This is a genomic window from Streptomyces sp. NPDC051567 (assembly GCF_044454165.1).
Classification (GTDB): Bacteria; Actinomycetota; Actinomycetes; order Streptomycetales; family Streptomycetaceae; genus Streptomyces.
The window spans coordinates 26,032-141,374 of the sequence record NZ_JBITDK010000002.1 but is presented as its reverse complement, the minus strand read 5'-3'; the positions used below and the strand labels follow the sequence as shown (position 1 = coordinate 141,374).

86 protein-coding genes, 1 tRNA gene and 2 pseudogenes (1 of these 89 running past the window's edge) are annotated in these 115,343 nt (G+C 72.0%); 45 read left to right on the top strand and 44 right to left on the bottom strand.

What is annotated here, in order from left to right; all coding sequences use genetic code 11:
• The 3 genes in view from ACIA5F_RS02775 to ACIA5F_RS02765 are tightly spaced (at most 38 nt apart) and all read left to right on the top strand, a layout consistent with a single transcriptional unit that may run on beyond the window.
• On the top strand, positions 1–90 hold the final stretch of the coding sequence (locus ACIA5F_RS02775; protein WP_399348376.1) for a carbohydrate ABC transporter permease. The gene continues 930 nt to the left of window position 1, outside the view; 90 of the gene's 1,020 nt are visible here — the last part of the coding sequence; its start codon lies beyond the left edge, outside the window; it ends in the stop codon at positions 88–90.
• 38 nt (positions 91–128) lie between these two features.
• Entirely contained in the window at positions 129–965 is an 837-nt protein-coding gene (locus tag ACIA5F_RS02770; RefSeq protein WP_399348884.1) for a carbohydrate ABC transporter permease, read from the top strand.
• Positions 966–971: 6 nt separating this feature from the next.
• Positions 972–2,465 carry a glycoside hydrolase family 3 protein gene (locus ACIA5F_RS02765; RefSeq protein ID WP_399348374.1) on the top strand — a complete coding sequence of 498 codons (1,494 nt, stop codon included), beginning with the start codon at positions 972–974 and terminating at the stop codon, positions 2,463–2,465.
• Positions 2,466–2,637: 172 nt separating this feature from the next.
• Here ACIA5F_RS02765 and nagB read toward each other — a convergent pair whose 3' ends face one another.
• The gene (gene nagB, locus ACIA5F_RS02760; protein WP_399348372.1) at positions 2,638–3,423 is read right to left on the bottom strand and encodes a glucosamine-6-phosphate deaminase; all 786 of its coding nucleotides are present in this window, start codon (positions 3,421–3,423) and stop codon (positions 2,638–2,640) included.
• Positions 3,424–4,241: 818 nt separating this feature from the next.
• Here nagB and ACIA5F_RS02755 point away from each other — a divergent pair.
• Positions 4,242–5,711, top strand: a complete 1,470-nt coding sequence (locus tag ACIA5F_RS02755; protein ID WP_399348882.1) for a sensor histidine kinase — start codon at positions 4,242–4,244, stop codon at positions 5,709–5,711.
• Between the two features lie 252 nt (positions 5,712–5,963).
• On the opposite strand, the gene ACIA5F_RS02750 is transcribed toward ACIA5F_RS02755, so the two are convergent.
• A complete protein-coding gene (locus ACIA5F_RS02750; protein WP_003953983.1) occupies positions 5,964–6,221 on the bottom strand; it encodes a WhiB family transcriptional regulator in 258 nt (85 codons plus the stop codon).
• Positions 6,222–6,541: 320 nt separating this feature from the next.
• Positions 6,542–7,510: a diacylglycerol/lipid kinase family protein gene (locus ACIA5F_RS02745; protein WP_399348370.1), complete on the bottom strand. Its 969-nt coding sequence runs from the start codon at positions 7,508–7,510 to the stop codon at positions 6,542–6,544.
• Positions 7,511–7,593: 83 nt separating this feature from the next.
• Between ACIA5F_RS02745 and ACIA5F_RS02740 the strand changes: the two genes are divergently transcribed.
• Complete coding sequence (locus tag ACIA5F_RS02740; RefSeq protein WP_399348368.1) at positions 7,594–8,034, top strand: hypothetical protein; 441 nt, start codon at positions 7,594–7,596, stop codon at positions 8,032–8,034.
• A 282-nt stretch (positions 8,035–8,316) separates the two neighbouring features.
• Here the strand turns inward: ACIA5F_RS02740 and ACIA5F_RS02735 are convergent, their stop codons facing one another.
• The 3 genes from ACIA5F_RS02735 to ACIA5F_RS02725 form a co-directional block, all read right to left on the bottom strand.
• Positions 8,317–9,390, bottom strand: a complete 1,074-nt coding sequence (locus ACIA5F_RS02735) for a SigB/SigF/SigG family RNA polymerase sigma factor (RefSeq protein WP_399348366.1) — start codon at positions 9,388–9,390, stop codon at positions 8,317–8,319.
• A complete protein-coding gene (locus tag ACIA5F_RS02730; protein ID WP_399348364.1) occupies positions 9,387–9,800 on the bottom strand; it encodes an anti-sigma regulatory factor in 414 nt (137 codons plus the stop codon). The genes ACIA5F_RS02735 and ACIA5F_RS02730 overlap by 4 nt, the downstream gene beginning before the upstream one ends.
• Before the next feature lie 205 nt (positions 9,801–10,005).
• Positions 10,006–10,266, bottom strand: coding sequence for a UBP-type zinc finger domain-containing protein (locus ACIA5F_RS02725; protein WP_399348362.1), 261 nt, complete (start codon positions 10,264–10,266; stop codon positions 10,006–10,008).
• Positions 10,267–10,329: 63 nt separating this feature from the next.
• On the opposite strand from ACIA5F_RS02725, the gene ACIA5F_RS02720 reads away from it, so the two are divergent.
• Positions 10,330–11,910 carry a Na+/H+ antiporter gene (locus ACIA5F_RS02720; RefSeq protein ID WP_399348360.1) on the top strand — a complete coding sequence of 527 codons (1,581 nt, stop codon included), beginning with the start codon at positions 10,330–10,332 and terminating at the stop codon, positions 11,908–11,910.
• Between the two features lie 48 nt (positions 11,911–11,958).
• On the opposite strand, the gene ACIA5F_RS02715 is transcribed toward ACIA5F_RS02720, so the two are convergent.
• From ACIA5F_RS02715 to ACIA5F_RS02700, 4 genes are all read right to left on the bottom strand, one after another.
• Entirely contained in the window at positions 11,959–12,861 is a 903-nt protein-coding gene (locus ACIA5F_RS02715; protein ID WP_399348358.1) for a 1-aminocyclopropane-1-carboxylate deaminase/D-cysteine desulfhydrase, read from the bottom strand.
• 46 nt (positions 12,862–12,907) lie between these two features.
• Entirely contained in the window at positions 12,908–13,498 is a 591-nt protein-coding gene (locus tag ACIA5F_RS02710; RefSeq protein ID WP_399348356.1) for an N-acetylmuramoyl-L-alanine amidase, read from the bottom strand.
• Positions 13,499–13,649: 151 nt separating this feature from the next.
• Complete coding sequence (locus ACIA5F_RS02705) at positions 13,650–14,846, bottom strand: globin domain-containing protein (protein ID WP_399348354.1); 1,197 nt, start codon at positions 14,844–14,846, stop codon at positions 13,650–13,652.
• Positions 14,847–15,043: 197 nt separating this feature from the next.
• On the bottom strand, positions 15,044–15,511 hold the full coding sequence (locus ACIA5F_RS02700; protein ID WP_399348352.1) for an RrF2 family transcriptional regulator: 468 nt from the start codon (positions 15,509–15,511) through the stop codon (positions 15,044–15,046).
• 308 nt (positions 15,512–15,819) lie between these two features.
• Between ACIA5F_RS02700 and ACIA5F_RS02695 the strand changes: the two genes are divergently transcribed.
• From ACIA5F_RS02695 to ACIA5F_RS02685, 3 genes are all read left to right on the top strand, one after another.
• The gene (locus ACIA5F_RS02695; protein ID WP_399348350.1) at positions 15,820–17,226 is read left to right on the top strand and encodes a family 2B encapsulin nanocompartment shell protein; all 1,407 of its coding nucleotides are present in this window, start codon (positions 15,820–15,822) and stop codon (positions 17,224–17,226) included.
• A gap of 32 nt (positions 17,227–17,258) precedes the next feature.
• Positions 17,259–18,320, top strand: a complete 1,062-nt coding sequence (locus ACIA5F_RS02690) for a family 2 encapsulin nanocompartment cargo protein polyprenyl transferase (protein ID WP_399348348.1) — start codon at positions 17,259–17,261, stop codon at positions 18,318–18,320.
• 186 nt (positions 18,321–18,506) lie between these two features.
• Positions 18,507–19,100 (top strand): GNAT family N-acetyltransferase, encoded by a 594-nt coding sequence (locus ACIA5F_RS02685; protein ID WP_399348346.1) that lies wholly within the window; start codon positions 18,507–18,509, stop codon positions 19,098–19,100.
• A gap of 338 nt (positions 19,101–19,438) precedes the next feature.
• Here the strand turns inward: ACIA5F_RS02685 and snpA are convergent, their stop codons facing one another.
• Complete coding sequence (gene snpA, locus ACIA5F_RS02680) at positions 19,439–20,101, bottom strand: snapalysin (RefSeq protein ID WP_399348344.1); 663 nt, start codon at positions 20,099–20,101, stop codon at positions 19,439–19,441.
• Between the two features lie 207 nt (positions 20,102–20,308).
• Here snpA and ACIA5F_RS02675 point away from each other — a divergent pair, with 207 nt between their 5' ends.
• Positions 20,309–21,298, top strand: coding sequence for a LysR family transcriptional regulator (locus ACIA5F_RS02675; protein WP_399348342.1), 990 nt, complete (start codon positions 20,309–20,311; stop codon positions 21,296–21,298).
• Positions 21,299–21,345: 47 nt separating this feature from the next.
• Here the strand turns inward: ACIA5F_RS02675 and ACIA5F_RS02670 are convergent, their stop codons facing one another.
• On the bottom strand, positions 21,346–22,149 hold the full coding sequence (locus tag ACIA5F_RS02670; RefSeq protein ID WP_399348880.1) for a hypothetical protein: 804 nt from the start codon (positions 22,147–22,149) through the stop codon (positions 21,346–21,348).
• Positions 22,150–22,304: 155 nt separating this feature from the next.
• On the opposite strand from ACIA5F_RS02670, the gene ACIA5F_RS02665 reads away from it, so the two are divergent.
• Together ACIA5F_RS02665 and ACIA5F_RS02660 are read left to right on the top strand one after the other, a co-directional pair.
• Positions 22,305–23,324, top strand: coding sequence for a DUF4097 family beta strand repeat-containing protein (locus ACIA5F_RS02665; protein WP_399348340.1), 1,020 nt, complete (start codon positions 22,305–22,307; stop codon positions 23,322–23,324).
• A 1-nt stretch (position 23,325) separates the two neighbouring features.
• Positions 23,326–24,267: a helix-turn-helix transcriptional regulator gene (locus ACIA5F_RS02660; protein ID WP_399348338.1), complete on the top strand. Its 942-nt coding sequence runs from the start codon at positions 23,326–23,328 to the stop codon at positions 24,265–24,267.
• Between the two features lie 56 nt (positions 24,268–24,323).
• Here ACIA5F_RS02660 and ACIA5F_RS02655 read toward each other — a convergent pair whose 3' ends face one another.
• Positions 24,324–25,289, bottom strand: a complete 966-nt coding sequence (locus ACIA5F_RS02655) for a zinc-binding dehydrogenase (protein WP_399348336.1) — start codon at positions 25,287–25,289, stop codon at positions 24,324–24,326.
• Between the two features lie 247 nt (positions 25,290–25,536).
• Entirely contained in the window at positions 25,537–26,739 is a 1,203-nt protein-coding gene (locus ACIA5F_RS02650; RefSeq protein WP_399348334.1) for an NADP-dependent malic enzyme, read from the bottom strand.
• Positions 26,740–27,262: 523 nt separating this feature from the next.
• On the opposite strand from ACIA5F_RS02650, the gene ACIA5F_RS02645 reads away from it, so the two are divergent.
• The 3 genes from ACIA5F_RS02645 to ACIA5F_RS02635 are packed head-to-tail and all read left to right on the top strand — an operon-like array spanning position 27,263 to position 29,978.
• The gene (locus ACIA5F_RS02645) at positions 27,263–28,222 is read left to right on the top strand and encodes an ABC transporter substrate-binding protein (protein ID WP_399348332.1); all 960 of its coding nucleotides are present in this window, start codon (positions 27,263–27,265) and stop codon (positions 28,220–28,222) included.
• A gap of 50 nt (positions 28,223–28,272) precedes the next feature.
• Positions 28,273–29,217: an amino acid ABC transporter permease gene (locus ACIA5F_RS02640; protein ID WP_399348330.1), complete on the top strand. Its 945-nt coding sequence runs from the start codon at positions 28,273–28,275 to the stop codon at positions 29,215–29,217.
• Positions 29,214–29,978: an amino acid ABC transporter ATP-binding protein gene (locus tag ACIA5F_RS02635; protein WP_399348328.1), complete on the top strand. Its 765-nt coding sequence runs from the start codon at positions 29,214–29,216 to the stop codon at positions 29,976–29,978. Before ACIA5F_RS02640 ends, ACIA5F_RS02635 begins: the two co-directional genes overlap by 4 nt.
• A 134-nt stretch (positions 29,979–30,112) precedes the next feature.
• On the opposite strand, the gene ACIA5F_RS02630 is transcribed toward ACIA5F_RS02635, so the two are convergent.
• Positions 30,113–30,907, bottom strand: a complete 795-nt coding sequence (locus tag ACIA5F_RS02630; protein WP_399348326.1) for a class I SAM-dependent methyltransferase — start codon at positions 30,905–30,907, stop codon at positions 30,113–30,115.
• Between the two features lie 82 nt (positions 30,908–30,989).
• Here ACIA5F_RS02630 and ACIA5F_RS02625 point away from each other — a divergent pair, with 82 nt between their 5' ends.
• Positions 30,990–31,619, top strand: a complete 630-nt coding sequence (locus tag ACIA5F_RS02625) for a CGNR zinc finger domain-containing protein (RefSeq protein ID WP_399348324.1) — start codon at positions 30,990–30,992, stop codon at positions 31,617–31,619.
• Here the strand turns inward: ACIA5F_RS02625 and sodX are convergent.
• Complete coding sequence (sodX, locus tag ACIA5F_RS02620; RefSeq protein WP_399348322.1) at positions 31,523–31,942, bottom strand: nickel-type superoxide dismutase maturation protease; 420 nt, start codon at positions 31,940–31,942, stop codon at positions 31,523–31,525. The two genes, ACIA5F_RS02625 and sodX, sit on opposite strands and share 97 nt — an antisense overlap.
• Before the next feature lie 195 nt (positions 31,943–32,137).
• Here sodX and sodN point away from each other — a divergent pair, with 195 nt between their 5' ends.
• Complete coding sequence (gene sodN / locus ACIA5F_RS02615) at positions 32,138–32,533, top strand: superoxide dismutase, Ni (RefSeq protein WP_399348320.1); 396 nt, start codon at positions 32,138–32,140, stop codon at positions 32,531–32,533.
• A 164-nt stretch (positions 32,534–32,697) separates the two neighbouring features.
• Here sodN and ACIA5F_RS02610 read toward each other — a convergent pair whose 3' ends face one another.
• Positions 32,698–32,886, bottom strand: coding sequence for a DUF6104 family protein (locus tag ACIA5F_RS02610; protein WP_030597201.1), 189 nt, complete (start codon positions 32,884–32,886; stop codon positions 32,698–32,700).
• Positions 32,887–33,031: 145 nt separating this feature from the next.
• Between ACIA5F_RS02610 and ACIA5F_RS02605 the strand changes: the two genes are divergently transcribed.
• The 7 genes from ACIA5F_RS02605 (at position 33,032) to fxsT (ending at position 45,575) form a co-directional block, all read left to right on the top strand.
• Complete coding sequence (locus ACIA5F_RS02605; RefSeq protein ID WP_399348317.1) at positions 33,032–35,113, top strand: trypsin-like peptidase domain-containing protein; 2,082 nt, start codon at positions 33,032–33,034, stop codon at positions 35,111–35,113.
• A gap of 19 nt (positions 35,114–35,132) precedes the next feature.
• Positions 35,133–36,143, top strand: a complete 1,011-nt coding sequence (locus ACIA5F_RS02600) for an AAA family ATPase (RefSeq protein WP_399348315.1) — start codon at positions 35,133–35,135, stop codon at positions 36,141–36,143.
• A gap of 6 nt (positions 36,144–36,149) precedes the next feature.
• Entirely contained in the window at positions 36,150–39,518 is a 3,369-nt protein-coding gene (locus tag ACIA5F_RS02595) for an SAV_2336 N-terminal domain-related protein (RefSeq protein WP_399348313.1), read from the top strand.
• 84 nt (positions 39,519–39,602) lie between these two features.
• Positions 39,603–39,803: an FxSxx-COOH cyclophane-containing RiPP peptide gene (gene fxsA, locus ACIA5F_RS02590; protein ID WP_399348311.1), complete on the top strand. Its 201-nt coding sequence runs from the start codon at positions 39,603–39,605 to the stop codon at positions 39,801–39,803.
• 188 nt (positions 39,804–39,991) lie between these two features.
• Positions 39,992–41,260 (top strand): FxsB family cyclophane-forming radical SAM/SPASM peptide maturase, encoded by a 1,269-nt coding sequence (locus ACIA5F_RS02585; RefSeq protein WP_399348309.1) that lies wholly within the window; start codon positions 39,992–39,994, stop codon positions 41,258–41,260.
• Complete coding sequence (locus ACIA5F_RS02580; RefSeq protein WP_399348307.1) at positions 41,257–42,513, top strand: aKG-HExxH-type peptide beta-hydroxylase; 1,257 nt, start codon at positions 41,257–41,259, stop codon at positions 42,511–42,513. Before ACIA5F_RS02585 ends, ACIA5F_RS02580 begins: the two co-directional genes overlap by 4 nt.
• Positions 42,514–42,575: 62 nt before the next feature.
• The gene (gene fxsT, locus ACIA5F_RS02575) at positions 42,576–45,575 is read left to right on the top strand and encodes an FxSxx-COOH system tetratricopeptide repeat protein (RefSeq protein WP_399348305.1); all 3,000 of its coding nucleotides are present in this window, start codon (positions 42,576–42,578) and stop codon (positions 45,573–45,575) included.
• 186 nt (positions 45,576–45,761) lie between these two features.
• Here fxsT and ACIA5F_RS02570 read toward each other — a convergent pair whose 3' ends face one another.
• The 7 genes from ACIA5F_RS02570 to dapF all read right to left on the bottom strand — a co-directional run bounded on the left by ACIA5F_RS02570 (position 45,762) and on the right by dapF (position 54,751).
• Positions 45,762–46,004, bottom strand: coding sequence for a hypothetical protein (locus tag ACIA5F_RS02570; protein ID WP_399348303.1), 243 nt, complete (start codon positions 46,002–46,004; stop codon positions 45,762–45,764).
• A gap of 95 nt (positions 46,005–46,099) precedes the next feature.
• Complete coding sequence (locus tag ACIA5F_RS02565) at positions 46,100–46,405, bottom strand: hypothetical protein (RefSeq protein WP_399348301.1); 306 nt, start codon at positions 46,403–46,405, stop codon at positions 46,100–46,102.
• A 366-nt stretch (positions 46,406–46,771) separates the two neighbouring features.
• Positions 46,772–50,653, bottom strand: a complete 3,882-nt coding sequence (locus tag ACIA5F_RS02560) for a multifunctional oxoglutarate decarboxylase/oxoglutarate dehydrogenase thiamine pyrophosphate-binding subunit/dihydrolipoyllysine-residue succinyltransferase subunit (RefSeq protein WP_399348298.1) — start codon at positions 50,651–50,653, stop codon at positions 46,772–46,774.
• Positions 50,654–50,924: 271 nt separating this feature from the next.
• The gene (locus ACIA5F_RS02555) at positions 50,925–51,965 is read right to left on the bottom strand and encodes an ATP-binding protein (RefSeq protein ID WP_399348878.1); all 1,041 of its coding nucleotides are present in this window, start codon (positions 51,963–51,965) and stop codon (positions 50,925–50,927) included.
• A gap of 83 nt (positions 51,966–52,048) precedes the next feature.
• Positions 52,049–52,789: a response regulator transcription factor gene (locus ACIA5F_RS02550; RefSeq protein ID WP_399348296.1), complete on the bottom strand. Its 741-nt coding sequence runs from the start codon at positions 52,787–52,789 to the stop codon at positions 52,049–52,051.
• A 211-nt stretch (positions 52,790–53,000) separates the two neighbouring features.
• Positions 53,001–53,555, bottom strand: a complete 555-nt coding sequence (locus ACIA5F_RS02545; RefSeq protein ID WP_399348294.1) for a hypothetical protein — start codon at positions 53,553–53,555, stop codon at positions 53,001–53,003.
• A 191-nt stretch (positions 53,556–53,746) separates the two neighbouring features.
• Positions 53,747–54,751, bottom strand: coding sequence for a diaminopimelate epimerase (dapF, locus tag ACIA5F_RS02540; protein WP_399348292.1), 1,005 nt, complete (start codon positions 54,749–54,751; stop codon positions 53,747–53,749).
• 225 nt (positions 54,752–54,976) lie between these two features.
• Here dapF and lon point away from each other — a divergent pair, with 225 nt between their 5' ends.
• Positions 54,977–57,400, top strand: a complete 2,424-nt coding sequence (lon, locus tag ACIA5F_RS02535) for an endopeptidase La (protein WP_399348290.1) — start codon at positions 54,977–54,979, stop codon at positions 57,398–57,400.
• A 134-nt stretch (positions 57,401–57,534) separates the two neighbouring features.
• On the top strand, positions 57,535–57,975 hold the full coding sequence (locus tag ACIA5F_RS02530) for a MarR family winged helix-turn-helix transcriptional regulator (RefSeq protein WP_399348288.1): 441 nt from the start codon (positions 57,535–57,537) through the stop codon (positions 57,973–57,975).
• An 87-nt stretch (positions 57,976–58,062) separates the two neighbouring features.
• On the opposite strand, the gene ACIA5F_RS02525 is transcribed toward ACIA5F_RS02530, so the two are convergent.
• Positions 58,063–58,836, bottom strand: coding sequence for a hypothetical protein (locus ACIA5F_RS02525; protein ID WP_399348286.1), 774 nt, complete (start codon positions 58,834–58,836; stop codon positions 58,063–58,065).
• A gap of 377 nt (positions 58,837–59,213) precedes the next feature.
• Here ACIA5F_RS02525 and ACIA5F_RS02520 point away from each other — a divergent pair, with 377 nt between their 5' ends.
• The 5 genes from ACIA5F_RS02520 to ACIA5F_RS02500 all read left to right on the top strand — a co-directional run bounded on the left by ACIA5F_RS02520 (position 59,214) and on the right by ACIA5F_RS02500 (position 64,831).
• Positions 59,214–62,033 carry a nitrate- and nitrite sensing domain-containing protein gene (locus tag ACIA5F_RS02520; RefSeq protein ID WP_399348284.1) on the top strand — a complete coding sequence of 940 codons (2,820 nt, stop codon included), beginning with the start codon at positions 59,214–59,216 and terminating at the stop codon, positions 62,031–62,033.
• A complete protein-coding gene (locus ACIA5F_RS02515) occupies positions 62,030–62,515 on the top strand; it encodes a roadblock/LC7 domain-containing protein (protein WP_399348282.1) in 486 nt (161 codons plus the stop codon). The genes ACIA5F_RS02520 and ACIA5F_RS02515 overlap by 4 nt, the downstream gene beginning before the upstream one ends.
• The gene (locus ACIA5F_RS02510) at positions 62,512–62,901 is read left to right on the top strand and encodes a DUF742 domain-containing protein (protein ID WP_399348280.1); all 390 of its coding nucleotides are present in this window, start codon (positions 62,512–62,514) and stop codon (positions 62,899–62,901) included. Before ACIA5F_RS02515 ends, ACIA5F_RS02510 begins: the two co-directional genes overlap by 4 nt.
• The gene (locus ACIA5F_RS02505) at positions 62,882–63,505 is read left to right on the top strand and encodes a GTP-binding protein (protein WP_399348278.1); all 624 of its coding nucleotides are present in this window, start codon (positions 62,882–62,884) and stop codon (positions 63,503–63,505) included. The genes ACIA5F_RS02510 and ACIA5F_RS02505 overlap by 20 nt, the downstream gene beginning before the upstream one ends.
• 90 nt (positions 63,506–63,595) lie before the next feature.
• A complete protein-coding gene (locus ACIA5F_RS02500; protein WP_399348276.1) occupies positions 63,596–64,831 on the top strand; it encodes a styrene monooxygenase/indole monooxygenase family protein in 1,236 nt (411 codons plus the stop codon).
• On the opposite strand, the gene ACIA5F_RS02495 is transcribed toward ACIA5F_RS02500, so the two are convergent.
• A complete protein-coding gene (locus ACIA5F_RS02495; RefSeq protein WP_399348274.1) occupies positions 64,783–66,102 on the bottom strand; it encodes an NlpC/P60 family protein in 1,320 nt (439 codons plus the stop codon). The two genes, ACIA5F_RS02500 and ACIA5F_RS02495, sit on opposite strands and share 49 nt — an antisense overlap.
• Before the next feature lie 249 nt (positions 66,103–66,351).
• On the opposite strand from ACIA5F_RS02495, the gene ACIA5F_RS02490 reads away from it, so the two are divergent.
• The 4 genes from ACIA5F_RS02490 to ACIA5F_RS02475 all read left to right on the top strand — a co-directional run bounded on the left by ACIA5F_RS02490 (position 66,352) and on the right by ACIA5F_RS02475 (position 70,712).
• The gene (locus tag ACIA5F_RS02490; RefSeq protein WP_399348272.1) at positions 66,352–67,716 is read left to right on the top strand and encodes an FtsW/RodA/SpoVE family cell cycle protein; all 1,365 of its coding nucleotides are present in this window, start codon (positions 66,352–66,354) and stop codon (positions 67,714–67,716) included.
• Positions 67,713–69,248: a penicillin-binding transpeptidase domain-containing protein gene (locus ACIA5F_RS02485; RefSeq protein WP_399348270.1), complete on the top strand. Its 1,536-nt coding sequence runs from the start codon at positions 67,713–67,715 to the stop codon at positions 69,246–69,248. Before ACIA5F_RS02490 ends, ACIA5F_RS02485 begins: the two co-directional genes overlap by 4 nt.
• A 213-nt stretch (positions 69,249–69,461) precedes the next feature.
• Positions 69,462–70,391 carry a diiron oxygenase gene (locus ACIA5F_RS02480; protein ID WP_399348268.1) on the top strand — a complete coding sequence of 310 codons (930 nt, stop codon included), beginning with the start codon at positions 69,462–69,464 and terminating at the stop codon, positions 70,389–70,391.
• Between the two features lie 54 nt (positions 70,392–70,445).
• Complete coding sequence (locus ACIA5F_RS02475; RefSeq protein ID WP_399348266.1) at positions 70,446–70,712, top strand: hypothetical protein; 267 nt, start codon at positions 70,446–70,448, stop codon at positions 70,710–70,712.
• Positions 70,713–71,213: 501 nt separating this feature from the next.
• Here ACIA5F_RS02475 and ACIA5F_RS02470 read toward each other — a convergent pair.
• From ACIA5F_RS02470 to ACIA5F_RS02455, 4 genes are all read right to left on the bottom strand, one after another.
• Complete coding sequence (locus tag ACIA5F_RS02470; protein WP_399348264.1) at positions 71,214–72,464, bottom strand: histidine kinase dimerization/phospho-acceptor domain-containing protein; 1,251 nt, start codon at positions 72,462–72,464, stop codon at positions 71,214–71,216.
• Positions 72,461–73,207, bottom strand: a complete 747-nt coding sequence (locus ACIA5F_RS02465; RefSeq protein WP_399348262.1) for a hypothetical protein — start codon at positions 73,205–73,207, stop codon at positions 72,461–72,463. Before ACIA5F_RS02465 ends, ACIA5F_RS02470 begins: the two co-directional genes overlap by 4 nt.
• A gap of 239 nt (positions 73,208–73,446) precedes the next feature.
• Positions 73,447–74,073, bottom strand: coding sequence for a hypothetical protein (locus tag ACIA5F_RS02460; RefSeq protein WP_399348260.1), 627 nt, complete (start codon positions 74,071–74,073; stop codon positions 73,447–73,449).
• 624 nt (positions 74,074–74,697) lie between these two features.
• On the bottom strand, positions 74,698–75,870 hold the full coding sequence (locus tag ACIA5F_RS02455; protein ID WP_399348258.1) for a Ku protein: 1,173 nt from the start codon (positions 75,868–75,870) through the stop codon (positions 74,698–74,700).
• A gap of 70 nt (positions 75,871–75,940) precedes the next feature.
• On the opposite strand from ACIA5F_RS02455, the gene ligD reads away from it, so the two are divergent.
• Entirely contained in the window at positions 75,941–76,885 is a 945-nt protein-coding gene (ligD, locus tag ACIA5F_RS02450) for a non-homologous end-joining DNA ligase (RefSeq protein WP_399348256.1), read from the top strand.
• Positions 76,885–77,787 (top strand): ATP-dependent DNA ligase, encoded by a 903-nt coding sequence (locus tag ACIA5F_RS02445; RefSeq protein WP_399348876.1) that lies wholly within the window; start codon positions 76,885–76,887, stop codon positions 77,785–77,787. Before ligD ends, ACIA5F_RS02445 begins: the two co-directional genes overlap by 1 nt.
• 65 nt (positions 77,788–77,852) lie before the next feature.
• On the opposite strand, the gene ACIA5F_RS02440 is transcribed toward ACIA5F_RS02445, so the two are convergent.
• Together ACIA5F_RS02440 and ACIA5F_RS02435 are read right to left on the bottom strand one after the other, a co-directional pair.
• The gene (locus ACIA5F_RS02440) at positions 77,853–78,230 is read right to left on the bottom strand and encodes a DUF6479 family protein (RefSeq protein ID WP_399348254.1); all 378 of its coding nucleotides are present in this window, start codon (positions 78,228–78,230) and stop codon (positions 77,853–77,855) included.
• Between the two features lie 197 nt (positions 78,231–78,427).
• Positions 78,428–80,320 carry a DNA/RNA helicase domain-containing protein gene (locus ACIA5F_RS02435; RefSeq protein ID WP_399348252.1) on the bottom strand — a complete coding sequence of 631 codons (1,893 nt, stop codon included), beginning with the start codon at positions 80,318–80,320 and terminating at the stop codon, positions 78,428–78,430.
• A 270-nt stretch (positions 80,321–80,590) separates the two neighbouring features.
• Between ACIA5F_RS02435 and ACIA5F_RS02430 the strand changes: the two genes are divergently transcribed.
• Both ACIA5F_RS02430 and ACIA5F_RS02425 read left to right on the top strand, forming a co-directional pair.
• A complete protein-coding gene (locus tag ACIA5F_RS02430; protein WP_399348250.1) occupies positions 80,591–82,666 on the top strand; it encodes a DUF2075 domain-containing protein in 2,076 nt (691 codons plus the stop codon).
• Between the two features lie 139 nt (positions 82,667–82,805).
• The gene (locus ACIA5F_RS02425; RefSeq protein ID WP_399348248.1) at positions 82,806–83,432 is read left to right on the top strand and encodes a hypothetical protein; all 627 of its coding nucleotides are present in this window, start codon (positions 82,806–82,808) and stop codon (positions 83,430–83,432) included.
• Positions 83,433–83,619: 187 nt separating this feature from the next.
• Here ACIA5F_RS02425 and ACIA5F_RS02420 read toward each other — a convergent pair whose 3' ends face one another.
• The gene (locus ACIA5F_RS02420; protein ID WP_399348246.1) at positions 83,620–85,752 is read right to left on the bottom strand and encodes a DEAD/DEAH box helicase; all 2,133 of its coding nucleotides are present in this window, start codon (positions 85,750–85,752) and stop codon (positions 83,620–83,622) included.
• Positions 85,749–87,083, bottom strand: coding sequence for a BREX system ATP-binding protein BrxD (gene brxD / locus ACIA5F_RS02415; protein ID WP_399348244.1), 1,335 nt, complete (start codon positions 87,081–87,083; stop codon positions 85,749–85,751). Before brxD ends, ACIA5F_RS02420 begins: the two co-directional genes overlap by 4 nt.
• Before the next feature lie 182 nt (positions 87,084–87,265).
• Between brxD and ACIA5F_RS02410 the strand changes: the two genes are divergently transcribed.
• Positions 87,266–89,068 (top strand): DUF262 domain-containing protein, encoded by a 1,803-nt coding sequence (locus tag ACIA5F_RS02410; RefSeq protein ID WP_399348242.1) that lies wholly within the window; start codon positions 87,266–87,268, stop codon positions 89,066–89,068.
• A 1-nt stretch (position 89,069) separates the two neighbouring features.
• Entirely contained in the window at positions 89,070–90,122 is a 1,053-nt protein-coding gene (locus ACIA5F_RS02405) for a CBS domain-containing protein (protein WP_399348240.1), read from the top strand.
• A gap of 39 nt (positions 90,123–90,161) precedes the next feature.
• Here the strand turns inward: ACIA5F_RS02405 and pglZ are convergent, their stop codons facing one another.
• From pglZ to ACIA5F_RS02385, 4 genes are all read right to left on the bottom strand, one after another.
• Positions 90,162–93,059, bottom strand: coding sequence for a BREX-2 system phosphatase PglZ (pglZ, locus tag ACIA5F_RS02400; RefSeq protein WP_399348238.1), 2,898 nt, complete (start codon positions 93,057–93,059; stop codon positions 90,162–90,164).
• Positions 93,056–96,979, bottom strand: coding sequence for a phage resistance protein (locus tag ACIA5F_RS02395; RefSeq protein ID WP_399348236.1), 3,924 nt, complete (start codon positions 96,977–96,979; stop codon positions 93,056–93,058). The genes pglZ and ACIA5F_RS02395 overlap by 4 nt, the downstream gene beginning before the upstream one ends.
• Positions 96,980–97,168: 189 nt before the next feature.
• Positions 97,169–97,375, bottom strand: a complete 207-nt coding sequence (locus tag ACIA5F_RS02390; protein WP_399348234.1) for a DUF397 domain-containing protein — start codon at positions 97,373–97,375, stop codon at positions 97,169–97,171.
• Positions 97,372–98,244: a helix-turn-helix domain-containing protein gene (locus tag ACIA5F_RS02385; protein ID WP_399348232.1), complete on the bottom strand. Its 873-nt coding sequence runs from the start codon at positions 98,242–98,244 to the stop codon at positions 97,372–97,374. Before ACIA5F_RS02385 ends, ACIA5F_RS02390 begins: the two co-directional genes overlap by 4 nt.
• Before the next feature lie 186 nt (positions 98,245–98,430).
• On the opposite strand from ACIA5F_RS02385, the pseudogene ACIA5F_RS02380 reads away from it, so the two are divergent.
• Positions 98,431–98,769 (top strand): annotated as a pseudogene (locus ACIA5F_RS02380) (ATP-binding protein); the annotation flags it as partial.
• A 313-nt stretch (positions 98,770–99,082) separates the two neighbouring features.
• Here ACIA5F_RS02380 and pglX read toward each other — a convergent pair.
• Both pglX and pglW read right to left on the bottom strand, forming a co-directional pair.
• Entirely contained in the window at positions 99,083–102,880 is a 3,798-nt protein-coding gene (gene pglX, locus ACIA5F_RS02375; protein ID WP_399348230.1) for a BREX-2 system adenine-specific DNA-methyltransferase PglX, read from the bottom strand.
• Positions 102,877–107,529, bottom strand: a complete 4,653-nt coding sequence (gene pglW, locus ACIA5F_RS02370) for a BREX system serine/threonine kinase PglW (RefSeq protein WP_399348228.1) — start codon at positions 107,527–107,529, stop codon at positions 102,877–102,879. The genes pglX and pglW overlap by 4 nt, the downstream gene beginning before the upstream one ends.
• Before the next feature lie 130 nt (positions 107,530–107,659).
• On the opposite strand from pglW, the gene ACIA5F_RS02365 reads away from it, so the two are divergent.
• Complete coding sequence (locus ACIA5F_RS02365) at positions 107,660–109,201, top strand: HNH endonuclease (RefSeq protein ID WP_399348226.1); 1,542 nt, start codon at positions 107,660–107,662, stop codon at positions 109,199–109,201.
• Positions 109,202–109,302: 101 nt separating this feature from the next.
• Here the strand turns inward: ACIA5F_RS02365 and ACIA5F_RS02360 are convergent, their stop codons facing one another.
• From ACIA5F_RS02360 to ACIA5F_RS02345, 4 genes are all read right to left on the bottom strand, one after another.
• Positions 109,303–111,393 carry an Hsp70 family protein gene (locus tag ACIA5F_RS02360; protein WP_399348224.1) on the bottom strand — a complete coding sequence of 697 codons (2,091 nt, stop codon included), beginning with the start codon at positions 111,391–111,393 and terminating at the stop codon, positions 109,303–109,305.
• Positions 111,390–112,043, bottom strand: a complete 654-nt coding sequence (locus ACIA5F_RS02355; RefSeq protein WP_399348222.1) for a hypothetical protein — start codon at positions 112,041–112,043, stop codon at positions 111,390–111,392. The genes ACIA5F_RS02360 and ACIA5F_RS02355 overlap by 4 nt, the downstream gene beginning before the upstream one ends.
• A gap of 50 nt (positions 112,044–112,093) precedes the next feature.
• Complete coding sequence (locus ACIA5F_RS02350; RefSeq protein WP_399348874.1) at positions 112,094–113,758, bottom strand: hypothetical protein; 1,665 nt, start codon at positions 113,756–113,758, stop codon at positions 112,094–112,096.
• 270 nt (positions 113,759–114,028) lie between these two features.
• Positions 114,029–114,100 (bottom strand) — tRNA-Arg (locus ACIA5F_RS02345).
• 176 nt (positions 114,101–114,276) lie between these two features.
• Between ACIA5F_RS02345 and ACIA5F_RS02340 the strand changes: the two genes are divergently transcribed.
• A complete protein-coding gene (locus tag ACIA5F_RS02340; RefSeq protein WP_399348220.1) occupies positions 114,277–114,684 on the top strand; it encodes a response regulator in 408 nt (135 codons plus the stop codon).
• A 396-nt stretch (positions 114,685–115,080) separates the two neighbouring features.
• Positions 115,081–115,343 (top strand): annotated as a pseudogene (locus ACIA5F_RS02335) (hypothetical protein); the annotation flags it as partial.

The window sequence follows — 115,343 nt, the reverse complement described above, 5'->3', positions numbered from 1 at the left end:
GCGGCGATCTCGGTCCTGACGATCGTGATGCTCATCATCGTCATGTCCTTCTACTTCCGCCTGATCCTGAAGGAGGAGAAGGAGCAGTGAGCACCACCACCGCCACTCCGCAGAAGCCGGCCCAGCAGTTGCGCAAGCGCCGCCCGGTCCGTCCCGCCGCGATCGCGAAGAACCTCGGGGCCCTCGTCCTCGCCGTGATCTTCGTCTTCCCGGTCTACTGGATGTTCTCCTCGTCGCTCAAGCCGGGACACGAGATCCTCTCCAAGGACCCCGTCTTCGTCTTCACGCCGACGCTCCAGAACTTCACCAAGGCCACCGGGGTCGACCTGTTCTGGACGTACGTCATGAACAGCGTGCTCGTCACCGTCAGCGCCGTGCTGCTGGCCCTGCTCGTGGCCCTCGCCGCCAGCTTCGCCATCGCCCGCATGAAGTTCAGGGGCCGCAAGGGCCTGGTCCTCGCGGTGATGATGGCGCAGATGGCCCCCTGGGAGGTCATGGTCATCGCGATGTACATGATCGCCCGTGACGCCGAGATCCTGAACAACCTCCTGGTGCTCTCCGCGATCTACTTCGTGATGGTCCTCCCCTTCACCATCTGGACCCTGCGCGGCTTCATCGCCGCCGTCCCGGTCTCCCTGGAGGAGGCCGCCCAGATAGACGGCTGCACCCGCGGCCAGGCGTTCCGCAAGGTGATCTTCCCCCTGCTCGCCCCCGGTCTGATGTCCACCTCGCTCTTCGGCTTCATCACCGCCTGGAACGAGTTCGCGATGGTCCTGATCCTCAACAAGGACAAGGCCGCGCAGACCCTGCCGCTGTGGCTGACCCAGTTCCAGACCGCGTTCGGCAACGACTGGGGCGCCACCATGGCCGCCTCCTCGCTCTTCGCGCTCCCGGTCCTGGTCATCTTCATCTTCCTCCAGCGCAAAGCGGTCGGTGGTATGACCTCCGGCGCCGTGAAGGGATAGGGCGCCATGACTTTCCTCGCGCACCGCACCGACACCCTCACCCGTGACGCCCTCGCGGTCCTCCAGCCCGGTTTCGAAGGCACCACCGCCCCGGCCTGGCTGCTCCGGCAGCTCGGCGAGGGCCTCACCTCCGTCGGGCTCTTCGGCCGCAACATCACCTCGCCCGAGCAGCTCGCCGCCCTCACCGCGCAACTGCGCGCCGAGCGCGACGACGTCCTCGTCGCCATCGACGAGGAGGGCGGCGACGTCACCCGCCTGGAGGTACGGGACGGCTCGTCCTTCCCCGGCAACCTCGCCCTGGGCGCCGTCGACGACACCGGCCTGACCCGTGACGTCGCCCACGAGCTGGGCCGCCGCCTGGCCGAGTGCGGGGTCAACCTCAACTGGGCCCCGTCCGCGGACGTCAACTCCAACCCGGACAACCCGGTCATCGGCGTCCGCTCCTTCGGCGCCGACACCCACCTCGCCGCCCGGCACACCGCCGCGTACGTCGAGGGGCTCCAGGCCGCCGGGGTCGCCGCCTGCACCAAGCACTTCCCGGGCCACGGCGACACCAACGTCGACTCGCACCACGCGCTGCCCCGCATCGACGTGGACCTCGACACCCTCCAGGCCCGCGAGCTCGTCCCCTTCAAGGCGGCCATCGCGGCCGGCACCAAGGCCGTGATGAGCGCGCACATCCTGGTGCCCTCCCTCGACCCGACCCGCCCGGCCACGCTCAGCCCGCAGATCCTGACGGGCCTGCTGCGCAAGGAGCTCGGCTACGAGGGGCTGATCGTCACCGACGGCATGGAGATGAACGCCATCGCCGGGACGTACGGCATCGAGCGCGGCTCGGTCCTGGCCATCGCGGCCGGCGCCGACGCGATCTGCGTGGGCGGCGGACTGGCCGACGAGGCGACCGTGCTCCGGCTGCGCGACGCGCTGGTCGCGGCGGTGCGGGAGGGCACGCTCCCGCAGGAGCGGCTCGCCGACGCCGCCGCCCGGGTGCGCGCGCTGGCCGAATGGACGCGGCGGTCCCGGACGGCCGCCACCGCGCCGGGCGCGCCGCAGGAGGGGAGCGCGCCCGGCATCGGTCTGACGGCGGCCCGCCGCGCGGTGACCGTCACCGGCTCGGCGGCCCCCGTCACGGCCCCGTACGTGGCCACCCTGGCCCCGGTCGTGAACTTCGCGGTGGGCCACGAGACCCCGTGGGGCATCGCCGACGAGCTGGCCGGCCTGGTCCCGGGCACCGCGTCGGGCGTCTACCGGGAGGGGGTCGCCGCCGGTGACATCCTGGCGGCGGCGGGCGGGCGCACCGTCGTCGCGGTGGTCCGCGACGAGCACCGCCACCCGTGGATGACCGAGGCCGTGGACGCGCTGGTCGCGGCCCGCCCGGAGACGGTCGTCGTCGAGATGGGCCTGCCCCGCGCCGACCCGCGCGGAGCCCTGTACGTCGCCACGCACGGCGCCTCCCGTGTCTGCGGGCGCGCCGCCGCCGAGGTCATCGCCGGGGTGTAGCACCCCGTACGCACCGGAGCCGGGCACCCCCTTCACGGGGTGCCCGGCTCCTTCGCGTTCCCGGGCGCCCGCGGGGGCCCGGCTCCCGCCCGTACGGGGGCAGGCGCGCGGGAGGCCGGGCACCCGCCCCGCGAAGGGTGGGTGCCCGGCCTCCCGGACGTGCGCGTACGCCTTACAGGCCCTGCCAGGCGGGCTTGTTGACGAAGGTGTGACGGAAGTACTCCGCCAGCTTCAGCTTCGAGGCCGCGGCCTCGTCCACGACGACGGTGGCGTGCCGGTGGAGCTGGAGCGCGGAGGCCGGGACCAGCGCGGAGAGCGGGCCCTCGACGGTCTGCGCGACCGCTTCGGCCTTGCCCTCGCCGGTGGCCAGCAGCACCAGGTGGCGGGCGTCGAGGATGGTGCCGATGCCCTGGGTGATGACGTGGTGCGGCACCTGGTCTATGTCGTTGTCGAAGAAGCGCGCGTTGTCCACGCGGGTCTGCTCCGTCAGCGTCTTGATCCGGGTGCGGGAGGCCAGCGAGGAGCAGGGCTCGTTGAAGCCGATGTGGCCGTCCGTGCCGATGCCCAGGAGCTGGAGGTCGACGCCACCGGCGGCGGCGAGCGCCTGGTCGTACGCCTCGCAGGCGCCGACGATGTCCTCGGCGGAGCCGTCCGGGCCCATGAAGGAGGCCTCGGAGAGACCGAGGGGCTCGACGACCTCGCGCAGGACGACGGCGCGGTAGGACTCGGGGTGCCCGGCCGGCAGGCCGACGTACTCGTCGAGCTGGCAGATCCGGGTCCGGGAGGCGTCGACCCGGCCGGCCTTGACCTTGGCGGCGAGGGCCTCGTAGATGGGCAGCGGGGTAGAGCCGGTCGCCACGCCGAGCAGGGCGTCGGGCTTGCGGCGGACCAGGGCGGCCATGGCCTCCGCGATGAGCTCGCCGCCTGCCTTGGCGTCCGGGACGATGACAACTTCCACGCGGGGGCCTGCCGATCTGGAGAGGTGTGGGCATGTTGTGGTATAGACCAATCTAGCAGAGACCGCGCTCTCCGGCCGGGTCTCTCCACCGTCCTTCCATGGTGGTCTGCATCCCCGGCTCCGGCCTCCCGGGCCTCCCGACGAGCCCCCCGCACCGCCCCTGACAAGGGCGGACGGGCCGTACGGGAGGAGGCGGGACGGGGGGCGCGGCAGGGCCGCGGGCGAGGTCCGGGCGCGGTGGGCGGGTACCGGGGCGGGACACGGAACCGGGCCCCGCGCGGGCGTCTGTGTCAGGTCCGGTGTCGGCGTCGGTCCGGTGCCGGTCCGGCATCGGTCCGGGGATTCTCCGGGAAGCCCGCCCGGGGCATTCGCCGGGAGATCGCTCCGGGGAGATCACGCCACGGAACAAGGAGATCGCGCCAGGGGAATCGGGCGGTGGAATCACGCCCGGACAGTGCGCCGGGTGCCCCGGGCATTCCTCTGGGCCACGGTGCAGGACGGGACCCTCAGCCCATCCGGCACCGTAGCCCGGAGTACTCACGACCGACGGGTGTGCGGTTCCCGACGGCCGCTGGAGGTGCCTGCGCGGTCAGGGCAGAGCGCGCGGCTTACCTCGATCCGTCCTCCTGTGCGGGGAGGGCGGAAGCATGGGTCAATTGTGGACTAGACCAATCTGTTCTGTCCATCCAATGACGGGGTCTGTATTCCCGTCACTTTCTCCCACACTACGCGGCCACCCGCCGTCCCGAGGTGCTCCCGCCCATTCCCACGGGAAAAGCGCCCGGCGCCGCCCGGGGTACGCTCGCCCCGTGCCCTCCATGAACGATCTCGTACGCCAGCACACCGCTCTCGGTGAAACCGACCTGGAGTGGCTCCATCTGCTGGTCTCGGAGTGGCAGCTGCTCTCCGACCTCTCCTTCGCCGACCTCGTGCTCTGGGTGCCCACCCTCGACGGCACCCGGTACGTCTCCGTCGCGCAGATGCGCCCGAACACCGGGCCCACCTCGTACCAGGACGACATGGTCGGCCACCTCATCCCGCGGGGCCGCCGCCCGCTGCTGGACGCCGCGCTCGACGAGGGCCGGATCGTGCGCGAGGGCGACCCGGAGTGGCGCGAGGAGGTGCCCGTCCGCGTCGAGTCCATCCCCGTGCGCCGTGAGGGCCGGGTACTGGGAGTGATCGCGCGCAACACCAATCTGCTCACCGTGCGTACACCGAGCCGGCTGGAGCTGACCTACCTCCAGTCCGCCTCCGACCTGGCCCAGATGATCGCGGCGGGCTCCTTCCCCTTCCCCGGCCAGCAGGTCGACATGGACGCCTCCCCGCGCGTCGGCGACGGCCTGATACGCCTCGACGCCGACGGCGTGGTGACCTACGCCTCCCCGAACGCGCTCTCCGCCTACCACCGCCTGGGCCTCGCCTCCGACCTGGTCGGCCACCACTTGGGCGACACCACCGCCGAACTCGCCCCCTCCCGGGGCCCGGTGGACGAGGCCCTGGTCAAACTCGCCAGCGGCTGGGCCCCCCGGGAGACCGAGGTCGAGGGGAACGGCGGGGTCATCCAGCTGCGCGCCATCCCGCTGAAGCCGAAGGGGACCCGGATCGGCTCCCTCGTCCTCTGCCGCGACGTCACCGAACTGCGCCGCCGGGAACGAGAGTTGATCACCAAGGACGCGACCATCCGGGAGATCCACCACCGGGTGAAGAACAACCTCCAGACGGTGGCCGCGCTGCTGCGGCTGCAAGCCCGCCGGATGGACTCCGAGTCCGGCCGCGAGGCCCTCAACGAGGCCGTGCGCAGGGTCGGTTCGATCGCGATCGTGCACGAGACGCTCTCCCAGAACCTGGACGAGCGGGTGGAGTTCGACGAGATCGCCGACCGGGTGATCGCGATGGTCGCGGAGATCTCGCCGGGCAACGTCGACTGCCGTCGCACCGGCCGGTTCGGCATCCTGGACGCGGAGGTCGCGACCCCGCTCTCGATGGTGCTGACCGAGATCCTCCAGAACGCCCTGGAGCACGCCTTCACCCAGGGGGAGGGCGGCACCGTCAAGGTCGCCGCCATCCGCTCCGGCGCGGGCCGCGCGGACGGGCGGCTGCTGATCACGGTGGCCGACGACGGTTCGGGCCTGCCCGAGGGCTTCGACCCCCAGCGGGCCGGCAACCTCGGGCTCCAGATCGTCCGGACCCTCGTCGAGGGAGAGCTCGGCGGCACCTTCGACATGGTCCGGGCCACCCCGCGCGGCACCAAGGTCGTCCTCGACCTGCCCGTGACCCCGCAGAAGTAGCGGTCCCGCACCCGCCCCGCCCCGCGGCGCGCGACCGGTTCCGCCGGTACGGGAGCGGCGGCCGGTACGGGCGGGAACCACCGTCCGGTCCGTCACGCACGGTGACCGACCTGTTCCCGGAAAGCACTGAGCCCCGGACCCGGGGCACCCCCAGCGTGAGCTGGGGGCGATCCCGGTCCGGGGCTCAAGAGCACGTTGCTGAGCGCTGGTGTGAAAGGTTCTACGCGCTGCGTCGAGGCTCGAAAGTCGTTGTCAGGCGCTGGCGTTGCGCGCCCGGTTGCGAGCGGCGCGGCGCTTCATCGCGCGGCGCTCGTCCTCGCTGAGACCGCCCCAGACACCGGAGTCCTGGCCGGACTCGAGCGCCCACTGCAGGCACTGCTCCATGACGGGGCAGCGGCGGCAGACGGCCTTGGCTTCCTCGATCTGCAGCAGCGCAGGACCGGTGTTGCCGATGGGGAAGAAGAGTTCCGGGTCTTCCTCGCGGCAAACGGCGTTGTGACGCCAGTCCATGGCTGCTCCATCTCCTTGTATTGCGGGCAGGTTGCTTGTGAATGTGAACGCTTTCACGAATCCCCCCGTGAGGGAAGGGCGAACGCCCAGTTTCCCGGGTGCGGTCCGTGATTCGTGGAGGGGTTCTGGCGATCTTTACGGGTGCCGGATGCTGCGGGCTGTCCCGATCGCCATGTAGAGATTCGCAAACCTCGGACGGGGATACAACCCCTTCCGGAAAGTTTTTTTGGATTCGTCGGTGTCTACTAGGTCACAGCCCTACTTCTTGGGGGTGGACCGACGTGTAAACGTTCGACTGGAAGGACTTTAGGCCCTTCCACTCACACAATCACACGCAGTGCACGGCGAACGCCTGTGAACCGAACGCTGGTGCGCAGGCCGAGGTGATCTCCGTCCATCTGGAACGGGAGCGGAACCTTGGAATGCAAGGTGAAATCCGTCAGATCGTGCAGGGACACCGCATGCTTGCCGCGCGGACCCTGCTCAGGGGTCGAGGTCAGCAGCTGTGTCGCGTACCGGACGATCGCCGGAGTTGACAAACGGTTGAGCGCCAGTACGTCAAGCGCGGTATCGAACGACGCCTCCGGAGAGGCGTAGAGCGGCCGGTTGCCCAGATACGTCCAGGGCGAGGTGTTGCAGACTATCGACAGCACCAGATCCGTCACCGGCTCCTCGCCGGGCCGCTCCAGCGTGACCGTGCCGTGCCGGCGGTTCGGTTCCTCCAGGAACTGGCGCAGCAGCTGCCGCACGTACAGGCTGTGCGTCGAACGCTTGCCGCGTTCCCGCTGCTGCTCGACCCGCCCCACCACCCCCGCGTCGAAACCGAAACCCGCGCAGAAGGTGAACCAGCGCGCCGGAACCGACTCGTCCTCCGTACCCGCGATGCCCTCCGCCAGACCCAGCCCCACCGTCCGCTCGCGCCGCTCCCGCAACGCGTCCAGCAGGGCGCCGGTCGCCTCGACCGCATCGTTGGGCAGACCCAGGGCGCGCGCGAAGACATTGGTGGAGCCGCCGGGAACCACCGCGAGCCGGGGCAGCCGGTCCGGATCGGGCCCGTTGTGCAACAGCCCGTTGACCACCTCGTTGACCGTACCGTCACCGCCCAGGGCCACCACGAGATCCACATCCCGGCTCTCGGCCGCCTTGCGCCCCAGGTCGCGGGCGTGACCCCGGTACTCGGTGGTCACCGCCTCCAGCTTCATCTCACTGGCCAGGGCGTGGGTCAGGACATCACGCGTGCGCGCGCTGGTCGTCGTCGCTGCTGGGTTGGCCACGAGAAGTGCACGCATGAGCGCCAGCCTACCCACCTCGTCATATGCCGACCGTACTGCCCGTCCCTCCACCGCCACCCGGGCCCGGCTACCCTGCTGGAGTGAGTCAGAAGCAGCCCCCCGAGCCCCCCGCCCCCGCCGGACCCCCGGCCGCGCTCCCCGGCCGGCTGACCGCCGCCGCCGCGCTCACCGCCCTGGAGGGCCTGGCCCTCGCCGCCCTCGGCGTCTACATGCTGTACGTGGGCATCGCGGGGAACCCCGACTCGCCGCAGCAGGCCGAGACCGGCGCGATCACCCTCCTCGCCCTCGCCGCACTGCCGCTGACCGCCGCCCGGGGACTCCACCTGGGCCGCCGCTGGAGCCGCGGCCCGGCACTGATCACCCAGCTGATGGCGCTCCCGGTGGCCTGGACCCTGTGGAACACCGGCGGCGCCGTGACCACCGTCGCCGCCGTCGCCCTGACCCTGGCCGCCGCGGCCGTCACGGCCCTCCTGCTCAACCCGACGGCAACGGAAGCCCTGGGCATCACCTCTTCTTCTTGAGGGCTCGGTTCATCCCCCGGAACTCCGTCCGGGGGGACCCCCGCTCAGGCGCGCCCCTTCGGCTCACTCGCCCGAGGGCCGGGCCTTTCTTCGCGTGGTCGGTCTTGCTCTCAGGCGGCCCGCCTTCGGTTCACCTGCCCGGGGGCAGGGGGGACCCTTCTCCGTGGGGTCGGTCCGGGGCCTCGGAGTGGGTGGGGCGGGTGGGGCCGTACGGGTGCTGCGGGGGTGCCGGGCCCGTGAGCGGTCCTCCGTGAGTGGTACCCCGTGAGTGGTCCCCCGGGGTTACTCCTCGACGAGGAGCTTCTCGCGGAGCTGGGCCAGGGTGCGGGCCAGCAGGCGGGAGACGTGCATCTGGGAGATGCCGACCTCCTGCGCGATCTGCGACTGCGTCATGTTGCCGAAGAACCGCAGCAGCAGAATCCGCTTCTCGCGCGGGGGCAGGTCCTCCAGCAGCGGCTTGAGGGACTCGCGGTACTCGACGCCCTCCAGGGCCTCGTCCTCCGCGCCCAGGGTGTCCGCGACCGCCGGGGACTCGTCGTCGGTGTCCGGGACGTCCAGCGAGAGAGTGCTGTACGCATTGGCCGATTCCAGTCCCTCCAGCACCTCCTCCTCGGAGATCCCGAGCCGCTCGGCCAGCTCGTGCACCGTGGGGGAGCGGCCGTGCTGCTGGGAGAGTTCCGCCGTGGCCGTGGTCAGCGAGAGCCGCAGCTCCTGGAGGCGCCGGGGGACCCGTACCGCCCAGCCCTTGTCACGGAAGTGGCGCTTGATCTCGCCGACCACCGTGGGCGTGGCATAGGTGGAGAACTCGACGCCCCGGTCCGGATCGAACCGGTCCACCGACTTGATCAGGCCGATCGTCGCCACCTGGGTCAGGTCGTCCAGTGGCTCCCCGCGGTTGCGGAACCGCCGGGCCAGGTGCTCCACCAGCGGCAGGTGCATCCGGACCAGGCGGTTGCGCAGCTCCGCCTTCTGCGCCGAGCCGTCGGGCAGCGCCCGCAGCTCGATGAAGAGGGCCCGTGCGCCACTGCGGTCGCGCGGGTCCGGCAGCGGCGCGGACGCCGGGAGGAACGGCGGCGCGGACACCTGCGGCGCCGGGGGCGTGTCCGGGGCCGGGGACGCCACCGGCGCACCGGAGGCCGTGGCAGCGGCCTCCGGTGGCCGTGGCCGGTCGTGCTGGTCGTGCTGGTTCTCGCTCACAGGGCCCGCCCGTCGCTCTGCCGAGTCCAAAAAGCCGTCTTCCGCATCCGCGTCGGCCGGGTGCGGCCGGGCGTGGTGCTGTCCCGGGACGCCACCGTCGGCCTCGTGCCGCACCCGGGGCCGATCCCCGCCCCGCACCGGGACCTCCCCGCCGCTCACGCCGGGCCTGGTCCCGCGCCGCGCTGTTTGTAGAGACTGATGCTCACCGTCCGGTCCGCCTCGACCGTCGCCTCGACCTTGCCGGCCAGCGCGGACAGCACCGTCCAGGCGAACGTGTCACGCTCCGGCGCGCGCCCGTCCGTGGTCGGTGCCGAGACGGTCACCTCCAGCGAATCGTCGATCAGCCGGAAGACGCAGCTGAGGACGGAGCCCGGCACGGCCTGCTGGAGCAGGATCGCGCAGGCTTCGTCCACCGCGATGCGGAGGTCCTCGATCTCGTCGAGAGTGAAGTCCAAACGTGCCGCGAGGCCGGCCGTGGCCGTCCGCAGCACCGACAGGTAGGCACCCGCAGCGGGCAGCCGGACTTCCACGAAGTCCTGAGTCCCGGGCTCGCCTGCGATCTGGGACACCCTCACCTCCAAGGTGGTACGAGCTCTGTTCGCCGGTGACGCTATCGCGATCCGGGCGATCGTGTCGCGGCACCCCTCGTGGTACCCGTGGGGAGCGGCCCCCGCCCACGACAGGTGACTGATGGTAAGCCCATGCGCACGCACGGTGGGTAGGGGTCTGCGGGTCCAAAACGGGGGAACCGGCGGAGGGTTGACCTACCCCGGCTCAGACGATCGAACCGTCCACGAAACACCACCGCCAGCTCTCGCCCGGTTCGAAGCTGCGCATCACCGGATGGCCCGTCCCGTGGTAATGCGCGGTGGCGTGCCGGTGGGGAGAGGAATCGCAGCAGCCCACGTGCCCGCACACCAGGCACATCCGCAGCTGGACGGGATGGCTCCCCAGGGCCAGACATTCGGGGCAGGTCCGGCCAAGAGGGGCGGGCTCGGGGCGCGGCAGTTCGGCAACGTGGGTGCACTCGCTCATGATGGCCAGCGTACTGAGCCGGTGGCGCCCAGGACGGTCGGCGGCGAGCGGGAAGGACCTTCGATGGAGGTAGTGCAGCTGGTGGCGCTGGTCGCCGGCAGCGCGATCGTCGCCGGGCTGGCGCGCCGGACACCGGTCCCCGCACCCCTGCTGCTCGTCGCGGCCGGGCTGGTCGCGGCGTACCTCCCGGGCGTGCCCTCGTACGCGCTCGACCCGCACATCGTGCTGCCGCTGCTGCTCCCGCCGCTGCTGTACACGGCCGCCGTGGACAGCTCGTACCTGGACCTGCGCGCGAACCTCCGGCCCGTCGCGCTGCTGTCGGTGGGGTACGTGCTCTTCGCGACGGTCGCCGTCGGGTACGCGGCGTACCTGCTGGTGCCGGGGCTGTCGCTGCCGGTCGCGCTGGTGCTGGGCGCGGTGATCGCGCCGCCCGACGCGGTGGCCGCCACCGCCATCGCCCGCAAGCTCGGGCTGCCGAGCCGGATGACGACCATCCTCCAGGGCGAGTCCCTGGTCAACGACGCCACCGCGATCACCGCCTACAAGGTGGCGCTGGCGGCGGCGGTCGGGGTGAGCGCGGGCTGGGCGGGCGGGATCACGGAGTTCCTGCTGGCCTCGGTGGGCGGGGTCGGCGTCGGCCTGCTGCTGATGGTGCCCATCCACCACCTGCGCAAGCGGCTGCGGGAACCGCTGCTCCAGAACACGCTGTCGCTGCTGATCCCCTTCGTGGCCTACGCGGCGGCCGAACGGGTGGGCGCCTCCGGGGTGCTCGCCGTCGTGGTGGTCGCGCTCTACCTGGGGCACCGGAACTGGCAGGTCGACTTCGCCACCCGGCTCCAGGAGGGGGCGGTGTGGAAGATGGTCGCCTTCATCCTGGAATCGGTGGTCTTCGCGCTGATCGGGCTCCAGCTGCCGGTCGTCCTCAGGGGGCTGGGGCAGTACGACAGCGGGGACGTGGTCCGGTACGCGGTCGTGGTCTTCCTCGCCGTGGTCGTGGCCCGCTTCCTCTGGGTCTTCCCGGCGACCTTCGTGCCCCGGTGGGTCTCCCGGCGGATTCGCGAGCGGGAGCCCGGGACCACCTGGAAGGCGCCGGTGGTCGTGGGCTGGGCGGGGATGCGCGGGGTGGTCTCGCTGGCCATCGCCTTCTCCGTGCCGGTCTCGGTGCCGCACCGCGACCTGATCCTCTTCCTGACCTTCACCACCGTCATCGGGACGCTGGTGGTGCAGGGGCTGACGCTGCCGCCGCTGATCCGGGTGCTGAAACTGCCGCCGCGCGACCCGCACGCCGAGACCCTGGCCGAGGCGCAGGCGCAGAGCGAGGCGTCCCGGGCGGCGGAGGAGCGGCTCACGGAGCTCCTGGCGGAGCCGGGGAACAGCCTGCCGCCGCCGCTGGCGGAGCGGCTGCGCACGGTGCTGGAACGGCGGCGCAACGCGGTGTGGGAGCGGCTCGGCGAGGTCGACGCCGTCACGGGCGAGTCGGCGGACGACGTCTACCGGCGGCTGGCCGGCGAGATGATCGAGGCCGAGCGGGAGGTCTTCGTGGCCCTGCGCGACCAGCGGCGGATCGACGACGAGATGCTGCGCGCCCTGCTGCGCCGCCTGGACCTGGAGGAGGCGGCGGCCTACCGCGAGGAGACGGCCTGACGCGTGCCCGGCTCCCCGTCCGGGCCGTGGGCGGGCCGGCGGCGCGGGTCAGGGGCGGCCCGTGACGACGGCGGCGAGGGTGGTGCCGGGGGCGAAGGCGCCGGACCCGGTGAGCGCGGTCAGGGCCCACAGCAGCTTGGCGACGTAGATCCGCTCGACGGGGAACCCGTGGCGGTCGCCGAAGTCGGCGGCGAAGGCTTCCAGCGCGGCCGGGACCCGGGCGTAGCCGCCGTGGTGGTGGCCCTCGGCCAGGCTCCAGTCACCGGCCGGGCCACCGAAGGCGGCGTGCTGGAGGGAACGTATCTCCCCGTCCAGGAAGCCGCCCGCCAGGACGGGCACGCCGAGCGCCCGCTGGCCGGGGTCCAGCCCGGCGGCCAGGCCCGCCAGGGTCCCGCCGGTCCCGCAGGCCACGGCGACCACGTCGGCCTCGCCCCGCAGCTCCCGGCCCAGCTCGGCGCAGCCCGCCAGGGCCAGGGCGTTGCTGCCGCCCTCGGGCACCACGTACGCGTCGGCCGCGCCGGCCCCGGCCAGCAGCCGGGCCAGGGCCGCGGGCTCGGACTTGCCCCGGTACTGCGACCGGGGGACGAAGTGCAGCCGCATCCCGTCGGCCGCGCACCCGGCCAGCGAGGGGTTGAGGGGGCGCCCGGCCAGCTCGTCCCCGCGGACGATCCCCACGGTCTCCAGCCCGAGCAGCCGCCCGGCCGTCGCGGTGGCCCGCAGGTGGTTGGAGTACGCCCCGCCGAAGGTCACCAGGGCCCGGTGCCCGCCCGCCACCGCGGCCCGCAGGTTCGGCGCGAGCTTGCGCCACTTGTTCCCGGGCAGCCCGGGGTGGACGAGGTCGTCGCGTTTGAGGAGCAGCCGCACGCCGTGCGCGGCGAACCGCTCGTCGGCGGCCTCGACCAGGGGGGAGGGCGGTCGTGGGTCCAGCGGGCCGGGGCCAGGGGCGTTCACCCCTCCATTGTGGGCGCCCCGGCCGTTTCGGAGGTCACCTCGGGGGCTACTTCAGCTGTTCGCCGACGCGGTCGCGCATCGCGGCCATCGTGAACCCCTTGGGGTCGATCTTGCCGGGCTGCCATTCGAGGTGGCCGATCACCGAGGCGGCGGTCCAGCCGTGGACCCGGCAGAGCGCCGCCGCCGCGCGGGCGATGGCGTCGAGCTGGGCCGGGGGCCAGGGGTCCTGGCCGTCGCCGAGGTTCTCGCACTCGAAGCCGTAGAAGTGGCGGTTGCCGTCGGTGTTCGCCTGGTGGTCCGGCGGGAGGCGCCGTTCGGCGATCACCGCCGCGAGGACGTCGGAGTCGCCGGCGCCCGCGTGGTTGGCGCGGCCGTAGCCGACCAGGTGGACGCGGCCGTCCTTGGTGATCACCCCGTGGCAGAGCGGGCCGGGCAGCTCGGAGTAGCCGTCGCGACAGAGCGCGACGGTGCAGTCGGCGCCCTGGGTGACGGTGTGGTGGATCATCACGCCGTTCACCGGGCCCCAGGGGCCCTTGCCGTTGCGGTTGTGCGTGCGCCAGGCGCCGACTTCGACGACGGTCAGGCCCTCGGCCCGCAAAGCGCTCAGGAACCGGTCCGCGGACAGGGGTACGGCCATGGCGGCCTCCTTCGGTGCGAGAGCGATGGTCACTTCCGGTGTCCATCTGCTTACTCTCCGGTGTAGCGGAAGCAATCCTTCCGGGCTAGCCCTCTCGCACGGCGAGCGAACAGATCCGGACACGTCCGGATCTGCCCACCCGCATCAGGCGTTACGCGGAAGCCAGCCAGAGGTCCGGGCCGAACACCTCGTAGTGGATGTCGGCGGCGGCCACGCCCCGGGCGAGCAGCTGCTCGCGTACGGACCGCATGAAGGGGAGCGGTCCGCACAGGTAGGCCGTGGTGCCGGGGGCGAGGGGGACGGCCGACAGGTCCGGGCGGCCCTCGCCGTCGCCCGGCTCGGCCGCCTCCTCGTACCAGAACCGGGCCGAGGCGTCGGCCAGTTTGTGGGTCAGGGCCCGGTGGTCGCCGCGCATCGGATGGTCGGCGGGGGAGCGGTCGGCGTGCAGCACGGTCACGGGGGCGGTGTGCCCGGTGTCGGCCAGGTGCGCCAGCATCGAGAGCATCGGGGTGCAGCCGATGCCGGCCGAGGCGAGCAGGACGGGGGCGGTGCGGTCGCGCAGGACCAGGTCGCCGTAGGGGGCCGAGACGCGGAGCCGGTCGCCCACCGCGACCCGGGCGTGCAGGTGGGTGGAGACCTCGCCGTCGGGGCCCGTGGCGGCCGGCCCGTGGACCCGCTTGACGGTGATCGCGCGGACCGGGGAGCCGGGGGAGGTGGTGAGGCTGTACTGGCGTATCTGCCGGGCGCCGTCGGGGAGTTCGACCTGTACGGAGACGTACTGGCCGGGGGCGAAGGCGGGTGCGGGGGCGCCGTCGGCGGGGGCGATCCGGAAGGTGGCGCAGTCGGCGGTCTCCTCGGTGCGGCCGGTGACGGTCCACTCGCGCCACACGTCGCCCGCCAGGACCCCCCGCTCGGCGTGGAGCCGCTCCTCGATGGCGGCCAGGGCGTTGGCCATCAGCCAGTAGACCTCGTCCCACGCCCCGGCGACCTCGGGGGTGACGGCCTCGCCGAGGACCTCCGCAATCGCGGAGAAGAGGTGGGTGTGGACGACCCGGTACTGCGCGCGGGTGACGCCGAGGGAGGCGTGCTTGTGGGCGATGCGGCCGAGCATCACGTCCGGGCGCCGGTCCGGGTGGGCGACGAGATGGGTGGCGAAGGCCGCGACGGAGCCGGCCAGGGCCTGCTTCTGGAGGCCGGCGTTCTGGTTGCCCCGGTTGAAGAGGTCGCGGAGCAGCTCCGGGTGGGCCTCGAACAGCTTGGCGTAGAAGAGTTCCGTGATGTCGCCGATCGCCGCGCCGACGGCGGGCAGGGTGGCTCGTACGGTCGCGGTCGACTTCTCGGAGAGCATCGGGACTCCTTCTTTCGTTCTTTCGGGTCTTCCGGCGGGCCGGTGTGGATTGGTATCTGAGGTGCATGTTTTCGAGGGCGGGAGATCTTCAAGGACAGCAGAGCCCCGCCGGGGTACGGATTTTTCGCCGGACTTCCCGTCAGGTCCGGCCGGAGCGGGGCCTCGACCGGCGGGAACCGGCCACCGGAATCCCCGGGTCAGGGGCCTGCGGGCCGTCCTGCGGGGCCGCTCGGGGGCCTGCCCGAGATGCCCAGCAGCAGCGGGCCGGTCGGGGCCGCCACCAGGTCGTCCACGGTCAGCGGGTCCAGCGCGGCGAAGAACGCCTCCTGGGCCCGGCGCAGCGCGCCGCGCAGGACACAGGCGCCGCGCAGCGGGCAGGGGGTGGCGCCCTCGCACTCCACGACGTCCCCCGCGCCCTCCAGTTCGCGGACGATCCCGCCCACCGGGGCGGCCCGCCCGGCGGCGGTCAGCCGGAGCCCGCCGCCCCGCCCGCGCCGGGCCTCGACCAGGCCGAGGTGCTGGAGCCGGGCGACCACCTTGGCCGCGTGGGTGTACGGGACCTCCATGGCCGCCGCCACCTCGCGGGTGGTCGGGAGCTCCGCCTCCGCGACGGCCAGGCGCATCAGGACGCGCAGTGCCAGGTCGGTGAATCGGGTCAGCCGCATGGGTTCACCGTAGAAAACTTGCATGCCGTGTGCAAGTTATGGCGGCGGGGCGCGGGGGAGGACGGAGCGGCCCGCCCGGTGGGCACGCCCGGTGGTCCTGGAGCGGCGGGACGGGGGTGACAGACGGGGTGGCTTGAAATCAGTGGGGCGTGAGAGGGCTTCCGAGAATGAAGTGAACTCAACAACCTGCCCCGCACCCACACGGAGTAGTCCCACCCTTTTGTGTAATGGTCTCACCGCGTTTCGTAGTGAATGCTTCCCTACCGCAGGTCCATGGAGTGATCGAAAGTCATCGAAAGAGGAGACACATGTCGGTCCAGGCAGGTTCCGAATCCGAGACCCAGGCACCGCAGAGCAGTCTGGGGACATCGGCCGCGCGGAACTTGGCAACCACGACCAAGTCCGCACCCCAGATGCAGGAGATCACCTCGCGGTGGCTCCTGAAGATGCTCCCGTGGGTGTCGGTGCAGGGTGGTACGTACCGGGTCAACCGGCGGCTGATCCACTCCCTCGGCGACGGACGCGTGGAGTTCGTCAAGACCGGCACCCAGGTCCAGGTGATCCCGGCCGAACTCGGTGAGCTCCCGCTGCTACGCAACTACGAGAACCTTGAGATCCTCGGCGAACTCGCCCAGCGCTTCCGGCAGGTCGAATTCGAGGCGGGCCAGGAGCTGACCTCCTTCGGCAGCCCCTCCGACCAGGTGTTCCTCCTCGCCCACGGCCGCGTCGAGCAGGTCGGCCCCGGCCCCTACGGCGAGGACGCGGTCCTGCGCACGATCGCCGACGGCGCCTACTTCGGCGAGGACGCCCTCGCCGACGACGAGGCGATCTGGGAGTTCACGGCCCGCGCCACCACCTCCGGCACCGCGCTCGTCCTCTCCCGGCAGGACTTCCAGCTCCTCACCGACCGCGTCGACTCGCTGCGCGCCCACGTGGAGCGGGTGCGGTCCCTGCCCGCCCAGCGCACCAACAAGTACGGCGAGGCCGCCATCGACCTCTCCGCCGGCCACCACGGCGAGGCCGTCCTCCCGAGCACCTTCGTGGACTACGAGGCCAAGCCGCGCGAGTACGAACTCTCCATCGCCCAGACCGTGCTGCGCGTCCACACCCGCGTCGCCGACCTGTACAACCAGCCGATGAACCAGACCGAGCAGCAGTTGCGGCTCACGGTCGAGGCGCTGCGCGAGCGCCAGGAGCACGAGATGCTCAACAACCGCGAGTTCGGCCTGCTCCACAACGCCGACTACGACCAGCGCATCCAGCCCCACGACGGCGGGCCCGGCCCCGACGACCTGGACCAGCTGCTCAGCATGCGGCGCGGCTCCAAGTTCTTCCTCGCCCACCCCAAGGCCATCGCCGCCTTCGGCCGCGAGTGCAACAAGCGCGGCATCTACCCCGAGTCCGTCGACGTCGGCGGCCACCGGGTGCCCGCCTGGCGCGGCGTGCCGCTCTTCCCGTCCAACAAGATCCCGATCAGCGACGCCCGCACCACCTCGATCCTGTGCATGCGCACCGGCGAGGACGACCAGGGCGTGATCGGCCTGCACCAGCCGGGCATCCCCGACGAGATCGAGCCGAGCCTGTCGGTCCGGTTCATGGGCATCAGCGAGCAGGCGATCATCTCGTACCTGGTCACCGCCTACTTCTCCGCCGCCGTGCTGGTGCCGGACGCGCTCGGTGTGCTGGAGAACGTCGAGATCGGCCGCTGGAACTGAGCGGGGCGGCCGGAGGGTATCGGGGACACGCCATGGTGACCACAGAGGCCGTGACGGCCACCGGCGAGGGCCAGGAAGCCGCAGCCCTGCTGGAACGGACAAGAGAAACGGTCAACCCGCAACTGCGCGGCGCGGTCGAGAGCCTGCCCGGTTCGATGCGGCGCGTGGCGATGTACCACTTCGGCTGGGAGGACGCGGACGGCACCCCGGCCGCGGGGAACGCGGGCAAGGCCATCCGGCCCGCCCTCGTCCTCGCCGCGGCCCAGGCCCTGCACGGCCCGGCCGGCGCGGGGGACCGCGCCGGGGACGCCGTGCGGGCGGCGGCGGCCGTGGAGCTGGCGCACAACTTCACGCTGCTCCACGACGACGTCATTGACAAGGACGCCCGGCGCCGCGGCCGGGCCACCGCCTGGACCGTCTTCGGGACCTCGGACGCGATCATCGCCGGGGACGCCATGATGGCGCTCGCCCTGCGGCTGCTCGCGGAGGACCCGCACCCGGCCTCGGCGGCGGCCTCGGCCCGGCTCGCGTCCTGTGTCATCGAGCTGTGCGCGGGGCAGCAGGCCGACTGCGCCTTCGAACAGCGCCCGTCCGTCTCGCTGGACGAGTGCCTGACGATGGCCACGGCCAAGACCGGGGCCCTGCTGGGCTGCGCCTGCGCGCTGGGCGCGCTCTACGCGGGGGCCGCACCGGACGAGGTCGACGCGATGGACGCCTTCGGGCGGGAGGCCGGACTGGCCTTCCAGCTCATCGACGACCTGATCGGCATCTGGGGCGACCCGGGACACACCGGCAAGCCCGCCGGGGCCGATCTGCTCGCCCGCAAGAAGTCCCTCCCCGTCGTCGCCGCCCTCACCTCGGGCACCGAGGCGGGGGCGGAGCTGGCGGCCCTGTACGCGGGCCCCATGACCGGGGACGACGTGGACCGGGCGGCCGACGCGGTGGACCGGGCCGGCGGGCGGGACTGGGCGCAGGCCCACGCCGCCGACCGGATGGGCCGGGCGGTGCAGCAGCTCTCCCGGGCCGTGCCGGACCTCGCGGCGGCGGGCGGGCTGCTGGCCCTGGCGGAGTTCGTCACGCGCCGCACCCGCTGACCCCGGGCCGGGGACGAGGACCAGGGCCGAGGACCAGGGCCGCGCCCCGGCGGTACCCGGCCGTCCCCGACGGGACTTCGAGGCATGTTCCGGCACTTCAAGGGTGCCGGAACATGCCTTTCCGCGCGCCCCGCCCCACCCTAGGATCGCTCTGGGCTGTTGATGTGCGAGCGAAGGGTGTGACCAGTGGTGCTGGAGATACGTCAGGCGGATCAGTCGGACCGGGACGCGGTGGCGCTCCTGCTCGACCGTGCCTTCCGCACCGACCCGGTGAGCACCTGGGTCTTCCCGGACCCCGAGCACCGGGCCGCGGTGCACGCCAGGTTCCTCGGCGTCTTCGTGGACGTGGCCCTGGCCGGCGGCCGGATCGACTACGCGGTCGACGGCTCGGCGGCGGCGCTGTGGCTGCGGGTCCCGGCAGGCGAACCGGAGGGCGAGGACGAGACCCCGGCCCTGATGCGGGCGGTGGCCGACCCGGACAACGAGCGGTGCGAGCTGGTCGGCCGGCTGATGGGGGCGGTGCACCCGACGGCCGAGGAGCACGAGTACCTGCTGATGATCGCGGTCGACCCGGAGCGCCAGGGCGAGGGGCTGGGCAGCCGGCTGATCGGGCCGGTGCTGGAGCGGTGCGACCGCGAGGGCGTACCGGCCTACCTGGAGGCGAGCAGCGAACGCAGCATGCGCCTGTACGAGCGCCTGGGCTGGGAACGCACGGGCGAGCCGCTCCGGCTGCCCGACGGCCCGCAGGTATGGCCGATGTGGCGCAAGCCGCGCGGCTGACGCGAAGGGGGCGCGAGCCGCACGACCGACGGCCCCGGGCCCGCGCGGCGTCGGGAGGGAGCGGGGCCGGGCGCGGCCTGGCCGCACCACGGCCCGGGCGGCCCGGACTCCTGACGGAACCCGGGGCCGCCCGGCGCGGTACCCGTCCGGCGGGCCGCCGCCCGCCGGACGCCTTGCCGACGCCGCTCCGGCGGCAGGCACCGGTTACCAGGCACCGGGCCCCGCCGCCGGAGTCCCGCCCGGCCCTGCGCCGAAAGGGACGACCTAGCGCTGTGACCGGAAAGGTTCACCGGCCCGCGACGCCGCGGGCTCACCGGCAGACCTTCCCGGTCACCGCACTAGCCGACGAGTTCCTTCGTGTCCAGGCCGGAGGCGAAGCCGTTGCGCCAGAGCTGGTCCACGCGGGAGCGCTCGGCCGCGTTCGGGTTGGGGTTCTGGCACGAGGTGCCCGGCCCGCCGCCCGACATCAGCTCGCTGCACGGGCCCGAGTAACGGTCCGGCAGGCCCAGGACGTGGCCCGTCTCGTGCGAGGTCACCCGGGTGGAGTTGTACTGCTGGTTCTGGCGGTGGTCGAGGAAGATGTACCCCCGGCCGTGGCCGTCCGTGCTCGCGTACGAACCACGGGGGTCGTTGCCCTCGCGGTAGGAGAAGCTTCCGCCGGAGGAGACCTCCTGGAGCCGGACGTTGACCACCGAGCTGTTCCAGATCTGGGTGGAACGGGCTATCTGGGTGCGGAAGCTGGGCGCGCTCACCGTGTTGTAGGTGACGGTCACGGCGAGGGCGCCCGGGTTGGCGGAACGCTGCTCGGCGACCGCGCGCTGCACGGCCTCGAAGAAGGCGCGGTTGGCGTTCGCGTTCTCCTGGGAGCGCTCGTACGCGGCGTAGGTCGTGGCGTTGCCGGTCGACGCCGGGGCGGCGGTGGCGGTGGGGACGGCGCCGAGGGCGGCGGCGAGGCCGAGGCCGATCGCACCGGCAAGGGCGGCCTTACGGGAGTGGCGCATATGGGGGAGCTCCTACTCGTCCGGGTGGGGGGTGGGCGGTTCGGTACCGGAGTCTGCGGGAGCCCAAGGGCCCGGCGGATGATGTCAGCCCCCGATAACACAGGGCTATCGGGGAGTTTTCGGCGCGCCGACTCCCGTGAGAATGGCGGGATTCGGGGGGATGCCAGTGGCTGGTGCGGTCCACCGGCCCCGGCCTACTCTCGGGGCATGGAGCTTGAGGTCAGGCACCTGCGCGCACTGTGCGCCATCGCCGACGCCGGAAGCCTGCACAAGGCGGCCCGGCAACTCGGCGTGAGCCAGCCCTCCCTGACGACCCAGCTGCGCCGGATCGAACGCGCCCTGGACGGAGAGCTGTTCCTGCGCGAGCGGACCGGCTGCCGCCCCACTCCGTTCGGCCGCACCGTACTGGGCCGGGCCCGGCCGCTGCTCGCCGAGATGGCCGCGCTGGTCGCGGAGGCCCACGCGCAGGCCCGGGGGCCACGGCTGAGGATCGGCTCCACGGCCAGCCGGGCGCTGCCAGGGTGGCTGCGGCGGCTGCACCGGCGGCTGCCGGACACCGAGACCTCGCTGGTGGTGGACGTCTCCGCCAACGCCCTGCTGCGGATGGTGGACGCCGGTCAGCTGGACGTGGCGTTCGTGCACGAGGTGGAGGGCAGCCCGCTGCGGGTGCCGGCCGGACTGGAGGTGCACGTGCTGATGGAGCGGGAGCCGCAGTTCGTGTCGATGTCCCGGGACCATCCGGCCGCCCGCCGGCCCGTGGTGGAGCTACGGGACCTCGCGGCCGACCGGTGGACGGTGGACCCCTCGGTGGACGGGGAGTGGGACGGCCTGCGGCGGGTCTTCGCCGGGGCCGGGCTCGACCCGCCCGTGCTGCACGCCGACTATCACACGGCGGCCTCGCTGATCGTCTCCGGCGAGGCGGTCGCCCCCTGCCAGCCCACCTCGCTGCCGCGCGAGGACATGGCGATCCGGCCGCTGTCGGGCGACCCGCTGGCCGTCCGGCTGCTGCTGGCGACCCGGCCGGGCGCGCACGCGGAGGTCTACGGGGACCTGCGCGCCGCCTACCGCGAGGCCGCGCTGCTGACCCAGCCGTACCGGGCCTGGCTGAGCCACCACGCGAGCCCGCTGCTGGAGGCGGCCCCGGACGCGGAGCCCGCCCCGGCCCCGCCCCCGGGCCCGGAGGCGGCGGCGGCCTGACCGCCGGGCCGGCGCCCCCGCCCGGGGCCGGCCGGCGGGTCAGCGGGTCAGCGGGGCGCCCGGGCCCGGTCGTAGGCCAGGGTCATCGCGCCCTGGGACACCAGCAGCACCCCGGCCGCCGCCCAGCCCGCCCGGCGCCGGCGGGCCGCCCACACCAGCAGCGGGGCCCCGGCCGCGATCTGGGCCGCGCCCAGCAGCCGGGCCCGCGGGCCGCGGACCCACGGGCCGAGCGGGCCCTCCTCCACCGCCTCCAGCTCCGCCCGTACCGCGTCGCGCCAGCCGGACCACTCCACCGCCGCGGAGCCGGGGGCGACCCGGGCGGCCTCCCGCAGCCGGTCGGCGGGTTCGCCCGGGGCCAGTCCGGCGGGGAGCGCCAGTCCGGCGCGGGAGAGCAGCGCGATCAGCCCGAGCAGCCGGGCCGGGCCGTCGGCCGCCTCGTCGGGCCGGGTGAGGCGCTCCAGCTCCTCCAGGTCCAGTACGGGGTCCAGCCCGAGCCGCGCGGACAGCGTCCGCATGGCCTCCGGCTCGCCGTCCGGGCTGCCGTCCGCGGCCCACTCGTAGGCGGCGGAGCGCCGGAAGCCCGACGACAGCAGGAAGCCGGTCCGGCCGTCCTGCCACCACAGGCTCAGCACCGGCCAGTTGGCGCCGATCGCGATCGCCGAGCCCCAGCCCGCCAGCACCTCGGCGACGGACTCCTCCCCGCCCTGCCACGGCTTGCTCTCGGGGACGAGCACGCTCCACTCGCCCGCCGGGGCGAGCAGCAGGCGTTCGCGCAGCAGGTGCGCGGCGGGGCGGGCGGACGGGGGTTCGGCGCGGCAGAGCAGCAGTCCGCCCGCCGTGGTCTGGGAGATCGGCATGCCCACACGCTAAGGCAAATCGTCCCAAAGCGAGGATTTCAGCAGCGCGCTTGACTTCCCTCTAGCGCGATATATCGTGTTGTTCAGAAGACGCGATATGTTGCGTGCGTCGAGACCCGGTCCGTGAACGCACGAGGAGGATCAGCACCATGTCAGAGCAGGCGCCGCAGTCGACGTGGCTCATCGCCGCACCGCAGAAGCTCACCTTCGAGGAGCCGGTGACCGAGCTCCGCGTCCGGATCGTCGGCGGCACGGTCAACGTGGTCGCCGCCGAGGAGGGCCCGGCCCGCCTCGAAGTGACCGAGGTCGCCGGACCGCCCCTGTACGTGGTGCAGGAGGGCGGCGCCCTCACCGTCTCCTACGAGGACCTGCCCTGGAACGGTTCCCAGGGCGTCAAGAAGTGGCTGGAGTCCAAGCCCTGGAAGGCGTGGGCGGGCTCCGGCTCCGGCCGCAAGGCGTGGGAGCGCGACGTCACCCTCACCCTCGCCGTCCCCGCCGCCACCGCCGTCCGGCTGGCCGCCGTCGGGGCCACCGCCTTCGTCTCGGGCATCGGCGGCCCCGCCGAGGTCAGCCTCGTCTCCGGCGACGCCACCTTGTCCGGGCTCTCCGGCCGGGTCAGGGCGAACACCGTCTCCGGCGACGTCGAGGCCCAGTCCGTCACCGGTGACCTCGGCTTCCACTCGGTCTCCGGCGGCCTGACGGTGGTCGACGGCGCGGGTGTGAGCGTACGGGCCGACTCGGTCAGCGGCGACATGCTGATCGACCTCGGGGCCGACCCCGACGCGGGCGCCCCCGGCGGTGACACCGGCGGTGACACCGACCGGGAGCCGGACCCCGGTACCCCGCGCGCGGTCGACATCCACCTGAACTCCGTCTCCGGACAGGTCGTGATCCGGCTCCCGCACCCCGCCGACGCCCGGGTGGAGGCCAACACCGCCAGCGGTGGCGTCTCCAACGCCTTCGAGGACCTGCGGGTCTCCGGCCAGTTCGGCGCCAAGCGGATCACCGGCACGCTCGGCGCGGGCACCGGCACCCTGCGGGCCAGTACCGTCTCCGGCGGGATCGCCCTGCTGCGCCGCCCCGCCCCGGACGCCCCCGCCCCGGACGCCGGGGCCCCTCGGGACGCCGCCCCGGAAGCCTCCCTCCCGCTCGACAAGAAGGTGCTCTGACATGCCGCCCGTCTTCGCCCACGGCCGCCTCCGCCTCTACCTCCTCAAGCTGCTGGACGAGGCCCCGCGCCACGGGTACGAGGTGATCCGCCTGCTGGAGGAGCGCTTCCAGGGGCTGTACGCGCCCTCCGCCGGCACCGTGTACCCGCGCCTGGCCAAGCTGGAGGCCGAGGGCCTGGTCACGCACGCCAGCGAGGGCGGGCGCAAGGTGTACTCGATCACCGAGGCGGGCCGCGCCGAGCTGGCCGACCGCGGCGGCGAGCTGGCCGACCTGGAGCTGGAGATCCGCGACTCGGTCTCCGAACTGGCCGCCGAACTCCGCGACGACGTCCGGGGCGCCGCCGGTGACCTGCGGCGCGAGCTGCGGGCCGCCGCCTCGGCCTCGGCGACCCAGGTCGAGGACGATTCCTGGAAGGCGGCCAAGGAGGAGCTGCGCAAGGCCAGGCAGGAGTGGAAGGAACAGGCGCGCCGGGCGAAGGACGAGAGCCGCCGGGCCCGTGAGGAGGCCCAGCAGGCCCGCCGCCAGGCCAAGGAGGCCCAGGACCGGGCCCGCGAGGAGGTGCAGCGGATCGCGGCCCAGTTCCAGGAGCAGTTCGCGAAGTCGGGCGGTGTCCTGGGCAGCCTGGCCGGGGCCTGGCTCGGCGGTTCCGCACCGGCCGCGCCCCCGGCGCCCGGCGGGGCACCGGGCGGGACACCGGCACCGGGCGGGGTCACCGCCCCGGCCCCGGCGCACGGCGCCGCCCCGGGCGCGGAGTGGGCCCAGGACCTGGCGCCCACCGCCGATCCGGTCCGTGACCTGGACCGGCTGCTGGACCGCTTCCGCGACGAGGTCCGCGACGCGGCCCGCGACCACGGCCTCACCCCCGACCGGCTCGCCGAGGCCCGCGCCCACCTCGCGGCGGCGGCCTCCCGCCTCACCTCGTCCCTCCGCCCGCCCGTCTGACCCGGCCCGTCCGACCACCCCCGCCCGGCCCCGGGCCGTCCGGGGCCGGGCCGGGGTCAGGACATGGTGAGGACGATCTTGCCGAAGAGGTCGCCCGAGGCGAGGCGGCCGAGTCCTTCCCGGGCCCGGTCCAGCGGCAGGACCTCGTCGACGACCGGGCGCACGCCGGCCGTCGCGCAGAACGAGAGCAGGTCCTCCAGCTCGTCCTTGGACCCCATGGTGGAGCCGACCACCTTGAGCTCCAGGAAGAAGATCCGGGTCAGCTCGGCACGGTCCGGGCGGTCGCCGCTGGTCGCACCGGAGATCACCAGGGTCCCGCCCGGACGCAGGGACTTCACCGAGTGGGACCAGGTGGCCGCGCCCACCGTCTCGATCACCGCGTCCACCCGCCGCGGCAGCCGCGCGCCCGGCTCGTACGCCTCCACCGCGCCCAGCGCCACCGCCCGCTCGCGCTTGGCCGCGTCCCGGCTCGTCGCGAAGACGCGCAGGCCCGCCGCCTTGCCGAGGACGATCGCGGCGGTCGCGACCCCGCCGCCCGCGCCCTGCACCAGGACGGAGTCCCCGGGACGGACGCCCGCCTGGGTGAAGAGCATCCGGTAGGCCGTCAGCCAGGCCGTCGGCAGGCACGCGGCCTCCTCGAACGACAGCTCGGCGGGCTTGCGCAGGACGTTCCACGCGGGGACGGAGACCTGTTCGGCGAAGGTCCCCTGATAGCGCTCGGTCAGGATCGAGCGCGGCTCGTCCGGGCCGACGCCGTGGCCGCTCTGGCCGATCACGGAGTGCAGGACGACCTCGTTGCCGTCCTGGTCGGTCCCGGCGGCGTCGCAGCCGAGGATCATCGGCAGGTCCTTCTCGCCGAGGCCCACCCCGCGCAGCGACCACAGGTCGTGGTGGTTGAGGGAGGCGGCCCTCACGTTCACGGTCACCCAGCCGGGCCGTTGGGCCGGAGCCGGGCGTTCGCCCAGCTCAAGGCCGTTCAGCGGCTGGTCACGGTCGATTCGGGCAGCGTAGGCAGCGAACATGCCGCCAGACGCTACCGGTTGGTAGATCCCGCTTCCAGACCTCCGCGCCCGGTTTCCGGCACCTCCGCGCCCGTAACCCGCGCCCGTACCCGTACCCGTACCCGTGCCGGAGCCGGACTCGAACCGGCACGGCCCGCGCCCGCGCCCGCCGGACGCGACGAGGCCCGGCCGGAGCAGATCCGGCCGGGCCTCGTCCCGTACCGCCGCGTACCGCCCCGTACCGCCGCGTACGGCTCGCGCGGGGGCGTCAGCTCAGGCGGGCCACGCCGTCGGCCTTGGCAGCGGCGGCGACCGCCGCCGTGACGGCCTCGGCCACGCGCTCGTCGAACGGGGAGGGGATCACGTAGTCGGCGGAGAGCTCGTCGCCCACGACACCGGCGATGGCGTCGGCGGCGGCGATCTTCATGCCCTCGGTGATCCGGGTGGCGCGCACCTTCAGGGCGCCCGCGAAGATGCCCGGGAACGCCAGCACGTTGTTGATCTGGTTCGGGAAGTCGGAGCGGCCCGTGGCCACGACCGCCGCGTACTTGTGCGCGACGTCCGGGTGGATCTCCGGGGTCGGGTTGGCCATGGCGAAGACGAACGCGTCCTTCGCCATCGTGGCCACCGCGCGCTCGGGCACCGTACCGCCGGAGACGCCGATGAAGACGTCCGCGCCCGCGAGGGCGTCCTCCAGGGAGCCGGTGCGGCCCGTGCGGTTGGTGCGGCCCGCGATCTCCGCCTTGACGTCCGTCAGGTCGGCGCGGTCCGCGGAGACGACGCCCTTGCGGTCGGTGACGCAGACGTCGCCGATGCCCGCGTCCACCAGGATCTTGGCGATGGCGATGCCCGCCGCGCCCGCGCCCGAGATCACGGCGCGCAGGTCGCCGAGGGTGCGCCCGGTCAGCTTCGCGGCGTTGCGCAGCGCGGCCAGCGTCACGATGGCGGTGCCGTGCTGGTCGTCGTGGAAGACCGGGATGTCCAGGAGCTCCTGGAGCCGGCGCTCGATCTCGAAGCAGCGGGGCGCGGAGATGTCCTCCAGGTTGACCCCGCCGAAGGAGGGCGCGAGGCGGACGACGGTCTCGATGATCTCGTCCGTGTCCTTGGTGGCGAGCGCGATCGGGACCGCGTCCACGCCGCCGAACTGCTTGAACAGGATGGCCTTGCCCTCCATCACGGGGAGGGAGGCCTCGGGCCCGATGTCACCGAGTCCGAGCACGGCCGTACCGTCGGTGACGACGGCGACGACGTTGGCCTTCCAGGTGTACTCGTTGACGAGTTCGGGCCGCTCGGCGATGGCGCTGCACACCTTCGCCACGCCGGGCGTGTACGCCAGGGACAGGTCGTCCTTGTCGCGGACCGGGACAGTGGCCCGCACGGCCATCTTGCCGCCCCGGTGCAGGGCGAACACCGCGTCCGGGTTGTTGTCCGTCACGCTGTCGCTGCGAGGATTGACGATCTCCGCTGCCACTTTCTTGACCCCTTAAGTCTTTGAATCGTTGAGGGTGACCACACCTGGTTAAGGGGTGGGCGGGCACCGCGTCCGTACTCCGCGGTGGCGGTTGGCCCGCCTCCGCGAAGGGGAGGTTCGTACGCGCGGGCGCGCCGCACACGCGCCCTGGGCCCCGGATGAGGGGTGTAAGGATCTGTTCTACCGGATGAACGCTCACCCAGACGAGTCGATTCCTGCTCGACCATAAGCCTCTTGTCCGGATTTCAGCGAAAAGTCCAACAGGCTATGTCCGACAGGCGAGACAAGCCGTAAATAATGCGCCAGGTCGCCATGATCACCGTGCATCCTGCGGCCCCGATGACCTTGCCCCGCAGCCCTGTTGACCATCCGGGGCCACCCGTTATCCGATTTTGACCTTATGGGCAGCCTGAATGCGTCAGTCCGAATGGCAAGATGCCCTAATCACACAAGGTCGCGACACTCGACGGTGCGTGCCCGACCGTTCCCGGACGCTTTTTCCACCTGCCGGAGGAACCCGCTCATGACCGCAAGCACCACCCGTCGTACGACCGCCGCCCGGTCCCGGATCGCCGCGGTCGGCGCGATCGCGGTCGCCGGTGCCCTCGTCCTCACGGGCTGCGGGGACCAGACCGACAAGGGCTCCGCGAACCCCTCGGCGAAGACCGAGAACAGCGCCCCGCTCTTCTCCAAGCTCCCGAAGAAGATCCAGGACGCCGGGGTCATCAAGGTCGGCACGGACGCCACCTACGCCCCGATGGAGTTCACCGAGGGCGGCAAGATCGTCGGGGTCGACCCGGACGTCGCCGCCGCCCTGGGCAAGCAGCTCGGCGTGAAGTTCGAGTTCACTTCCGGCACCTTCGACACCCTCCTCGGCGGCCTGCCGACCGGGCGCAGCGACGTCATCATGTCCTCGCTGACGGACAACAAGAACCGCCAGGAGGGCCTGGACGAGAAGGGCCAGAAGACCGGCACGGGCGTCGACTTCGTCGACTACTTCACCGCCTCCACCGGCATCCTGGTCAAGAAGGGCAACCCGGAGGGGATCAAGACCCTCGACGACCTGTGCGGCAAGACGGTCGCCGTCCAGCGCGGCACGACGTACGAGCAGTCCGCCAAGGACCAGGCCGACAAGTGCAAGAAGGACGGCAAGGGCGAACTCAAGGTCGAGTCCTACCCGACCGACGCCGAGGCCCAGATCCGTGTCAAGGCGGGCGGCGCGGCCGCCGACCTGAACGACTCCCCGGTCGCCGCGTACATCGCGCAGACCGCGGGCGGCGGCAACGACTTCGAGGCCATCGCCAACCCGGGCGACGCCGGTCTCTTCGGCATCGCCGTGGACAAGAAGAACACCGAGCTGCGCGACGCCCTCAAGGCCGCTCTCGACGCGACCATCAAGGACGGCACCTACAAGGCGGCCCTGGACAAGTGGAACGCGGGCTCCGGAGCGGTGACCGAGGCCAAGATCAACGCAGGCCAGTGACCTCCGCGCGGGCCATCGACCTCCGCGTAGCACTCTGAAGGGCAGTCACCGTGACTGACAAGCTCGACAAGGTCTCCGGACCGGCGGCGGCCCCGCCGGCCGGGGGCCTTCCCCCCGAGGCCATCCGCGCCATCCCGGTCCGCCACTACGGCCGCTGGGTCAGCGGTGTCCTGGCCGTGGCCCTGGCCGTGGCGCTGGTCTACGCGTTCTCGCAGGGCAACGTGCGCTGGGCGACCGTCCCGGAGAAACTCTTCGACCCCAGCATCGTCAGCGGCATGCTGAGCACGGTCTGGATCAGCGTCTGCTCGATGTTCCTCGGCCTCGTCCTCGGCGTCCTCTTCGCCGTGATGCGCCTCTCGAAGAACCCGGTGACCAGCACCATCGCCTGGTTCTACATCTGGTTCTTCCGCGGCACCCCGGTCTACGTCCAGCTCCTCATCTGGTTCAACCTCGCCCTGATCTTCCCGGTCCTGAACCTCGGGTTCTACAAGGACGAGATGACCCAGGTCATGACGCCGTTCCTGGCCGCCCTGCTGGGCCTGGGCCTCAACGAGGGCGCGTACATGGCGGAGATCGTCCGGGCCGGCATCCAGTCGGTGGACGAGGGCCAGTCCGAGGCCTCGCACGCGCTCGGCATGACCCGGGCCAAGACCATGCGCCGGATCGTGCTGCCGCAGGCGATGCGGGTGATCGTGCCGCCGACGGGCAACGAGTTCATCAACATGCTCAAGACCTCGTCGCTGGTGGTCGCCGTCCAGTACGCCGACCTGCTGCGCGCCGCGCAGGACATCGCCGCGACCTCCTTCGCCGTGATGGAGATGTTCTTCGTCGCGTCGATCTGGTACCTGGCCCTGACCAGCGTGTTCAGCGTCGGCCAGTACTACCTGGAGCGCCGCTACGCGCGCGGCTCCCTGCGCTCCCTGCCGCCCACCCCCTTGCAGAAGATCAAGGCGAACCTGTCCCGATTCTCCAACCGCGAGGCGGTGGCCCGATGACGACTGCCATGGTGAAGGCCGAGGGGGTCCACAAGTCCTTCGGCGCCGCGCACATCCTCAAGGGGATCGACCTGGAGGTCGCCCCGCGTGAGGTCTTCTGCCTGGTCGGCCCGTCCGGCTCCGGCAAGTCGACCTTCCTGCGGTGCATCAACCACCTGGAGCAGATCAACGCGGGGCGGCTGTACGTCGACGGGGACCTCGTCGGCTACCGGCAGAAGGGCGACAAGCTCTACGAGCTGAAGGAGAGCGAGGTCGCGGCGCAGCGCAAGGACATCGGCATGGTGTTCCAGCGCTTCAACCTCTTCCCGCACATGACGGCGATCGAGAACGTCATGGAAGCCCCGGTCATGGTCAAGCGCGAGAGCAAGGCGGTGGCGCGCGAGCGCGCCGTGCGGCTGCTGGACCGGGTGGGCCTGGGCGACAAGGGCGGGAACTACCCCTCCCAGCTCTCCGGCGGCCAGCAGCAGCGGGTGGCGATCGCCCGCGCCCTGGCCATGGAGCCGAAGCTGATGCTCTTCGACGAGCCCACCTCGGCGCTCGACCCGGAGCTGGTGGGTGACGTCCTGGACGTCATGCGGGACCTGGCCGAGTCGGGGATGACCATGATCGTGGTCACCCACGAGATGGGCTTCGCCCGCGAGGTCGGCGACAGCCTCGTCTTCATGGACGGCGGCGTGGTCGTGGAGTCGGGCAGCCCGCGCGAGGTGCTGGGCAACCCGCAGCACGACCGGACGAAGGCGTTCCTGTCCAAGGTGCTGTAGCCGCGCGGTGGCGCGGTCGCCCGGTGGCGCGGTCGCCCGGTGGCGGTGAGGCCACCGCGGGACGACCGCGAGGCGTGCGGGAGGGCGGTACGGAGACCCGTACCGCCCTCCCGCACGCCCACTTCCGGTTTCCCCTACTTCAGACCTAGGACCAGCCCGTCCGAGGGGGAGCGCCAGACGGTACGGGCCTCCGCGAAGCCCGCGTCGAGGAGGGTGGCGACGTGCCAGGCCTCGGAGGGGGTCTCGCCCTCCGCGTGCTCCCCGTAGATCTCGAACCGGCGCTCGACCGGTCCGGCCAGGACCGGGTCCGCCGCGGCCAGCTCCCACCACCGGTCCCAGTCGACGGCCCCGGCCGCCCTGGCCCGGTCCATGGCGGCGTGCCGGTGGGCGTGCTCGGCGGCGTTCAGGCGCGGGGTGGCCGGGTCGGGCATGTGGTCGGCGTTCATGAAGACCCCGCCGGGGCGGACCAGGGGCGCGAGCCGCCGGTAGAGGGCGGCGAGGTCCGCGGCGGGCAGCCAGTGCAGGGCCGTGGCCGTCAGGATCGCGTCGTAGCCGGGGTGCGGGGCGCCGGCCGGTCCGTCCGTCTCCCGGGGGAGGGCGGCGGGCCAGTGCGGGTCCTTGAGGTCGGCCGTCACGAAGGTGACCCGCCCGTCGCCCGCGAAGTGGCCGCGGGCGATGGCCAGCAGCGCCGGGTCGAGGTCGACGCCCGTGCTGGTGGCCTCCGGGAACCGCTTGAGGAGGCGGTCGGTGATGCTTCCCGTGCCGCAGGCGAGGTCGAGGACCCGGGGGGCCGGTCCCGCCAGTGCCTCGACCATGTCCAGCATCACCCGGAACCGCTCCTCGCGGTCGGGCAGGTACCACTCCTGCTGCCGGTCCCAGCTGTCCTGCCAGTTCTGCCAGTAGTGCGTGTCCGTCACGGTGTCCGCCATCCTGGACCCCTCCCTACGTAATACCCTCGAATACGTCTCGGCCGTTACCCGGGACACTAATCCGCCGCCGTAAGGACTACAAGTGGAACTGGCCCATTACTCGGACTATGCCGTGCGCCTGGTCAACACCGAGGAGCCGGCCCGCAACAAGGACGCGCTCACCTCGGTGGACGCCGTCCTCGCCCTGGTCGGCCCCAACGCGCAGGTCGCCCGCCGCGTCACCGACACCGACGTCACCCGCTTCCGCAACGTCCGCGGCCGGCTGCGCGCCGTCTTCGAGGCCGCCGACAACGGCGACCACGTCCTCGCGGTCGACCTGCTGAACTCCCTCCTCATGGAGTTCCCCGTCAGCCCCCAGGTCTCCGGGCACGAGCTGATCGGCGAGAACGGCACCCCCGACTGGCACATCCACCTCGCCGACCACCCCTCCAACGCCTCCGCCGGGTACGCCGCCATCGCCTCCATGGGACTCGCCTTCCACCTCACCGAGCACGGCCCCGACCGCCTGGGCCTGTGCCGGGCCGCGCCCTGCCGCAACGCCTACCTCGACACCTCCACCAACCGCTCCCGCCGCTACTGCTCCGACCGCTGCGCCACCCGCGCCAACGTCGCCGCCTACCGCGCCCGCAAGCGGCTGGAGGCCGAGGAGTCCGCCCGCAGCGGGCGCAGCGCCGAGACCGCCCAGGAGACCCGCGCCCTCAGCGACCGCTGACCCGCCCCGCGCGGCCGGAACCGCAGCACCGCCGTCGCCAGCACCAGCTCCTCGGGCACCGTCCCGTAGTCGGTGCTGTCGCCGGTCCGGTTGTACGGGTTGTCGCCCAGCACCCACCAGCCGCCCGGCCGCCGCCCGGCCGCCCGCTTGACCACCAGCAGGTCCTGCTGGAACGGGTGGCGCAGCACGACCACGTGCCCCGGCCGCACGGCCGCCCCGTACCGGACCAGCAGCCGGTCCCCGTCGAGCAGTGTCGGCACCATCGACGGGCCCGCCACCTCCAGCACCTCGAACCCCGTCCGGCCCTGCCCTCGCTCCGTCATGCGTGACCTCCTCGTCACCCTCCTCGCCGCCCTCCCGGACACCTGCGCATGCTGCCGTACGGGCCCGTGCGTCCGCCCGGCCCGGCCGGTGCGCCCCTGGACTTTTGTCCTAAGCCCATGGGGGCGGCGGCGAAAACCGCTTTCCCAGCGAGTAATCTCCCCCTTGAGAAGACGATCACGAGGAGGACACACTCCATGCTTTCCCGCCTCTTCGCCCCCAAGGCGAAGGTCTCCGCCCACTGCGATCTGCCGTGCGGCGTGTACGACCCTGCCCAGGCCCGCATCGAGGCCGAGTCCGTCAAGGCCGTGCAGGAGAAGTACCAGGCCAACGACGACGCCGACTTCCGCGCGCGCGCCATCACCATCAAGGAGCAGCGCGCCGAGCTGGCCAAGCACCACATCTCGGTGCTGTGGAGCGACTACTTCAAGCCGCCGCACTTCGAGAAGTACCCGCAGCTGCACACCCTGGTCAACGACACCCTGAAGGCCCTCTCGGCCGCCAAGGCCTCGCACGACCCGGCGACCGGCCAGAAGGCCCTCGACCTCATCGCCGAGGTCGACCGCATCTTCTGGGAGACCAAGGCCGCCTGACCCCGGGCACGCCCCACCCTCCCGCGCCGCCCGCGGGCGGCGCACGAGAACGGCCCGACCGCTTCCGCGGCCGGGCCGTTCCCCGTTCTCCCGGGCATCCCGGTCCGGGCATCCCCCGGTCCGGTCCGTTCCGGCTCCGGTCCGCCCGGGGCCGGGCCCCGGGGCTACTCGTCGTCCTCGTCGTCCTCGTCGTCCAGGCGCGCCAGCCAGGTCGCCAGGCGTTCCACCGGGACCTCGAAGTCCGGGTTGAGGTCGACGAAGGTGCGCAGCTGCTCGGCGAGCCACTCGAAGGTGACCTCCTCCTCGCCGCGCCGCTTCTCCAGCTCCTCGATGCCGCGATCGGTGAAGTACAACGTCGTGCTCCGTGCCGTGAGAGGGATGTGCGGGGGATGTTTCCCGCCAGGATAATCCGACTGTCCGGCGCGGCCTCCCCTCCTCCCGCTCCCGGCGCTAGCCTTGATCTCCGCGATGTGACCGGCGGGGAGCGGGGGTCAGGCGATGCCGGACGGGCGCACGGACGGCTCCGCCCGCGCCTTCGAACTCCTCGAACCCCTCGTCCAGGCGGCCACCGTACGCGTCCACGCTCCCCCGGGCGGGTATGAGAACTCCGGCAGCTATCGGACCGGTCCCACCTGGGGGAGCGGGTTCTTCATCGCCCCCGGCTGGGTCCTCACGTGCGCGCACGTGATCGGTGAAGGGGGTGCGGCGGTGCGCCTGACGGGCCGCGAGGTCGGCATCACCTTCTCCTCCGGGAGCCGCGCCGGGACCGGCGCGGCCACCGGGACCGTCGCAGGACGCGTGGAATGCGTCCTGCCCGAGCGGCTGGACGAACGGCGCCCCGCCCGCCAGGCCCTGTGGGACCTGCCCGACCTGGCACTGATCCGGGTCCTCGCCCCCGTCTCGCACGCCTGCGTCTGGCTGACCGACCGCTCCCGGCCCCGCTTCGACGAGGTCGCCTACTTCGGCTGCACCGAGGACCTCGGCACCCCCGAGATCACCGGCCGCACCACCCGGCTGCGCGGCACCGCGGGCAACGGCGCCGCCATCCGGCTCGGCGCCGACGACGAGATCGAGCCCGGCATGTCCGGCGGCCCCGTCGTGGACCTGGCCCGCGGCGAGGTCGTCGGCGTGGTCAAGGCCCGGCGCCACACCGGAGGCGGCGGACTGGCCGTCTCCGTCGTCCAGCTGCGCACCCTGCCCACCGCCGGACGCGGCCAGGTCGGGCTCTACCGCCGGATCATGCAGGCCCACGACCTCCACCACTACGACCAGCACCTCAGCGACCTCGACAGCCGCCGCACCTGGACCGACGTCCGCGACGAGCTGCCCGCCCCGGAGACGGGCCCCTACGAGGAGCGGCGACGCCTCACCCCCGGCGAGTGGACCACCCTGTGCGGGCTGCTCGCCGAACTCCCCCCGCCCGGCTCCTCCGAAGCCGTCCGGGCCCTCGTCGAGGCGGCCCGCGGCGAGGAACCCGACCCCGCCCCGGCGGCCCCGCTGAGCTGGCGCGACGGACTGGGCCTGCTCCACGACCCGCCCGGCGGCACCGGCGAGGCCGCGGCCGTGCTCCGGTACGCGACGGACGTGAGCGTCGCCGACCACCGCGAGCCGCCCGCCCCCGGCGCCGACGAGGAACTGTGGGACTGGGTACGGGCCACGGCCGAGCGCCGGTGGCGGCCCCTCCGCCGCGAGCTGGGCGAACGCCGCGAACGGGGCCTCGTAGAACGCGCCCGCCGCCGCCGGGCCCCGGCCGGACGCCCGGCGTACGGGCCCGCCCGCCGCACCGGCGGGCCGCCGCCCGGCGCCTCGGTCCTGCTGGAGGCGTGGGCGCACGGCTGGGAGAACGTCTACGACTGGCGGGTCTCGGTCCTCGCGGGCCCCGCCCGCCCCGGCCGGGTCACCCCGGTGGACTCCGGCGTACGGGTCACCCTCGCGGAACTGCCGCAGGCGGTACGGGCCCCGCTCGCCGAGGCGTTCCGCCGCTGCGACACCCACGAGGCCGCGGCCCTCCTCGAAGTCGCCGTCGCCCCCGAACTGTTCGGCCTGCCGGTGGACACCTGGCCCCTGGTGGGCGGGGTCCCCCTGGGGGTACAGCGGCCGGTGGTGGTGCGCCACCCGGCCGGGAGCGGCCCGCCCGCCTCACCCGCCCGCTGGACCCGGGTCCAGGCGGGCCCGCTGCTGGACGAACGCGCCGACTGCGCCGCGGGACGCCCGCGCAGCCCCGCCGAGCAGTGGCTCGCCGGACTCGCCGACACCACCGTGCCGGTGCACTGCCGGGCCACCGCGCGCGAACCCACCCTGGGCGCCCTGCACGCCGTCCGCGAGGCCGGGTACGGGGTGGTGGTCTGCCGGCGGCCCCCGCCGGAACCGGGCCTGTCGTGCGCGCCGTTCCACCGGGCGCTACGGGAGGAACTGGCCGACGCCGGGCGCGCGGAGGTACTGCCCCTGCGCCTGCAGAACCTGCGGGGACGGGCGTACGGGGCGGACCCGGACGCGTACTGGGCGGCGGGAGCGGTGCTCGTCTGGGACGACCCGGCGCGCGCCCTGCCCGAGGACGAGCCGCTACAGGGGGACCTGTGACGGGCGGGAGGGAACAGGGATGAACGACGAATGGCTCATCTACCGCGGTGTCGGCGAACCCCACGACGGGATAGAGGCCCTGCCCGACCCGCCGCCCTGGCGGGACTTCGACGGCGGGCCCGTCGTGGAGTCCGGCGGCCCGGCCGCCCTGGCCGACGGCAACGTGGCCCGCAGGCTCGGCGCGCACCGGCAGGCCGCCGAACTGCACCGCCCCGACCCCGAGGAACTGGAGGCGGTCAACGCCGCGCTCTACCTGCGGCGCCCGCTCCTGGTCACCGGCTTCCCCGGCACCGGCAAGTCCACCCTCGCCCACGCCGTCGCCCACGAACTGAAGCTCGGCCGGGTGCTGCGCTGGCCCGTGGTGTCCCGGACCGTGCTCCAGGAGGGCCTCTACCGGTACGACGCCCTCGCCCGCCTCCAGGACGTGCAGATCGCCGCGAGCGGCGGCTCCCCCGGCGGCGCGCCCGGCATCGGCACGTACATCCGGCTCGGCCCGCTGGGCACCGCCCTGCTGCCCACCGCCCGGCCCCGCGTCCTGCTCATGGACGAACTCGACAAGAGCGACATCGACCTGCCCAACGACCTGCTCAACGTCCTGGAGGAAGGCGAGTTCGCCCTCCCCGAGCTGGAGCGGGTCGCCGACACCGAACCCGAGGTGCGGGTCCTCACCGACGACGGCGCGAAGGTCACCGTCCAGGGCGGCCGGGTCCGCTGCCGGGCCTTCCCCTTCATCATCTTGACCAGCAACGGGGAACGGGACTTCCCCGCCGCCCTGCTGCGGCGCTGCATCCAGCTCAAGCTCGGGCAGCCCGGCGAGAAGCGGCTCGCCACCATGGTCCGCGCCCACCTCGGCGAGGAGGCCGCGCAACTGGGCGCCGACCTGATCCGGGAGTTCCTCTCCCGCTCCCGCTCCGAACTGGTCGCCGCCGACCAGCTCCTCAACGCCCTCTACCTCACCCACTACGCCGCCCCGCCCACCCGCGAGGACCTCGCGGACCTGCTCATCCAGCGGCTCGACCGTCCGAGGTGAGCGGCCGTGGCACCCGCCGGTCCCGGCTTCCGCGAACTGGCCGCGCTGCTGCGCGCGGCCGGGTTCGACCCCTGCGCGCAGGACCTCGCCGACGCCGTCTGGCTGGCCGGGCGGATGACCTCCCGCACCGGCCCGCCCGGCCCGGCCGCGCCGCCCGCGCCACCGCTCCCGGCGCCGGGCGGCGATGACGGCCCGTCCGGACGGCCCCGGCCGCCCGCCCCGCCCGGCCGGGCCCCCGCCGAGGCCGAGGAACAGGTCGGCCTCCACGCCCCGGACCCGCGCCCCGCCGGCCCGGACGGGGTCCTGCCCCTGCCCGGCCCCGGGGTGCCGGTACGGGTCCCCGGCGCCGGGTCCCTGCCGCGGGTCCTCGACATCCAGCGGGCCCTGCGCGCCCTCCAGCGCCACCGGCCGCCCGCCCCGCCCGCCCGGACCGTGCTCGACGAGCCCGCCACCGCCGAGGCCAGCGCCCGCGCCCTCGGACTGGTCATCCCGGTGCTCCGGCCCGAGAGCCGGCGCGAGGCCACCGTCCGGCTGGTGATGGACGCGTCCCCGTCCATGGCCGTCTGGCGGGACATGTTCGAGGAACTGCGGTCCGTGTGCGAGCGCCTCGGCGCCTTCCGGGACGTCCAGGTCCACTACCTGCACCGGCTCGACGACGGCCGGGCCGCCCTCGGACGCGGCCCCGTCCCCGGCACCGGACTGCGCTCCGGGGAACAACTGCGCGACCCGACCGGGCGGGCGCTGACCATCGTCGTCTCCGACTGCGCCGGACCGCTGTGGCGCGAGGGCCGGGCGCAGCGGCTGCTGTACCGGTGGGCCCAGTGCACCCCGTGCGTCGTCGTCCAGCCGCTGCCCCAGCGGCTCTGGGCCCGCAGCTGGCTGCCGACCGAGCGGGGCGTCCTCTCCCGGATCGAGGGCGGCGGGGGCCGGCTGCGGTTCGGGCCGGACCGGCCGCCGCTGCCCGGCCGCCCCACCGGCGGGCTGGCCGTACCGGTGCTGCCGCCCAACGCCACCGCGCTCGGCGCCTGGGCCCGCCTCGTCGCCGGGATGGGCACCGGGCCCGTCCCGGCCGAGGTGGGCCGGGTACTGGCCCGCCACCCGGCGGCGGCGCCGCCGCAGCCCCGGGCGGTCCGCCCGCCGCGCGAACTGGTGGCACGGTTTCGCGCCACGGCCGCGCCCCGGGCCGTCCAGCTCGCCGTGTACCTGTCGGCGGCGCCCCTGACTCTGCCCGTGATGCGGCTGGTGCAGCGCACGATGCTCCCGGACTCGGAGCCCTCGGACCTGGCCGAGGTGCTGCTGTCCGGGCTGCTGCGGCGCAGCGGCCCGGAGCCGGGGCAGTGGTACGAGTTCGTCCCCGGGGTCCAGGACGTGCTGCTGGGGCCGCTGGGGCGGGACGAGGCCGCGCTGGTGCTCAAGCACTGCTCGGAGTACCTCCTCGCCCACTTCGGGCGGGGCGTGCGCAACTTCCCCGCGCTCGCGGTCGCCCAGCTCACCGGGGTGCCGGTGAGCGCGGACCCGGCCGGGGACCCGGCCGCGGACGCGACCGGACGGGTCCCCGGCGGGCGGCTCCCGCAGGCGTTCGCGCAGGTCTCGGCCAAGGTCGTCCGGCGCTACCTGCCGGGCCCGCCCGACCCCCCGGAACCCGACGGACCGCCCCGCGGCCCGGCCCCCGGGTCCCCGGAGGCCGGCCGGGCCCGCGCGGTGCGCGCCGCCCGGGACCGGCTCGCGGACGGCGAGGCGGACGGGGACGCGCGGGCCCTGTACGAGGCCGTGGCGGTGCTGCGGCACGCGGTGACGACCCCGGCGGGGCCCGCCGACCCGCCGGGCGAGGCCGAGACCGAGCTGGCGGGGGCGCTGCTGCGGCTGTGGGCCGAGCAGCGCGATCCGGAGCTGCTGGCGGAGGCGCAGCGGGCCGTCACCGGGGTCCCCACGGGCGCGGCGCGGGCGGCCCTGGGCCGGGTGCTGTACGAACGGGCCGTCGCGGCCCCGCCCCCGGCACCCGGGCCCGGGGCGGAGCTGCTGGCGGCGGCGGACCGGGAGTTCGCGGCGGCGGTGGCCGCGCCGGAGCTGGACCCCGGGCTGCGGCTGGAGTGCGCGGTCCGGCGCGCGGAGACCCTGATCCGGCTGAGCGCGCTGCGCGGCGACCCGGGCGCGCTCCTGGAGGCCCGCGCCGCCCTGGAACCCCTGGCGGGCCCGGACCCGGAACCGGAACTGGTCCCCGCCCCGGACCCGGACGACGGGGCCCCCGAGGACCCGCAGCCGTACGGGACCCCGGGCGCGGCCCCGGACGCCGGCTTTGGCCGGGCCCTGCACCTGGCCCTGGGCCGGGTCCTGCTCGCCCTGCTGCCCCACACCCGGGACCCGGCGGAGCGCACCGCCCTGGCCGGACGGGCCGCGGCCCGGCTGGCCGTGGACCCCGGGTCGGGGCGGGAGGCGCGGGCCCGGGTCCGGGTGGAGCTGGCCGGGGCGCTGCGCCACCTGCCCGGCCGGCTGGAGGAGGCGGCCCGGCAGCTCGCCGCGGCCCTGGACGAGGCCGCCGGGGAACCGGAGCTGCGGCTCACCGCCCTGGTCTGCCTGGCGCGGGTGCACCGGGCCCGGTACGCGCGGGACGCGGACCCGGCGGCCCTGGAGGCCGCGGCCGGGGCGTACGCGCGGGCCCGGCGGCTGATCCCCCGGGACGGGGAGGCGTTCGGGGAGCTGCTGCCCGAGTGGGGCGACGTCCTCCTGGACCGGGCCCGGGCCGCCGACGGGCGCCGGTTCACCGGGGCCGCCGTACGCGTCCTGCGCGAGAGCCGGGCCGCGGCGCCGCAGTCCGACCCCCGGACGGCGCACCGGCTGCGGCGGCTCGCCACCGGGCTGCGGCTGCGCCACGCCTACGAAGGCGACCTCGTGGACCTGCGGGAGGCGGAGTACCTGCTGGAACTGGCCGTCCGGCAGGGCCGGGAGCCGCTGGAGCGGGCCCGCGCCTGGCGGGACCACGGCGACGTCCAGCGGGAGATCCACGGCCACACCCGGGCGGCGGACCGCCTCGACCGGGCCGCGGACTCCTACCGCCGGGCCGGCCGGGCCGCCCTGGAGGCCGCCGGGGGAGCGGGCGGAGCCGGGGCGGCGGGGCCGGCGGGAGCGGCCGGGGCGGACCGGGACGGCCCCCGCGACGGCCCGGACTCCTCCTCCGACGCCCGGGACGGCGCCGTCGCTCTGGCGGCGCGGGCGCAGGAGGCGCGCGGGGAGGTGCTGGAGCGCCTCGCCCGCCCCCGCGCGGCCCTGGACGCCTACCGGGCGGCGCTGGAGCTGTGGCAGCGGCTCGGCCCGGCGGGCGCCGAGCGGCGGGAAGCGGTCCGGGTCCGGGTACGTACCCTGGAGGCGACGCTCTGACCCGCCCGTTTCCCCGCCCCGGGCGAGGGCAGAAGGCAGGTGACCGGTGAACACGCGGCGCGACTGGGGACAAGGCGGCACACGGTGACCGGACGTCGGAACGCGACAGCGCAACAGCCCCAGGCCCGCGGTTGCCCCGGGCGGCTCCCGGACCTCTCCGGGTTCGATCTGGCCGCGCTGCGGGGGATCGACCACCCCGTGCTCGCGGAGGTGATCGAGGGCATGGTGGAGCGCGTGACCCACCCGGCCGAGATCCTGAACGCCTTCGACTCCGGGATCGACTGACCCCGGCCCGCCCCCGTCCCGACTCCCCTCACCCGCCCGCCCGGAGCCGCCCCGCCCTGCCCGACCTGACGGACATGAGCCGGAGTTGACCATTTTCCGCCGTTAGCGGGGACCATCCGCAGGGCAGGGATGGACCGTCCCCCGAGGACACCTCCCGGCGGTGGCCGGGGGAGGGAGGTGCACGGACGATGAGGCGAGCGACCACGAGTGACGCCGTGCTGCCCGCGCCTCACCCCCACCACGCCCGCCACGCGCCCTGGCCGTACACCCGGCTCGACCTCCCCGCCCTGCGGGCCGCCGGCCACCGGCCGCACCCCTTACGGCAGTTCGTGCTCAAGACGCGCAGCCGCTGCAACCTCGCCTGCACCTACTGCTACGTCTACACGATGGCCGACCAGGGCTGGCGCGGCCGGCCCGCCGCCATGACCGCCGCCACCGTCGCCCGCGCCGCCGAGCGGATCGCCGAACACGCCGCCGCCCACGAACTGCCCCGCGTCGACCTGGTCCTGCACGGGGGCGAGCCGCTGCTCACCGCCCCCGCCGAGCTGGCCGCACCCGTGGACGCCGTCCGGGCCGCCGTGGGCCGGGCCGCACCCCGGACCCGCGTCACCGCCTCCGTCCAGACCAACGCCACCCTGCTCACCCGGGGCCGGCTCGCCGCGCTCGCCGCCGCCGGAATCCGCGTCGGCGTCAGCCTCGACGGCGGCCTGCCCGCGCACAACACCCGCCGCGTCGACCACGACGGACGCCCCGGCTTCACCGCCGCCGCCCGGGGCCTGCGGCTGCTCGCCCGCCACCCGGAGAGCTACGCCGGGGTGCTCTGCGTCATCGACGTGGCCCAGGACCCGGTGGAGACGTACGAGTCCCTGCTCGCCTTCGCCCCGCCCCGCCTCGGGCTGCTGCTGCCGCTCGCCAACTGGAGCACCCCGCCGCCAGGCCACCACCCGGACCGGGCCCCGTACGGGGAATGGCTCCTGGCCGTCTTCGAACGCTGGTGGCACGACGGGGCCCGCCGCACCCGCGTCCGGATCTTCGAGGAGATCATCGCCCTGCTGCTGGGCCTGCCCGCCGCCACCGAGACCCTCGGGCTCGCACCCGCCACCACCGCCGTGATCGAGACCGACGGCTCCCTCGAACAGGCCGACTCGCTGAAATCCGCCTACGAGGGCGCCGCCGGCACCGGGATGACCCTGGACGGCCACAGCTTCGACCAGCTCCTGGACCACCCCGGCTTCGCCGCCCGCCAGCTCGGCCGGGACGCCCTCGCCGCCGGCTGCCGCTCCTGCGAACTGGTCCGGGTCTGCGGCGGCGGCCACTACCCGCACCGCTACCGGGCGGGCGAGGGCTTCCGGCAGCCCTCCGTGTACTGCGCCGACCTCCAGCTCCTCATCCGGCACATCGCCGCCGCCCTGCACACGGCCGCCCCGCACCCGGCCACCCGGCGGGCCGCCTCATGACCGGGGCACCCGGCTTCTTCACCGTCACCTCCCCCCTCCTGCGCGCCCTGGCCTCCACCGAGCCCTCCCGCGAAGCCCTGCGCCTGATCCACGACGTCCGCCGCTCCAAGCGCCTGGTCCTCCTGCGCGGGATCCTCGACGCCGCCCCCGACGGCCGCTCCGGGGAGACCGCCGACCACTGGGCCCTGCTGGAGGAGGCCGAACGGTACGACCCGGGCGCGGTCCGCGACGTCCTGCACTACCCCGCCACCGGGGTCTGGGCCGAGGAGACCCTGCGCCGCCTCCACGCCCCGTACGGGCCGCCCGCCGACCTCGCCCACCTCGGGGCCCTCGCCGTCGCCGCCGCCCTGCGCGCCGGGATCTCCTTCAAGTTCACCCTGCGGCCCCTCAACGGCCGCCTCGTCCTGCCCACCGTGGGCCTGCTGCGCCCGGCCCGCCCCGGCCCGCTCGCCCTCACCGAACGCTCCTGGGACCCCGAGGACCCCGCCACCGTGCCCCTGCACACCCTCCCCGGCGGCCGGGCCGCCCTCGACGACCTCGACCCCTACCGGGCTCCCGGACCCGCCCACCCGGCCCCCGTCCGCGCCGCCCGGCGGCTCACGCCCAAGGGGCACCGGCGCTGGGACACCCAGTGGTCCGGCGCCCTCACCCTGCTCCGCCGCTACGACACCGCCCGCGCCGAGGAGACCCTCCACCTGCTGCGCTCCGTCGTCCCCCTGGCCGGCGGCTCCCGCTCCACCGGGGCCACCCTGCCCGCCGCCGCCGGGTCCGTCCTGGCCCGCGCGCAGGCCCCGCACGCCCTGGCCGCCACCCTCGTCCACGAGGTCCAGCACGGCAAACTCGCCGCCCTCGCCGACGTCCTGACCCTGCACACCGCCGACCGCACCCCCCGCCACTGGGCCCCCTGGCGCGGCGACCCCCGCCCCCTGGAGGGCCTCCTGCACGGCGCCTACGCCCATCTGGCACTGGCCGGGTACTGGCAGCGCGCCGCCCTCTACGGGGCCCGCGGCGCCTGGGCCCAGCACGCCCGGCTCCGCGCCCAGGTGGCCGCCGTCCTGCCCGCCATCCGCTCCCACGCCCACCTCACCTCCACCGGACGCGAGTTCACCGACGCCATGGCCGTGGCCGAACGGGCCATGGACGACCTCCCGCCGCCCGGGGACCAGCACGCCACCGCCCGCCGCGCCGTCGACCGCGAACGGCGCGCCTGGTGCGACGCGCACCCCGAACTCGCCGTGTTCGCACAGGGCTGACGGAGCCGCCCCGCCGCGGTACCTTTCCCCCGTCCAGGGCCCGATCCCAGGGAGGTGGCCGCATGACCGTCGGTCGGCAGGAACGCGACACGGCCACCCGGCCGCAGCGCTTCGTCATCAGCTTCGCGGGATTCAACCGCCCCTGGGCCGTGTGGATCGCCCACCGCCTGGAGGAACACGGCCACCGGGTCACCCTCCAGCGCTGGGACCCGCAGAACAGCCCCGGACTCACCGAGGCCCTCGACGACCTCGCCCGCTCCGGCGGCCGGGTCCTGCTCGTCCTCAGCGAACGCTACTTCTCCGCGGGCCCCCACACCGACGAGGAGTGGAACACCGGCCTGCGCGCCGTCACCGACCGCCACCCCGACCGCTTCGCGGCCGTCTGCCTCACCGACGCCCCGCTGCCCACCGCCGTCGCCGCGCTGGAGAAGACCGACCTGTGGGGCCTGGACGCGTACGAGGCCGAGTACCGGGTCCTGCGCCGGCTGGAGCTGCCCACCGACCGGATCGGCGACGGGACCGGCCGCCGCGGCCCCCGCTTCCCCAACGACCCGCCCGAGATCTGGGGCCGGGTCCCGCGCCGCAACCCCCGCTTCACCGGCCGCAACGACGTCATCGCCGCCCTGCGCGCCGCCCTCACCGAGGCCCCGCCCGGCGCCTCCACCGTCACCCTGCTCGGCCTCTCCGGCGTCGGCAAGACCCAGGTCGCCACCGAGTACGCCTACCGCTTCGCCTCCGAGTACGACGTGGTCTGGTGGGTCCCCGCCGCCGACCGGCCCACCCTGCGCGAACGCCTCGCCGACCTGGCCCCCGCCCTCGGCCTGCCGCCCGGCGCGGGCAGCTACGGCGAGCAGATCCGGGCCGTCCTGGAGGCGCTGCGGCGCGGCGACCCCTACGGCCGCTGGCTGCTGGTCTTCGACGGCTGCGACAACCCCGACGACCTCACCGACCTGCTGCCCTCCGGCGCGGGCGACGTCGTCATCACCTCCCGCAACCGCGAGTGGGCCTCCCGCCACACCAGCCTCGTCGAGGTCCCCCTCTACGCCCGGCCCGAGTCCGTCACCTTCATCCGCCGCCGCGCCCGCCGCCTCACCGGGGAGGAGGCCGACCAGCTCGCCGAGGCGCTGGAGGACTACCCGCTGGCCCTCGACCAGACCGCCGGCTGGCTCGCCGACTCCCCGCTGACCGTCGGCGACTACCTGGACCTGCTCCGCAGCCGCCTCGACTCCCACGAGGCCGTCACCGTCTCCGACGACTACCCGCTGCCCTTCCCCACCGCCCTCGCGATACTCCTGAACAACGTCCGCGAGAACTTCCCCGACGCCCTCGCCCTGCTGCGCCTCTTCGTCTTCTTCGCCCCCGGCCCGGTACCGCTGCGGCTGCTGCGCGAGTTCCCCGCCGAGGACGTGCCCGAACAGCTCGCCGGGCTGATCAACGACCAGATCCGGTGGAACGCGGCCCTCAACAAGCTCGTCCAGTTCTCCGTGGTCCGCCTGGAGTACTCCGACCTGCCCGTGGAGGAGGGCGGCGGCGGGCTGGAGACCGTACAACTGCACCGCATGGTCCACGGCATCGTCCGCGACAACCTCCCCGGGGCCGAGGCCGAGACCCTGGCCCGCGCCGTCCGCCAGGTCCTCACCGCCGCCGACCCGGGCCGCCCCTCCGACGCCCGGCTCTGGCCCCGCTACGCCGAACTCATCCCGCACCTGGCCAGCTCCGGCGTACTGACCAGCGGCAACCCGCGCATCCAGAACTTCCTGCTCCAGTGCCTGCGCTACCTGGTCCTCGCCGGGGAGTACCGCACCTGCCTGCGGCTCAGCGAGGAGACCGACCGCCTCTGGCGCACCCTCCTCGGCGACGACCACCCCAAGGTCCGCGAACTCAGCTACCAGTACGGCGGAGCCCTGCGCAACCTCGGCCTGTTCCACCGCGCCGAGACCCTCACCCGGGCCGTCTCCGACCGGCTCACCGCGGAACGCGGCGAACGCGACCTGGAGACCCTGCGCGCCACCAGCGCCTACGGCGGCGTCCTGCTCTGCATCGCCGCCTTCGAACCGGCCCGCTCGATCTTCGAGCACTCGCTGACGACCTACCGCGAACTCCTCGGCGAGGACGACCCCACCACCCTGGCCGCCCAGAACAACCTGGCCGCCACCTACCGGCTGCTCGGCCGCTACCAGGAGGCCTACGACCTCGACCTCGACACCCTGCGCCGCCGCGAACGGGTCCTGCGGGCCCAGCACATCTCCACGCTCTCCTCCGGCATCGCCTGCGCCATGGGCCTGCGGCTGATGGGCCGCTACCGCGAGGCCCAGACCCGCCAGGAACAGGGTGTCAAGCTCAACACCCAGTTCCTGGGCCTCGGCCACCCCCAGACCCTGCGCGCCGAGCACAACCTCGGCCTGTGCCTGCGCCGTTCCGGGGACATCCAGGGCGCCGGTCGCCGGCTGCGCACCGTGTGGGAACGCGCCACCCGCGTCTTCGGCGCCGACTACCCCTGGACGCTGATGGTCGCCTCCGACTACGCCACCTACCTGCGCGAGTACGGGGACATCGGCGAGGCCCGCCGGATCTCCGAGGACGTGGTGCGCGGCTACCGCTCGCAGCTCGGCGACGCCCACCCGTACAGCATCGGCACGGCCGGCAACCTCGGCCTGGTCCTGCGCGCCCAGGGCGAGCGCTCCCAGGCCCTGGACCTCGCCGAGGGGGCCCTGTCCGGGATGCGCGAGGCGCTCGGCGCCGCCCACCCCTGGACGCTGGGCTGCGCCCTGAACGCCGCCGGCCTGCGCAACATCACCGGCCGGCTGGAGGACGCCCTCGACCTGAGCCGGGAGAACCTGCGCGCCACCGAGCGGGTCCTCGGCCCCGACCACCCGATGACGCTCAGCGCCCGGATCGCGCTGGCCGCCGACCTGCGCGGCCTCCGCGAGGACGAGGAGGCCGTGAAGTACGAGGACGAGGGCATCAAGGCCCTCACCCGCACCCTGGGCCCGCAGCACGTCCACACCGTCTCGGCCAAGCAACAGGTCCGCCCGTACTGGGACTTCGAACCCCAGCCGTAGCCGGCTCCGCTCCCCCTGGGACCTTGAGGGGCGGGGCCGTCCGTCATGTCACAACGCTGCGGATTCCGTCTCCACCGGTGGCGGCGCGGGCACCACGGCCGGAGTCGTCATGCCGTCATTGCACGGACAGCAGACAACGGTGCCCCATGTGTGGCCGTTGCCCTTGTGCGTCACCTGTCGTCGCCATCAGACGGGGTCCGCGAACGGGTCCGGGGCCGTGGCGGCCGTCGCCATGCCGTTGTGGTCGAAGGAGTACGGCGTCAGCTCGATGCTGCGGATCTGGACGCCGGGGATCTCCTCGACGCGGGCGAGGGCCTCGTTCATGGCGTCCAGGAGGGTCTCCGCCTCGAAGTAGCAGACGAACTTGGAGTAGCCGGGACCCTGTTGTGGGCCCAGGAAGCCGTCCGCGAAGCTGTCGAGATGATCCATGAGATCCGACTGTTCCGGAGTGAACGGTTCCTGTGCGTGCATGACGAAGTGCCAGCTAGGCGCAGCCGTGGTGCTCCCGGGCCGGGCTGCCGCCATCAGACGGGGTCCGCGAACGGGTCCGGGGCCGTGGCGGCCGTCGCCATGCCGTTGTGGTCGAAGGAGTACGGCGTCAGTTCGATGCTGCGGATCTGGACGCCGGGGATCTCCTCGACGCGGGCGAGGGCCTCGTTCATGGCGTCCAGGAGGGTGTCGGCGTGGACGTAACAGCTGAACCTTGAGTAGTTGGGGCCTTCGTCCAGGCCGACACAGGCATCGGCGAAACAGTCCAGGTGGTCCATGGTGTCGGACTGCTCAGGAGTGAGCGGTTCCTGCGGGTGCATGAAGAAATGCCAGCTACGCACAGTTGCGGTGCTCCCGGGTGAATGCATCGACGGTCTTCGCGTGATTCCCAGCGTCACTGGGCGTGCAGTAAATCCTTCTGAACTGCTGACACGGACAGCAGATCACATACCCCCAACGATGTCCTTTCTGGTCGCGGGTCACCTTGAAACCCTTCGCCTCCGCCCGCTTGAGCGCCGCCTCGACGTCCTTCTTCTGGTGTCGGTCACCAAGTGCCATGCGCATATGACTACTCCGCGCCGCACCCGGCCGGAGGCCGACCGGTGGGGGAGTCACCCGAACGGGTTCCGGGACACACGCGAGGCCCGGTTCCCCTTGAAAGTGCCAAGGGGAACCGGGCCTGGTGTGTGCCGGGAGAGGGGCGGGGCCTAGGCCTCGAAGACCTCGTTCATCAGGAGCTGCTGCTCGGCCTGGTGGCGCTTGGCCGAGCCGACCGCCGGGGACGAGCCGTGCGGGCGGGAGACGCGCCGCAGGCGCTCCCCGGCCGGGACGTCGGCGCCGACCGCCAGGTCGAGGTGGTCGATCAGGTTGAGCGCGATGAACGGCCACGCACCCTGGTTCGCCGGCTCCTCCTGGGCCCAGATGTACTTCGCCGCGTTCGGGAACTTGGCGATCTCCGCCTGGAGCTCCGCACCCGCCAGGGGGTACAGACGCTCGATGCGGATGATCGCGGTGTCCGTGATGCCGCGCTTCTCCCGCTCGGCCTCCAGGTCGTAGTAGACCTTGCCGGCGCAGAAGACGACCTTGCGGACCGCGTTCGGGTCCACGGTCGAGTCACCGATGACCGGACGGAACGCCCCGCTGGTGAACTCCTCCGCCTTCGACGCCGCGGCCTTCAGACGCAGCATCGACTTCGGGGTGAAGACGATCAGCGGCTTGTGGTGCGGGTTGTGGACCTGCCAGCGCAGCAGGTGGAAGTAGTTCGACGGCAGGGTCGGCATCGCGACCGTCATGTTGTCCTGCGCGCACATCTGGAGGAAGCGCTCGGGACGCGCGGACGAGTGGTCCGGGCCCTGGCCCTCGTAGCCGTGCGGCAGCAGCAGCGTGACGCCGGAGGTCTGGCCCCACTTCTGCTCGGCCGAGGAGATGAACTCGTCGACGACGGTCTGCGCGCCGTTGACGAAGTCACCGAACTGGGCCTCCCAGAGGACCAGCGCGTCCGGGCGGGCCAGCGAGTAGCCGTACTCGAAGCCCATGGCCGCGTACTCGGAGAGCAGCGAGTCGTAGACGTTGTAGCGGGCCTGGTCGTCCGACAGGTAGAGCAGCGGGGTGTAGTCCTCGCCGGTCTGCCGGTCGATGAGGACCGCGTGGCGCTGGCCGAAGGTGCCGCGGCGGGAGTCCTGGCCGGAGAGCCGGACCGGGGTGCCCTCCATCAGCAGCGAGCCGAAGGCCAGGGTCTCGCCCATGCCCCAGTCGATGGTGCCCTCGTCGATCATCGCCGCGCGGCGCTGGAGCTGCGGCAGCAGACGCGGGTGGACGGTGACGCCCTCGGGGATGGTGACCTGGGACTCGGCGATCCGCTTGACGACCTCCGGGGAGACCGCGGTGTCCACCGCGACCGGGAAGTCGGCCTGGGCGACCGGCGCCGGGGCGCTGACCGCGGGCTGCGTGGCGGCCTCGCGGACCTCCGCGAAGACCTTCTCCAGCTGGCCCTGGAAGTCCTGGAGCGCCTGCTCGGCCTCCTCCAGCGTGATGTCGCCCCGGCCGATGAGGGACTCGGTGTACAGCTTGCGCACCGAGCGCTTCTTGTCGATCAGGTCGTACATCAGCGGCTGCGTGAAGGCCGGGTTGTCGGACTCGTTGTGGCCGCGGCGGCGGTAGCAGATGAGGTCGATGACCACGTCCTTGTTGAACGCCTGACGGAACTCGAAGGCGAGCCGCGCGATGCGGACCACGGCCTCCGGGTCGTCGCCGTTCACGTGGAAGATCGGCGCCTCGATCATGCGGGCCACGTCGGTCGCGTACATCGACGAACGCGAGGACTCCGGGGCGGCGGTGAAACCGACCTGGTTGTTGATCACGACGTGGACGGTGCCGCCGGTGCGGTAGCCGCGCAGCTGGGACATGTTGAGCGTCTCGGCCACGACGCCCTGGCCCGCGAAGGCCGCGTCACCGTGCAGGGCGACCGGCAGGACCGTGAAGTCCGTGCCGCCCTTGTTGATGATGTCCTGCTTGGCGCGGACCACGCCCTCCAGGACCGGGTCCACCGCCTCCAGGTGCGAGGGGTTGGCGACGAGCGAGACCTTGATCTGCTCGCCGTCCAGGCCCGTGAAGGTGCCGTTGGCGCCCAGGTGGTACTTGACGTCACCGGAGCCGTGCATGGACTTCGGGTCGAGGTTGCCCTCGAACTCGCGGAAGATCTGCGCGTACGACTTGCCGACGATGTTGGCGAGCACGTTCAGCCGGCCGCGGTGGGCCATGCCGATCGCGACCTCTTCGAGGCGGGCCTCGGCGGCCGAGTCGATGACGGCGTCGAGCAGCGGGATGACGGACTCGCCGCCCTCCAGGGAGAACCGCTTCTGCCCGACGTACTTGGTCTGCAGGAAGGTCTCGAAGGCCTCCGCCGCGTTCAGCCGGCGCAGGATGCGCAGCTGCTCCTCGCGCTCCGGCTTGGTGTGCGGACGCTCGATGCGGTCCTGGATCCAGCGGCGCTGCTTCGGGTCCTGGATGTGCATGAACTCGACGCCCGTGGTGCGGCAGTACGAGTCGCGCAGCACACCGAGGATGTCGCGGAGCTTCATCATCGACTTGCCGGAGAAGCCGCCGACCGCGAACTCGCGCTCCAGGTCCCACAGGGTGAGACCGTGCTCGGTGATGTCCAGGTCGGGGTGCTTGCGCTGCTTGTACTCCAGCGGGTCGGTGTCGGCCATGACGTGGCCGCGGACCCGGTAGGAGTGGATCAGCTCGAAGACGCGGGCGGCCTTGGTGACGTCGTCGTCGTGCGAGGCGTCGATGTCCCGGAGCCAGCGGACCGGCTCGTACGGGATGCGCAGCGCCTCGAAGACGTCGTCGTAGAAGCCGCTCTCGCCGAGCAGCAGGTTGGCGACGATGCGCAGGAACTCGCCGGAGGCCGCGCCCTGGATGACCCGGTGGTCGTAGGTCGAGGTCAGGGTCATGACCTTGGAGATGCCCAGCTTGTTCAGGGTGTCCTGGGAGGTGCCCTGGAACTCGGCCGGGTAGTCCATGGAGCCGACGCCCATGATGACCGACTGCGCGGGCATCAGCCGCGGCACGGAGTGGACGGTGCCCAGGCCGCCGGGGTTGGTCAGCGAGACGGTGACGCCGGTGAAGTCGTCCATCGTCAGCTTGTTGTTCCGGGCGCGGCGGACGATGTCCTCGTACGCCTGCCAGAACTCGAAGAAGTTGAGGGTCTCGGCCTTCTTGATGCCCGCGACGACGAGCTGGCGGTCGCCGTTCGGCTTCACCAGGTCGATCGCCAGACCGAAGTTGATGTGCTCCGGCTTGACGAGGGTCGGCTTGCCGTCCTTCTCCGCGAAGGAGTAGTTCATGGCCGGCATGGCCTTGATCGCCTGCACCATCGCGTAGCCGATGAGGTGCGTGAAGGAGATCTTCCCGCCCCGGGCGCGCTTGAGGTGGTTGTTGATGACGATGCGGTTGTCGAACAGCAGCTTCACCGGGACGGCGCGGACGGACGTGGCCGTCGGCACCTCCAGCGAGGCGTTCATGTTCTTGGCCACGGCGGCGGCCGGTCCGCGCAGCGTCACCAGCTCGGGGCCGGTGGGGGCCGCGGTGGTGGGCGAGGCCGTGGCGGCGGCGGGAACGGCGGCGGCCGGAGCCGGGGCCTGGGGAGCGGACGCGGCCGGGGCCGGGGAGGTGACAGTCACAGCAGAGGCACCAGAGGGGGTGGCAGGAGCAGGGGCAGGAGCTGGCACAGGGGTCGGCGCGGCGGCCGGGGTCGGCACTGCGGGCGCCGTCCCCGTGGCAGCGGCGTCGAGGACCCGCGGTGCCGGGGCGGCGGACACGGCGGCCTGTGCGGAGGCGCCCTCCGTCGTCGCCGGCGGGGAATTCTTCGGCTCGTCCGCCTTCACCGGGGCGGCGGAGCCCCCCGGCTTGTAGTCGGCGAAGAAGTCCCACCAGGCCCGGTCGACCGAGTTCGGGTCCTGGAGGTACTGCTGATAGATCTCGTCGACGAGCCACTCGTTGGCGCCGAAGCCTGCCGAGGCGGGGTTCTTCCCGCCCTCTGCTGCTTCGGTCGTGGTGGTCGAGTTACTGGGGGACTGTGGCGACACGGCGGCAACCGCCCTCTTCCGCTTCACAAGGTATGGACAGCGGGAATAAAGGCTACGCCTCCCGGGGCCGCAGATGCAGACCGGGCGGTACATCCGTCATGTACGTCACATCGAACGGCGGGTTTCACCGTCACGAATGGCGGGAAACAACCCGGGTTCGGGTAGGGGGCACCGTGGTTGCGGCCCCCTTGGCTTCGCACCCCTGACGGACCCCGGACGAGTGTGGCCGAGATCATGTCCTTCCCACTCGAACCCTACGTCAACACGACGCCTATGAGCTGCCCGGAAGCGTGACGAGGATGCGGCAGCCCCGCGATGATTCGGCCACCCCGATGCGGCCCCCGTGCAGCTCGACGGCCCACCGGGCGATCGCCAGCCCCAGCCCGGTACCGCCGTCGCCGCCGCGCGCGCTGCCCCGGTTGAACCGCTCGAAGACCAGGTGCCGTTCCGCCTCCGGGATGCCGGGACCCTCGTCCCGCACCTCCAGCTCCAGGCTCCCGGCCGCGTCACCCGTCCGGGCCCGGACGGTGACCCGGCCGTGCGGGGGGCTGTGCCGGACCGCGTTGTCGATCAGGTTGGCCACCACCTGGTGCAGCCGCTCCGCGTCCGCGTACGCCGTCAGACCGGCCGGGAACACGTCCAGGTGCAGGTGCACGTCGTTGCGGGTGTGCCCGCCCGAACCCGAGGTCAGCCCCGGCCGGCCCGCCGCGGCCAGCCCCGACTCCTTCAGCACGCCCGACAGGTACGGCCACACCTCGAAGGGGCGCGCCCGCAGCCCGACCACACCGTTGTCCACCCGGGACAGGTCGAGCAGGGTCTCCACCAGCCGGCCCAGGCGCTCGGTCTGCTTCAGCGCCGTCCGCATCGTCTCCGGATCGGCCGCCGAGACCCCGTCCACCACGTTCTCCAGGACCGCCCGCAGCGCGGCGATCGGGGTGCGCAGCTCGTGCGAGACGTTGGCGACCAGCTCCTTGCGGTGCCGGTCCACCGCCTCCAGGTCGTCCGCCATCAAGTTGATCGTCGCGGCCAGGTCGCCCAGCTCGTCCCGGCGCCCCGCCCCGCGCACCCGGCGGGTGAAGTCACCGTGCGAGATCGCCCGCGCCACCGTCGTCATGTCGTCCAGCGGCGCCGTCAGGCCGTGCGCCACGAACTGGGTGATCAGCATCGAGGCGATCACCGAGAAGACCGTGATGAACCGCAGCTCGGTGTCGGTGCGCACGGCCACCATGAGCAGGCCCGTCGTGATGAAGACCGAGACCACCACCAGGGTCCCCAGCTTGGTCTTGATCGAGAAGGGCGAGAAGGGCCGCAGCCCCGGACCGTGCCGGGGACAGGGCCCCGGACCCGCCCGGTTCCCGCCGCGCGGCCGGGGCCGCGGCCCGGCCCGGCCCCCGCTCACGCCTGCGCCGGGGTCTCCAGGGCGTACCCGACGCCGTGGACGGTACGGATGCGCTCCGCGCCGATCTTGCGGCGCAGCGCCTTGATGTGGCTGTCGACCGTACGGGTCCCCGAGGCGTCGGCCCAGTCCCACACCTCCGCCAGCAGCTGCTCCCGCGAGAGCACCGCCCGGGGGGTCCCGGCCAGGCACACCAGCAGGTCGAACTCGGTCGGCGTCAGGTGCACGTCCTCGGTCTGCACCCGGACCCGGCGCTGCGCGTGGTCGATCTCCAGGTCGCCCAGGCGCAGCGTGGCCCCGCGCGGGGCGTGCGCGGCGAGCGTGGCCCGCTCGACGCGGCGCAGCAGGACGTGGACGCGCGCGGCCAGCTCGCGCATCGAGAACGGCTTCGTCATGTAGTCGTCGGCGCCGACGCCCAGCCCGACCAGCATGTCCGTCTCGTCGTCGCGGGCCGTGAGCATCAGCACCGGGACCGGGCGCTGCGCCTGGACCCGGCGGCAGACCTCCAGGCCGTCGAAGCCGGGCAGCATCACGTCCAGGACCAGCAGCTCGGGCAGCCAGCTCTCGGCCGTGCCCACGGCGGCCGGTCCGTCGTACGCGGCCCGCACCTCGAAACCCTCGGCGCGCAGCCGCGCCGAGATGGCGTCGGCGATGGTGCGGTCGTCCTCGACGACGAGGACCCGCCGCTGGGCGCCGGGGGACGCCGTGGCGCCGCCGTGGGTGGTGTGTGTCTGATCCATGTGCCGGTCCCGCCCCGTGAAGATCCCGCGTGATGGGGGCAGCGTAGAGGAGCCACCGGCCTGCGGCTACGAGGGGTTCGGCCAGCGGATTCGGACACCGGGAGGCGTACGCCGGGCGTCCGCGCCCGCCCCGGAGGGGTGTCCGGCGGGCGGATTCACCAGGTGGCCCGGGGTCCGCGGCCCCCGCCCGCGCCCGCCCCCGCGGGCCCGGTCAGAAGGCGGGGAGCGCCGCCAGGACCCGCTCCAGGGCCGGTGGCACCGCCCCCGTGCCGGTGCTCACCTCGAAGCCGTCGTACACGAAGGTGTAGGTGAACCCGTCGTAGATCGTGGGGCCGCCCGGCGGCGGGGTGCCCGGCAGGTGGGCGAAGTCCGCCTCCCGGAGCGCGGTGCGCAGGGCGGTGAGCCGCTCCGGCTCCAGCCGCCCGCTCCGCTCCGGCCGGTCCTGACCGTCGCTCAGGGTCCACGAGCCGTCGCCCGTGACCCGCAGGGTCTGGGTCCGCCCGGCGAAGCCGCCGCCACGGACGACCCGGACCAGGGTCTCGGCCGTGGCGGCCGGGTCCGGCTCCGGGGTGGTGCCGGTGGTGGTGCCGGTGGTGGTGCCCGGCCCGGGGGTGGCCGCCGGGCCGGGGGCGGTGCCGGCGCGGGTCACCGTACGGCCGTCGTCGGCGCCGGGGGCCACCCCCGGGCCGGACCCGGCGCAGCCGCCCAGGACCACCGCGCCCAGCAGCGCCGTGGCCGCCACCAGGGCCGCCCGGGGGCTCCGCACGCCCGGCGCCCGCCGTCGTCGTCGTGCACCGCGTACCGCTCTCGCCGTCCGCACACTCCACCTCCGCAGGGAACCGGCCCGGAGAACCGGCCCGGACCCCCGAGTGTGGAGCGCCCCCGGCCGTACGGACAGCACCCGGAGCCCGGTGTCAGCCGCACGGCCCTGCGGCGCGCCGCCCGGGACCGCCCCGGTCAGTGCGCCTGGACCCCGGACGGGTGGACCCCCGCCGCCCGCAGCGCCGCCAGGTTCTCGTCGCTCAGCAGGGCGAACGCGTCCGTCTCGGCCTTGTCCGGCTCGCCGCCGACGAGGGGCGCGCCCCCGGTCAGCAGGGCCGCCGGGTCGATCTCCGTGCGGTAGACGACGGTGGCGTTGCCCTCCAGGACCGGCTGCCACGCGTCGCCGACCGGCTGAAGCCAGCTACGGGCGGTCCCGCCGGGGTTGCGGACCAGGACCGGCTGCTCCGGGGCGGCCAGGCCCAGGCGCGACAGGACCGCGCGGGAGGCCGCGATGCCGGAGCCGCAGGAGGGGGTCAGGCCCGCGCCGCGCTCGTAGGTGTGGACGAAGACCTCGGCATCCGCCAGGGGCAGCACGAAGGAGAGGTTGGCCCCGATCGGGAAGGCGGCGGGGCTGTCGGCGACCCGGCGCCCGGTCTCGACCAGCTCGGCCTCCTCGTAGGCGTCGACCACGCTGATCAGGTGCGAGTTGGGCACCGCGAGCGCCGAGACCCGCCGGGCGGGGTGGAAGGTGGGCAGCGGCTGGTCCACGAAGGGCCAGGCCACACCGGCCACGATCGGGTCGGCGGGGGTGAAGTCGACGGCGGGCAGCTCGACGGAGACCTGCCGCACCCCGTGCGCGGTGGTCCCGGCGTCCTGGACGGTGAAGCTGTACGGCCCGGTGTGCACGACGACGGACCCGGCCTGGTGGCGGTCGAGGAGGATCCGGCCCACGCCGCGCATCCCGTTGCCGCAGAGCAGCGCGGCCGAACCGTCGGGGTTGAAGAACCAGGCGCGGGCGGTGCCGTCGTGGCCGTCGGCGACGAAGTAGACCCCGTCCGACCCCAGACCGCTCCGCCGGTCGCACAGCCTGATGACGGCGCGGGTCAGGTCGGCGGGGGCGAAGTGATCGTCCGGAGCGCCGTCGACGACCAGGATGTCGTTGCGGGAGCCGTGGGTCTTGGCGATCGAGAGCGCAGTCATGGACATCTTTCCGTCGGACACCGGTCCTCCCGGTCAGGACCAGCTGATCGGCCCATTTTATCCGCGCACCCCCCACCCCGCGGGCCCACCCGGCCCGTGGCGGGCGGGCCCGCGGAGTGGGGGGTGATCCACGCGTTCGCCCCCGGCGAACGTGGGTCGGGGAACATTGGGCGGCGCACATGCATTGAGTCGGCATAGCTCAACTTCACTGCCGGAGGGAAGATCATGGCTTCGACGTCCGTAACGCTCACCCTGCCTGTGCTGCCGCTTGACGACGAGGTCGTGCTGCCGGGGATGGTCGTCCCGCTCGACCTGTCCCACGCGGAGGTGCGCGGGGCCGTCGAGGCGGCGCAGGCGGCGGCCGGGGGCGGGGAGCTCCCGGAGGCGGCCGGGGGAGGCAAGCCCCGGGTGCTGCTGGTGCCGAGGATCGACGGGAAGTACGCCGCCACCGGGGTGCTGGGAACCGTCGAACAGGTGGGGCGGCTCTCCGACGGCGACCCGGGCGCGCTGATCCGGGGCCGGGAGCGGGTCCGGATCGGGGCCGGGACCACCGGGCCGGGGGCGGCGCTCTGGGTCGAGGGCGTGGCCGTGGAGGAAGCGGACCCGGAGCCGCTGCCCGGCGCCGTCGCCGAGCTGGTCAAGGAGTACAAGGCGCTCGCCACGAGCTGGCTCCGCAAGCGCGGCGCCTGGCAGGTCGTGGACCGGGTCCAGCAGATCGACGGGGTGTCGGCGCTGGCCGACAACTCCGGCTACTCGCCGTTCCTGACGGTGGCGCAGAAGGTCGAGCTGCTGGAGACCGGCGATCCCGTGGCCCGGCTCCGGCTCGCCGTGAAGTGGCTCGGCGAGCACCTCGCCGAGCAGGACGTGGCCGAGTCCATCGCCAAGGACGTCCAGGACGGCGTCGACAAGCAGCAGCGCGAGTTCCTGCTGCGCAGGCAGCTGGAGGCGGTCCGCAAGGAGCTGCGCGAGCTGGGCGGCGAGCGGGAGGGCGAGGAGTCCGACGACTACCGGGCCCGGGTCGAGGCCGCGGACCTCCCCCAGAAGGTGAGGGAGGCCGCGCTCAAGGAGGTCGAGAAGCTGGAGCGGTCCAGCGACCAGAGCCCCGAGGGCTCCTGGATCAGGACCTGGCTGGACACCGTCCTGGAACTGCCCTGGAACGAGCGGACCGAGGACCGCTACGACATCCGGGGCGCCCGCGCGGTCCTGGACGCCGAGCACGCGGGCCTGGCCGATGTGAAGGACCGCATCACCGAGTACCTGGCCGTGCGCAAGCGGCGCTCCGAGCGCGGCCTGGGCGTCATCGGCGGCCGGCGCGGCGGCGCCGTGCTCGCGCTCGTCGGGCCCCCCGGGGTCGGCAAGACCTCGCTCGGCGAATCGGTGGCGCACGCCATGGGCCGCACGTTCGTCCGGGTCGCGCTGGGCGGCGTACGGGACGAGGCGGAGGTGCGCGGACACCGGCGGACCTACGTCGGCGCCCTGCCGGGACGGATCGTGCGGGCCATCAAGGAGGCCGGGTCCATGAACCCGGTCGTCCTCCTCGACGAGATCGACAAGGTGGGCTCCGACTACCGGGGCGACCCGGCCGCCGCGCTGCTGGAGGTCCTGGACCCGGCGCAGAACCACACCTTCCGGGACCACTACCTGGAGGTCGAGCTGGACCTGAGCGACGTGGTGTTCCTGGCCACCGCCAACGTCCTGGAGGCGATCCCCGAGGCCCTGGCCGACCGGATGGAGATCGTCCGCCTCGACGGGTACACCGAGGACGAGAAGGTGGTCATCGCCCGCGACCACCTGCTCCCGCGCCAGCTGGAGCGCGCCGGGCTCGCCGCCGAGGAGGTGACCCTGACCGAGGACGCGCTGCGCGCGCTGGCCGGGGAGTACACCCGCGAGGCGGGCGTGCGCACCCTGGAACGCTCCCTGGCGCGGCTGCTGCGCAAGGTGGCCTCGGAACACGAGCTGGGGCGCCGCGAGCTGCCGGTGCGGATCGGCGCCGAGGAGCTGCGGCCCCTGATCGGCCGCCCGCACCACGTCCCGGAGTCCGCGCAGGACCCGGCCGAGCGGCGCACCGCCGTGCCCGGCGTGGCCACCGGCCTCGCGGTGACCGGCGCGGGCGGCGACGTCCTCTTCGTCGAGGCGTCACTGGCCGACCCGGAGACCGGCGCGGCCGGTCTGACCCTCACCGGCCAGCTCGGCGACGTGATGAAGGAGTCCGCGCGGATCGCGCTGAGCTTCCTGCGCTCGCACGGCGCGGAACTGGAGCTGCCGGTCGCCGACCTGAAGGACCGGGGCGTGCACATCCACTTCCCGGCGGGTGCGGTCCCCAAGGACGGGCCGAGCGCGGGCATCACGATGATCACGGCCCTCGCCTCGCTGCTCTCCGGGCGCCAGGTCCGTACCGACGTGGCGATGACCGGCGAGGTCTCGCTGACCGGACGGGTCCTGCCCATCGGCGGCGTCAAGCAGAAGCTGCTCGCCGCGCACCGGGCCGGGCTGACCACCGTGATCATCCCGAAGCGGAACGAGGCCGACCTGGACGACGTCCCGGCCGAGGTGCTGGCGGGGCTGGAGGTGCACCCGGTGACGGACGTCCGGCAGGTCCTGGAGCTGGCGCTGGTCGAGCGGGAGGTGTCCTTCACCGCCGCCGCCTGACCGCCCCCTGACGGCCGCCCGACCGGTGCCGGACCGGTGCCGGACGGCCCGGGGCCCCGCCACGGCGGGGCCCCGGGCCGGGGGCGCGCCCGCTGCGAAATACTGGCGGTCCACACCACCGATGGGAGCGGTACGTGCACAGGAGCGAAGACCAGGAGTTCCTTGCCCTGGAGCGGGAGCTGTCGGTCTTCCTGCGGCGTGCCCGCTCCTCCTCCGGGGAGATGGCCCGCGCCCTCCACCCCGAGCTGGAGCCCGCCGCGTACGGGCTGCTCGTCCGGCTGGAGGCGGCGGGCCGTCAGCGGGCCACCGGGCTCGCCGCCTACTTCGGGGTGGGCAAGGCGACCATGAGCCGCCAGCTACGGGCCCTGGAGGTGCTGGGCCTGGTGGCGCGCGAGCCGGACCCGGCGGACGGCCGGGCCTTCCTGGTCGCCCTCACGGAAGAGGGCCGGGAGCGGTTCCTGCGGGTCCGCGCCGCCCGGCGCGAGCAGTACATGCGCACACTCGCGGGCTGGGACCGGGGCGAGGTGGCGGAGCTGGCCCGGCTGCTGCACCAGCTCAACGCCGGGGCCGAGTGACCCCGCGCCCCGCGCCCCGTACCCCGGCCGGGCCCTGACCGGCCCCGCACCCGCCCCGGACACCCGCCCCGCTTCGCCCGCCCCGGGCTACAGCTCCGCGTAGACCGCCGAGGCGTCGTCGTGGCGTTTGCGCCGGCCGGGCGGGCGGGCCGGGTCCGACTCCAGGGCGCGGACCCGGCCGATCAGGCCCCGCGCGCCCTCCTCGCGCAGCACGGCCAGGCACTGCGCCCAGTCGCCCGCGCCGAAGGTGTCCGTCCACCGGCTCGCCCCGTCCGTGAGCGCGGCCACCGCCCGCACCTCCTCGCGCGGGGTGCGCCCGGTCACCGCGCGGGCCGCCACCGCCGGGTCGGCCGCCGCCGTGAAGAAACCGCCCTCCGCGTTGCGCAGCGCGTCCGTCGCGGCCACCGACCGCAGGACCTCCGGCGGGACCCGCTCCAGCCGGTCGTCGCGCACCGCCACCACCTCGCCGCCCGCCGCCTGGAGCAGCAGGACGGAGTCCGACAGGACGAGGTGCTCCACGGACGTCCCGTCCCAGCGGACCATCACCACCGTCGCCTGAGGGGTGCGTACGTGAGAAAGGTCACAGGTGGTGCGGTGGGCGGCGGCGGTGGCGCCGATGGCCTCCGCCAGGACCCGGTCCAGCGGCATGTCCCGGAGCGATCCGGACAGTTCGGTCAATCGGCCGCCGAGCCGGGCCGTGAACCACGGGACGCCGTGCACGCACCCGTCCCCGCCGCGCGGCGGGGTGACCCCGTCCAGGGCGATCAGGGACCCACCGCCCGAAGTGGGCACGGAGGCCGACAACCAGTCCTCGTTGGGGCGTTCCGGGCTGCCGGGAGCCGAGGCCAGGTCGATGCGCATGCGGGCATTCTGCCCGGCGGGGCCGGTGGCCCCGCCAGGCACGGCGGAAGGTCCGTACCAACTCCCCCGACCGGCCCGGCCCGGTGGCGCCACCGGGTTGCCGGGATGTGGGCGGGCATCCTGCCAAAGGGCGCATCCATCTTTCAACCGCCCCTCCACGGAAGCGCTCTGACGGCGGGTTCCCGAGTTGGCCGTCAACTCATCCTTGATGTTCACTCGTTCAGGTGGCCGGGTGGGCGATGTGCGGCTCTCCTCCCGACACACTGCAAAGGTCTGAGGCGGTACGAGGGGGCAGGGGGCGTTTACTTGTTGACCGGCCGTTACCTCGGCCACACGAGTAGACGAGCACGAGCACACGTACAGGATTGCGAGCACCGGTGCAGAAGAAGCGGTCTCGGAAGAACGGCACCGCCGCAGACGGCCCGGCCCCCGCAGGCCGCCGCGTCCGCGTACGCCGAAGGCTGGTCGTAGGCGTCGCCGTCGCCGGCCTCACCGTCCTCGCGGCCGGTGCCCCCGCCGTCGTCTCCGCCACGGCGGAACTCGGCGACTCCCAGCGCCTGGTCACCCGCGCACAGCAGAGCAGCCAGGCCCTCACCCTCGCCCACCTCCTCGGCGACGAACGCGACGCCGTCGTCGAGTACGCCGCCAAGGGCCGCCCCGGCGCCGCCAGGGGCGCCGTCCAGGAACGCGCCGACCGCACCGACCGGCAGCTCGCCGAGGTCCAGGCCGACGCCGACGAGGAAGTCGCCCTGGCCCTCGCCCGCGTCCAGGCCGTCCGCACCGAGGCCGTCGACGGCAAGGGCACCGCCCTCGCCGCCCACCAGGCGTACGCCGGAGTCATCGCGGAACTCCTCGCCCCGGGCGACCGGCTCGCCGAACTCGTCCCGCCGCGCGCCACCGCCGCCCACGCCACCACCCGCCCGCTCACCCCGCTCGGCCAGGCCGTCGAACAGGCCTCCGCCACCCGCGGACTGCTGCTCGCCGCGCTGGCCGTCCCCCGCGGCGAACCGCAGTCCGCCACGGCCGCGGTCGACGAACTCACCGCCGCCGCCCAGCGGACCCGCGTCCGGGAACAGGCCGCCCTCGACGACTTCGCGCGGGCCGCGGGACCCGGCGTACGCCAGACCCTCGCCGCCACCGTCACCGGCCCCGAGGTCAAGGCGGCCGACGACACCCTCAAACGCCTCGCCGACCGGCCCACCCTGAACGCGGCCGACCGCAAGATCGACGGGGCCACGATCGCCCCCGCGCTCACCGCCCGGATCGACCGGATGCGCTCGGTGGAGTCCACCCTCGCCGCCGAACGGGCCACCGCGCTCGCCTCCCTGCGCGACGAGGACGTCACCGCGCTGGAGATCGCGATCGCGCTCGTCGGCGTCCTGTTCCTGCTCACCGTCGGCGTCTGCACCGCCGTCGCCCGCTCCCTGACCCGTCCGCTGTCGGTCCTGCGCCGCGGCGCCGCCCGGCTGGCGACCCCGGAGGGCTCCGTCGAACCGGTGCGCTTCACCGGCCGCAACGACGAGTTCGCCGAGGTGGTGCACCACCTGAACGCGGTACGCGACCAGACGGTCTCCCTGCACACCCGGATCGCCGGGCTCGACGCCGACCGGCGCCGCCTCATCGGCCGCAACGAGGCGCTGACGGCGAGCCGGGAGACGCTGGAGAAGGAACTCTCGGCCCTGCGGTCCGGGCTGGAGGAACACCGCCGGATCATGTCGACCACCTCCGTCTCGCTCTCCCTGCGGACCCTGGGCCTGGTCGAGCGCCAACTCGCGGTCATCGAGGAACTGGAGTCCAAGGAACAGGACCCCGACCGCCTGGCGACCCTCTTCAAGCTCGACCACCTGGCGACCGTCATGCGCCGCCACAACGAGAACCTGCTGGTCCTGGCCGGGCAGGAACACGGCCACGGACAGGGCACCCCCGTCCCGCTCGTCGACGTCATGCGCGCCGCCGTCAGCGAGATCGAGCGCTACGAACGCGTCGACCTCGCCGCACTGCCCCCCTACACCCAGGTCGCCGGCCACGCCGCCGACGACATCTCGCACGTCCTGGCCGAGCTGCTGGAGAACGCCACGACGTTCTCGCCGCCCGACGCCAAGGTCAAGGTCTCCGGCTGGGTCCTGGACTCCGGCGACGTGGCGCTCCGCGTCGTGGACGAGGGCATCGGCATCACCGAGGACCGGCTGGAGTCGCTCAACGCCCGGCTCTCCTCACCGGAGGCGTACGACGAGGAACCCGAGGCGGAACACGGCCTCGGACTCGGCCTCTACGTCGCCGGGCGGCTCGCCGCCCGCCACGGCGTCACCGCCGAACTGCGGGCCTCCCGAGGCGGGACCGAGGCCCTGGTCCTCGTCCCCGCCCCGCTGCTCCCCGTCGTCCGGCCCGAGTCCCCGGTCCACGCCCTGGCCACCCCCGGCACCGGGCTGCGGCTGCCGGGCGTGATCGCCGAGGCCAACGAGAACACGCTCCCGGCCCGGCTCCGCCGCACCCCGGACCAGGCGGCCCCCGCCACGGCCCCGCCCGCACCGCCGGCCCACCCCGAGCAGCAGCTCCCGTACGCGGAACCGGAACCCCTGTACGCGGAGCCCCGGCCCTACCCGGGACCGGACCAGCCCGCCGCGGAGCCCGGGACGCAGCCGCGCGCCGACTCCCCGTACCACCCGGACCAGCCCGTCTACCCGTACGGGGAACCGCGGCCCGCCCCGGCGGCGCAGCCCCCGGCCGAGCCCGCCCCCGGGCAGCAGCTGCTCGACCGGATCGCCCCCGGCACGGAACCGGAGGAGCCCGCGCCGGCCGGCGTCGCCGCGTACCCGCCGGCCGGCGTCCCCGCCGCGCCCGGCGTCCGGCCGCCCGCCCCCGAGCCGGACCCGCACCACCGCACCACCGCCGAGGAGAGCTGGCTGCCCCGCCAGGGCGGCCACCCCGAGGAAGCCGTCACCGACAAGGGGCTGCCCAAACGGACCCCCCGCGTCGTCGCCGCCGGACGCGCCGACGACGCCGCCGCCCCGCCCGCACCCCCGCGCCGGGTCGACCCCGAGGAACTGCGGCGACGGCTGGGAGGCTTCTACCAGGGAGCCCAGGACGGACGCCGGGTCGTCGCCGCCGAGCTGAGCCAGGACCGGCCGCAGGACCACGGGCAGGAACAGCACGGGCAGACCGACCAGGGGGACACCGCACAGGAGGCACGCACATGACCGCGCCCAGTACGTACGGACTGAGCACCCAGGCCCGCAACCTGCGATGGCTGCTGACCGACCTGGTCCAGGAGGTGCCCGGCGTCAACTCCGTCGCCGTCGTCTCCTCGGACGGGCTGCTGCTGCTCTCCTCCGAAACCGGAGCGGGCACGGCGGCCGACACCCCGCAGGAGCCCGTCAAGGGCCCCCGCGGCGCCTCCGCCGACCTCGCCACCATCGTCTCCGGCCTCGGCTCCCTCACCACCGGCGCCGCCGCCCTCATGGACGGCGGCGGGGTCAAACAGACCATGGTGGCGATGGAGCACGGCTCCGTCTTCATCATGGCCATCAGCGACGGCTCGCTCCTCGGGGTGCACGCCACCCCCGACTGCGACATGAGCGTCATCGCCTACCACATGGCCCTGTTCGTCGGCCGCGCCGGCCACGTCCTGACCCCCGAAGTCCGCAGCGAGCTGCGCCAGTCGATGGAGAAAACCCCGTGAGGAGTCCGGCCTCCGACCGACTGCCGATACGCGGCGCCGACCGCCGCCCCGCCCGCGTCCGCCCCTACTCCCTCACGGGCGGCCGGACCCGCTTCACCCACGTCCTGCTCGTGGAGACCTTCGTCGCCGCCCTGGACGGCCCCCGGAGCGACCCGCAGAAGCCCGACCGCATGCCCGAGATGCCCGCGATCGTCGAGGTCTGCCGCCGCATGCGGACGATCGCCGAGATCGCCGCGCTGCTGAAACTGCCGCTCGGCGTGGTCCGCGTCCTGGTCAGCGACCTCGCCGACCAGGGACGGGTCCGCGTCTACGGGACGGGGCACGGAACCGGCCGCCCCGAACGCGCGCTGCTCGAAAGGGTGCTCAGTGGTCTTCGCCGTATCTGACAGACCTGGGGCGACGGACGGCGATCCCGGCCGGCCCTGGCAGTACGACCGCTCCCGCGCGCCCGTCGCCGTCAAGGTGCTGGTCGCGGGCGGCTTCGGCGTCGGCAAGACCACCTTCGTCTCCTCCGTCTCCGAGATCACCCCGCTGCGCACCGAGGCGGTGATGACCGAGGCCGGCGTCCGGACCGACGACCTCTCCGCCACCCCGGAGAAAAACACCACCACCGTCGCCATGGACTTCGGCCGCGTCACCCTCGACGACGACCTCGTCCTCTACGTGTACGGGACCCCCGGCCAGGAACGGTTCTGGTTCATGTGGGACGACCTGGCGCGCGGGGCCATAGGCGGCATCGTGCTGGCCGACACCCGGCGGCTGCGCGACTGCTTCCCGGCCCTCGACTACTTCGAGAGCTGCGGACTGCCGTACACCGTCGCCGTCAACCACTTCGAGGGCACCCCCTCGTACGAGCCCGAGGACGTGCGCGAGGCGCTCACCATCCCGCCCCGCGTCCCCGTCGTGATCATGGACGCGCGCAGCAGGACCACGGTCGTCGAGTCCCTGCTCACCCTGGTGGGCCACGTCCTCGACACCACCCCCGAGTGACCCCGCCGGTCTCCCGCGAGCCCTGACCGGCCCGGCATCCCTGACCGACCCGACCCGACCGACCTGACCGACCCGAACAGAGAACGTGAGATGCGCAAGATACTCGTCGTGGGGGCCGGCCAGTCCGGTCTTCAGCTCGCCCTCGGACTCCAGGCGAAGGGGTACGAGGTCACCCTCATGTCCAACCGGACGCCGGACGAGATCCGCACCGGCCGGGTCATGTCCACGCAGTGCATGTTCGACACCGCCCTGCGCCACGAACGGGAGCTGAGGCTGAACTTCTGGGAGCACCAGGCCCCGAAGATCCAGGGCCTGGGCGTCTCGGTCGCGGGCCCGGACGGCTCCCGGCCCGTCAACTGGCTCGGCAGGCTCAGGGGCTTCGCCCAGTCCGTCGACCAGCGCGTGAAGATGGCCGGCTGGCTGGACACCTTCGACCAGCGCGGCGGCCAGCTGATCGTCCACGGAGCTTCCGTCTCCGACCTGGACTTCTTCTCCCGCACCTACGACCTGGTGCTGGTGGCGGCCGGCAAGGGCGAGCTGGTGGCGATGTTCGGCCGGGAGGCGGAGCTCTCCCCGTACGCGACCCCGCAGCGCGCCCTCGCCGTCAGCTACGTGCACGGGCTCGCGCCGCGCCCCGAGCACCCGGAGACGGAAGCGGTCCGCTGCAACCTGGTCCCCGGGGTCGGCGAACTCTTCATCATGCCCACGCTGACCCTCTCCGGCCGCGCGGACATCCTCTTCTGGGAGGGGCTCCCGGGCGGCCCGGCGGACGTCTTCACCGGCGTCAAGGACCCGGCCGAGCACCTGGAACTCACGCTGGGGCTGATGAAGACGTTCACGCCCTGGGAGTACGCGCGCGCCGAGGGCGCCGAGCTGACGGACGCGGGCGCCACCCTGGCCGGACGGTACGCGCCGGTGGTCCGCAACCCGGTCGGCCGGCTGCCCGGCGGGGGACTGGTCCTCGGCGTCGCGGACGTGGTCGTCGCCAACGACCCGGTCACGGGCCAGGGCTCCAACTCCGCCGCCAAGTGCGCCGCCTCCTACCTCGCCTCGATCATGGAGCGCGGCGACGAGCCGTTCGACGAGGCGTGGATGCGGGCCGCCTTCGACCGGTTCTGGTCCGCCACCGGCAAGCCGGTGACCCGCTGGACCAACACCATGCTGGGCGCCCCGCCCGCCCACGTACGGGAACTGCTCGGCGCGGCCGGACAGCTCCAGCCGGTGGCGGACCGCTTCGCCAACGGCTTCGACGACCCCGCCGACTTCGAGGGCTACTTCTACGACCCGAAGGACGCGGCGGAGTACCTGGCGGCGGTCACCGCCTGAGCGGTCTCCGTGGGGTCCTCCGCGTCCTCCTCCCCGGCGGGGGCGGCCTGCGCCGAGTAGCCCGTGTCGTCCCCCGCCGTGGCCTCCCCGGGCAGCGGCGGCGGGGTGAAACCGGCGAGCGGGGCGCCGTCGGGGTCCGGCCGCACCGCTCCGAGGAGCGGGTTCGCGGCGATCGGCGAGACCTTGACCCGGGCCCCCGGCCGGGGCGCCTGGATCACCTTGCCGTCCCCCACGTAGAGGGCCACGTGCGTGGCCTGCGGGAAGTAGACCACCAGGTCCCCGGGGCGCAACTCGTCCAGCGCCACCTTCGGCAGCCGGGCCCACTGCTCCTGGCTGGTCCGCGGGATGGACCGCCCGGCGTGCGCCCACGCCTGCGAGGTCAGCCCGGAGCAGTCGAAGGCCCCCGGCCCCTCGGCGCCCCAGACGTACGGCTTCCCGAGCTGGGCCGTGGCGTACGTCAGGGCCGCGCCGCCCGCGGCCGTGGGCGTACGGACGGCGGCGGCGCCGGGGCTGCCCAGCCGGCCCGAGTCCACCAGCTCCCGCTGCGCGGCGGCGCTCTCCCCGGCCTCACGGGCGCCGAGCCGGGTGAGCTGCTCGGCGCTCAGCGAGGAGAGCGTCCGCTCCACCTCCCGGAGCTGGACCGCCACCTCCTCCTTGCGCCGGTTCACCTCCCGGGCCAGTGCCTGCCCGGTGTCCAGGGCCGTGCGGGCGGCGGTGGCGAGCCGCCCGGCCTGCTGCTCGCCCCGGGCCAGCCGGGCCAGCACCCCGGCCCGCCGGGCGCCCTCGCGGGCGGCGAGCCGACGCTGCTCCTGGGCGGCCCCGGCGTCCCCGGTCAGCAGCATCCGGGCGTACGGGGAGAACCCCCGGGCGCCCTGGTACTGCTCCCGGGCCATCCGCCCGACGGCGGTCCGCTCGGAGCCGAGGGCGGTGCGGGCCCGCCCGAGCTCGGCCCGCAGCCGCGTCTCCTCGGCCCGCCGGGCCCTGAGCGCGACATCGGCCGCGTTGTACGACTCGGTCGCCTCCTCGGCCTTCCGGTAGAGCCCCTGCAACCGGGCCAGCAGGGTCCCGACGTTCTCCCCGGCGGCGGGCGCCGGCAGGGGGGCCGCCGGAACCGCCGGAACCGCCGGAACCGCCGGTGCCGCGGGTGCCGCGGGTGCGCCGGGTGTTCCGGGCAGGGGCTGGGCGCGCGCGCCGGGGAGCGGCCCGGCCGTGACGAGCGCGGGAACGAGCACCGCCGCGGTACAGGCGGCGCGAAGCAGCCGACGTGACATGCGATCAGCTCCGGACATGCGATCACCTCCGAGACGGCCGATGCTGCCACGCCCGGTATGACAAATCGCCCACCCGGGCCGCCCGGTCCCCCCACCCCCACCCGTCCGGCCCCCTCTCCCCTCCCTCGCCCGCCCCTCGCCCGCAGGTCCGTTCGAGCAGGCCCGCAGGACTCCCGTCGTTCCCGACGACTCTTCAGCGACCCACGACATAAACGGACATAGCAGCCGACCGCTTGCTACGTTTCCCGTATGACCGCTCTGACGGCGAAGGTGGCGGAGCCCGCGCCCCCACCCCCCGACGGCCGCGTCCCCCACCGCCGGGGCGTCGAACTGGCCCTGCTCACCGGGGCCGTCCTGATCTCGGTCCTCGGCCACCTCTACGCCGCCCTCGCGACCGCCGGTCACCTCCCCGGCGACGCCACCCGCTACGCGGGCGGTCTCGCCGCCGCCGCGCTCCTCGCACACCTCGCCGTCCGGCTCAGGGCCCCGTACGCCGATCCGCTCCTGCTCCCCATCGCCGTCCTGCTCAACGGGCTCGGCCTCGTCCTCGTCCAGCGGCTCGACCTGACCACCCCCGGCCGTCCCACCGCCGGGGACCAGCTCCGCTGGTCCGCCCTCGGGGTCGTGCTCTTCATCCTCGTCCTCGCGCTGCTGCGCGACCACCGGGTGCTCCAGCGCTACGCGTACCTGTGCGTCACCACCGCCCTCGCGCTGATGCTCGTCCCGGTCTTCTTCCCGGCGGTCAACGGCGCGCACATCTGGATCAGGTTCGCCGGACTCTCCTTCCAGCCGGGGGAGTTCGCCAAGATCCTGCTCGCCGTCTTCTTCGCCGCCTACCTCGCCGCGAACCGCACCGCCCTCGCCCTCACCGGCCGCACGCTCTTCTGGAAGCTGCGCCTGCTGCCCGGCCGGGTCCTCGGGCCGATCCTCACGATCTGGCTGCTCAGCGTCGGTGTGCTCGTCCTCGAACGGGACCTCGGCACCTCGCTCCTCTTCTTCGGCCTCTTCGTCATCATGCTCTTCACCGCCACCGGCCGGATCGGCTGGATCGCGATCGGCCTGGTCCTGGCCGGGGTGGGCGCGTACGCCGTGGGCACCTTCGAACCGCACGTGAACAGCCGCGTCGACGACTGGATGAATCCTTTCGCCTCCATCGAACGCGGCGAGGGCCCCGGCCAGCTCGCCCAGTCCCTCTTCTCCTTCGGCGCCGGCGGCCTCCTCGGCGCCGGGCTCGGCCACGGCCAGTCCTTCCTCATCGGCTTCGCCGCCAAGTCCGACTTCATCCTCGCCACCGCGGGCGAGGAGCTCGGCCTCGTCGGCCTCACCGCGATCCTGCTCCTGTACGGGCTCCTCGTCGCCCGCGGTTTCCACACCGCGCTCGCGCTGCGCGACCCCTTCGGGCGGCTGCTCGCCACCGGGCTCGCCTCGATCGTCGCGCTCCAGGTCTTCGTCATCACCGGCGGGGTCACCGGGCTGATCCCGCTCACCGGGATGGCTATGCCCTTCCTCGCCCAGGGCGGTTCCTCCGTCGTCACCAACTGGATCATCGTCGCCCTGCTGGTCCGGCTCAGCGACCACGCCCGCCGCCCAGGGCCCCCGGAGGCCGCCGAGTGATCCGCCACATCCGCTGGTGCGCGTACTTCTGCGCGCTGCTCCTCGCCGCCCTGCTGGTCAACCTGGCCCGGGTGCAGGTCTGGGAGTCCGCGGCCTACGGCGCCGACCCGGCCAACAAGCGCCCCGCCATCGAGCGGTACGCGCAGCCGCGCGGCGACATCCTGGTCGACGGCCGCCCCGTCACCGGCTCCCGCGACAGCGGCGAACCGCTGCGCTACGAGCGGACCTACCGGGACGGCCCGCTCTACGCACCCGTCACCGGCTTCTCCTCGCAGACGTACGGGACCAGCTTCGTCGAGCGCGCCGAGGACGCCGTCCTGGCGGGGACGGACCCGGGGCTGACGGCCTTCCCGCTCTGGTACGACCTCGCCCGCGGCCGGCCGGACGGCGGGAACGCCGTCACCACCGTCCGCGCCGCCCTCCAGCGGGCCGCGTACGCCGGGCTCGCGGGCAAACGCGGCGCGGTGGCCGCCGTCGAACCCGCCACCGGGAAGATCCTCGCCCTGGTCAGCAGCCCCTCCTACGACCCGGCGGCGCTCTCGGGCACGGGCGCGGGCGTCAAGGCCGCCTGGACGCGGCTGAACGCCGACCCCGCCCGGCCGATGCTCAACCGGGCGCTGCGCGAGACGTACCCGCCCGGCTCCACCTTCAAGATCGTGACGGCGGCGGCGGCCCTGGACGCGGGCACCGTCACCGACGTGGACGCGCCGACCCGCACCCCCGACCCGTACCCGCTGCCCGGCACCAGCACCCTGCTGCCCAACGCGGCCACGGGCTGCGAGGACGCCTCGATGGCGGAGGCGGTGCAGTGGTCGTGCAACACGGTGATGGCGAAGATCGGCGTACAGGTCGGGCTCCGCGCGATGGTGGAGGCGGCCCGCCGGTTCGGCTTCGACGACGAGGGGCTGCGCGTGCCCTCCTGGGTCTCGCGGTCGAACTTCGACACCGACATGAGCCAGGACCAGCTGGCCCTCTCCGCGATCGGCCAGTTCAACACCACGGCCACGCCGTTGCAGATGGCGATGGTGGCGGCGGCGGTCGCCAACGGCGGCGACCTCAAGTCCCCCTACCTGGTCGACCGCACGACCCAGGGCGACGGCGACCAGGTCCGCCGCGCCACCCCGCACCGGCTGGGCCGCGCCATGAGCCCGTCCACCGCGCTGCGGCTCCAGGAACTGATGGTGAAGGTGGTGGAGGACGGGACGGGACAGAACGCGGCGATCCCCGGCGCGGTGGTCGGCGGCAAGACGGGCACCGCCCAGCACGGCGTGGGCAACGCGGGCACCCCGTACGCCTGGTTCATCGCCTGGGCCAGGGCGCGGGGCGCGCCGGAGCCCACGGTCGCGGTCGCGGTGGTGGTCGAGGACGCCTCGGCGGTCCGGGGCGACATCAGCGGCAACGGCGCGGCGGCGCCGATCGCCCGCGCGGTGATGGAGGCGGCCCTGCCCACCACCCCACCCGCCGCCGCCCCGGGCGGCCCCCTGAAACCCCTGAAACCACGGGCAACCCCGGGAACCCGGCCGGCCCCGTAGGGAACACCGCGTACGCGGGGGGATTGACTGCACTGCTGACAGGCAGTCTCATAGGCAGTAACCGCCGGTAACCCACTGCGTAACCCACTGCGTAACGCAGTGCGGTAACCCACTGCGGCCATCCACTGCGGTTACTCACTGCGGTCATCCGCTGCGCTGGCCATCGCAGTGACCCCCTACTGCTGACTCCATGACGAGGAGGGCCCCGAAGCCATGACGACGGCAAGCGGCCGAGCCGTACTCAAGGACGCCCTCGGCCCGCTCAAGGACCGCGAACGGACAGCCGAGCGGCTGCTCGAATCCTCCGCCAGACACTCCTTCGACCCCGACCGGGAACTCGACTGGGACGCCCCGCCCGTCGACGGCAAATACTTCTGGCCGCCCGAACTGGTCTCCCTCTACGGCACCCCGCTCTGGCGGACGATGGGGGAGGAGCAGCGCATCGACCTCTCCCGCCACGAGGCGGCGTCCCTCGGTTCCCTCGGCATCTGGTTCGAGATCATCCTCATGCAACTGCTGGTCCGGCACATCTACGACAAGCCCGTGACCGACAGCCACGTCCGCTACGCCCTCACCGAGATAGCCGACGAGTGCCGCCACTCGATGATGTTCGCCCGCATGATCCGCAAGGGCGGCACCCCCGCCTACCCCGTCTCCCGCCGCAACCACCACCTCGCCCGCGTCCTCAAGACCGTCTCCACCACCCCCGGCTCCTTCGCCTGCACCCTCCTCGGCGAGGAGATCCTCGACTGGATGCAGCGCCTGACCTTCCCGGACGAGCGCGTCCAGCCGCTGGTCCGGGGCGTCACCCGGATTCACGTCATCGAAGAGGCCCGGCACGTCCGGTACGCCCGCGAGGAACTGCGCCGCCAGATGGCCACCGCCCCGCGCTGGGAGCGGGAACTCACCCGGATCAGCTGCGGCGAGGCGGCCCGCGTCTTCTCGGTCGCCTTCGTGAACCCGCACGTGTACGAGAACATCGGCCTCGACCCCCGCGAGGCGGTCGCCCAGGTCCGGGCCAGCGGCCACCGCCGCGAGGTCATGCAGACCGGCGCCCGCCGCCTCACCGACTTCCTCGACGACATCGGCGTCCTGCGCGGCGCCGGCCGCAAGCTGTGGCAGAGCTCGGGCCTCCTGCCCTGACCCCCCGGGGGCCGCGCGGTCCCCGGGACCTCCCCCTGCTGTGACACTGGTGGGGTGAGAAGCCAACCCACCCCCTTCGAGGGCGGCCCGATGGACGGCCGCGTCCTCCCGGTCCTCCTCGGCCCGACCGGCCACCCCCCGAAGTGGTACGAGATCCCGGTCCCGTCCCCCGACGGCGCCCCGACGGTCCTGCTCTACGAACGCGTCCCGTCGGGCTACTCCAAGCGCCTCGGCCTCCAGAAGGGCTGGAAGTACGCCTACACCCCCTCCGGCCACAAACCCCGCCCCCGCTGGCCCTGGACCAAACCCCCTCGCCCCTGACCCCACCCCCGCACCCTCTCGCGGACGGGGAACGCCGGACGGAACCGAGACGGCAAACGCCCCGCAGGCGGGGGCCATCGGTCGGGACCGGACGGACGGGGAACGGACAACCGGGACGCTGGCCCAGGCCACAGGCCAGGCACGCCCCAGGACGGGGACGGGGCGGGGTGCGTGCCGGGACGTAAAACGTGATGTGTTGGCGCGTACCCCGCCCGCGCCTCCCACCCGGCGCAGGGCGCCATAAATCATGAGTCCCGGCACGCACCCCGCCCCCGCCCCCGGCCCCCCCCCCCCACCCCCCCCCCCCCCCCCCCCCCCCCCCCCCCCCCGCCCACCCCCCCCCCCCCCCCCACACCCCGCCCCCCCCCCCCCCCCCCCGCCCCGGCACCGGCCCCCACCCGAAGCCCCACCCCGAAGCCCCCGCCCCGCCCGGCCAGGGCCAAGGCCGCACCACCCCGCCAAGGCAAGGCCAAGGCCCGGACCCGCCCCGCCCGGCCAGGGCTACGGCAGGGTCAGTACCGCCTCCGCCCCGCCCCCCGCCGCCTGCCGGAACACCAGCTCCGCCCCGATCGCCCCGGCCTGCCCGACCGCGATGGTCAGCCCGAGCCCGTGCCCCTTCACCCCGCCCCCCGGCTCCGTCCGGAACCGCTGCGGCCCGTGCGCCACCAGGTAATCGGGGAACCCGTCCCCGTGGTCCCGCACCGTCACCACCGGCCCGTCCACGGTCAGCACCACCGGCCCCCGCCCGTGCTTGTGCGCGTTGGTGACCAGGTTCCCCAGCACCCGTTCCAGCCGCCGCCGGTCCGTCTCCACGTGCGCGTCCCGGACGATCACCACCTCCGTCCCGGCCTCGGCCTCCGCCCCCGCCGCCCGCACCACCCGCCGCACCAGCCGCCCCAGCTGGTGCAGGTCCGTCTCCACCCGCTCGCTCCCGGAGTCCAGCCGGGAGATCTCCAGCAGGTCCTCCGTCAGCTGCCGCATGGTCCGTACCCGCTCCCGCACCAGCTCTGTCGGCCGCCCCTCCGGCAGCAGCTCGGACGCCGCGTGCAACCCCGTCAGCGGCGTGCGCAGCTCGTGCGCCACGTCCGCCGTGAACCGCCGCTCGCTCAGCAGCTTCGCCTGGAGGCTGCCCGCCATCGTGTCCAGCGCCCCGGCGACCGTCGCCACCTCGTCCTGGTGCAGCGAGGGGTCCTTCGTACGGGGATCACCCACCCGCGCGTCGAGGTCCCCCTGGGTGATCCGCCGCGCCACCGTCGCCGTCTGGTGCAGCCGCCGCGTCACCCGGGTCACGGCGAACGCGCCCACCAGCAGCGTCCCGCCGATGGCCAGTACCGAGGAGCCGATGATCGCGTTGTCCAGCCCGCTGATCGTCCGCGCGCTCTGGCTGTAGTCGACGGCCGTCGCCAGCGCCCGCCCGTCCGCCGGAGCCGCCGCCCACATCGTCGGACGGCCCTGGTGTTCGGCGACGACCGTCCCCCGGTGCCCGCCGGCGGCGAGCGCCCGCAGCCCCGCCGGGAGCCCGGCGGGGTCCAGGCCCGTGTCCGGCGGCAGGGCCTCGCCCGACTGGTACAGGCGCGCGGCGTCGGAGAGCCGGGCCAGCGCCTTCTCCCGCGCCGTGGCCACGGTCTGCCGGGCCACCTCGACGTGCACGAGGACTCCCAGCACCACCGCCAGCGAACAGCACATCCCGACGATGAAGCACATCGACTTCCAGGTCAGCGTGGCGGTCCAGGCCGGCAGCCGCCGCCTCACGCCCGGCTCCCCGCGCCCGCCGCCGCCCCCGCGCCCGGCCCCGACGCCGGCGGCGCGGGCACCCGTACGATCTGCTCGCGCGTCGGCAGCATGGCCCGCTGCGTCTCGTCCCAGGACCAGGCGGTGATCAGCTCGTAGCCGTTGTTCCCGCTCGGTACTCGCAGGACCACGTCCTGCCCGGCGAGTTCCACCGAGATGACGGCCTCGGTGGTCGCCATGATCCGGTTGAGCCGGCCGCGCGCGTCCGCCGTGTAGACCCGTACGGACATCGTCGTGTCCGGGAAGGCGATGCCGACGACCAGCTCGTCCTCGCCGTTGCCCGTGAGGTCCCGGTAGTACGGCGCCAGCACCGGGCACGCCCCGCGCCCCGGGCCGCCCCGCGCGCACGCGGCGATCGCGTCGGCGGTCTCCCGGGGCATCCCGTCCGGGCCGACGGTGGCGTCCGGCCGGGCCCGCAGCTCCGCCTGGACGAGGGCCACCGGGTCGACCAGGTGCACGTTCCGGTCCGGGACGGGCGGGATGCCCGTGACGTACTCCGGCGGCGCCCCACCCGGGTCGGCGGGCGGCACCACGGCCCCCTCGCGCTCCGGCCACAGGTGTACGGGCCCGTTCACCGCCGGGGTGGCCCCGGCGTCGGCCAGGCCGCCCGTTCCGGAACAGCCCGCCAGCGCCGGTATCACCGCCACCGGCAGGGCCAGGGCGAGCAGGACGGAGAAGGCCGCGCGGAAGGGGAAGGTACTCACGGCCTCCTCCGCCCTCCTGTCCACGGTACGACGCTCAGTCGCATCAACCTTATGCGGAGGTACGCCCTTTTTGCCGGGAAGTCCACCCCATGGACGAGGCCTGTCCGGCCTGTCCGGCCTGTCCGGCCGGGCCTGTCCGGGCCGGGGCGGGCCGGGCCTGTCCGGGCCGGGGCGGGCCGGGGCGGGCCGGGGCGGGGCGGGCCGGGCCGGGGCGGCCCTGTCCGTGTCCCCGCTCGGCGTCAGCCGTCCGTACGACCCCGGCGCAGCATCGCGAAGCCGAGCCCGGCGGCGCCGACCGCCGCGATGCCGCCGCCCGCGGCGAGCAGCAGCACGCCCTCGCCCTCCCCGTCCGCCAGCGTGTCCAGGCGCAGCGCCCCGGCGGTCCCGGCGGCCAGGGCCCGCCCGTCGCCCGTACCCGCGTCAGCGGAGGTGAGGGCCCCGGCCGGGTCCGGTCCGCCACGGGTGCCGGTCTTGAACCCGCCACCGTCGATGGCGTGGCCGCCACCGGGCGCCGGGGCCTCGCCCAGCCAGGACGAGAGCCGCCCGTCCGGCCGGAGCGCGGCGTGCAGGTCGCCCGCGCCACCGAAGCCGGTGACGCCGTCCCGGCTGGTCAGGCTGGCGGCCTTGATGCCGTCGGCGGTCAGGATGTCGGCCTGGTGGACGCCCGGGGCGATCCGGTAGACCTTCGCGGTGGAGACCCCGTCCGCGAGGGAGAGCGTCTTGACCAGCACCCGCTGCGAGGCCGAGGCGGCGGGCACCCCCTCGGCGAGGGCCACGCCGGCCGGCAGGGCCAGCAGCCCCCCGGCGCACACGGCCACGGCGGCGGCGCGGACAAAAGTGCGACGGCTGTGGCTGACGGTGCTCACGGGGAGTCCTTCGGTGCGGGGGCGGGCCCAGGTCGGCACCACCGTAGGCGTCGGCCATTGCGGTAGGACCGTGGTCTTGTAACAGCGAGGCCGCGAACTCCCCTCGGAGTCGTTACACACCCCCACCACCCACCACCGCCCCTCCCGCCCCACCACCGCCCCTCCCGCCCCACCACCGCCCACCCGTGCCCCGCAGCCCCGGCCCCCGGCCCGGCGCGAGGCGCCCGGCTCGCCCGGCCCGGGCCCGGGGGCGTCCGGCGACGACGCCCGGGGGCGCCGAGACCCGGCCCGGCCCCTCGGCCTCGGCCTCGGCACCCAGGCGGCGGCCCGCCTGCACTCCAAGACCCCTGCCCTGCCCTGCCGGGGCCCGGCTCCGGCCCGGCTCCCGGTCCAGGCTCCGGCCCTGCCCCGGCGCGCCCTGCGCCCGGGGTGTTGCCGCGCCGGGCGCAGCCCGGGTCTGCGGGGTCCGGGGCGCAGCCCCGGGAAACGGGAAGGGGCGGGGTGGGGAACAGCGCCGCAGGCCCCGCCCACCCGCAGGCCCCGCGCACCCGCAGCCCCGCCTCACCCGCCGCCCGGCCCAGCCGCGCCCCCGCCGCCCCGGCCGTGCCCGTCGCGGAGACCCCCTCAGGCGGAGGCCCGCTTGCGCGGCGCGGCCTTCTTCGCGGCCGACGCCGTCTTCCGGGCGGCAGCCGGCTTCGCGGCGGCCGAGGCCGCCCCCGACCCGGCCGCCGCAGCGGCCTCGGCCGCCCCACCCGCAGCCCCCTTCTTCCGCCCCCCGGTCCCGGTCCCGGCTCCGGCCCCGGCCTTGGCACCCGTACCCCTACCCGTACCGCTCCTCGCCACCGTCGACTTCTTCCCGCCCACCGCCTTCGGCGCGGCCCCCGCCACCCCGGCCCCGGCCTTGGCGCCCGTCCCCGCCTTCCGCCGGATCGGCGTCACCGCACCCGACCCCGTACGACCGGAACCGGCCCGGGCATCGGAGGCGGCACCGGCGGCGGCCCCGGAACCCGCCTCCCCCCGGGAAGCCTTCGCCGCGCGCACGCTCCGCTCCAGCGCCGCCATCAGGTCGATCACCTGCCCGCCGGCAGGCTCCGCCGTCTCCTCCGACGGCCCGCCCGCGGCGCCCCCCGCCTTCGCCGCGATCATCGACTCCAGGGCCTCCCGGTAGCCGTCGCGCAGCGACCCGATCTCCACCTCGCCCAACGTCGCCATCAGCGCGTCCGCCAGGTCCAGCTCGGCCTCCCGTACCGGTACGGAGACCTCCGGCGCCACCCCCTCCGGCGTCCGGATCTCGTCCGGCCACAGCAGCCCGTGCATCGCGATCACGTCGTCGACGACCCGCAGCATGCCCAGCCGCTCCCGCCCCCGCAGCGCGAACTTGGCGATCGCGACCTTCCGGCTCCGCTTCAGCGCCTCCCGCAGCAGCGTGTACGGCTTGGCCGCCGTCGCCCCGTTCGCCGCCAGGTAGTACGCCGCGTCCAACTGGAGCGGATCGATCTCGTCGGCCGGTACGAACGCCATGATCTCGATGGTCCTGGCCGTCGCGAGCGGCAGCCGCGCCAGGTCCTCGTCGGTGATCAGGACGACGGACCCGTCCGCCTCCTCGTACCCCTTGCCGATCTCGGCGGCCGGCACCTCCTCGCCGTCCAGCTCGCACACCTTGCGGTAGCGGACCCGTCCGCCGTCGGCGAGGTGGACCTGACGGAAGGAGATCGAGTGGCTCTCGGTGGCGTTCACGAGCTTGACCGGGATGCTGACCAAGCCGAAGGAGATCGCACCGTTCCATATGGATCGCATGGTTCCTCCATGAACCACGCGATCCGTCATGAATCACGCGGTTCCTCCTGTTTCGTGGCAATCTCATCGTATGACGCCGATCACACGGGTGGAGGGGCGTCGTCTCGTGCTCAGCCATCTCGACAAGGTCCTGTACCCGGAGACCGGCTTCACCAAGGGCGAGCTGCTGCACTACTACGCCACCGTCGCGGACGCCCTCCTCCCGCACCTGCACGACCGGCCGGTGTCCTTCCTGCGCTACCCCGACGGCCCGGACGGCCCGCTCTTCTTCACCAAGAACCCGCCCCCCGCCACCCCCGCCTGGGTCCGGACCACACCGGTGCCCCGCTCCGACTCCCGCTCCCGCTCGGACTCCCGCTCCCGTTCCGGCTCCGGTTCCGGGGGGCTCTCCGCCGAACAGGTGGTCGTCGCCGACCTGGCCACCCTCATGTGGTCCGCCAACCTCGTCGTCGAGTTCCACACCCCCCAGTGGCCCGCGGGCCGGCCGGGCGTCGCGGACCGCATGGTCCTCGACCTCGACCCCGGCCCGCCCGCCACCGTCGTCGAGTGCTGCGCCGCCGCGCTCTGGCTCCGCGACCGGCTGGCCGCCGACGGCCTGGAGACGTACGCCAAGACCTCCGGCTCCAAGGGCCTGCACCTGGCCGTGGCGCTGGAGCCGACCCCGTCCGCGCGGGTGTCCGCGTACGCGAAACGGCTCGCCCAGGAGGCCGAGCGCGCACTCCCCGGCCTCGTCGTCCACCGCATGGCCAGGGACCTGCGGCCCGGCAAGGTCTTCGTCGACCACAGCCAGAACGCCGCCGCCAAGACCACCGCCGCCCCCTACACCCTGCGCGCCCGGCCCCGCCCCACCGTCTCCGCGCCGCTCTCCTGGGCAGAGGTCACGGCCTGCCGGACCCCCTCCGACCTGGTCTTCCTCGCAGACGACATCCCGCCGAGGCTGGCCCGCGACGGAGACCACTTCGCCCCGCTGACCCAGCCCGGCCGGGCCCGTCCGCTCCCCGGGGCGGCGCCGTGATCCGCGTCGCGCTCGCCGCCCCCGTCCGTACGCTGCCGCACGGGCCGGGACTGGCGTACGAGCCGAAGTTCGACGGCCACCGTCTGGTCGTCGTCCGCACCGAGCTGGAGGTGGTGCTCCAGGCGCGCTCCGGCCGGATCGTGACCGCCGCCTTCCCCGACCTGGCCGCCGCCGCCCGGCTGCTGCCCGCCGGGACCGTCCTCGACGGCGAGGTGGTGATCTGGCACGCGGGCCGCACCGACTTCGCGCTGGTCCAGCGCCGGGCCTCGGCCCCGGCCGCGCGGGCCGCCGTACTGGCCCGGACCCTGCCCGCCTCCTACGCGGCCTTCGACGTCCTGGAACTGGCCGGACTGGACCTGCGCGGACGCCCCTACGAACACCGCCGCGCCCTCCTGCTCGACCTGCTGCTCCCGCTCGGGCCGCCGCTCCAGCCGGTGCCGATGACGACGGACCCGGACCTGGCCGCCACCTGGTACGAGACCCTGCCCGCCAGCGGCATCGAGGGCCTGGTCGTCAAACGGCTGGACCAGGGCTACCCGGCGGGCCGGCGCGGCTGGCGCAAGCTGCGGCACACCCAGGTCCGGGACGCGGCGGTGGTCGGGTACACCGGAACCCCGCGCGAGCCGCTCGCCCTGGTCCTCGTCCTGGCGGGCGGCGACGGCACCCTCCTGGTCTCCAGCCCCCTGCCCGCTGCCCTGCGTACGGAACTCCGCGCGACCCTGACCGCCCGTACCCCCGGGGGCCCGGGAACCGTGACCACTCCCACTCCTACTACCGTGACCGCGATCGGCCTCGGCGAGGTGCCGTACCACCCGCTCGACCCCCCGCTCACGGCGGAGGTCCGCCACACCTCGGCCCGCCACCCGCCCCCGCAGGTCCTGCGCCTGCGGACGGACCTCTGACCCGCGCCGCTCACCGGCACGGGTCAGAGAACTGCTCCAGCGGGTCTCCGCAGGTCAGGCGGGTGTCACGTCGCCCCCAGCGGAGGTCCTCCCACCGGCGGCATGGTCGGGGGCTGCTTCGACTTCGGGTTGGGGTGCTCGTACCCGGACTCCCGCTCGGCCCGTACGTCCTCGGGGTGGGCGGAGGTCCGGGAGCCGAAGTTGCCGTACCCCTGCATCTCGTGCGGCCTCAGCCCGCCCTCGGGAATCTCCACCGGCTCCCGCTCCTCGCGCACCTCGTACACCGCACCACCGTCCGGCAGGTGCGGCTGGCTCTCGCGAGTGGGGGGTGCGGGCTCGTGCGCCCGGACACGCTTGCCCAGCCAGAAGCCGCCGAGCAGGAATCCGACCACAGCGAGCCCGACGACCAGGAACCACGCAATGCTGCCCAGGGTCGCGTTCATACACCCATTTTCCCGCACTTTGGCAGAAAATGCCCTTCTGGAGTCGAATGTCTTGACCGTGCCCGGTTCCTACCGCGCCGGTTCCGGGGGAGCAGCCACGGTGGTCCGTCCGGGACGAACAGCGCAAGACCCGGCCCCTTCCTCAGGCCGCTTTCCCGGTGGTTCCACTCGCCTGCCGCCGCCGGCTGCCAGAGGGGTTAGGGCTGCCCGGCCGCCGCGACGGGAACGGCGGTGCGGACCAGGGACCTGAGCTTCTCCCGCGTCTCGGGGTCGGTAGAGTAGACGACCGTGCCCACCATTCCCCGAGTCAGCAACACCTTGTAGGTGTTCCGGATCAGACGGTCCACATCGGCGTCGGGCGTGGCTTTGGTGAATGCGGGGTCCTTCGACGCGCTGCGGTCGACGACCCATCGGTCGGTACGCCAGACAAGGTCCGGACCGAGAATCACGCCGCTCCAGTCGTACTCGAACCCTTGGGCGGTGTAGACGCAGCCGACCTGGCCGAATCCTGCCGGATCGGTGGCCCACAGAGCCGCAGGGGGTGCCCCCAGCACGGCCCGGTCTCCGTACACATTCCAGGGGCGGGCCCAGTCGCCGATCACCACGTCGGCCGGCAACACGGGTCGGCTCGGGTCGAGCTGGGTGGTCCACCGCCAGCAGTATCCGGCCGACATGCGCGCTTCGTAGCCTTCGGCCTGGCGCGCCGTAAGGAATTCTTCCAGTTCCTGTGGACTGTCGACCGTGTCCAGCACTATCAACCCGTCCGGCTCCCATTCAACAGGGCCCGTCCCCTCCAGACCCAGCAGTCGCACAACCCAATGGAGGTACGCATCACTGCCCCCGCACCGGAACTGGCTTTCCAGGGAGATCACCTGGCAGTCGAGTTTCTTCGCTGCAGCGACGTCCTGGATCTGCTGGACCGTCCCCATCTCACCAGGACGTACGACCTGGTGCTGGTCCAGAAGGAAGACGGGTACACGAGCGGCGTCGATCAGCTCCTCGATCTGTGCCCGTCCGCTGCGGAGTTCGGCCTTCGTGTAGCGATTGGCCGAGGTCTTGCGGATGCGGTGGGCCTCGTCGCAGATCAGCACGTCAAGGCTGTTGCGCTCAGCGGTCATGAAGCTGTTGAAGTACTTGAAGAGATCTTGTACCTCACGCTTGCGCGCACCGGCGACTTTCCGCATCGTCTTGGTGAAGGACTGAGAACCAGTCGCGTGCAGTGTCGGGATTCCGCGCCGGTACAGCTCTCCGAGCAGTGAAAGCGCAATCACACTCTTTCCTGATCCGGGGCCGCCCGTCACCACGACCACTTGCTTGTGGTCGGAAATCTGAGCCTTGCGTACCGCGGACAGCACCAGTTCATATGCGAGGCGCTGTTCGTCCAGGAGGACGAACTGCTCCCGCTCCCGTACCTCTTGTGCCGCGACCGACATGAGCCGGGTGGAGGGCCTGATCTTACCGTCGCACAGTGCGTCTGCGGCGGTCGCACCTGAAGCCGGCGAGAGCTTCGACCGGAGGAAATCCAGGAAAGATCCCCTCTTGTCGGAGGTGAAGAGCATTCCGCGGTCACTCGAGGTGACTGTCCGGAGACCGGCGACACCGAATTCGGCGGCATTGTGCAGATACACCGCACCGGTGATCCGGTCGGGGTTCTGTGAGAGTGCTCCGTTGAAAGAGGCCAGGTAGTCGCAGTACCCGCGGACCTGTTCGATCGGATTGAGGACGGGCCGCGGATACGCGTCCACCCGGCACAGCAGCGGGTCCTCGTCCTCGGGATGTGCCTCACTCCACTGTTTGAGCTCGACCACCACGTACGAGGGCTCTCCCGTGACCGGGTGCACACCTGCCAGCACAGCGTCTGCACGTTTGCTGGTCAGGGGCAGGCTGTACTCCAGAAGCAGCTCGACCTGCCCGAGGCCCGCATCGAGCAGGGCATTCGTCAGGGCGGGAATGCTGCGCTCCCACGAACGTACTTCCGCGGGGCTGGGGCGGTAACCGTGGGTGTGCACGAAGTTCTCGGTGAGCTGCAGGGCGAGCGAGCCCTCGAGATTCCGTGCAGCTATTGACGTGACGGACTCGCGAAGCAGCAAGGATTGCCCCCAGGCAGCACGAAGGAACTCGTGCGGGTGGGGGCGTGTCCTTCGAGACCCCGCAGAAGCGGAGCGGAAGCCCGTCGGGCCGCTGAGATGATTGCTTCGAATGCTATCGGAGGGGCCGGGGACGGTGGAAACGACCGGGGACATCCACCGCCCGGCGGGTGGCTCCCTACACTGATCGTCGACGGATGCGGACCGACGGGCTTCCCATGAGGACATGCCCCCACCCGCGCGAGCTTTCTCGTGCCCTGGGGGATCTACCTCATGCCTGCCCTGCTGCTGAATCTTTCGGCGAGCAACCTGCTCCTGCTTCATCGCCGACGACGCCTGCTCATCCCTTATCTGGCCGCGCGCCACGCGGAGATGTCAGGTTCCGAGGCGAGCGAAGGCGAGCAACGCGCCTGGGCGGAGAGCCTCATCGAGATGGCCTCCGAGCTGGTGGACGCCGCCCGGGGAGAGGTGCACATGCTTGTCGAGTGCAAGCCGGACGGGGCTCCGGCGCCGATCGATGTGGTGCTCGCAGGCCGGCATCCCGACACCGGCAGGGACTCCTTCACCCTGGTAGAGCTCAAGGCGTGGTCGTCGGTCACGCAGAGTGCGCGGCGGGACCGGAAGGTGGAGGTGCCAGGTCTGGGGCTCACGAGCCATCCTGCGGATCAGCTGGGCAGAACGTACGACTTCTTCACCGGTGATCACGGTCCGTTGAAGGGGCTGCAGATCCACTACGCGGGCTTCAGCTACCTGCACAACGCCGACGAGGACGCGGTGAGGGACCTCTTCGCCCCGGGAACCACCACGGGCCCGCACGCGCTCTGCTTCACTCGGGAGACCCGGGGTGACCTGCATCGCGAGCTCCTCCGCCAGTTCGATACGGGCTCAGGTGACTCCGCCGCCGAGAGGCTCCTGCAGCGCATGGGGGTACGGAACCCGCCTCTGCTCGACGCGATGATCCATTCCAAGGGGGAGGACACGGTCTTCACCCTGCGAGGCGAACAACAGCGTGCGGCCGATGCCATCCGGATGGCAGTGGAACGCACGGCCCGGTCGCCGAGAGCCGGTCTGCTGACCGATGCGCTCCAGAAGGACGCCGTGTTCATCATCCGCGGCGGTGCGGGCAGCGGAAAGAGCGCCATCGGCCTCGAAATCATGCGGCAGTTGGGCGCGCAGGGCCATACCGTCAGATACGCGAGCGGTTCCAGAGCTTTTGACGCAAGCATGCGGAACCATGTGGGTTACCGGGACACCACATTCCAGAACCAGTTCGTCTTCTTCAGTAGCTTCATCGAACCGCCGGCCGAGAGGCTGGACCTGCTGATCTGCGACGAGGCGCACCGGTTGCGCGAGCGGTCCACGAACCGTCGGCTCCCGGAGGACCGATGGGGCAAGGGGCCGCAGATCGACGAGCTCCTGGACGCGGCCGGGGTGACTGTTTTCCTGCTCGACGCCCGCCAGTCGGTCAGACCCAATGAAGTCGGCTCGGTCGAACTGGTGGCCGAAGCGGCGCGTCGTCGTGGTGTGGAACCGACGATCTTCGATCTCCAGGACCAGTTCCGTTGCGGTGGCAGCGACGCCTACCGCCGCTGGGTTCATGACCTGCTGGGATTCGAGGGCCGGAGCGGACGACCGTGGCAGCCGGACGGGCTGATGCACCTCGAAGTGGCCGACAGCCCCGAGGAAATGGAACAGACGATCCTGGGAGAACACCGATCAGGGGCCAGCGCCCGTATCGTCGCGGGCTTCTGCTGGCCCTGGAACAAGCCGAAGGGGCGCGTCCGGCGACTTGTGAGGGATGTTCGCATCGGCGACTGGCACCGTCAATGGAACGCCTGGGGGGACAGTTCCTGTGAGGGCGGGGCGCCACCCGCCAAGCTCTGGGGCGTGAAACCCGAAGGGGTTCACCAGATCGGCTGTGTCTACTCGTCGCAGGGTCTGGAATGGGACTGGTGCGGTGTGATCCTCGGGGACGACATGGTCTGGCGCGACGGCGGCTGGGTGTTCCAGCGGGGAAAGCGGCGGAGCGTGCGTCAGGTGAAGATCTGGCGCGTGCGCAAGGCGGGATCGCTCGACCCGGAGGTCCGCTCCGCAACCGTGGATCAAGACGTGTTCGAGGAGTGCGTCCGCAATGCCTACCACGTCCTCCTCACCAGGGGCAGTCGTGCCGTGGTCGTCCACTCCACCGACCCGCAGACACAGGAGTACCTGAAGCGGAAGGTGGGCGAGACGGCCCACGAAGACCTGCGACCGACATGGAAGAACCTTCCGCCGCCGGCCCGGCGGACGCGGGTCGTGCGCGGCCCCAAGAAGCGCACGGTCCGACTGCGTCAGGAGGTCCTCTTCTAGGCCGGTCCCGTTCCTTCCTGCGGGGGATAACATGGCCCAGCACGCCTGAAGAGCGGGCCGAGGCCTGGCCGATGGACTCCCGCGGAACATGATGGGGGCAGAGGCCGTGACCGGAACGAACACTGGATACACGTTCTACGTGGACGATTCCGGCATTCCTCAGGAGGGCTTTGCCCTGTACTCCTGGATCGGTGTGTCCGACGACGGGGCGACAGCGGCCGAGCGGTGCTGGCTCGACTTCCGTGCAGAACTCCACGAGGATCTCGGGGTTCCGGTGGACTACGAGATGCACGCGCACAAGTTCATCAGCGGCCGGGGGCGGCCCGGGGGAGCCAATCCGACCAAGAGCGATCGTCGCCGTGCCGCGCAGCGAGCGCTGGACACCATTGCCGGTCTGCCCGGCGTGAGTGTCGGGTGTGTCTACGTGCGGCAGCCGTATCGGTCGGCCACCCCCCGCAAGGCCGCATTCGACGGACTGCTCCGCACCCTGGACCGGCTCCTGTCCGAGCACGGCTGCGACGGCCGGGTGATCATTGACGGAGACGGCACGGACCCCATGTACGGGGACCGTCACTTCGATCTCGAACCGGAATGCATTCCAGCCGCTCCCACGGCTGTCCCCGCGCACGAGAGCACCTGGATCCAGATGGCGGACCTGGTCGCTTACACGGCTTGCCATGCCATCGCTCGCAACCCCGACCGCGAGTTCATGTGGCACTGGTACACCCGCCATCTGCCCAAGGCGGAAGGTCCCGTCAGTGTGTAGATCCGCGTCGGAGATCCTGGCCCACACATGACGGAACCCCGGCCGAAGACCGGGGTTCCGTAAAAGCAGACCTGCCACTCACTTCTGCGGTAACAGGACCGCAAACCCACTCTACAGCGGCTCAGGGCCTGGCACCCATGGCCTGTCCGGTGACCAGAAGATCCTTTCCGGGGGCAGAGGAGAAGACCTACGGTGAGTGCAGAACGAACCGTGCCGGTGTCCGGAGCGCCGCGGCGGCACCCTCGAGATCCGCGAGCCGGGCGGCAAGCGTGGCCTCCGCCAGCCGGGGCGGCAATGCCGCACTGAACTTGAGCCCTGCCAGCGCTCGGGCGTCCACGGCCGGCAGGCACAACTGTTCGGATGCATCGGCTGTGGCCTTCGCCCAGTCCTGCGGTGTGATGTCCTCACGCAGTCGCAGGTAAGCGGCCGTCGGACGTTGTAGCGGATCGACGACCGGGCCGAGGCTGGCGGCGAGGGTAGCGTTGGCGCGGTAGCCCGCCCAGGTCCACCAGCGCACATTGGTGTCCGGCCCCCCGCGTGCAACCACTGAACCTCCGGCATGGACGAGCTCGGCGTTCTCCTCGCGAGCCTGGGCGAGGGCGCCCTGTGCACGCCGGGTGAGGACCACCGGCGGAGTTGCCCCGAGCAATACTTCGCGCACCGCGCGGGTGAGCTCGTACGACGTGGCACGGCCCGGCCCCAGGCCGCCCCAGCGGGCCCGCCCGCCGGTCTCCACTGGTTCTACGAAGCAACGGCGCCTGGACCAGTCGATGTACGTCACCTGCCAGCTGCGGCCGGCGAGCAGCAGCCGGCGCGGGCCGTGAACCTCCTCGGTCAGCAGCGCCGGGTCGGTCGTCCCGATCTCCGTCCGGCCGGCCAGGACGGTGAACTCGGGGGCTGCGGTGAACACGGCGGTGAGGTCCATGAAGGAGCGATACCCGAAGCGCTTCTCCGCCTCGGGGCCGATGAACAGCATGCCGCCGTCGCGGTCCAGATAACCTTCCGTGACCAGATGCCGTACGACGGGCTCGGCAGCCGGTCCGAAGGGGCCGAGCCCGCCCCACCACTCCTGCCACAGCTGGTCACCGACCCGGTGTTCCTGCAGGCAGAGAGCGAGGATCTGCTGGGCGACGATGTGCCGGGGTTCGGGCGGTGCGGTCACCGGCTCCACCCAGCCCCTGCCCCACAGCAGGAGCAGGGCCGAGGCCGCGAGCAGGCCCCCTTCGTCCAGGGTGAGGAACAGGCAGTTCCGGACCGACCCCGGTCTCCGGCCGGTGCGCCCGAGCCGCTGGAGGAAGGAAGCGACGGTGCCGGGTGCGTCGATCTGGACGACCCGGTCCAGATCACCCACGTCGATACCGAGTTCCAAGGTGCTGGTGGAGACGATCACACAGTCCCGGGCTTCGGTGAACGCCTCCTCGGCACGCCGTCGCTCGTCGGCCGAGAGTGAGGCGTGCGAGAGGAACGTGGTCACCCCTTTGGCCCGCAGTCCGGCGCCGAGCTCCTCCACCTGCTTGCGGGATTCGCAGAAGACCAGCCGTTTCTCGCCCTGATGGAGTGACGCGATCACCGTGGCGGCGTTGGCCAGCGAGCCGACGTAGTCGAGCTGCACGTCCCCGGGAGGCGGGAGCGCGGGCGACTTTTCGCGCAGGTGCGGAGCGACCACTCGGGCAGGCCGCTCAGTGGCTCCCGATCCCTGGAGCCACTTCAGCAACTCTTCAGGGTTACCGACGGTTGCCGACAGACCGACCCGCTGGACCGGCTGTCCCACAACCCGCTCCAGCCGTTCCAGCACCGCGATCAGATGCCAGCCACGGTCGTCACCTGCGAAGGCGTGCACCTCGTCCACCACGATCGCGCGCAGACCGGAGAAGAACCCGCGGTGATCCACATGAGTGCTGACCAGCATGGCCTCCAGCGACTCCGGTGTGGTGAGCAGGACATCCGGGCGTTCACGCAGAATCCGTTTGCGCCGCGACTGCGGTACGTCGCCGTGCCAGAGCGCGGCCGTACGCCCGAGCCACGAGGTGTATGTCTCCAGGCGGGGCAGCAGATTGTTGAGCAGCGCCTTCAACGGACAGACGTACAGCACCGAGGTTCCGGTCCACTGTTCCTCGGCCATGCGCGACAGCAGGGGGAAGGAAGCCGCCTCTGTCTTGCCCCCTGCAGTGGGGGCAAGGAGCACGGCGTCGGTTCCTGCCAGCAGCGGTTCGATCGATTCCTGCTGCAGCGGTCGTAGCCCCGGCCATCCGAGAGTGTTGACGATGTGGTGAAGGAGCCCGGGGTGCAGCCGGTCGAGCGGGTCAGGACGCTGGGTCACAGGAGGTCCAGTTCTACCTCGTCGGCGCTGCCGGCCGCGGCGTTGCGTTCCACAGGGCTCATCTCCGACGGGCTCATGGTCAGTGCGTAGTGAGTCCTGGGGTCGAAGTCCTCGAACTGGTCGATCCGGTCCAGAACGTCCCCCACGAGCTTTTTCAGGAACAGCCGGGGAGCCACGCCGACCCTTCCACCGAGCGCGCCGCCCACCGCACGGGCGAGGTCCGCCACGTAGGCGTCATCGGCGGTCGAGGCGATCCGCTCGGGCGCCACGGAGCCGTCCGCGTACAGGTCGCGGATGGTGATCCCGAGGGAAATCAGCGATTCCAGGGTGAAGCCCGGCAGCCGGAGCTGCACGGCACGGGGGTTGTCGAACCGGGGATCGGTGGTGAAGTCGGTGGCGAGCCGCTGGGCGAGGGGAGCCAGGCGTTGTGCACCCTGCTGGCCGTCGTAGAAGGCGGGAGTACCGGTGATGACGAGGTAGAGACCGGGGAAGCGTCCCGAGTGGACTTCATCGATGAGCTGGCGCAGTGCGTTGAGCGCCTTGTCGCGGGCATCGGAGCGGACCCGCTGGAGCGTTTCCACTTCGTCCAGTACGAGGAACAGCCCTGCGTGGCCGGAATCGCGCAGCACGGTCAGCAGCCCCTGCAGGAAGCCGAATGCGCCGAAGTGGTCGAGGTCGCCGCGTACGCCAGCCGCCCGACGGGCAGATGCGGCAACGTGTGGCTGGCCGCCCAGCCACGCCATCACCGCTGCGGCGGTGGCCTCGTCGCCCTCGTCCTGGGCCTGACGATAGCCGCGTAGTGCTGCGGCAAAGGAGGGCGCGTGCCGGGACACTTCGGTGAGCCGCGCCGTGGTGAGTCGGTCCACCGCGGCGGAGAGCTCCTCGTCGGACGCGCCTGCGGCGAGTGCGTCCTCCTCGAGCGCGTAGAACCACGCGTCCACGACGGGGCGCAGGGCGCTGGGAGGAAAACCAGGTGTGGCCAGTCGCTCGGTCAGCCGCCGGTACACCGTTTCCAGCTTGTGCAGGGGAGTCTCGGTCTCGGAGACCTGGATCTCGGCGACTGCGAAGTTGCGCCGCTTGGCCCGCTCGCCCAGCCAGCGGGTGAAGAAGGTCTTGCCGGACCCGTACTCGCCGCGCACCGCCTTGAAGACCGAGGCGCCCGTGGACACGGCCTCCAGCTCGCCGTCGAGGGCGGACTCGAACCGATTCAGTCCGGTCGCCAGCAGGTCGAGCCCGCTCTCGGGTACGGCGCCGCGGCGCAGTGCGTCGATGACGTCCCGGCGGCGGGCGGCGCTCACGGTGGCTGGGCGGATCGGCTGGTCGGTGCTCACTTGACCAGTGTTTCATCGGGCACGGTGGTCAGGGGACGGAGCCCGCACAGTGGTGGCGGGAGAGTGGCTGGAATCACCCGTTGCTGTCCTGATGGGGTCCGGAATGCCGGTTGACTGTGGTGCGACCATGTTGGTGCAATTGCGGACTGCACGACTAATGCACCAGGTGGGGGAAGAGCAGCGTGTCGCTTGACAGTCCTACGCTCAAGGATCTTCTGAAGAAGATTGCGTCCGGAGCCCTGCAGCTTCCGGATTTTCAGCGTGAGTGGAAATGGGAGGATGAGCGCATCAAAGCGCTCATCGCCACGGTGACGCTCGACTACCCGTTGGGTGTCGCGATGACGCTGCAGACGGGAGGCGCACCGCAATTCCGGACTCGCCCGCTCAGTGGCGCCGACGAGGATTCGGGCCCGCCCGACCTGCTCCTGCTGGACGGGCAGCAGCGACTCACCTCGCTCTTCCAAGCGCTCTACCGCGATGCGCCGGTCGAGACCGTCGACGACCGCAACAAGCCGCTGAAACGCTGGTACTACATCGACATCGCGAAGGCGATCGGCGCGCCCTCGGAGCGTGATGAGGCGATCGTTTCCGTCCCGGAGGACCGCATCCTGAAGGCGGACGGCCTCGGCCGCGGTGTACTCGATCTGAGTACGACGGAAAAGGAGTGCCAGGCGGGGTACTTCCCCCTGAACGTGGTCTTCGACACGAAGCGCGTCAATGCGTGGCACCGGGCGTACGTCCAGCTCGACGGCTCCAACTGGGACCACTGGTCACAGTTCGAGGACCTCGTCCTCAACCATGTCCAGGCATTCAACGTCCCGATGATCAACCTGCCGGCCACGACCACCATGGGTGCGGTCTGCGCCGTGTTCGAGCGGGTGAACACGGGCGGTGTACCACTGAACGTGTTCGAGCTGCTCACCGCCACCTACGCGGGCGACCAGGCCCACGTGGACGAGTTCAACGACTATTATCAGCTGCCCGCGGAATGGCTGCGGATCAAGACGGACCTCGCCTCGCGCCATCCGGTGCTCGGCAGCCTCGAAGCAGGCCTGGACGATGGTCTGAGCAGCAGTGACTTCCTGCAGGCGGTGGCACTGCTGCGCACCTGGGAGCGGAAGCAGGCCGGCCTGGCCTCCTCCCTCTCCTGCAAGCGACGCGACCTGCTGGAACTGCCGCTGGCCGACTTCAGGCGGCTGGCGCCGCGCATCGCCGAGGCCTTCGCCTGGGTCGGCTCGTTCCTGCAGGGCCAGTGCATCGTGCGGGGCGGCGACCTGCCGTACCGTCCGCAGCTCGTGCCGCTGGCCGCCGTACGCGCCATCGTCGGCGAAAGCACGGATAGCGCGGACGGCGAAGAGAAGATCGCCCAGTGGTACTGGAACGGTGTCCTGGGTGAGATGTACGGCGCGTCCATCGAGCGGCGCATGACCCGGGACGTGGAACAGCTCGTCGGGTGGATCCGCCGGGAACCGGGCGTCACTCCCGACACGGTCAGGGAGGCTGCGTTCCTTAACGAGCGGCTCGACACCCTCACCACGCGCAACAGCGCCGCCTACAAGGGGATTTACGCGCTCCTGATCAAGCAGGGGGCAGTGGACTGGTGTTTCACCGAAGTGCCGCTGAACGCCGACAAGATCGTGGCCCAGAGCGTCGACGTCCGACAGATCTTCCCCAAGACGTGGGCGACCGGCCTGCACAGCAGGAAGACCAACTCCATCGTCAACAAGACGCCGTTGTCCTTCCGGGCCAGCCGCAGCATGATCGGACCGCCGGCTTCGTACCTCACCGCGCTACAGCTTGAGTCCGGGCTCCGAGAGGAGTGGTTCGACGATGTCATCGCCACCCACCTGATCGACCCTGCCACCCTGCACAAAATGGACTTCGACCTGTTCTACGAGAACCGGGCGAAGCAACTGCTGGACCTGGTCCGGCAGGCGATGGGCAAGGGGACGGTCTTCCGCGGCGGCTGGGACGGTGAGAACTGAGATGCCCAGCACCCCTTCCGAGCAGCAGCTCCGTGACCTCAAGGGCAAGGAGCTTCCGGTCCTGGATCTCCTCGCACTGTTCGGTGCCCGCCGCCGTGACCCGTCCACCGTGCTGGCCGTCGAGGCGGCGTTGAACGCGGCCGGCCTTTCGACCGTCCCTTACTTCGCGACCTGCGGCCATCACGCCGAGGTGTTCGTCCAGTCCTTGGGCACCCCGGTGAGCGCGGCGTTGGACAGCGACGAGTCGGACGCCGACGCCGATCTGGACGACCCCGTGGAGGGCCTGCTGCCACAGCGCCCTCTGAGTATCGGCGATGTACTCCCGCCCGGCGGCGGGCTGATGGCCCAGACCCCCAGCGCTTCGCTCGAAACCGTCACTCACTTGATGCGGCACAACAACTTCTCGCAGGTGCCCATCATCGAGGGGCAGAACATGCTGCACGGAGTGGTCACCTGGAGGTCGGTGGCCAGGATGTACGAGTTCGGTTTGTCGCCGACCGTGGCCAATGCGTCCGAGCCTCCTGCCCACTGGGCTGTTGCGCAGGACAACCAGGACTTCTTCTCCCTGCTGCCCATGGTCAGTGAACAGGGGTATGCCCTGATCCGTGGCAACGACGGAACGATCCGCGGGATCGTCACGGCCGCGGACATCACCGAGCGCTTCGCGGCGACCGCGAGGCCGTTCTTCCTGATCGGTGAGATTGAGATGCGCCTGCGCAAATGCCTCGGGAAAGCCATCGGCCCCGATGCCATCCTCGCCATCCAGTCGAAAAACCGCAAGAGCGGACAGATCTCGGACCTGCAGTTCGGTGACTACGTGATCCTTCTCGACGGTCAGCAGCGGAAGGAGTCGCTCCGCCCACAAGCCGATCAGAACTGGCTCGCACTCCAGTGGCCCTGGGAGGACCGGGTCCAGTTCGTACGAAAGCTCGATCGCGTACGCATCATCCGCAACAAGGTCGCACACTTCGACCCGCAGCCGCTGTCCGGCGAACTGCACGACGAACTGGAGAAGTTCTGCCAGCTCCTCCGCCACTACGTGCAGGACATCTGAGGCGGGTGGGGTCGCCGGATCACCGGCGACCCCACCCGCTCACCTCAGCTCGAACTGTTCCCGCAGTCGCGCGGTACTCAGCCTCAGGGTCCGTCCGTCCGGCAGCGTCTCCAGGACCTGCACACCGTCGTAGTTGAGTAGTTGCCGCAGCACCGCCGCGAAGCCCTCCACCCGGCGCGAAGGCGGAAGATTCACCCGCTGCGCCAGCGCCGTCATCGGCAGAGTGCCCCCTGCGTCGAGCAGCGTCCGTACCGCCTGCTCCACGCGTACGAGATCCGGCTTGCGGGCCAGCATCTCCACTTGGGACTCGAAGACTTCGGATGCCAGCAGCGCGGCCACCAGCGCGTCGTCCGGGGAGACGGGTGCGACACCGAACAGTGCTTCGCCCGTTGTGTCCGGCACCGGCGCCATATCGAAAAGCGAGTCGTGGCTCTTGGCCAGCTCGGCCTCTGCCTTCGTGTGCCTGACCGGCTTCTTCGCCGCTGTCTGGGCCGAGGCGAGCCGTGCAGGCGCCTGCCCCACGGGGGCCTGGACACCAAGCTGCCACCAGGGCGGCTGCTGGTTGCCGAGCTCCCGCCAGTCCTTGGGCGGGGTCGCACCGAACGGCAGGAACGCCAGCACCGGAATCGTGAACTCGGCCAGCGCCGCGCCACCGTGGTAGCCCGCTCGCTGAGCGCTGTAGCGCACATCCGGATCCCACAGCGCGACGATCTCACCGCCCGGCTCCGGCGCCACCACCCTGGGCCCGGCCAGCCGCACCTCGACGTCGGACACCGGCTCTTCGGGCGTGCGGTGTCGTGCCGATTCCACACCGGTCGTGTGGACCCGTACGCCGTACCGGTCGATGACATGGCCGTGGTCGCTGGTGAGCAGCACGGCAAGGCCCTGGGCGGCCGCGTGTCGCAACAGGACCCGCAGGGCTCCTATGTCGGACAGCCTCCAGGTACCGTCGCCCAGCTTCTGCTCGCTCGACAGTCGGTCGTCGACCGTGTTCAGGACGACGGCTACATGGGTCCGCTCGCTCGACAGCGCTTCGAGCAGGTCAGACCCCAGCCACTCGCCCCCCGTGTCCGCCCGGAGGTCGTCCTTGTGGAACACCGCGGCGTCGCCGTCCCCCCAGAACCGGTGCGCCGGGAAGAGCTGCTTCTCCTGGGCCTGGGCGCCTCGCATCAGCCGGGCCGCGAACAGTGAGGTCCGGGACACCGCGGTGACGGTGGGCAGTGCGGCCGCCATCGCGCGGCGCTGGGGTTCGTCGTGGGTGCCGGGCAGTGGGTCGTACTCCGCCCAGTGCTTGCGCAGCTCCTCACCCAGCTCGGCTGCGATGGCCGCGCTCATGCCGTCGAGGACGAGCAGGAGCACGCGCTGCTTCCCGGCCTTCGCCACCGGCGCCACCACACGCGGGAGGAAGCTCTCCACCGTGAGCATTGCACCGGGATCCCGGCCGCTCGCGGTCCATTCGGCCAGCGCGAGGGCGAACTCCCGGTCGATCTCGCGCCGCGCGGTGCGTACCGAGGCACACAGTCGGTCGTACGAGGACTTCAGCGCCGGATCCGGATCCCCGCCGGCCTGGACGTGTTCCAGCGCCATGTCCACCCAGCCGGTCTCCGTGATGTGACGGCTCACCGCTGTCGGGACCGTCGGCGCCGTGCTCTCCGGAGCCGTGGCCAGCCACTGCATCAGCCGTAGTGCCATCCGAGCCCTGCCGATGCGGATCTGCTCGTCCGTGCCGGGTGCCAGACGGTGAGCGTCGAGCGCGTCCAGCGCCGTGCTCGTCTGCCCCGGGGAACCGGAGAGCAGCGCCTCGCCGACCTCTGCGAACCGGGCTTCCAACCCGGCTCGCAGGAGCGGACTCCTGCGCTCCGCCATCTCGACACCGAACTGCTGGACCAGGGTCGCAGCCCGGTCCAGGACGATGGTGTGCAGTCGGCGTGCCCTGGCGGCGGACTCGTCGCTCTCCGGGGCGCTCGTACGACCGGCGATCAGCAGCTCGGACACGAAGGCCTCGCAGGCCCGCCCAAACTTCATCGCGAGCGAGTCGAAGGCATCGCCGCGTACGGCGAAGTCCTCGCCGAACCAGCGCTCGGCCCGGCCCCGTGCCCGGTAGACCTCGGCGTCCGCGGCCGGGTCGGCATGCTCCCACAGCGCCGCGCACAACAGACCGAAGGCGACCGCGTCAGCGCCGTGCTCGGCCGAGACCAGTGCGAACAGCGCCTGTCCGGCCTCGCCGGCCTGGTCGTCACCGCTGAGGAACCGCTTGAGGCCGTCACGCTCGGGCGGACGCAGAGCAAGGAAGCGCTCCGGCCCGCCGGGTACGAGGGACCAAGTGAGCAGGGCCGGTACGTCCAGGATGTCGCCGTCGGCCACTGCTCCCGAGGTGTCGAGGCCGAGGTCGGGGTCGTACCGGCCGATACCGAGCCTGCGCAGGGCGAGCGCGGTCAGTGCGCCGCGTCGGGACAGCATGCCGCCGCGCAGCGCCGGCCAGCCGCCCGGCGGTGTGGCGTCCAGTAGGGATTCGGCCGCCCAGTTGTCCTCGAGCAGTCGCGTGTCCGTACCGCGGGCGGCGAAGGATTCGCGGACGACATCCCAGGTGTCGACCGCGTTGACCCGCTGCCGGTGCACCTTGGCCAGTACGTCGGGACCGAGCTCGGCCTCCTCCCGGTCGGTCAGGACGACGAGGACGTCGGGCCCGGAGGCTTCCGGGGCGACGTGCCCGAGCACCAGCTCGTACACGGCGAGCGCGGAAGGTGCGGTACGGACCTGGGCCTTGCGCGTATCCGCCCAGGTCAGCTCCGCCGGGCCGTCCCACACGGCGGAGGCACGCAGGAGCACGCTCCGCCGCTTGCCGGATCGCAGGCGGGTGGCCTGGGAAGCCAGGTACTGGGTGATGGTGGCGCTGTTGAGACGTACCGCACTGGTGGTGTCGCCCGGCCGGGTCACTCCACCACCCGCCAGGTGATCTCTACGGTGGCGTCCGGCTCGGCGGCGAGCAGCTCGGCCAGCTCGGCGCGCAGCTGGGCCGCCGCCTGGACGGCCTTGGTACGGCCGCCGCCGGAGCGGCGGGACACCTTCCCGGGCGCGGGATGGGAGGTCGGCACCGGCGGCCGGCTGATCTCGGTGCTGAGATCGATCTCGTTGGGCCCGGCCGGAAAACCGGGCGAGGGCTGGACCGGAGCCTGCGGCTGGCGGGCCGGAGCGGTGGCGGTCTCGCTGCGGTCGATCACGCTCACGATCGCGCGGCGCGCCTCGAGCAGGGCGTCCTTGAGGTTCGACGTGCGCTGGTCGGCCTGGGCGGCTCCGCGCAGCGCCTCCAGGACGGCCTCGCCCTGGGCACCGTACTTGGGGGCCAGCTTCAGCATGTCCCAGGCGGCCCGAGCCAAGGCGTCCGCCACGGATTCGGCCTGCTTGATGGAGGCACCGTAGCGACTCGCCGTCACCTGGCCGAAATCGAAGGTGGCGAAGGCTGTGATGATCTTCTTCGCCAGGGCCGTACCGCCGGCCGCCCCGATGTCCAGGCTCTTCAGCTGGTCGAGCAGATCGCGAGAGCGTCGGGCGATGGCGAGTCGACCGGACTCGTCGGTCGCGTCCAACGCGAGCAGGACGGAGTGCTTCTCCAACTCGTCGACGAGCGCCGCGGCATGCTCCCCGAAGCGGCGCACCTGTGCGTTGATCTGCCGGGAGAACTGGCTGACGATCCGGCCGCGCCGCAGGGTCGGCGGCTTCTCGCCGAAGATCTCCCAGTACCGGCGCCCGGCCTCCTCCCAGGTCTCCACATCCGGCAGCGGCTGGGACCGCAGGCCGTCGACCGGCTTGATCTCCAGGGGGCCGGGGGAGGGGTCGAGCGGAGATCCGCCCCGGACCCAGACCCGGTCGTCCATCTCCGCGTAGGACGCAATGATGAGGTTGGCCAGGAAGGTGTCCAGCCCCATCGCCTCGGGCCGGTCGATCCAGTCGGTGAGCTGGACGACGCTGAGGTCCCCGGGACCGCCGCTGGTCTTGGCCTGGAGCGCGAAATGCTCGACCCAGCGGGTGGACAGCCGGAAGTACGCCTCCTTCTGCTGGCCGAGGTTCAGGGGCACGCCGATGCGCCGCATCGCGGTGCGGTCCTTGGCGGGAATCTCGGCCTGCCGGTCGCCTGCCTCGACGGCCGCCCGGATGTAGCCGAAGACGGTCTTCGCGTCCGACGGCTTCACGGCGGTGCCGGTGCCGTCGGGGTCGAGGTCGGGGTGGGCGGGGTACTGCTGGGCCAGGAGCTTGGCGGCGATGTGGCGGGCGCCGTCGCCGAGGGACTGCCCGATGGAGACGCGCAGCTCGGGGACCTCGATCAGCGACTCGAAGTGGTCGTTGAAGGACACGTCGACGTCGGCAGAGGTCTTCTGCGCGCAGCCGTACGCCTGCTTGAACGCGGCCTTCACCGTCTTGGTGAGGGCCTCTCGCTGGCCTTCGAGCAGGCCCTTGGCGCGGGCCCGGTTGTCGGCGTTGAGGTGCTGGGCGTACTGGTCGAAGCGCCGTTGGTCGGCAAGCGCGTAATCGATGGTGACCAGGCGCTGGAAGTCCTGGTAGCGGGCGTTCGAGAGGTGGGTGGGGATCCAGGCCACCGTGCGCGCCGGTACGCCGGGCCGCTCGCGGAGTTTCTGCATGCGGTTGGAATCGTCGCGCGGCCGGTACGTGCCCTCGTCGTAGGGAAGGTCGATGACGAACCGCCACTGGCCTTCCTGGCCGGGGGCGAACTCGTGGTCCGGCGTTTCCGGGTCCGCGAGGTTGAGGAAGACCACCTCGGCAGTCCGGTTCGAACCGCGCCAGATCAGCCGGAGCTCGTCCGCGCCCATTTGGTCCAGGCGGTTCAGCCCGAGTTCTTCCGCCAGGAGCCGCTTGGCGAGGGCCTGGCGGTTGGACCGGTTGTTGTTGATGTTGGCGTTGGCGATGACCGAGTCGACGTCGACGCCGGCCAGCTCAAGCCGTACACCGGGGTTGGCCTTGGTGCCGGTGGCCGTGATCTCGGCGAAGCGGGCAGCCCACTCGTCGACCTTGGCCTTGATGACTCCGACCTCGGCACCCGGGATGGGAGACACCACGGAGCCGTGGTTGAGCGCGCCGAGGCGGCGGATGGTCAGATCGCGCAGGGCGGGGACGCTCGGGGCGAGGGAGGACAGGAGCAGCGTGCAGACCAGCCGGTCGTCCCCGATGAAGCCCCTGCAGCGGCTGCTCAGCTGCTGGTCGGTGATGCTCGCCGGCCGGTGCCGGTAGCGTTCGATGTCCTCTTCGGTGACGTCGTACGTGGCGAGCAGGTGCGGACGGAGCTTGCTGCGGTACAGCTTGTCGGCCGCCTTGAACTCGGCCTTCAGGCTGTCCACGAACGGCTTGTCTCCGCCGTCCGCGATCACGGGGTAGAGGTCGCCGAGCGGGATGAGCTGGTCGAGGGTGGCGTCGTCCTTGTGATCGGCGAGGAGCTGGCCCATCAGCTTCAGACCGGTACGGGAGCGCTGGAGGGCGGAGGAGATGTGGACGAGGGTGTCCATGAAGGCGGGGGAGAAGGGGTACGTCAGCCGGAACGAGTCCTCGTCCGCCCCGGTGGTCCCCTCATCGGAGCCGAGCAGGACGTCCCACACCTGCGGTCCGACCCGCTTGATCTTCGCGAAGGCCGCATCGAGCTTGGCAGCCGCCTCGGCGTCCTTGGGCTTGAGAAGGCGGGCGTGGGCGATCTGCGGGAGGTTGCGGTCCTCCAGAGTGATCTTGTCGAACCGGCCGGAGGCCAGGTTCAGGCTGGCCTGGATCGCGGCCTCGGCCACGCCGGAGGTCTCCTCGCCTACCAGCTCGCGCAGGTCGCGCTGGCGGGCGATGAAGGACACGATCGGGATGGCGCGGCGGGCGTCCGCGCCCTCCACGAAGTTGGTGATCTTGTCGACTTCGCGGGAGATGAACTTCTCGTCGTGGATGCGGTTGGCGAGCCAGAGGATCAGCTCGTCCATGAAGAGGATCAGACCGTCGTAGCCGAGCGACTTCGCGTGCTCGGCGATCACGGCGAGACCGGCGTCGAGGGAGATGAAGCCGTGCTCGTCCTCGCCGGCGTTCTGGGTGAAGCCGGGGAACCAGGTGACGCTCGCGTCGTGGACCAGCTTGGCGCGGAGCTCGGAGGGGGTGGAGGGGCTGACGAGGTTCAGACCCTCCTCGCTGCCGTCGAATTCCTCAGCAGCGAGAGCGGTGTCGAGGAGCACGGGCGTCCATGCGAAGTCATCGCCCCAGTCGTCCCCCTCGTCGTCGGCGGCTACTGCCGTGCTGTTGTCGTCGGCGCCGGCCAGGCCCTTGATGAACGCTTCGTCGCCCATCCGCACCCGGTGGGACCGAATGTCGGCGAAGAGGGAGTCGGTCCGGTAGACCTGCGGGGCGGGGGCTTCCGGGTGCAGCTTCTTGAGATGGGTGACGTACCCACCGAGAATGCGCTGCTCCAGGGACTTCGCGCCGAGCATGTGGTACGGGACGAGCAGGAACCGCTTGCGGTCGACGCTCAGCCACTCGTGCTTGGCCAGTATCGGATCGAAGTCGGTCCGGGAGAGAGCGGCCGGGGCGCGACGGAGGAGGGCGTGCAGGACCGCCATGAAGTGCGACTTACCGGAACCGAAGGAACCGTGGAGGTAGGCGGCCTTCGAGGTGTGCCCGTCGAGGGCGGCCTTGATCAGCCCCAGGGCGTCGTCGAAGTTCTCGAGGAGCCGCTCGGTGACGACGTAGTCGCGCAGTGCGTTCGCGGTGCCCTCGTCCGTGACCGCCTCGGCCAGCTTCAGGACGAAGTCGGAGGTCGAGATCGACGTCTTGATGTTGATGACGTCGCGGAGCATGGGGGCCGTGGGTGCGGTCGAAGCCATGTCTGTCTCGTGTCTCCTGTTATCCGGTGCCTACGTCGTCCTCGTGCGGGCGGCAGCCCGCCGGATGTCACGTGCGGTGCGCACGGGACATCGGGGAGTGTCGGTCGACCGGTGTTGACGCGGTGACGGCCTGCGGCCCACCCTCGATCGTAACCGGTGGGTGCTGTGAAGCCGGGTTCTGCAGGCGGCTCAGTCGCGGAGGTGCGCGACGAAGGCGCGCCAGGCGGCGGGCGCGAATCCGATCACGGGGCCGGCGGGCCGCTTGCTGTCGCGGACGGGGACGAGGTGGGGGATGTTGTCGGCGACCTGGATGCACTCACCCTGCCCCCCGCTGTAGCTGCTCGTGCGCCATGCCGGGTGGGTGAGGTCGGCGAGGGTGGGGCGGGGCTGGGTCATGGTCTGTGCTCCTTGGCGGCGCGGCGGATCAGCCCGAGTGATTCCGTGGGCGCCAGCGCCGCAGTGCGAGCATCGTCGAAGAGTGCTCGGTAGCGGGCGACTTCCGACTCCTGCTCCATCCAGATGTTGCCGGTCGGGGTCTCGGTCAGGACGAGATCCAGCGCTGACACCTGCGGAAAGCTCATCAGCAGGTATGGGCCGAACATACCGGAGTGGGCGCCGCGCGAGAACGGCAGCACCTGGACCGTGATGTTGGGCCGCTCGGCCATGTCCGCGAGGTGCTCCAGTTGGTCACGCATCACGGCCGGTCCGCCCACCTGCTGGCGGAGAACGCCCTCGGCGAGAATGGCCCAGAGCTCCAGTGGGCTGTCCCCTGCAAGCCGTTCCTGCCGAGCAAGTCGTACCTGCACGAACCGCTCGATCTCTTCACCGCTCTGCCAGGCCCGAGAAGCCACCGTGATGGCTCGCCCGTATGCCGGTGTCTGGAGGAGACCCGGGACCAGCTGGGCCTGGAAGGTCCGAACGCTGTCGCAGATGTCCTCCATCTCGATGTAATCGCGGTAGGCGTCGCCGAGCACGGATCCGTACTGGTGCCACCAGCCCTCACGCCGACGACGGTTGGCCCTGCGAGCGAGTGCGCTGAGCCGCTCCCGCGCTTCTGGGTCCGAGACTCCGTACGCATCCATGAGTGCGGCAAGGTCGGGCGTTCGGACCGGCACGTGACCGTTCTCTATCCGACTGATCTTGCCGCCGGTGCAGTCGAGAGCTGCTGCCGCTGCGGCAGTGGTGAAGCCGGCGGCTTCGCGGAAACGCCTGAGTTCGTCACCGAGTTGGCGACCGAGCACGGTGGATGGCTTCACGTTCGGCATAGGTATCTCCCTATCAGACCCGCTGGGTTGGTGGCCTGACGTTTGCTCGAATGAGTGAATCTCTCTGTTTTGCGGCATTCAATATTGCACGAAGCGGATTCGCGCGGCACTCTCTGGGGTGTCGAGGTGAACCCCTCGGCACATTCGGGGACTTGATCGGCAGCTATCGACCCGCAGGGGGTTGCTGTGTCCGTACTGAACGAAGTCTCATTCCGGCTGTCCCGCCGTCCGCGCAGCGTGCCGAGAGCGCGAGCAGCGCTGCATGCGGTGCTGGGGGATCGGGATGCGGGCGAGGAGGCTTTGCAGACCGCGGAGCTCGTGCTCTCGGAACTACTGACCAACGCACTGCGCGTGCGTGTGCCGAGTGACCGCCAGGTGGGCGTTCGCATCGCGCACTCCACGGCGGACGGCTTGCTCCGACTGGAAGTGAGCGACGCGGGGGAGGGACGACCCGAGATCCGCTCACCGGGCCCGGAGGACACGGACGGACGAGGGCTGCTGATCGTGGACGCGCTCACACATCGGTGGGGTGTCAGCCCTCGCCCGGGCGGAATCGGGAAGACGATCTGGGCGGAGCTGAAGGCGCCGGACCTCCGAGCGGGACCGGAGGTGATGCAGATGGCGGCCGTCACGATCCGAACGGGACAGTCGGTCCGTGTGTGGGGCGAGTGGCGCACGGTGCGGAGCGTGCGCGGAGCGGTACGCAACGGGCGGACTGGCAGTAGTACTCCGCCTGGACGTGGGCCCACCGCTCAGGGTGCCTGCCGCGGAACCGTTGACGGTGCGGGGCTGCGGTGTGTCCTCCCCACGGAGCAGCGGGGAGGACACACCGGATTGATCAGCCCTTGGCGGCCTTGCGAGTCCGGCGGACGGTGGCCGGGGGCCGCCAGGCGCGCAGGTCGTCGTCGGTCAGCCCGTGCTCACCCTGCTTGGCCGAGCGGTAGCCCTCGAAGAAGGCTGCGGGCGAGCCGCCGTAGAGGCCGTCGAACTCGTCGTGCCACTGGGTGAGCCAGGGCTGGAGCTCGAGGAGGCCGGCGAGGAGCGGGGTGAGTTCCTCGGCGGACAGCTCGTCGTGGTTGGTGAAGTAAGTCGACAGAGCCTGGGCCTGCTCACGGTGATCCCATCCGGCCCAGCCGAAGAGGGTGGGCGTGCCGGAGATCGCACCCGTCGCGTAGGAGATGAACCGCTCCTTGGGTACGTCGAGCTTGCCACGGGCCTTCCAGTAGGAAGCCTTGAGGAAGTCGGCCGAGGTGTACTTCGGAGGCACCGGAATCGAGTCACGGATCTTCCGCTTCTCGGACTCCTCGGTGGCAGCGTCCTCTTGCCGCTGAAGATCCCAGACGTGCTCCCAGTCCGCGCGCTTCTTGAGCGCGGCGGGCTTGTAGCGCAGCGCAGCGAGGAAGGGGACGTGGTCGTCGGCGAGGAGATCGGAGACGACGGTCGCCAGCTCCTTGCGAGAGGCGTAGATCTCGGCGACCGATACGAAGTCCTCGTCGCGGGAGAGAGCGTCGGTGAGCTGGTGCAGGGCGACGATGGCAGGCTGACCGTTCTCGTCGAACCAGTGGTCCCGGTTCTCGATCCGGTCGAGCAGCCAGGACTTCAGGGCGCGCTCCTGGAGCACGTCCCAACCCTCCGTCGCCCAGCGGCGCTTGTACTCGGGTCGCTCGACCATGCCGATGGCGCGGCTGGTCTCGATGACGTCAATGCGCTTCTGCACGACGGCCTTATACGAATCCGGCCAGTGGGCGGGGATCTCGGTGATGGGAGGAAAGTTGTGGTTATGGTGCGTGAACCACGATGTGTTGACTTCGCCTCTCTCTATCTTACGGGCCAAGACGATCGCGAAGGCTCGATCTGCTGGCCCTAGTTCCGGGACGTCAGTCGGGGCTGCTATGGCCTGCTCGTTGAGCAGGCCATAGGTGGCGTAAACCTGCCAGTCCATTTCTTCTTGAAGGGAGATCATGCGGCCTCTAATTTGCGCCCACTGGGATTTTGCTGAACGCAGAGACTCTGCACTTGGAGCTGCCTTGCCGGCAGAGGTCAAGGCGGCGGGGCTGATCTTGGTCAGGCGTTGCGCGAGGCTGTGGACCTCTGAGGCAAGTTCTGTAGGGTAAGACGAGGGTAGGGGGAATTCGCCCAATTTTGTGCCCGTAAATTCGAAGCGATGTTCCCAGGGCTCGTCTGCTCCTGCTTGTTCAGCGCCGGGTCGGCCTTTATTGTGGCTGACCTGTTTCAGCCAGAAGCATGCGGTGGAGCTATTTAGTGCTCCAACCAGGCGCAAGTAGTCTTCTGGTTGAGCAGTGTCTGGGAGCTTAATTACCGGAGCGGTTCTGTTGAAGAGTTTCCCACTGCTGTCGAATGTGAAATGGTTATGCGTTGCCACGAAAGCAAACGTGACGCCGGAATCTGTGTGCAACTTGCTCGGGTAGTTCTCAAGATGTACGTACCAGCTTCGCCCATTCTCTTCCAGGGTCTTTCCGAAAATCTTGCGAGTGCGTAGCCGGGTTCGATCCAGCCAAAGGTGACGCGATACGAGTTTATCGCTCTCGTCGAGCAGTTGGCTGCTGGCGCGGTCCAAGTACGGGTTGCTGACGGGTACGGTGGCGACTATGCCGAAATCGCGAACTGCGTCGCCAGCGACCAATGGGCGAACACGGTCCTCGTAACCAAATCTTTGAGCCGAGGAGGCGTTGGGCCAAAAGAAGATATCATCAGCACCCGTGGACGTTGTCCGCCCAATGCTTGATGAGATTGACGAAAGTCGCGACCGAGAGGACGATTCGATGCTTTCAACCATCTCGAGACCGCCATCAGAAAGGATCCATGGCTGTTTTCCGAAGTAGCGTGCACGGTCGAGGTCGTCGACGGAAACCCACTTACTCACTGAAGTGGGGTCGTCGATCTGTTTTGTAATGGCAGTCCACACCAGGCCGTGTTCCGCGTTCTCGGGCGCAGTCGGTTCGCTTTGAATGCTTCGCACGGTTCGGATTGTGGCCGTGCGGTCCTTTCCGGCCCTTCGTCTTCCAATCAAAATGACTGTGGGTGTGCCATGACCGGGAATGTATGCGCCGGAGGTGTCAATCACCTCTGTTAGTTCGACCTTGTGGGCGAAATATTCCGCAATCAGCTTTGTGCCGAACTCTCGCTTCATGAAGGAGTTTCCGGTGATTTGGCCGATCATTCCGTATCCGCGCCCGCTGGGTTCTCCGATGTTTGCGAGCTGGAAAAATCTTTCAGCGAATGGTACGGATAGCGAATATGTTCCTGCGCAGGACTTGTAGAGCTCTCGATACACCTTGTTTAGGTTGGTGTCTTCGACCTGAATGTATGGGGGATTCCCCACGACTACGCCGTACCGCCCCTGCTCCAAAATATTCTTGTGCTCGTGCAGGTCCTCTGTCGAGTACGAGAACTCCGCCAGTTCATCCCGCTGTTCGGTGGTGAACTCCAGCTCGCCCTGCCCAGTCCCACCCAGCAGACCGAACTCAAGCTGCCGCGCCTTAATCAGCGAGTCGCCCACTGCCAGGTGCATCGGCCAGTCGTAGCGACTCGCCTCCGCCAGCGTGCGGATGTTCGCCGCTGCCATCGCCGCCATCAGCAGGCGGAACCGGGCGATGGCCACCGCGAACGGGTTGATGTCGACGCCGTGCACCGCGTTCAGCGCAGTCCGTACACGCTCGTGCAGTTCCATGCCCGGCTGCTTCTCCGCCAGGAGCCGCACCATCCGGCGGAACGCGCCCAGCACGAAGTGGCCCGACCCGCACGTGGGGTCGATCATCTTCAGCTCAGGGAGGCGGCCGCCCATCTCCCGGACCACCGGGTCCATGGTCCGGTCGAGGATGAACTCCTCCACGAACTCCGGTGTTTGCAGCAGCGCGTACGTCTTCCGGGCCGCCTCGGACAGGTCCTGGTAGAGGTCGCCCAGGAAGCGGGTGTCCCAGCCCTCCGTGCCGTCCGCGTTCAGCGGGTCGGTGAAGTCGTGCACCAGCACATCCGCGTCGTCCCGCTCGCGCCAGAACTCCACCAGCTTCCGTGCGCCGTCGTGCGACAGCGGGATCTGGTACAGGGGATTGCGACGAGGGTTGAACAGCAGCTTGCCGGCCTCGCCCGCGCCCAGCTCCGCGAAGGCGCGCTCCAGCCACCCACGGAACGTCGGGTTCGACTCCTCCTCGACGTACTGCGCGTACCGCGCCTCCGCCAGGTCGCGCCGCTCCGGCTCTGCGCCCGTCAGGTACGGGTCCGGGATGAGGCGGTTGTCCTCGCAGAAGCGGACGAAGACCGTGCCCAGCACCCACGCCACCGCGACCTGCGTGACCCGCTCGTCCAGCCACGCGTTCCAGGTCGCCGCCGTGCGCTCCAGCTCCCGTGCGCGGTCGTACTCGGCACGCAGCCGCCCGGCACCCGACTCCGCCAGCCGGATCCGGTCCGCCTGGTCCTCCTGCATGCCCGCAGCACGGGCCTCTAGCCAGACCGGCCACTGCGGCGTACCCCCCGCGTCGGCCTTCGCCGCCTTCGCGTGCTCCGCCTTCAGCGGCTTCAGGACGGCCTCGCCGTCCTTGACCTGCTCGGCGAGGTCCGCCTCGACCGCCTTGACCTGCTTGATCAGGTCAGCCAACAACGCCTTGCGGTCGATCACTGCGCCTCGTCTCCTTCACCGACACCAACAGAAAACCGTGCCCCAGACCTGTGCAGGTTGTCCACCCACTCATCCGGAAGCGGGATCCACTCACCCAGCCCGGCCTGATACGGCACGGACGTGGTCCCCAGCCGCGGTGCCCGCGCCGGGTCGCTCTGCGGGCACAGCAGCCACAGTCCGCGCCCGCCGCCCCGCGCCCGCTCCGCCAGCCGGTCCAGTACCGCCATCGCGTCGTACCGCGCCAGCGCACCCGCATCCGTCAGCAGCATCGGCACCCGTACATCGGCCGCCAGCCGCTCCGACAGTCGTGGCTCGACCGCGCTCCACGCCGTACGGGCGTACTCCGCGAACTTCAGCGCCGCCTTCGAACCCGGCTCCGCCGCATCTGCCCGCAGGATCGTCTCCCACGACGGCTTCGGACGCGGATCCACCAGCTCGTGCAGGGCATCCAGGAAGAACTCGGTCACCGACACCGGCTCGGCGCCGAGCCGCTCAGCGATCAGGGACCGCACCGCATCCGGCGTACGGCTCATCCGGACCGTCAGTACCCGGAACCCGTCCCGCTGTGCCGACGACAGCAGCCGCTCCTCCGACGTGAAGGCTTCCGCGAGCTGCAGGTCGTCGGCGTACTTGTGGGCCGACAGCAGAGCCGTCGGCTGCCGCTGGTCGCCCACCGAGACGAACGTCGAGGCGTCCTTGCGCTGCTTCGGCAGGTACCGCAGTGTCCGGGTGCCCTGCCGCGTGGAGAGCTCCAGCTCGAAGCCGGCGCCCTGCAATGCCTTCGTCAGAGGGCCGGCAGCCGGCAGCGAGTGGCCGCCCTTCGCGTCCAGCAGCTCCGGGAACCGGGCCCGCACCCGCTCGTGGATTTCGTCCCCGGTCAGGCCCGGCTGGCGCTCCCAAGGAACCCCCGGAATCAGCCGGACCAGGCCCGCCTGGGTCAACCGCAGCGCCCGCACCAGCGGCAGCCGACGCGGGTACAGCTCCAGGCGCGGGGTTGCCGCCGCGTCGGTCGAAGCCGCTGCGGCCAGCTCCACCGTACGGCGGTCGTCCCACTCCACCAGCCCGCTCGGCAGCGGTACGTCGCCCAGAGCGCCCAGCACCGTCACCGCCGTCGGCAGTGTGTCCAGCTTCGCCAGACGGTCGGCCTGCTTGCCCAGCCGCTGCGCGTAGTCCAGCAGACCGGGGGCGGACGGGGTCTCCGGATCGTCCTCGTCCATGACCTCCAGGGCCAGCAGACCACCGCGCATGCCCTCGTCCGTCGCGTCCCGGTTGGGGGAATTGCGGAAGTGACTCTCGTCCGGGATGAGCTGCTCGACCTCGACCACGGCGCGCACCGCCGCCAGGCCCATTGCCCGGCGCAGCTCGCGCTCCTGGAACTCGGTACCACGCCGAACCGCCAGCGCATCCGCGATCTCGGCGGTCGAGGCGATCCGGCCGCGCTCACCCAGCAGCTCCAGAATCTCGCCGCGCAGAGACTGCACCGCAGGGTGGCGCTTCCACCGGCCCCGCTGGACCTTCAGCATCTGCGGGATCCGGCCCGCCGAGAGGTGAAGGGCCTCCGCGACGTCCTTCTGCTTGGGCCAGACCCCGATCTCGGGCATCGCGCCCCGCTCGTCCGGCAGCTGCAGCAGCAGGCGCACCATGTCGCACTCGTTGCGGTTCGAGCCGTCCTTCTTCAGCTCGGGCACGAAGAGGGTGGCGAGCGTGTCGAGGCTGACCGTCCGCAGTGTGCGCGCAGTGAGCTCGTTCGCGGCCCCGCCCTCCGCGGCCGCTACGGCGACCGCGGCCTCCGCGGCCGACAGCTCCTCCTTCGCCGCCTTGCGACCCTCGGGGGTGAGCGGCGCGGCCGGCTGGGCGGTCAGCTTCTGCCGCCACTGCTTGATCCGGCCGAGGACCTCCTTACGGGTCTTCGCGCCGAGTCCCGGCGCGTTGACCAGACTCCGCTGGCTGTAGTCGACCAGCTCGCCGACCGTGTTCACCCGCAGGCTGTACACGAAGGACTCGGCGGCCGGACTCAGCCCGGCACCGGAGATCAAGGTGCCGCGCTCGACCTGAGCGGCAAGCCGATCGCGTTGCTCCTCCGCGGTCTCGGCCTCGGCCTCGGCGATGGCTGCGGCGGCCGAAGTACGGGCCCCCGCCCCAGCCCTCTCATGCCGTGACCGCTTGGTCAAGGGCTTCGCCTCGTCCATCGCCAGGAAGATCTTCTTCCAGGCGTCCCGCATCGGCTTGAGATCGCTGAAGCGCTCCGCCGCGTCCCGGTGCAGGGCCTTGCGGAAGAAGGCCACCAGGCCGTCCTTGACCGCCGGGTCGAAGGCGTCCGCAGCGATCGTCGGGTACGGTTCCGCCTCCGCATCGGTCTGCCGGGCGAGGACCTTGCCACCGCCCCAGACCGGGAGCTCGCGCGAGGCCATCTCGTGCAGGGTGACGGCCACCGCGTACCGCTCGGCGTGCGCGTCGTATACCGAGCGGTCGGTGAGCGTGCCGATGAAGGGGTCCAGGTAGCCGTCCGTACCCGCTTCCGTCTCCTTCACCGGGTACCCGGCGAGCGAGAAGTCGATCAGTACGAGCTCACGCGTGCGGTTGGGACGGACGCGGACCGCGATGTTGTCCGGCTTGATGTCGCGGTGCCAGACGCCCTCACCCTCGAGGAAGTCGACCGCCCCGAACAGGTAGTCGCCGTACGCCTCCAGCTGGTCCACCGACAGACGGCCGAACTCGCGCAACTGGCGGGCGACCGTCTCCTCGCGGCGGCGGTTCTTGGACGCGCCGGGCTCGGCCGGGTCGGCCCCGACCTCGCGCTCGTCACCGACGTACTCCATGACCAGGACCGTCCGGCCGCCGATCTCCTGCGGCTCCTGCTCGATCAGCCGGATGACCCGCGAATCCGGACGCAGGCTGGACATGACCTCGGCCTCGCGCCGAAGCACCGCATTGCTGCGCTCCGACACGGCGACCTTGAGTACGGCCAGCTTCTTGGCGAAGCGGATCTCGGGGCCCGCGGTGAGATCGAGTACGAGGAAGGCACGGCTGGTGGAGCCCGTACCGAGGCGGCGGTGGACCCGCCAGCGTCCGGCCAGCACATCTCCGGCCACGGCTTCCAGCGGGTCCTTCTCGGGCTCCGCTGGTACGGCAGGCCGTACGAGAACGGGCTGGGTACTCGGAGAGGGCTCGGTGAGGGACTCCTCGACGACCTCCAGCATCTCCAGGAAGTCGTCCACGGAAGGCAGCCGGACGGTGGCCTTGTACGCGGTCGCCGCCTGCACCAGCTCGTCGATGTACTCCGAGAGCCCGTCCGCCACCGCGCTGGGGCGCAGGCCCTCACCCGCCTCGAAGCGCGCCATCAGCTCTGCCTGGCTGGCCGCAGGGGCCTTGCCGGTGGCCAGCAGGTACGTGAGGACGCCGAGGCCGTACACGTCAAGTGCGACGGGATCGGCCTTGGGGGCGGTCAGTTCGGGCGCCAGGTAGGGGTCGGCGCCCTCGGAAATGTGCCCTCCGGCCAGAGAGAAGGTCGTCGGGGCGAAACGTTCGGCGCCGGGGCCGCTCTGGTCGGAGCTGCGCTGGACCGCGACCTGCCAGTCCGAGACCTGGAGGTGCGGCGTGAGCCAGCCGGGCTCGTCGGAGTCCTTGCGGGGGTTCCGCCCGACCGGCATCACATGGATGGCACGGGCGGCCAGTGTGCGGTGGTAGAGCTTGCGGCCGTGTGCGGAGCGCAGGGTCTCGGCCAGCTGACGGACGAGCGCCATGCGCGTCAGGACGTCGAGCTTGTCGCCGTACTGGATCAGGTACTCGTCCAGCCGCAGGGTGCGTGGGTCGTAGTCGAAGATCAGCGCCGGGCCGGCCGAGTGACCGGTGGGGTCGTACTGCTTGAGCTGGACGACACCGGGATGCCGGAAGCGGCGCAGCACGGCCGCCTCGCGCCGGGCCGCCCGCTCCACAGAGGCGCGCAGCTCGGCGCCGGACCCGCGTTCGCGCAGGTAGACACGGATGCGGGCGGCCTCCGGCAGGTCAGTGTGCCGCGCCAGATAATCGGCCCAGGTGGGACCGGAGTCGAAGGACTTCCGGTTCAGCAGATACGGGCCGACCTTGAACTCTGCGTCGCTGCGCGCGATGCCGATGCGTTCTAGGGCCGCTGCGATCTCACGAGCCTTGGGTGCGTCGATACGACGGCGTTCCTCGGCAGGCGGCTTCTCCAGCATCTGGACGAGCTGGGGCACGGTGTGGACACCGTGCTGGTCGTGGGCGGGCAGCCGGTTGCGCAGGGAGGAGTCGGTGAAGCAGACCGCCTCCGATACCCATACCCGGTCGACCTGGGACCGGAGCAGTCCGGCGAGCTCTTTGGCCTTCTTGTTGGCCAGGTGCAGGGGGTTGTTGTGGGCGAGCTGTCGTCCGCCCGGCTGGGTCTGCAGCCAGGTGCCGTTGCGGGACTCGACCGCGCCGTGCCAGTCCTTCAGCTCGATCAGGTAGATCCCGCCCGGAGAGATGACGAGGAGATCCACCTCACGGACGTGTCCGCTGGCCGCGGTGAAAGTGAAGTTCGACCAGGCGTGCCAAGGATCATGATCCCGCAGTTGCGCACGGATGGCCTCCAGGCCCCGTCGCTCATGCGGAAACTCGGATTCGGTGACCGTCACCCACCGGCCGTCCCGCATATGCGATTCCCTCTTCATGCTGATTTTGCTGGTTTTGTTGCCGTTCGGGAGAGTAAGCCTTGAGTCAAATCGTAACGGGTGCGGCCGGGGAGGGGCACGAGCAGCAGGAATTGATCAAGGGGGCTCCTCGGTGCTGCCAGACACCCCGATTAATCTGATCATCATGATGGATCGTGGGGTGGGACAGCCCGGAGACGGAGTGGCTGGGGTGCAATGGCTCCTCCAGCCTCGTGGCTCGAGAAGGGTGCGGGGGCCGGAGCATTTCCAGCGCTCGGTCCGCGACGGGGTCCGGTTGGCGGACTATGAGGACGTTCTCGGGGATGACGCCGCTGAACTCGGCCGGATCTTTCCCGACGGCACGGCCCGTCTCTGGGGCGCCACACCGCCGAAACAACCCAACCATCACAAGGCGAAAGCCCTCCGAGGCCGCAGGATCGGCGACGAGGTGCTGTTCTACGCGGAGAGGACCTTCATCGCCAGGGCCACGGTCCAGGGGGTCCTCCACAACCGTGCCCTGGCACGGAAGGTCTGGGGCGTGAACGATGAAGGTGACACCTGGGAGCACATCGTCGCCCTGGGTGATGTGGTCGAGTTCACCTCGGACGCTGTGCCCCTTCTGACTGAGCTCGGTATCCCGGAGAAGTTGTGGAGCCTCATGCTGCTCCCGGCACCTGACCGACTCCGCCTGCGCGGTCTGGTCGACATTCCGTCCGGTCGGCAGCCGGAAACCGTCATGGTGCCCACCCCACGTCGGCCGAGGAAGGCGCTGGCCCGGGTGCCCGAGCTCGGGCGTCAGGATCTTCTGCAGGCTCTCGGTGCCCTGTGTACCGCCTCCGGGCCCCAGGGTTCCTCCCTGTGCAAGCCGCTGACGCTGCTCTGGGCCATCGGCCGACTGGTCGCCCAGGAAGACCGGCTCGCACCCTGGGAGATCTTCGAGAGCGAGGTCGGGGCCCTCCTGACCGAGTTCGGGCGGACCGGCTCCCGGGCTGCACCGCAGTATCCTTTCTGCCATCTGCGCAGCAGTGGCCTGTGGGAGGTCGAGGGCGTTGCGGAGGGTGCAGACGCCACCCCCACGGCTCTGCGTGCGACGGGTGCCAAGGCAGGATTCATCGGTGAGGCGGCACGGCTGCTGCGAAGGGCCAGTGTGCGCGCCGAGGCGGTCAACCAGCTCTGCGCCACCTACGTCAAGGACGAGGACCGTGCCCGCCTCCTCGGCAGGGTCGGCCTGGGCGGATTCCTGAGGGCGAGCGGCGGGTCATGGGAAGAGGAACCCGGCGGAGCCGCCGCGGGCCCGGTGGACCGCCGTGCGACAAGCGGAATGAGCCCGGTGCGGGACCAGGAACTGGTCAAGGCGGTCAAGAACCTGTACGGACACACCTGCCAGGTGTGTTCCGAACCTCTGGAGGTTCCCTCCGGCTACTACAGCGAGGCCGCGCACATCCAGGGACTCGGCACCCCGCACGACGGTCCCGACACGCTGGCGAACCTGCTCTGTCTGTGCCCCAACCACCATGCCCAGTTCGACAGGCTCGCCCTTTACATCGATGCCGACTGGAAGGTGTGCCGTGCCCGGGACGGCGTGGTCCTGTCCGCGCTGGAACGCCGTGCCGGGCACGCTATAGGAGAGGAGTACGTCGAGTACCACCGCCTCCTGGTCCGGCGAAGCCCGTAGGGCCCGGCGGCGCCGGGCCCGCTCCGGCTCTCACCAAGACGTGTCCCGGACGGTGTGCCGAAGGCGCGGGGCCTGGCACACGGGGTGTCTTCCAGGACGCCTCACCGTCGGTGAGTAGGTGCCGCCGGGTTCGGGACGCGCGGGTTGAACACCCAGATTCCCTGTGAATACGTGGCCCCCTTCATCCGGCCGGAGGCGCGCAGCCAGGGGTTCGCCTTCTGGAACGGGGCGAAGTTGTCGTTCGAGACGATGACCCCGCCGACCTCCTCGGCGATGCTGATCACCAGGGCGTCACCCCGTCCCTCGGTCCCGGCCGGGGGCTGTACGACCGTTCCCTCGTCGATGGCAGCCTCTACCCGGGGCCGTTCCGCCGCGGAGACGTCATGCCGCAAGGTGGCATCGACGACCACGTGGATGTCATGGTCGGGATGCTTGAAACGCAGCGATGTGACGGCCGCCTCGAGCGCTGCGAAGCTGGGCTTTCCGCCCATGGCACGCGAAGGGCGTCCGTTCCAGGCGAGGTTCGACCCGTCGACGACGAGTGGCGCCGGACGCGCGCCCGTGCGGGCCGTGGACGCGGGGGAGCGTGGTGGGCCCGGGACGGGAGCCGGCTTGGACGCGCCTGTCCGGCCGCTGCCGCCCGTACCGCTCCGCTGCTGGTGCGGGTGGGTCGGCGTGGCGGCGGGCCGGGCAGTCGGAGCGAGGGTGATCAGGCGGTCGAGTTCTTGTTCAACCTCCGGCAGGACAAGGCCGTCACCGAATACCTCGACCTCCCCGTCGAGGACGATCTGTCCGTTCCTCTGCAGGGTCGCCTTGACGTTCAGGAGTCCTTCTTTGCTGTAGGTGTACTCCAGGTCGAAGATCCCGTCCTCGGCTCTGCACCTTTGCGGGTAGGTGAGGACAAGGTCGGTCAGCTTGACGTTGTCCGGGTGATCGACGGGACGGTCCGGGTCTCCCTCCCAGACCTCCACGGTCAGATGCGAGACGTTGTCCCTGGTGGGCTCGTACGACTTGACGCGCTGCTGAGGCAGCCGCTGGTTCCGGTCGATGAGGGCGCTGAAACGGCGCCCGCCCTCCCGGTCCTTGGTGACCGTGCCCAGTGCATGGGTGTTGACCACCCGGATGATGCTCTTCAGCTCGCCGTCCATGGCCGCCGCGCAGATCGCCGCACCCTCGGCGACGGCGGTCATCGGGTTGCACAGTGCGGTGTCCACGAGCTCGCAGTCGAGTGCCTCCGACACTGCGGCGCGGACCGCCGGGATCTGACTGCTGCCGCCGATCATCAGTACCGCGGTGAGGTCCTGCGGGTCGATCCGGGCCTGCGCCAGGCACTGCTCGACCGGGTCGAGCGCCCGGCTGATCAGGTCCTGGACGGCCGAGGAGAACTCGTGCTGCCCGATCTCGACGGCGACCGCGTCCGGGGTGACGATACGCACCGATTCCTGCTGGGAGAGCAGGATCTTGGCGCGCTCGATGTTCAGGTTGAACTGGCGGGTCTCGGACTCACTCCACCGGCCCCGGGCAGGAGCCCGGTCGAGGACCATGCGACGCAGCCGGGCGTCGATCTCCAGCCCGCCGAGACGGTTGACTCCCCGGCTCGCCTTCTCGTCGAAGAATCCGTCGTCGTGCAGAAGCAGCGTGGCGTCCATCGTTCCGCCGCCCCAGTCGAAGACCAGGAACTCCCCATCGACCCCCATTTCGTGCGCGTAGGCGATCGCGGCTGCCGTCGGTTCGTTCAGCAGGGTCCGCACCCTGATGCCGGCGGCGCGGGCCGCTTCGCGGGTACGGAAGCGGGCTGCTCCGGTCGAGTTCGCGGGCACCGTGACAACGGCCTCCCGGACCTCGGTGGCGGCCTCTTCCCCCGCCGCGCCCACCATGGCGTGGAAGACTCCAGCCGCAGCGGTCGTGGCGGCGAACCTCTCACCCCCCAGGGTCACGAAGGGCTCTTCCCGCAGCATTCGCTTGCATGCCTCGACCGCGTTCTCCGAGCGGAGCTTCGCCTCCCAGCCGAACAGGGTGCCGGGCCGCAGTGAACTGGTGCCCACGATCGACGGGTAGAGCAGCTCGAAACCCGGCCGGCGCCAGTCCGCGTCCAGACCCTGCCCGCCGATCTCCAGTACCTCGACGTAGTCGCCGTTCCACTGGGCCATCACCGAGTTGGTGGTGCCGAAGTCGATACCGGCTGCCGTCATGCTTCCTCCCCCACCGTCATGCCCGCGGTGCCGGGGACACGCCGCAGCTGTCCCGCGAGAATGACCTTCCCTGTCAACTCGTCCACGTATGCCGGACGCAGCAATGTGAAGCGCTCGCCCTCGCCTTCTGTGACCACGAACCGGTCGCTCTCCTCCGGCTCCGTCACCCTCAACAGCCGTAGTTCGCGCAGATGCACGGTCATCGCACCCTCGACCGTCTCACCGCCACGGGCTGCCTGGGACCACAACATCGCGTCGATCTCGGCGAGCCGTCCGGCGAACTGGGCTCGTGTCCGGAACTCGTCCAGTACCGCCTTGCGCACCGCCGTGTTCAGGGCGGCCGTGGGTGCCTCGCCGAGACCGGCGCCGTCGAGGGCTTCCGGTACGCGGGCCACCACCCCCTTGATGATCCCTGCTGCGTCGATCGGCTCCGAACTCGCGGGCGGTTCGCCGGACCCGGTGACGGCCGGTTCCGTCGCCGACTCCAGCCGGTGCGCTCTGCGGTGCTTCAGTACCCCTGGCTTGCGCGGCGCGACTGTCTCCTTGGCGCCAGGCTGCATCTGGCCGCACTGAGGGCACGGCCGGTGCGGGCGCAGGATCTTCGGGATCTTCGAGCCACGCTTGGTGAGCTTCTCTTTCTTCGGAGTCATCAGGGCTCTGCCTCGTTCGGGTCGGTCGGTGGATCAGTACGTCGAAACCGTCACCGTGTGGGCCCGTGACGGTCGAGGTGGGGGGCGGTCGTCCGGAAGTCGTCGAGGAGTTCGACGGCGGCCCGCGCACGGACGGCCTCCAGATCGGCTCCGCTCGTCACCGGGGTGCGACGAGGGAGAGCCTCCACCGGCGGCACCAGATGCTGCGGGACCACGGAAGGCATGACGTAGAGGGACGGATCGATCGGGAGCTGGAAGAAGACGTTCCAGCCCGCGTCGTTTCGCAGCGCGTCCCGGATACGGTCCTCAGCCCGGTTCAGGCGCGACTGGGCGGCGGGGTCGCCCTCATGCCGTCTGAAGATCTCCCGGCACCGCTCCTCCCAGCCGTAGGTGCCGTGGTCGAGGCCGACTTCCAGGAAAGGGTTGGTGACCGGGCCGCGATTGTTCTTCGTCGTCCCTCTCCAGGCCCGGACCAGTGCGAGATTGCGCCTGGAGATGTCGCTGCCCCCTTCGGAAGCCTTGTCCGCGTACTCCTCGGCCGTATCCAGCTCACCGCTCACCGCAGCCGCGTACGCAGCGAGGGCGTACGCCTCGGGAACCATGCGGGCGGGCACGTTCCGGCTGGTCCCGACCCCTCGGGTCAAAGAGCGGGCCTGCCGGGCCGCCGCCTCCACGTCACCCGACTTCAGGAGGTCGTACGCACGGTTGAGCGCGACGAGTGCGTAGAACGCGCTGCGCCCGGCATCGACGGACTCCTGTGGTTCCCACAGCGTTGCCATCAGCAGCCACAGTCCGTGGTCTTCCGTCATCTTCAGGGGCCACTGGCCTGAGAGCGCCCCCGACCTGAGGTCACGCAGCTCGATCTGCTGGGGCCGGGGCAGCACGGCATCGAGTGCGTCGACGGCCGACACGTCGCCGTCCATGACCACCTCGTACAACAGGTCCCAGACGTCATCCGGTTCCTGTCGCAGGAGTGTCTGGCCGTTCAGGAAGGAATACCGCCGCAGGAAGGAGTGCCATCCGAGTTGCGCGGCCTCCTCCTGGAGGACCGTTTCCGGGGCGAGACGTGCACGGAGGTACAGCTTCTCCTCTTCCGTGTCGCGCGCCTGCCACGGTGTGTCCTCGGGGAGCAGGCCGCCATGCTCGACCAGGTCGTCGATGACAGACAGCGGAGCCTGGGAGAGGAGTTCGTCCACGAAACGGTTGGGCACGGGTATCGCGCCACGGGTGGCAGCGGTGGCAAAGAGGGAGAAGGCGGGACCGCCCGTGATCACAGGGGAGCGCTTGCTGACGAGGTCGGGACCGGGCGTGGTCGAGCACAACAGCCGGCACCGTTCCAGCCCGGCCTCGTTGAGCCATCGCACACCGGCGGCCCACAGGCTCCGTAGATGTATGAGTACGGAGCCCGGTGGCAGAAGACCGAGTCCGTTACGGACCGCGGGGAGCAATGTCTCGCGGTCCGGCGTACCTCCGAGGGCCTGTACGAGCACTGTTCGCTGGGTTTCTGGAAGGCTGGGCGTGGAGGCGATCTCCGCCAGCATCGCGAGCACCACTTCGACAGCCTCGCCACCACCGACGCCGAGCCATCGCCATTTACGTTGCACAAAACCGCTGACCCCGGTGTGGCCCTGGGTCTGCCGACGTTCTCGCGCACGCGCCAGCCGCTCTCGCTCAGCGGCTTTCGCCGCATGACGAGCGGCGACCGGATCCGTCATGTCGTACACGCCGACAGACTATCCATGCGGTCAGGCGTTCCTTACGCCTTTATCCGTATTGTGACCTTGGGGCGGGCGTGTTCACGCGGTGCCTCATTGTTCGAGGACGGCCCTGCCAGGGTGATGAACGGTGGGCTCGGCAGGAAGCTCACACACCAGCCCGCCCATCCACGGCTGCCGTGCTGCTGCACAGCACTTGGCCGCACATACGCGAAGACCCCGTCTCAGCGAGATCGCTGATGGCGGGGTCTTTGGGCACTTCTTGCGAAGTGCCCCCGGCAGGATTCGAACCTGCGCACACGGCTCCGGAGGCCGTTGCTCTATCCCCTGAGCTACGGGGGCGTGTCGTTCGCGTTGCGGCGACGAGTTGAACACTACCAGCTCCCGTGGGGTGATCAGGAACGGGTTCGAGGGGGGTGGGAGGAGGGGGTGGCCGGAGGGGGGTGGAAGTGGCGAAAACCCGGACGCGGGGGCCGGAGTCGACCTATTCTCAAGGGGTGCCAGGTGCCTCGGGCCGGGTGCTTGTTGTCGACGACAGCAAGGTCATCCGGCAGCTGATCAAGGTCAATCTCGAGCTGGAGGGCTTCGAGGTCGTGACCGCGAACGATGGTGTCGAGTGCCTGGACGTGGTGCACCGGGTCTGCCCCGACGTGATCACTCTTGATGTGGTCATGCCCCGGCTGGACGGGTTCGGGGCCGCCGCGCAGTTGCGGGCCGATCCGCGGACGCGGCACCTGCCCGTCGCCATCGTCAGCGCCTGCACGCAGTGCGAGGTGGAGGCCGGGGCCATGGCCTCGGTCGATGCCTTTCTCGCCAAGCCGTTCGACCCCGCCGACCTGGTGCGCGTCGTGCGGCGGCTGGCCGAGGGCAAGGACCGGCGGGAGCGGAAAGGGACGGGGACACCCGCCGGGAGGGGCCGGGGATGACCGGTCCGGGTACCGGTGGGGCTTTCCGAGCCGGACGGCTCGGCGGCCGTGTTCACCTGATTCTCCTAGAATGTCCTGGGCTTCAGTCCGGGGGAGGAACGGGTCCGCAGTGCGGAGCCGCATAGCCGCAGGGTTCGTTGTGCATCGGTTCTGACCTGTGGTTTCTGTCGGTTGTCAGTGGGGGCGGTCAGCTTCTGCTTCGTGACGATGACCTTGATGGCCGATCAGGGGGCCGGGCGTGCCCGGTACACCTATCGGCTTCGTGTGTCGTCGGGTGCGTCCGCCGCTCTGGGTGCGGGGTGGGGGCGGGGCCGGTGGGTGTGGAACGAGAGCGTGGCCCGGTCGAAGAAAGCCCACATCGAGGGTGAGGAGTGTGGTCCGGCGCGTCTGGACAGGATGCTGACCGGGGCCCGTGCCGCGATGTCGTGGCTGCGGGAGGGTTCCTCGGTTGCGCAGCAGCAGGTCATCCGGGACTTCGCCGTCTCCCGTGCCAGGGCGCTCAAGGACGTCAAGGCCCGGCTGCCGGTACGGCAGCGAGCGGGGATGCCGAAGCCGAAGAAGAAGCGCGAGGCGCGAGGCGCGAGGCGCGAGGCGCGAGGCGCGAGGCGCGAGGCGCGAGGCGCGAGGCGCGAGGCGCGAGGCGCGAGGCGCGAGGCGCG

Excerpts from the sequence above, each read along its gene's own strand:
- ACIA5F_RS02765 (WP_399348374.1), top strand. The coding sequence starts at position 972 with ATGACTTTCCTCGCGCACCGCACCGACACCCTCACCCGTGACGCCCTC.
- ACIA5F_RS02755 (WP_399348882.1), top strand. The coding sequence starts at position 4,242 with ATGAACGATCTCGTACGCCAGCACACCGCTCTCGGTGAAACCGACCTG.
- ACIA5F_RS02750 (WP_003953983.1), bottom strand. The coding sequence starts at position 6,221 with ATGGACTGGCGTCACAACGCCGTTTGCCGCGAGGAAGACCCGGAACTC.
- ACIA5F_RS02745 (WP_399348370.1), bottom strand. The coding sequence starts at position 7,510 with ATGCGTGCACTTCTCGTGGCCAACCCAGCAGCGACGACGACCAGCGCG.
- ACIA5F_RS02725 (WP_399348362.1), bottom strand. The coding sequence starts at position 10,266 with ATGAGCGAGTGCACCCACGTTGCCGAACTGCCGCGCCCCGAGCCCGCC.
- ACIA5F_RS02720 (WP_399348360.1), top strand. The coding sequence starts at position 10,330 with ATGGAGGTAGTGCAGCTGGTGGCGCTGGTCGCCGGCAGCGCGATCGTC.
- ACIA5F_RS02710 (WP_399348356.1), bottom strand. The coding sequence starts at position 13,498 with ATGGCCGTACCCCTGTCCGCGGACCGGTTCCTGAGCGCTTTGCGGGCC.
- ACIA5F_RS02705 (WP_399348354.1), bottom strand. The coding sequence starts at position 14,846 with ATGCTCTCCGAGAAGTCGACCGCGACCGTACGAGCCACCCTGCCCGCC.
- ACIA5F_RS02700 (WP_399348352.1), bottom strand. The coding sequence starts at position 15,511 with ATGCGGCTGACCCGATTCACCGACCTGGCACTGCGCGTCCTGATGCGC.
- ACIA5F_RS02695 (WP_399348350.1), top strand. The coding sequence starts at position 15,820 with ATGTCGGTCCAGGCAGGTTCCGAATCCGAGACCCAGGCACCGCAGAGC.
- ACIA5F_RS02690 (WP_399348348.1), top strand. The coding sequence starts at position 17,259 with ATGGTGACCACAGAGGCCGTGACGGCCACCGGCGAGGGCCAGGAAGCC.
- snpA (WP_399348344.1), bottom strand. The coding sequence starts at position 20,101 with ATGCGCCACTCCCGTAAGGCCGCCCTTGCCGGTGCGATCGGCCTCGGC.
- ACIA5F_RS02675 (WP_399348342.1), top strand. The coding sequence starts at position 20,309 with ATGGAGCTTGAGGTCAGGCACCTGCGCGCACTGTGCGCCATCGCCGAC.
- ACIA5F_RS02665 (WP_399348340.1), top strand. The coding sequence starts at position 22,305 with ATGTCAGAGCAGGCGCCGCAGTCGACGTGGCTCATCGCCGCACCGCAG.
- ACIA5F_RS02660 (WP_399348338.1), top strand. The coding sequence starts at position 23,326 with ATGCCGCCCGTCTTCGCCCACGGCCGCCTCCGCCTCTACCTCCTCAAG.
- ACIA5F_RS02655 (WP_399348336.1), bottom strand. The coding sequence starts at position 25,289 with ATGTTCGCTGCCTACGCTGCCCGAATCGACCGTGACCAGCCGCTGAAC.
- ACIA5F_RS02645 (WP_399348332.1), top strand. The coding sequence starts at position 27,263 with ATGACCGCAAGCACCACCCGTCGTACGACCGCCGCCCGGTCCCGGATC.
- ACIA5F_RS02635 (WP_399348328.1), top strand. The coding sequence starts at position 29,214 with ATGACGACTGCCATGGTGAAGGCCGAGGGGGTCCACAAGTCCTTCGGC.
- ACIA5F_RS02630 (WP_399348326.1), bottom strand. The coding sequence starts at position 30,907 with ATGGCGGACACCGTGACGGACACGCACTACTGGCAGAACTGGCAGGAC.
- sodX (WP_399348322.1), bottom strand. The coding sequence starts at position 31,942 with ATGACGGAGCGAGGGCAGGGCCGGACGGGGTTCGAGGTGCTGGAGGTG.
- sodN (WP_399348320.1), top strand. The coding sequence starts at position 32,138 with ATGCTTTCCCGCCTCTTCGCCCCCAAGGCGAAGGTCTCCGCCCACTGC.
- ACIA5F_RS02605 (WP_399348317.1), top strand. The coding sequence starts at position 33,032 with ATGCCGGACGGGCGCACGGACGGCTCCGCCCGCGCCTTCGAACTCCTC.
- ACIA5F_RS02600 (WP_399348315.1), top strand. The coding sequence starts at position 35,133 with ATGAACGACGAATGGCTCATCTACCGCGGTGTCGGCGAACCCCACGAC.
- ACIA5F_RS02585 (WP_399348309.1), top strand. The coding sequence starts at position 39,992 with ATGAGGCGAGCGACCACGAGTGACGCCGTGCTGCCCGCGCCTCACCCC.
- ACIA5F_RS02580 (WP_399348307.1), top strand. The coding sequence starts at position 41,257 with ATGACCGGGGCACCCGGCTTCTTCACCGTCACCTCCCCCCTCCTGCGC.
- fxsT (WP_399348305.1), top strand. The coding sequence starts at position 42,576 with ATGACCGTCGGTCGGCAGGAACGCGACACGGCCACCCGGCCGCAGCGC.
- ACIA5F_RS02570 (WP_399348303.1), bottom strand. The coding sequence starts at position 46,004 with ATGGATCATCTCGACAGCTTCGCGGACGGCTTCCTGGGCCCACAACAG.
- ACIA5F_RS02550 (WP_399348296.1), bottom strand. The coding sequence starts at position 52,789 with ATGGATCAGACACACACCACCCACGGCGGCGCCACGGCGTCCCCCGGC.
- dapF (WP_399348292.1), bottom strand. The coding sequence starts at position 54,751 with ATGACTGCGCTCTCGATCGCCAAGACCCACGGCTCCCGCAACGACATC.
- lon (WP_399348290.1), top strand. The coding sequence starts at position 54,977 with ATGGCTTCGACGTCCGTAACGCTCACCCTGCCTGTGCTGCCGCTTGAC.
- ACIA5F_RS02525 (WP_399348286.1), bottom strand. The coding sequence starts at position 58,836 with ATGCGCATCGACCTGGCCTCGGCTCCCGGCAGCCCGGAACGCCCCAAC.
- ACIA5F_RS02515 (WP_399348282.1), top strand. The coding sequence starts at position 62,030 with ATGACCGCGCCCAGTACGTACGGACTGAGCACCCAGGCCCGCAACCTG.
- ACIA5F_RS02500 (WP_399348276.1), top strand. The coding sequence starts at position 63,596 with ATGCGCAAGATACTCGTCGTGGGGGCCGGCCAGTCCGGTCTTCAGCTC.
- ACIA5F_RS02495 (WP_399348274.1), bottom strand. The coding sequence starts at position 66,102 with ATGTCACGTCGGCTGCTTCGCGCCGCCTGTACCGCGGCGGTGCTCGTT.
- ACIA5F_RS02490 (WP_399348272.1), top strand. The coding sequence starts at position 66,352 with ATGACCGCTCTGACGGCGAAGGTGGCGGAGCCCGCGCCCCCACCCCCC.
- ACIA5F_RS02480 (WP_399348268.1), top strand. The coding sequence starts at position 69,462 with ATGACGACGGCAAGCGGCCGAGCCGTACTCAAGGACGCCCTCGGCCCG.
- ACIA5F_RS02455 (WP_399348258.1), bottom strand. The coding sequence starts at position 75,870 with ATGCGATCCATATGGAACGGTGCGATCTCCTTCGGCTTGGTCAGCATC.
- ligD (WP_399348256.1), top strand. The coding sequence starts at position 75,941 with ATGACGCCGATCACACGGGTGGAGGGGCGTCGTCTCGTGCTCAGCCAT.
- ACIA5F_RS02440 (WP_399348254.1), bottom strand. The coding sequence starts at position 78,230 with ATGAACGCGACCCTGGGCAGCATTGCGTGGTTCCTGGTCGTCGGGCTC.
- ACIA5F_RS02430 (WP_399348250.1), top strand. The coding sequence starts at position 80,591 with ATGCCTGCCCTGCTGCTGAATCTTTCGGCGAGCAACCTGCTCCTGCTT.
- ACIA5F_RS02405 (WP_399348240.1), top strand. The coding sequence starts at position 89,070 with ATGCCCAGCACCCCTTCCGAGCAGCAGCTCCGTGACCTCAAGGGCAAG.
- ACIA5F_RS02395 (WP_399348236.1), bottom strand. The coding sequence starts at position 96,979 with ATGGCTTCGACCGCACCCACGGCCCCCATGCTCCGCGACGTCATCAAC.
- ACIA5F_RS02390 (WP_399348234.1), bottom strand. The coding sequence starts at position 97,375 with ATGACCCAGCCCCGCCCCACCCTCGCCGACCTCACCCACCCGGCATGG.
- ACIA5F_RS02385 (WP_399348232.1), bottom strand. The coding sequence starts at position 98,244 with ATGCCGAACGTGAAGCCATCCACCGTGCTCGGTCGCCAACTCGGTGAC.
- pglW (WP_399348228.1), bottom strand. The coding sequence starts at position 107,529 with ATGCGGGACGGCCGGTGGGTGACGGTCACCGAATCCGAGTTTCCGCAT.
- ACIA5F_RS02360 (WP_399348224.1), bottom strand. The coding sequence starts at position 111,393 with ATGACGGCAGCCGGTATCGACTTCGGCACCACCAACTCGGTGATGGCC.
- ACIA5F_RS02355 (WP_399348222.1), bottom strand. The coding sequence starts at position 112,043 with ATGACTCCGAAGAAAGAGAAGCTCACCAAGCGTGGCTCGAAGATCCCG.
- ACIA5F_RS02350 (WP_399348874.1), bottom strand. The coding sequence starts at position 113,758 with ATGACGGATCCGGTCGCCGCTCGTCATGCGGCGAAAGCCGCTGAGCGA.